92 protein-coding genes, 2 tRNA genes and 33 pseudogenes (1 of these 127 running past the window's edge) are annotated in these 111,668 nt (G+C 67.6%); 55 read left to right on the forward strand and 72 right to left on the reverse strand.

From position 1 onward, the window contains the following. The 4 genes and pseudogenes from DPM13_RS17115 to DPM13_RS17130 all read left to right on the forward strand — a co-directional run. Nucleotides 1-18, forward strand: a pseudogene (locus DPM13_RS17115) (malate synthase G); it begins 2,120 nt to the left of the window's first position. A gap of 86 nt (nt 19-104) precedes the next feature. After that, nucleotides 105-1,159, forward strand: a pseudogene (gene prfA, locus DPM13_RS17120) (peptide chain release factor 1). After that, nucleotides 1,159-1,988: pseudogene (gene prmC, locus DPM13_RS17125) on the forward strand (peptide chain release factor N(5)-glutamine methyltransferase). The pseudogenes prfA and prmC overlap by 1 nt, the downstream one beginning before the upstream one ends. A 241-nt stretch (nt 1,989-2,229) precedes the next feature. After that, entirely contained in the window at nt 2,230-2,988 is a 759-nt protein-coding gene (locus DPM13_RS17130; RefSeq protein ID WP_189654933.1) for a DUF4167 domain-containing protein, read from the forward strand. Nucleotides 2,989-3,090: 102 nt separating this feature from the next. Here the strand turns inward: DPM13_RS17130 and rsmA are convergent. The 7 genes and pseudogenes from rsmA to lptF form a co-directional block, all read right to left on the reverse strand. Continuing rightward, nucleotides 3,091-3,938, reverse strand: a pseudogene (gene rsmA, locus DPM13_RS17135) (16S rRNA (adenine(1518)-N(6)/adenine(1519)-N(6))-dimethyltransferase RsmA). Beyond that, the gene (pdxA, locus tag DPM13_RS17140) at nt 3,935-4,909 is read right to left on the reverse strand and encodes a 4-hydroxythreonine-4-phosphate dehydrogenase PdxA (protein ID WP_112888477.1); all 975 of its coding nucleotides are present in this window, start codon (nt 4,907-4,909) and stop codon (nt 3,935-3,937) included. Before pdxA ends, rsmA begins: the two are co-directional and overlap by 4 nt. A 93-nt stretch (nt 4,910-5,002) precedes the next feature. Further along, entirely contained in the window at nt 5,003-6,262 is a 1,260-nt protein-coding gene (locus DPM13_RS17145; RefSeq protein WP_262983173.1) for a peptidylprolyl isomerase, read from the reverse strand. A 57-nt stretch (nt 6,263-6,319) separates the two neighbouring features. Beyond that, nucleotides 6,320-6,601: a hypothetical protein gene (locus DPM13_RS24115; RefSeq protein ID WP_223252126.1), complete on the reverse strand. Its 282-nt coding sequence runs from the start codon at nt 6,599-6,601 to the stop codon at nt 6,320-6,322. Next, on the reverse strand, nt 6,528-8,711 hold the full coding sequence (locus DPM13_RS17150) for an LPS-assembly protein LptD (protein WP_223252127.1): 2,184 nt from the start codon (nt 8,709-8,711) through the stop codon (nt 6,528-6,530). The genes DPM13_RS24115 and DPM13_RS17150 overlap by 74 nt, the downstream gene beginning before the upstream one ends. Beyond that, a pseudogene (gene lptG, locus DPM13_RS17155) lies at nt 8,711-9,830 on the reverse strand (LPS export ABC transporter permease LptG). The gene DPM13_RS17150 and the pseudogene lptG overlap by 1 nt, the downstream one beginning before the upstream one ends. Beyond that, a pseudogene (gene lptF / locus DPM13_RS27445) lies at nt 9,827-10,976 on the reverse strand (LPS export ABC transporter permease LptF). The pseudogenes lptG and lptF overlap by 4 nt, the downstream one beginning before the upstream one ends. Nucleotides 10,977-11,105: 129 nt before the next feature. Here lptF and DPM13_RS17165 point away from each other — a divergent pair. Both DPM13_RS17165 and DPM13_RS17170 read left to right on the forward strand, forming a co-directional pair. Further along, nucleotides 11,106-12,721 (forward strand): annotated as a pseudogene (locus DPM13_RS17165) (leucyl aminopeptidase). Then, nucleotides 12,721-13,170: a DNA polymerase III subunit chi gene (locus tag DPM13_RS17170; RefSeq protein ID WP_112888479.1), complete on the forward strand. Its 450-nt coding sequence runs from the start codon at nt 12,721-12,723 to the stop codon at nt 13,168-13,170. The pseudogene DPM13_RS17165 and the gene DPM13_RS17170 overlap by 1 nt, the downstream one beginning before the upstream one ends. An 83-nt stretch (nt 13,171-13,253) precedes the next feature. Here DPM13_RS17170 and DPM13_RS17175 read toward each other — a convergent pair whose 3' ends face one another. After that, nucleotides 13,254-13,829: a retropepsin-like aspartic protease family protein gene (locus DPM13_RS17175; RefSeq protein ID WP_112888480.1), complete on the reverse strand. Its 576-nt coding sequence runs from the start codon at nt 13,827-13,829 to the stop codon at nt 13,254-13,256. Next, nucleotides 13,829-14,455 carry a MarC family protein gene (locus tag DPM13_RS17180; RefSeq protein WP_112888481.1) on the reverse strand — a complete coding sequence of 209 codons (627 nt, stop codon included), beginning with the start codon at nt 14,453-14,455 and terminating at the stop codon, nt 13,829-13,831. Before DPM13_RS17180 ends, DPM13_RS17175 begins: the two co-directional genes overlap by 1 nt. Nucleotides 14,456-14,594: 139 nt before the next feature. On the opposite strand from DPM13_RS17180, the pseudogene DPM13_RS27765 reads away from it, so the two are divergent. The 5 genes and pseudogenes from DPM13_RS27765 to DPM13_RS17205 all read left to right on the forward strand — a co-directional run. Further along, a pseudogene (locus DPM13_RS27765) lies at nt 14,595-14,777 on the forward strand (twin-arginine translocase TatA/TatE family subunit); the annotation flags it as partial. Nucleotides 14,778-14,915: 138 nt separating this feature from the next. Continuing rightward, nucleotides 14,916-15,371, forward strand: coding sequence for a Sec-independent protein translocase protein TatB (gene tatB / locus DPM13_RS17190; RefSeq protein WP_112888482.1), 456 nt, complete (start codon nt 14,916-14,918; stop codon nt 15,369-15,371). A 22-nt stretch (nt 15,372-15,393) separates the two neighbouring features. Then, nucleotides 15,394-16,257, forward strand: coding sequence for a twin-arginine translocase subunit TatC (gene tatC / locus DPM13_RS17195; protein WP_112888483.1), 864 nt, complete (start codon nt 15,394-15,396; stop codon nt 16,255-16,257). Next, complete coding sequence (locus tag DPM13_RS17200) at nt 16,250-17,092, forward strand: ATP-binding protein (protein ID WP_080622474.1); 843 nt, start codon at nt 16,250-16,252, stop codon at nt 17,090-17,092. The genes tatC and DPM13_RS17200 overlap by 8 nt, the downstream gene beginning before the upstream one ends. Nucleotides 17,093-17,629: 537 nt before the next feature. After that, the gene (locus tag DPM13_RS17205) at nt 17,630-18,751 is read left to right on the forward strand and encodes a hypothetical protein (RefSeq protein WP_112888484.1); all 1,122 of its coding nucleotides are present in this window, start codon (nt 17,630-17,632) and stop codon (nt 18,749-18,751) included. A gap of 26 nt (nt 18,752-18,777) precedes the next feature. On the opposite strand, the gene ileS is transcribed toward DPM13_RS17205, so the two are convergent. Beyond that, nucleotides 18,778-21,690 (reverse strand): isoleucine--tRNA ligase, encoded by a 2,913-nt coding sequence (gene ileS, locus DPM13_RS17210; RefSeq protein WP_112888485.1) that lies wholly within the window; start codon nt 21,688-21,690, stop codon nt 18,778-18,780. A gap of 210 nt (nt 21,691-21,900) precedes the next feature. Here ileS and DPM13_RS17215 point away from each other — a divergent pair, with 210 nt between their 5' ends. Beyond that, the gene (locus DPM13_RS17215; RefSeq protein WP_112888486.1) at nt 21,901-22,299 is read left to right on the forward strand and encodes a group III truncated hemoglobin; all 399 of its coding nucleotides are present in this window, start codon (nt 21,901-21,903) and stop codon (nt 22,297-22,299) included. On the opposite strand, the gene DPM13_RS17220 is transcribed toward DPM13_RS17215, so the two are convergent. From DPM13_RS17220 to DPM13_RS17250, 8 genes are all read right to left on the reverse strand, one after another. Further along, nucleotides 22,296-22,922, reverse strand: coding sequence for a trimeric intracellular cation channel family protein (locus tag DPM13_RS17220; protein ID WP_080622477.1), 627 nt, complete (start codon nt 22,920-22,922; stop codon nt 22,296-22,298). The genes DPM13_RS17215 and DPM13_RS17220 overlap by 4 nt on opposite strands. 1 nt (nt 22,923) lies before the next feature. After that, entirely contained in the window at nt 22,924-23,385 is a 462-nt protein-coding gene (gene rnhA / locus DPM13_RS17225; RefSeq protein WP_112888487.1) for a ribonuclease HI, read from the reverse strand. After that, complete coding sequence (locus DPM13_RS17230) at nt 23,382-23,987, reverse strand: glutathione S-transferase family protein (RefSeq protein ID WP_112888488.1); 606 nt, start codon at nt 23,985-23,987, stop codon at nt 23,382-23,384. The genes rnhA and DPM13_RS17230 overlap by 4 nt, the downstream gene beginning before the upstream one ends. Before the next feature lie 88 nt (nt 23,988-24,075). After that, a complete protein-coding gene (locus tag DPM13_RS25400; RefSeq protein WP_262983174.1) occupies nt 24,076-24,198 on the reverse strand; it encodes a hypothetical protein in 123 nt (40 codons plus the stop codon). A 44-nt stretch (nt 24,199-24,242) separates the two neighbouring features. Then, the gene (locus DPM13_RS24120) at nt 24,243-24,398 is read right to left on the reverse strand and encodes a DUF1330 domain-containing protein (protein ID WP_223252128.1); all 156 of its coding nucleotides are present in this window, start codon (nt 24,396-24,398) and stop codon (nt 24,243-24,245) included. A 245-nt stretch (nt 24,399-24,643) separates the two neighbouring features. After that, nucleotides 24,644-25,594, reverse strand: coding sequence for a 4-hydroxy-3-methylbut-2-enyl diphosphate reductase (gene ispH, locus DPM13_RS17240; RefSeq protein WP_080622479.1), 951 nt, complete (start codon nt 25,592-25,594; stop codon nt 24,644-24,646). 41 nt (nt 25,595-25,635) lie between these two features. Then, a complete protein-coding gene (locus tag DPM13_RS17245) occupies nt 25,636-26,193 on the reverse strand; it encodes an adenine phosphoribosyltransferase (RefSeq protein ID WP_112888489.1) in 558 nt (185 codons plus the stop codon). Continuing rightward, on the reverse strand, nt 26,190-26,786 hold the full coding sequence (locus DPM13_RS17250) for a flavin reductase family protein (RefSeq protein WP_112888490.1): 597 nt from the start codon (nt 26,784-26,786) through the stop codon (nt 26,190-26,192). The genes DPM13_RS17245 and DPM13_RS17250 overlap by 4 nt, the downstream gene beginning before the upstream one ends. A 208-nt stretch (nt 26,787-26,994) precedes the next feature. On the opposite strand from DPM13_RS17250, the gene DPM13_RS17255 reads away from it, so the two are divergent. After that, nucleotides 26,995-27,537, forward strand: coding sequence for a GNAT family N-acetyltransferase (locus tag DPM13_RS17255; protein ID WP_036763862.1), 543 nt, complete (start codon nt 26,995-26,997; stop codon nt 27,535-27,537). Here the strand turns inward: DPM13_RS17255 and DPM13_RS17260 are convergent. Next, on the reverse strand, nt 27,524-27,982 hold the full coding sequence (locus DPM13_RS17260; RefSeq protein WP_223252129.1) for an Ivy family c-type lysozyme inhibitor: 459 nt from the start codon (nt 27,980-27,982) through the stop codon (nt 27,524-27,526). The genes DPM13_RS17255 and DPM13_RS17260 overlap by 14 nt on opposite strands. A gap of 121 nt (nt 27,983-28,103) precedes the next feature. On the opposite strand from DPM13_RS17260, the gene DPM13_RS24125 reads away from it, so the two are divergent. Continuing rightward, complete coding sequence (locus DPM13_RS24125) at nt 28,104-28,505, forward strand: hypothetical protein (RefSeq protein ID WP_223252130.1); 402 nt, start codon at nt 28,104-28,106, stop codon at nt 28,503-28,505. 51 nt (nt 28,506-28,556) lie between these two features. Continuing rightward, nucleotides 28,557-28,931 (forward strand): EcsC family protein, encoded by a 375-nt coding sequence (locus DPM13_RS24130; protein ID WP_223252131.1) that lies wholly within the window; start codon nt 28,557-28,559, stop codon nt 28,929-28,931. On the opposite strand, the pseudogene DPM13_RS17270 reads toward DPM13_RS24130, so the two are convergent. After that, nucleotides 28,928-30,462 (reverse strand): annotated as a pseudogene (locus DPM13_RS17270) (AAA family ATPase). The gene DPM13_RS24130 and the pseudogene DPM13_RS17270 overlap by 4 nt on opposite strands. 152 nt (nt 30,463-30,614) lie before the next feature. Next, nucleotides 30,615-31,079 carry an Lrp/AsnC family transcriptional regulator gene (locus tag DPM13_RS17275; RefSeq protein WP_112888492.1) on the reverse strand — a complete coding sequence of 155 codons (465 nt, stop codon included), beginning with the start codon at nt 31,077-31,079 and terminating at the stop codon, nt 30,615-30,617. 165 nt (nt 31,080-31,244) lie between these two features. On the opposite strand from DPM13_RS17275, the gene DPM13_RS17280 reads away from it, so the two are divergent. Continuing rightward, nucleotides 31,245-31,727 (forward strand): LysE family translocator, encoded by a 483-nt coding sequence (locus DPM13_RS17280; RefSeq protein ID WP_317616453.1) that lies wholly within the window; start codon nt 31,245-31,247, stop codon nt 31,725-31,727. A gap of 904 nt (nt 31,728-32,631) precedes the next feature. Here the strand turns inward: DPM13_RS17280 and hemE are convergent. After that, a pseudogene (gene hemE, locus DPM13_RS17290) lies at nt 32,632-33,654 on the reverse strand (uroporphyrinogen decarboxylase). A 72-nt stretch (nt 33,655-33,726) separates the two neighbouring features. Between hemE and hemC the strand changes: the two are divergent. Next, nucleotides 33,727-34,641, forward strand: a complete 915-nt coding sequence (hemC, locus tag DPM13_RS17295; protein WP_189654762.1) for a hydroxymethylbilane synthase — start codon at nt 33,727-33,729, stop codon at nt 34,639-34,641. A gap of 164 nt (nt 34,642-34,805) precedes the next feature. Here hemC and DPM13_RS25405 read toward each other — a convergent pair. The 5 genes and pseudogenes from DPM13_RS25405 to DPM13_RS17310 all read right to left on the reverse strand — a co-directional run. Further along, nucleotides 34,806-35,051 (reverse strand): annotated as a pseudogene (locus tag DPM13_RS25405) (cobalamin biosynthesis protein); the annotation flags it as partial. Next, on the reverse strand, nt 34,987-35,403 hold the full coding sequence (locus DPM13_RS25410) for a cobalamin biosynthesis protein (protein ID WP_262983175.1): 417 nt from the start codon (nt 35,401-35,403) through the stop codon (nt 34,987-34,989). The gene DPM13_RS25410 and the pseudogene DPM13_RS25405, both read right to left, overlap by 65 nt. Next, on the reverse strand, nt 35,364-35,591 hold the full coding sequence (locus DPM13_RS24135) for a cobalamin biosynthesis protein (RefSeq protein ID WP_223252132.1): 228 nt from the start codon (nt 35,589-35,591) through the stop codon (nt 35,364-35,366). The genes DPM13_RS25410 and DPM13_RS24135 overlap by 40 nt, the downstream gene beginning before the upstream one ends. Further along, nucleotides 35,588-36,118, reverse strand: coding sequence for a histidine phosphatase family protein (locus DPM13_RS17305; protein WP_080622936.1), 531 nt, complete (start codon nt 36,116-36,118; stop codon nt 35,588-35,590). The genes DPM13_RS24135 and DPM13_RS17305 overlap by 4 nt, the downstream gene beginning before the upstream one ends. A 135-nt stretch (nt 36,119-36,253) precedes the next feature. Continuing rightward, complete coding sequence (locus DPM13_RS17310; RefSeq protein WP_112888493.1) at nt 36,254-36,865, reverse strand: OmpW/AlkL family protein; 612 nt, start codon at nt 36,863-36,865, stop codon at nt 36,254-36,256. A gap of 274 nt (nt 36,866-37,139) precedes the next feature. Between DPM13_RS17310 and DPM13_RS24140 the strand changes: the two genes are divergently transcribed. The 3 genes from DPM13_RS24140 to DPM13_RS17320 all read left to right on the forward strand — a co-directional run bounded on the left by DPM13_RS24140 (nt 37,140) and on the right by DPM13_RS17320 (nt 39,100). Beyond that, nucleotides 37,140-37,454, forward strand: a complete 315-nt coding sequence (locus DPM13_RS24140) for a glutathione S-transferase N-terminal domain-containing protein (RefSeq protein ID WP_223252133.1) — start codon at nt 37,140-37,142, stop codon at nt 37,452-37,454. Then, nucleotides 37,337-37,750 carry a hypothetical protein gene (locus DPM13_RS17315; protein WP_223252664.1) on the forward strand — a complete coding sequence of 138 codons (414 nt, stop codon included), beginning with the start codon at nt 37,337-37,339 and terminating at the stop codon, nt 37,748-37,750. The genes DPM13_RS24140 and DPM13_RS17315 overlap by 118 nt, the downstream gene beginning before the upstream one ends. Before the next feature lie 156 nt (nt 37,751-37,906). Next, nucleotides 37,907-39,100, forward strand: a complete 1,194-nt coding sequence (locus tag DPM13_RS17320; RefSeq protein WP_112888494.1) for an MFS transporter — start codon at nt 37,907-37,909, stop codon at nt 39,098-39,100. Here the strand turns inward: DPM13_RS17320 and DPM13_RS17325 are convergent. Continuing rightward, nucleotides 39,062-39,763, reverse strand: coding sequence for a DUF599 domain-containing protein (locus DPM13_RS17325; RefSeq protein ID WP_080622489.1), 702 nt, complete (start codon nt 39,761-39,763; stop codon nt 39,062-39,064). The two genes, DPM13_RS17320 and DPM13_RS17325, sit on opposite strands and share 39 nt — an antisense overlap. A 173-nt stretch (nt 39,764-39,936) precedes the next feature. Here DPM13_RS17325 and DPM13_RS17330 point away from each other — a divergent pair. The 4 genes and pseudogenes from DPM13_RS17330 to DPM13_RS17350 form a co-directional block, all read left to right on the forward strand. Continuing rightward, nucleotides 39,937-41,381 (forward strand): annotated as a pseudogene (locus tag DPM13_RS17330) (FAD-linked oxidase C-terminal domain-containing protein). Beyond that, a pseudogene (locus tag DPM13_RS17335) lies at nt 41,371-42,433 on the forward strand (FAD-binding protein). The pseudogenes DPM13_RS17330 and DPM13_RS17335 overlap by 11 nt, the downstream one beginning before the upstream one ends. Further along, nucleotides 42,403-43,797 carry a heterodisulfide reductase-related iron-sulfur binding cluster gene (locus DPM13_RS17345; protein WP_112888496.1) on the forward strand — a complete coding sequence of 465 codons (1,395 nt, stop codon included), beginning with the start codon at nt 42,403-42,405 and terminating at the stop codon, nt 43,795-43,797. The pseudogene DPM13_RS17335 and the gene DPM13_RS17345 overlap by 31 nt, the downstream one beginning before the upstream one ends. A 187-nt stretch (nt 43,798-43,984) precedes the next feature. Beyond that, a pseudogene (locus tag DPM13_RS17350) lies at nt 43,985-44,395 on the forward strand (Hsp20 family protein); the annotation flags it as partial. Between the two features lie 153 nt (nt 44,396-44,548). On the opposite strand, the pseudogene recR reads toward DPM13_RS17350, so the two are convergent. From recR to DPM13_RS17365, 3 pseudogenes are all read right to left on the reverse strand, one after another. Then, nucleotides 44,549-45,124, reverse strand: a pseudogene (gene recR, locus DPM13_RS17355) (recombination mediator RecR); the annotation flags it as partial. Then, nucleotides 45,125-45,472: pseudogene (locus tag DPM13_RS27455) on the reverse strand (YbaB/EbfC family nucleoid-associated protein). 3 nt (nt 45,473-45,475) lie between these two features. Continuing rightward, nucleotides 45,476-47,237, reverse strand: a pseudogene (locus DPM13_RS17365) (DNA polymerase III subunit gamma/tau). A 181-nt stretch (nt 47,238-47,418) separates the two neighbouring features. Between DPM13_RS17365 and DPM13_RS17370 the strand changes: the two are divergent. Both DPM13_RS17370 and DPM13_RS17375 read left to right on the forward strand, forming a co-directional pair. Beyond that, on the forward strand, nt 47,419-48,321 hold the full coding sequence (locus tag DPM13_RS17370; protein WP_223252135.1) for a serine hydrolase domain-containing protein: 903 nt from the start codon (nt 47,419-47,421) through the stop codon (nt 48,319-48,321). 43 nt (nt 48,322-48,364) lie between these two features. After that, nucleotides 48,365-50,174: pseudogene (locus tag DPM13_RS17375) on the forward strand (ABC-F family ATP-binding cassette domain-containing protein). A 2,160-nt stretch (nt 50,175-52,334) separates the two neighbouring features. On the opposite strand, the pseudogene DPM13_RS17385 reads toward DPM13_RS17375, so the two are convergent. From DPM13_RS17385 to DPM13_RS17425, 8 genes and pseudogenes are all read right to left on the reverse strand, one after another. Then, a pseudogene (locus DPM13_RS17385) lies at nt 52,335-52,508 on the reverse strand (septum site-determining protein MinD); the annotation flags it as partial. An 865-nt stretch (nt 52,509-53,373) separates the two neighbouring features. Beyond that, nucleotides 53,374-53,520 (reverse strand): annotated as a pseudogene (locus DPM13_RS17400) (IS66 family transposase); the annotation flags it as partial. Between the two features lie 72 nt (nt 53,521-53,592). Then, complete coding sequence (locus tag DPM13_RS17405) at nt 53,593-53,805, reverse strand: hypothetical protein (RefSeq protein ID WP_223252136.1); 213 nt, start codon at nt 53,803-53,805, stop codon at nt 53,593-53,595. A gap of 445 nt (nt 53,806-54,250) precedes the next feature. Then, on the reverse strand, nt 54,251-54,427 hold the full coding sequence (locus DPM13_RS21485) for a hypothetical protein (protein WP_189654763.1): 177 nt from the start codon (nt 54,425-54,427) through the stop codon (nt 54,251-54,253). 439 nt (nt 54,428-54,866) lie between these two features. Beyond that, nucleotides 54,867-54,989 (reverse strand): hypothetical protein, encoded by a 123-nt coding sequence (locus DPM13_RS25420; RefSeq protein WP_262983177.1) that lies wholly within the window; start codon nt 54,987-54,989, stop codon nt 54,867-54,869. Between the two features lie 173 nt (nt 54,990-55,162). Then, nucleotides 55,163-55,567, reverse strand: a complete 405-nt coding sequence (locus DPM13_RS24145; RefSeq protein WP_223252137.1) for a replication initiator protein A — start codon at nt 55,565-55,567, stop codon at nt 55,163-55,165. Further along, on the reverse strand, nt 55,564-55,836 hold the full coding sequence (locus tag DPM13_RS24150; RefSeq protein ID WP_223252138.1) for a hypothetical protein: 273 nt from the start codon (nt 55,834-55,836) through the stop codon (nt 55,564-55,566). Before DPM13_RS24150 ends, DPM13_RS24145 begins: the two co-directional genes overlap by 4 nt. A gap of 1,377 nt (nt 55,837-57,213) precedes the next feature. Beyond that, a complete protein-coding gene (locus DPM13_RS17425) occupies nt 57,214-57,405 on the reverse strand; it encodes a hypothetical protein (RefSeq protein WP_112888498.1) in 192 nt (63 codons plus the stop codon). Nucleotides 57,406-57,464: 59 nt separating this feature from the next. Here DPM13_RS17425 and DPM13_RS21490 point away from each other — a divergent pair, with 59 nt between their 5' ends. Beyond that, entirely contained in the window at nt 57,465-57,665 is a 201-nt protein-coding gene (locus tag DPM13_RS21490; RefSeq protein ID WP_189654764.1) for a hypothetical protein, read from the forward strand. Between the two features lie 156 nt (nt 57,666-57,821). Then, nucleotides 57,822-58,025: pseudogene (locus DPM13_RS17435) on the forward strand (NAD-dependent epimerase/dehydratase family protein); the annotation flags it as partial. 27 nt (nt 58,026-58,052) lie between these two features. On the opposite strand, the gene DPM13_RS21495 reads toward DPM13_RS17435, so the two are convergent. Next, complete coding sequence (locus DPM13_RS21495) at nt 58,053-58,319, reverse strand: hypothetical protein (RefSeq protein WP_189654962.1); 267 nt, start codon at nt 58,317-58,319, stop codon at nt 58,053-58,055. 673 nt (nt 58,320-58,992) lie between these two features. Then, nucleotides 58,993-59,274 carry a hypothetical protein gene (locus tag DPM13_RS21500; protein ID WP_189654765.1) on the reverse strand — a complete coding sequence of 94 codons (282 nt, stop codon included), beginning with the start codon at nt 59,272-59,274 and terminating at the stop codon, nt 58,993-58,995. Between the two features lie 292 nt (nt 59,275-59,566). Between DPM13_RS21500 and DPM13_RS20100 the strand changes: the two genes are divergently transcribed. Next, nucleotides 59,567-59,929, forward strand: a complete 363-nt coding sequence (locus DPM13_RS20100) for a hypothetical protein (RefSeq protein WP_145963452.1) — start codon at nt 59,567-59,569, stop codon at nt 59,927-59,929. Here DPM13_RS20100 and DPM13_RS24160 read toward each other — a convergent pair whose 3' ends face one another. The 3 genes from DPM13_RS24160 to DPM13_RS24165 are packed head-to-tail and all read right to left on the reverse strand — an operon-like array spanning nt 59,930 to nt 60,597. Then, nucleotides 59,930-60,118, reverse strand: coding sequence for a hypothetical protein (locus tag DPM13_RS24160; RefSeq protein WP_223252139.1), 189 nt, complete (start codon nt 60,116-60,118; stop codon nt 59,930-59,932). Between the two features lie 25 nt (nt 60,119-60,143). Beyond that, nucleotides 60,144-60,404 (reverse strand): hypothetical protein, encoded by a 261-nt coding sequence (locus DPM13_RS17450; protein ID WP_145963453.1) that lies wholly within the window; start codon nt 60,402-60,404, stop codon nt 60,144-60,146. Further along, nucleotides 60,379-60,597, reverse strand: a complete 219-nt coding sequence (locus DPM13_RS24165) for a hypothetical protein (RefSeq protein WP_223252140.1) — start codon at nt 60,595-60,597, stop codon at nt 60,379-60,381. The genes DPM13_RS17450 and DPM13_RS24165 overlap by 26 nt, the downstream gene beginning before the upstream one ends. A gap of 2,385 nt (nt 60,598-62,982) precedes the next feature. Between DPM13_RS24165 and DPM13_RS17460 the strand changes: the two genes are divergently transcribed. Next, nucleotides 62,983-63,225: a hypothetical protein gene (locus tag DPM13_RS17460; protein WP_112888500.1), complete on the forward strand. Its 243-nt coding sequence runs from the start codon at nt 62,983-62,985 to the stop codon at nt 63,223-63,225. A 366-nt stretch (nt 63,226-63,591) separates the two neighbouring features. Here DPM13_RS17460 and DPM13_RS24170 read toward each other — a convergent pair whose 3' ends face one another. Together DPM13_RS24170 and DPM13_RS17470 are read right to left on the reverse strand one after the other, a co-directional pair. Next, complete coding sequence (locus DPM13_RS24170) at nt 63,592-63,744, reverse strand: Plug domain-containing protein (protein ID WP_262983178.1); 153 nt, start codon at nt 63,742-63,744, stop codon at nt 63,592-63,594. A gap of 527 nt (nt 63,745-64,271) precedes the next feature. Continuing rightward, a tRNA-Gln gene (locus DPM13_RS17470) sits at nt 64,272-64,346 on the reverse strand. Nucleotides 64,347-64,443: 97 nt separating this feature from the next. On the opposite strand from DPM13_RS17470, the pseudogene DPM13_RS17475 reads away from it, so the two are divergent. Continuing rightward, nucleotides 64,444-65,669, forward strand: a pseudogene (locus tag DPM13_RS17475) (NAD(P)/FAD-dependent oxidoreductase). On the opposite strand, the gene kdsA reads toward DPM13_RS17475, so the two are convergent. From kdsA to DPM13_RS17490, 3 genes and pseudogenes are all read right to left on the reverse strand, one after another. Beyond that, nucleotides 65,659-66,492: a 3-deoxy-8-phosphooctulonate synthase gene (gene kdsA, locus DPM13_RS17480; protein WP_112888502.1), complete on the reverse strand. Its 834-nt coding sequence runs from the start codon at nt 66,490-66,492 to the stop codon at nt 65,659-65,661. The pseudogene DPM13_RS17475 and the gene kdsA overlap by 11 nt on opposite strands. After that, complete coding sequence (locus DPM13_RS24175; RefSeq protein WP_223252141.1) at nt 66,489-67,571, reverse strand: hypothetical protein; 1,083 nt, start codon at nt 67,569-67,571, stop codon at nt 66,489-66,491. Before DPM13_RS24175 ends, kdsA begins: the two co-directional genes overlap by 4 nt. A 638-nt stretch (nt 67,572-68,209) precedes the next feature. Then, nucleotides 68,210-68,862: pseudogene (locus DPM13_RS17490) on the reverse strand (ABC transporter ATP-binding protein). 212 nt (nt 68,863-69,074) lie between these two features. On the opposite strand from DPM13_RS17490, the gene DPM13_RS17495 reads away from it, so the two are divergent. Together DPM13_RS17495 and DPM13_RS17500 are read left to right on the forward strand one after the other, a co-directional pair. After that, the gene (locus tag DPM13_RS17495) at nt 69,075-69,698 is read left to right on the forward strand and encodes a uracil-DNA glycosylase family protein (RefSeq protein WP_112888503.1); all 624 of its coding nucleotides are present in this window, start codon (nt 69,075-69,077) and stop codon (nt 69,696-69,698) included. Further along, nucleotides 69,655-70,407, forward strand: a complete 753-nt coding sequence (locus tag DPM13_RS17500; protein WP_223252142.1) for a hypothetical protein — start codon at nt 69,655-69,657, stop codon at nt 70,405-70,407. The genes DPM13_RS17495 and DPM13_RS17500 overlap by 44 nt, the downstream gene beginning before the upstream one ends. A 122-nt stretch (nt 70,408-70,529) precedes the next feature. On the opposite strand, the gene DPM13_RS17505 is transcribed toward DPM13_RS17500, so the two are convergent. After that, nucleotides 70,530-71,090: a YcbK family protein gene (locus DPM13_RS17505; RefSeq protein WP_028719008.1), complete on the reverse strand. Its 561-nt coding sequence runs from the start codon at nt 71,088-71,090 to the stop codon at nt 70,530-70,532. A 445-nt stretch (nt 71,091-71,535) separates the two neighbouring features. Here DPM13_RS17505 and DPM13_RS17510 point away from each other — a divergent pair. The 7 genes and pseudogenes from DPM13_RS17510 to DPM13_RS17530 all read left to right on the forward strand — a co-directional run. Further along, a pseudogene (locus tag DPM13_RS17510) lies at nt 71,536-72,471 on the forward strand (peptidoglycan-binding protein); the annotation flags it as partial. Nucleotides 72,472-72,491: 20 nt separating this feature from the next. Next, nucleotides 72,492-72,746 (forward strand): annotated as a pseudogene (locus tag DPM13_RS25425) (L,D-transpeptidase family protein); the annotation flags it as partial. Between the two features lie 63 nt (nt 72,747-72,809). Continuing rightward, nucleotides 72,810-72,989, forward strand: a complete 180-nt coding sequence (locus DPM13_RS24180) for a hypothetical protein (RefSeq protein WP_223252665.1) — start codon at nt 72,810-72,812, stop codon at nt 72,987-72,989. Nucleotides 72,990-73,066: 77 nt separating this feature from the next. Further along, entirely contained in the window at nt 73,067-74,170 is a 1,104-nt protein-coding gene (locus DPM13_RS17515; protein ID WP_112888504.1) for a UDP-3-O-(3-hydroxymyristoyl)glucosamine N-acyltransferase, read from the forward strand. 12 nt (nt 74,171-74,182) lie between these two features. Next, nucleotides 74,183-74,443: an acyl carrier protein gene (locus tag DPM13_RS17520; protein WP_028719011.1), complete on the forward strand. Its 261-nt coding sequence runs from the start codon at nt 74,183-74,185 to the stop codon at nt 74,441-74,443. Between the two features lie 137 nt (nt 74,444-74,580). Beyond that, a pseudogene (locus DPM13_RS17525) lies at nt 74,581-75,785 on the forward strand (beta-ketoacyl-[acyl-carrier-protein] synthase family protein); the annotation flags it as partial. Between the two features lie 146 nt (nt 75,786-75,931). Further along, nucleotides 75,932-76,255, forward strand: coding sequence for a 2Fe-2S iron-sulfur cluster-binding protein (locus DPM13_RS17530; protein ID WP_028719013.1), 324 nt, complete (start codon nt 75,932-75,934; stop codon nt 76,253-76,255). Between the two features lie 9 nt (nt 76,256-76,264). On the opposite strand, the gene DPM13_RS17535 is transcribed toward DPM13_RS17530, so the two are convergent. The 8 genes and pseudogenes from DPM13_RS17535 to DPM13_RS17570 form a co-directional block, all read right to left on the reverse strand. Next, nucleotides 76,265-76,897 (reverse strand): hypothetical protein, encoded by a 633-nt coding sequence (locus DPM13_RS17535; protein ID WP_112888505.1) that lies wholly within the window; start codon nt 76,895-76,897, stop codon nt 76,265-76,267. Nucleotides 76,898-76,988: 91 nt separating this feature from the next. Beyond that, nucleotides 76,989-78,808 (reverse strand): annotated as a pseudogene (typA, locus tag DPM13_RS17540) (translational GTPase TypA). Nucleotides 78,809-79,057: 249 nt separating this feature from the next. Then, nucleotides 79,058-79,483 carry a TIGR01244 family sulfur transferase gene (locus tag DPM13_RS17545; protein ID WP_112888506.1) on the reverse strand — a complete coding sequence of 142 codons (426 nt, stop codon included), beginning with the start codon at nt 79,481-79,483 and terminating at the stop codon, nt 79,058-79,060. A 79-nt stretch (nt 79,484-79,562) separates the two neighbouring features. Further along, complete coding sequence (gene gph, locus DPM13_RS17550; protein ID WP_028719017.1) at nt 79,563-80,246, reverse strand: phosphoglycolate phosphatase; 684 nt, start codon at nt 80,244-80,246, stop codon at nt 79,563-79,565. Continuing rightward, entirely contained in the window at nt 80,243-80,797 is a 555-nt protein-coding gene (locus DPM13_RS17555) for a thioredoxin family protein (RefSeq protein WP_112888507.1), read from the reverse strand. The genes gph and DPM13_RS17555 overlap by 4 nt, the downstream gene beginning before the upstream one ends. A gap of 521 nt (nt 80,798-81,318) precedes the next feature. Then, a tRNA-Val gene (locus tag DPM13_RS17560) sits at nt 81,319-81,393 on the reverse strand. 139 nt (nt 81,394-81,532) lie between these two features. Next, on the reverse strand, nt 81,533-81,940 hold the full coding sequence (locus tag DPM13_RS17565) for a cupin domain-containing protein (RefSeq protein ID WP_112888508.1): 408 nt from the start codon (nt 81,938-81,940) through the stop codon (nt 81,533-81,535). Further along, nucleotides 81,937-82,779 (reverse strand): NAD(P)-dependent oxidoreductase, encoded by an 843-nt coding sequence (locus tag DPM13_RS17570; protein ID WP_112888509.1) that lies wholly within the window; start codon nt 82,777-82,779, stop codon nt 81,937-81,939. Before DPM13_RS17570 ends, DPM13_RS17565 begins: the two co-directional genes overlap by 4 nt. Before the next feature lie 124 nt (nt 82,780-82,903). Here DPM13_RS17570 and DPM13_RS25430 point away from each other — a divergent pair, with 124 nt between their 5' ends. From DPM13_RS25430 to DPM13_RS17580, 3 genes are all read left to right on the forward strand, one after another. Continuing rightward, entirely contained in the window at nt 82,904-84,166 is a 1,263-nt protein-coding gene (locus tag DPM13_RS25430; protein ID WP_262983179.1) for a penicillin acylase family protein, read from the forward strand. Nucleotides 84,167-84,263: 97 nt separating this feature from the next. Then, nucleotides 84,264-85,283 carry a penicillin acylase family protein gene (locus DPM13_RS25435; RefSeq protein WP_262983180.1) on the forward strand — a complete coding sequence of 340 codons (1,020 nt, stop codon included), beginning with the start codon at nt 84,264-84,266 and terminating at the stop codon, nt 85,281-85,283. Between the two features lie 132 nt (nt 85,284-85,415). Then, nucleotides 85,416-86,357: a nucleoside hydrolase gene (locus tag DPM13_RS17580; RefSeq protein WP_028719021.1), complete on the forward strand. Its 942-nt coding sequence runs from the start codon at nt 85,416-85,418 to the stop codon at nt 86,355-86,357. Here DPM13_RS17580 and DPM13_RS17585 read toward each other — a convergent pair. The 8 genes and pseudogenes from DPM13_RS17585 to pyrH all read right to left on the reverse strand — a co-directional run bounded on the left by DPM13_RS17585 (nt 86,335) and on the right by pyrH (nt 94,916). Then, nucleotides 86,335-87,030: an OmpH family outer membrane protein gene (locus DPM13_RS17585; protein WP_112888510.1), complete on the reverse strand. Its 696-nt coding sequence runs from the start codon at nt 87,028-87,030 to the stop codon at nt 86,335-86,337. The genes DPM13_RS17580 and DPM13_RS17585 overlap by 23 nt on opposite strands. After that, complete coding sequence (bamA, locus tag DPM13_RS17590; protein ID WP_112888511.1) at nt 87,030-89,366, reverse strand: outer membrane protein assembly factor BamA; 2,337 nt, start codon at nt 89,364-89,366, stop codon at nt 87,030-87,032. Before bamA ends, DPM13_RS17585 begins: the two co-directional genes overlap by 1 nt. A 101-nt stretch (nt 89,367-89,467) precedes the next feature. Then, nucleotides 89,468-90,784 (reverse strand): annotated as a pseudogene (gene rseP, locus DPM13_RS17595) (RIP metalloprotease RseP). Beyond that, nucleotides 90,781-91,953, reverse strand: coding sequence for a 1-deoxy-D-xylulose-5-phosphate reductoisomerase (dxr, locus tag DPM13_RS17600; RefSeq protein WP_112888512.1), 1,173 nt, complete (start codon nt 91,951-91,953; stop codon nt 90,781-90,783). The pseudogene rseP and the gene dxr overlap by 4 nt, the downstream one beginning before the upstream one ends. Nucleotides 91,954-92,292: 339 nt before the next feature. Beyond that, nucleotides 92,293-92,805 (reverse strand): annotated as a pseudogene (locus tag DPM13_RS25445) (phosphatidate cytidylyltransferase); the annotation flags it as partial. Then, the gene (gene uppS / locus DPM13_RS17610) at nt 92,802-93,536 is read right to left on the reverse strand and encodes a polyprenyl diphosphate synthase (RefSeq protein ID WP_112888513.1); all 735 of its coding nucleotides are present in this window, start codon (nt 93,534-93,536) and stop codon (nt 92,802-92,804) included. The gene uppS and the pseudogene DPM13_RS25445, both read right to left, overlap by 4 nt. Nucleotides 93,537-93,541: 5 nt before the next feature. Then, the gene (gene frr / locus DPM13_RS17615; protein ID WP_028719027.1) at nt 93,542-94,105 is read right to left on the reverse strand and encodes a ribosome recycling factor; all 564 of its coding nucleotides are present in this window, start codon (nt 94,103-94,105) and stop codon (nt 93,542-93,544) included. Between the two features lie 79 nt (nt 94,106-94,184). After that, nucleotides 94,185-94,916, reverse strand: coding sequence for a UMP kinase (gene pyrH, locus DPM13_RS17620; protein WP_028719028.1), 732 nt, complete (start codon nt 94,914-94,916; stop codon nt 94,185-94,187). Nucleotides 94,917-95,004: 88 nt separating this feature from the next. Between pyrH and miaA the strand changes: the two genes are divergently transcribed. Both miaA and DPM13_RS17630 read left to right on the forward strand, forming a co-directional pair. Then, the gene (gene miaA / locus DPM13_RS17625; RefSeq protein WP_112888514.1) at nt 95,005-95,898 is read left to right on the forward strand and encodes a tRNA (adenosine(37)-N6)-dimethylallyltransferase MiaA; all 894 of its coding nucleotides are present in this window, start codon (nt 95,005-95,007) and stop codon (nt 95,896-95,898) included. 96 nt (nt 95,899-95,994) lie between these two features. After that, nucleotides 95,995-97,008, forward strand: a complete 1,014-nt coding sequence (locus DPM13_RS17630; RefSeq protein WP_112888515.1) for a helix-turn-helix transcriptional regulator — start codon at nt 95,995-95,997, stop codon at nt 97,006-97,008. Between the two features lie 95 nt (nt 97,009-97,103). On the opposite strand, the pseudogene DPM13_RS17635 reads toward DPM13_RS17630, so the two are convergent. Continuing rightward, nucleotides 97,104-97,781, reverse strand: a pseudogene (locus tag DPM13_RS17635) (RlmE family RNA methyltransferase); the annotation flags it as partial. Nucleotide 97,782: 1 nt separating this feature from the next. Then, a complete protein-coding gene (locus tag DPM13_RS17640) occupies nt 97,783-98,907 on the reverse strand; it encodes a Ppx/GppA phosphatase family protein (RefSeq protein ID WP_112888517.1) in 1,125 nt (374 codons plus the stop codon). 107 nt (nt 98,908-99,014) lie between these two features. On the opposite strand from DPM13_RS17640, the gene DPM13_RS21505 reads away from it, so the two are divergent. From DPM13_RS21505 to DPM13_RS17660, 5 genes and pseudogenes are all read left to right on the forward strand, one after another. Next, entirely contained in the window at nt 99,015-99,179 is a 165-nt protein-coding gene (locus DPM13_RS21505) for a hypothetical protein (protein WP_189654766.1), read from the forward strand. Next, entirely contained in the window at nt 99,179-100,360 is a 1,182-nt protein-coding gene (locus DPM13_RS17645; protein ID WP_112888518.1) for a vWA domain-containing protein, read from the forward strand. Before DPM13_RS21505 ends, DPM13_RS17645 begins: the two co-directional genes overlap by 1 nt. Nucleotides 100,361-100,387: 27 nt before the next feature. Next, nucleotides 100,388-101,071, forward strand: a complete 684-nt coding sequence (locus tag DPM13_RS17650; protein WP_028719034.1) for a M48 family metallopeptidase — start codon at nt 100,388-100,390, stop codon at nt 101,069-101,071. 24 nt (nt 101,072-101,095) lie between these two features. Then, nucleotides 101,096-102,310: pseudogene (locus DPM13_RS17655) on the forward strand (hypothetical protein). Beyond that, on the forward strand, nt 102,307-103,599 hold the full coding sequence (locus DPM13_RS17660) for a cytochrome P450 (RefSeq protein WP_223252143.1): 1,293 nt from the start codon (nt 102,307-102,309) through the stop codon (nt 103,597-103,599). Before DPM13_RS17655 ends, DPM13_RS17660 begins: the two are co-directional and overlap by 4 nt. 121 nt (nt 103,600-103,720) lie before the next feature. Here the strand turns inward: DPM13_RS17660 and DPM13_RS17665 are convergent, their stop codons facing one another. The 3 genes from DPM13_RS17665 to DPM13_RS17675 form a co-directional block, all read right to left on the reverse strand. Beyond that, entirely contained in the window at nt 103,721-105,193 is a 1,473-nt protein-coding gene (locus DPM13_RS17665) for a carboxypeptidase M32 (RefSeq protein WP_112888519.1), read from the reverse strand. Then, on the reverse strand, nt 105,190-106,332 hold the full coding sequence (gene ctaA / locus DPM13_RS17670) for a heme A synthase (RefSeq protein WP_112888811.1): 1,143 nt from the start codon (nt 106,330-106,332) through the stop codon (nt 105,190-105,192). The genes DPM13_RS17665 and ctaA overlap by 4 nt, the downstream gene beginning before the upstream one ends. Before the next feature lie 167 nt (nt 106,333-106,499). After that, the gene (locus DPM13_RS17675) at nt 106,500-107,138 is read right to left on the reverse strand and encodes an RNA methyltransferase (protein ID WP_397245019.1); all 639 of its coding nucleotides are present in this window, start codon (nt 107,136-107,138) and stop codon (nt 106,500-106,502) included. A gap of 75 nt (nt 107,139-107,213) precedes the next feature. Here DPM13_RS17675 and DPM13_RS17680 point away from each other — a divergent pair, with 75 nt between their 5' ends. The 3 genes and pseudogenes from DPM13_RS17680 to DPM13_RS24185 all read left to right on the forward strand — a co-directional run. Further along, nucleotides 107,214-107,825: a thiamine phosphate synthase gene (locus DPM13_RS17680; protein ID WP_112888520.1), complete on the forward strand. Its 612-nt coding sequence runs from the start codon at nt 107,214-107,216 to the stop codon at nt 107,823-107,825. 174 nt (nt 107,826-107,999) lie between these two features. Further along, nucleotides 108,000-109,557 (forward strand): annotated as a pseudogene (guaA, locus tag DPM13_RS17685) (glutamine-hydrolyzing GMP synthase). A gap of 337 nt (nt 109,558-109,894) precedes the next feature. Further along, nucleotides 109,895-109,993 (forward strand): annotated as a pseudogene (locus tag DPM13_RS24185) (Arm DNA-binding domain-containing protein); the annotation flags it as partial. A 5-nt stretch (nt 109,994-109,998) separates the two neighbouring features. Here DPM13_RS24185 and DPM13_RS24190 read toward each other — a convergent pair. Beyond that, the gene (locus DPM13_RS24190) at nt 109,999-110,505 is read right to left on the reverse strand and encodes a hypothetical protein (RefSeq protein WP_223252666.1); all 507 of its coding nucleotides are present in this window, start codon (nt 110,503-110,505) and stop codon (nt 109,999-110,001) included. A 341-nt stretch (nt 110,506-110,846) separates the two neighbouring features. Between DPM13_RS24190 and DPM13_RS17700 the strand changes: the two genes are divergently transcribed. After that, complete coding sequence (locus tag DPM13_RS17700) at nt 110,847-111,053, forward strand: alcohol dehydrogenase catalytic domain-containing protein (RefSeq protein ID WP_223252145.1); 207 nt, start codon at nt 110,847-110,849, stop codon at nt 111,051-111,053. Nucleotides 111,054-111,272: 219 nt separating this feature from the next. After that, nucleotides 111,273-111,401, forward strand: coding sequence for a hypothetical protein (locus DPM13_RS25450; protein WP_262983181.1), 129 nt, complete (start codon nt 111,273-111,275; stop codon nt 111,399-111,401). Nucleotides 111,402-111,668: the final 267 nt, after the last annotated feature.

Below are 111,668 nucleotides of genomic sequence, written 5' to 3' on the forward strand. Positions count from 1 at the left end.
GCCGAGGCGCGGGGCTGAACCCGGCGCGCCCCGCCCGCGCCATGCCGCGGGGCGCGATGCCGTTCCGGCTTGCGGGTTGCCGGCTTCGCGGCTAATTCCCACCCATGCTTCCCGCCGAACGCCTGTCTCAGATCACCCAGCGCTTCGAGTTTCTCGAAGCGCGCCTGAACGCCGGTCCCTCGGCCGACGAAATCGCCCGGATCAGCCGCGAATATGCCGAACTGAAGCCCGTCGTCGCCCAGATCGCCGAGTGGCGCGCGGCGCAGGACGGCATCCGCGAGGCGCAGGCCATGCTGGCCGATGCCGAGATGCGCGAGCTGGCCGAGGACGAGTTGTCGCGCCTGCGCGGCCTGCTGCCCGACCTGGAGCAGCGGCTGCGCATCGCCCTGCTGCCGCGCGACGCGGCCGACGCCCGGCCCGCGACCTGGAGATCCGCCCCGGCACCGGCGGGGACGAGGCCGCGCTGTTCGCGGGCGATCTGCTGACCATGTATCGCCGCTATGCGGAATCGCAGGGCTGGACCTTTCAGCTGCTGGAGCTGTCGGAATCCGAACTGGGCGGCGTGCGCGAGGCCGTCGCGCGGATCGAGGGCGAGGGCGTCTTTGCCCGGCTGAAATACGAATCCGGCGTGCACCGGGTCCAGCGCGTGCCGGAGACCGAATCCGGCGGCCGCATCCACACCAGCGCCGCGACCGTCGCCGTCCTGCCCGAGGCGGCCGAGGTCGATATCGACATTCCCGCAGGCGACATCCGCATCGACACCATGCGCGCCAGCGGCGCGGGCGGGCAGCATGTCAACACGACCGATTCGGCGGTGCGCATCACCCACCTGCCGACCGGGATCGTCGTGACCAGCAGCGAAAAGTCCCAGCACCAGAACCGCGCCAACGCCATGGCCGTGTTGCGCGCCCGGCTTTACGATCAGGAGCGAAGCCGCGCCGATGCCGAACGCGCCGCCGACCGCAAGTCCCAGGTCGGCTCGGGCGACCGATCGGAACGCATCCGCACCTACAACTTTCCGCAGGGCCGGATGACCGATCACCGCATCGGGTTGACGCTTTATGCGCTGGACCGGATCATGGCGGGCGACCTGACCGAAATCACGGACGCGCTGATCGCCCATGACCAGGCCGCCCGGCTGGCCATGCAGGAGGGCTGATGCCCACCGGGCACGAGATGCTGCGCGCCGCCGTTCCGGTGTTGCAGGCCGCCGGCGTGCCGGAGCCGGAACGTGACGCCCGGCTGTTGCTGCAACACGCCCTGGCCGTGCCCCGGCATCGCCTGCGCGAGGCGCTGACCTGCCGCTGCCCGATGCGGCGGAAGCCGCCTATCGCGCGGCCATCGCGGCTCGGGCCGCGCGCCAGCCCGTCAGCCAGATCATCGGCCGCCGCGCCTTCTGGAAACACGAATTCCGCGTGACCCGGGACACCCTGGACCCGCGCCCCGAAACCGAAACCCTGGTCGCTGCCGCCATAGAGGAGCCCTTCGGCACGGTGCTGGATCTGGGCACCGGGACGGGGGCGATCCTGATCTCGGTCCTGGCCGAGCGGCCGGGCGCCAGGGGGACGGGCACCGACATTTCGGTCGCGGCGCTTGAAGTGGCGCGTGAAAATGCTGAAACGTCAGGCGTCTGCGCGGATTTCCTCCGGTCAGACTGGTTCTCGGCCGTCGTCGGTCGGTATGATCTGATCCTGTCGAATCCCCCCTATATCGCGCAGGCCGAGATGGCCGATCTGTCGCCCGAGGTGCGCGACTGGGAACCGGCGGGCGCGCTGACCGATGGAGCCGACGGGCTTTCGGCCTATCGTGCCATCGTGGCGGGCGCCCCGGCCCATATGACCCCCGGCGCCCGGCTGATGGTCGAGATCGGCCCGACCCAGGGTGCCGCCGTATCCGCGCTGATGCAGGCGGCCGGGCTCGTGCAGGTGACGCTGCGTCAGGACCTGGATGGCCGCGACCGCGTGGTTTCGGGCCGCAAACCGCGCTGATCCGCCGACCGCGGGCAGATTCCGGCAAAAAATCGAAAAAAGCGCTTGTCAGCCCGGTCTGGGGATGCTTAGTGAACGGTGTGACGGGGGCGTAGCCGCCCACGCACGGGTCAGTTGCCCTCAGCCTTCATCGGTCAAATGGGATATCGGGCTTAGCTCCGCTTCTGAACTGGCACCTGCTGCACGATATGACCCCAACCAGAGCCGGCCTGTAGCCGTGCCACCAATTGACAATAAGCTGATGAGATCATCCAAATCCCGTTCGCGTAACAAGTCGAACCGCCAACGCACGCTTGGGAACGTGGTCAACCGCGTTTTCGACTCCTCGGGTCCCGAGGGCAAGGTTCGCGGCACGCCCCAGCAGATCATTGAAAAGTACCTGACGCTGGCGCGCGATGCCCAGCTGTCGAACGACCGGGTTGCCGAGCAGAGCTTCCTTCAGCACGCCGAACACTATACCCGGATGCTGGGCGAGGCGCAGCGCGAGCAGGCCGAGCGCCAGGGCCACCAGAACGGCCAGCCGCGCGACGAGGATCGCGACGACGGCCATCAGGGCGAGTCCGGCCAGTCGTGGAGCGGCCAGAACGGCCACCGTGCCGAACGCGCCGACGACAATCGCGGCGACCGGGGCGAAAACCGCCAAGAGGGCCGGGGCGAAAACCGCCGCGAGCAGCGCCGCGACGACCGCCGGGACGATCGGCGCGACAGCAATCGCGAGGCGCGGGAACAGCGTGAGCCGCGCGAGGACCGCCAGCCCGCCCGCGCCGAGCGCCAACCCGAGCCGCAGCCGGAACTGGGCCTGCCTCCGGTGATCGCCACCGAAGAGGCGGCCGGTCCGGTCGATACGCCGGAATCCACCGCGCGTCCCGAACCGGCCCCCGAAGCCGCATCCCGCGCACAGCCGCCGCAACCGGCCGACCTTTCAATGTGGTCGTATGCATCAGCACTTGGGCGCTTGGCATCGCCGCCGAGGAAGCGTCCCCGGCGTTCAGCCGCATGAGGCGCCAGAAGTTCGGCAGGTGGTCGAGACACACCGCCGCGGCGCAAGCCTGCCGCCTCGGCCGAAAAGCCCGCGGCGGAAAAAGCCTCGGGCGAATAAGAATCAGCGCGGCGCGGCGGCCAACAGCCGCGCCAGCGCGCAGAACTGTTCCAGCCCGATCTCCTCGGCCCGCGCGGTGGGGGCAATCCCCGCCTCGACCAGCAGGTCCTCGATCGCCGGATGCAGCCCTTTCAGCGAGGCGCGCAGCATCTTGCGCCGCTGGTTGAAGCCCGCCGCCACCACCCGGTTCAGCACCGCCGCATCGGCGGGATAGCGCGGCTCGGGCAGCGCGGTCAGATGCACGACCGAGGAATGGACCTTGGGCGCGGGCACGAAGGCTTCGGGTGGCAGGGTCATCACGATTTTCGCGTCGCTGCGCCATTGCGCCAGGACCGCCAGCCGGCCATAGGCCTTGCCGCCGGGCCGGGCCACGATGCGCTCGGCCACTTCCTTCTGGAACATCAGCGTCAGAGATTGCCAGAACGGCGGCCATTGCGGTGGCGTCAGCCAGCGGATCAGCAACTCGGTGCCGACATTGTAGGGCAGGTTGGCGCATATGCGGATCGGCGGCGTCAGATGCGCCAGCGGGTCGATTTCCAGCGCATCGCCGTGGATCACCTCCAGCCGGCCCGGATAGGCATGGCGATCTCGGCCAGTGCGGGCAGGGCGCGGTCGTCCTTTTCGATGGCGAGCACCCGGCGCGCGCCTTCGGCCAGCAGCCCCCGGGTCAGGCCGCCGGGGCCGGGGCCGACCTCGATCACATCGCAGCCGGTCAGGTCGCCGGCGGCGCGGGCGATCTTGGCGGTCAGGTTCAGGTCCAGCAGGAAGTTCTGGCCCAACTGCTTTTTCGCCCGCAAGTCGTGGCGCGCGATGACCTCGCGCAGCGGCGGCAGCCCGTCGATCGCGCTCATGCCTGCCGCCGCCCGGCCATGTCCCAGGCCATGCGCAGCGCGGCGATGACGCTGCCGGCCTCGGCCAGGCCTTTTCCTGCGATGTCAAAGGCGGTGCCGTGGTCGGGCGACGTGCGCACGAACGGCAGGCCCAGCGTCACGTTCACCCCGCCGGCGAAATCCAGCGTCTTGATCGGGATCAGCGCCTGGTCGTGATAGGCGCAAAGCGCCGCGTCGTAGCGCGCCCGTGCCGGGGCATGGAACATCGTGTCGGCCGGCAGCGGCCCGGCCAGGTCAAGCCCTTCGGCGCGCAGGCGCGCGATCAGGGGGGCGATCCAGGCCATCTCCTCGGTCCCCATGACCCCGTTTTCGCCCGCATGGGGGTTCAGCCCGGCCACTGCCAGGCGGGGCATGTCGATGCCGAAGTCCCGGCGTAAGGCAGCGTCGGTAATGCGCACCGCCTGTTCCAGCACCTCGGGCGTCAGGGCGCGCGGCACCTCGGACAGGGGAATGTGGATCGTCACCGGCACCACCCGGCAGGGCGGCTCGACGGCGGTCGAGGCCAGCATCATCACCACGGGCACATTCCCAGCCAGATGGGCCAGATATTCGGTATGGCCGGGAAAGGCGAATGCCGCGCCCTGCTTCAGCGCCTCCTTGCTGATCGGCAGGGTGCAGATGCCGCCCGCCTCGCCCCGCATCGCCAGATCGACGGCGCGGGCGATGACCGCGACGACGCCCGCCGCATTGGCCGGATCGGGGCGACCCGGCACGGCCGGCGCGGCGAAATCATGGCGCAGGACGGGCAGGACACCCGCCGCGACCGGCTCGCGCAGATCGTGGACCTCGGCCCAGGCGGTTCCGGCGGGCAGATGGCGCGGATCGCCCAGAAAGACAAAGGGCACACCGGCGGCAAGGGCCTTGGGCGCAAGCTCGGGTCCGACGCCGGCCGGTTCGCCGCAGGTCAGGATGATGGGGCGCGGCTTTTGCATGGGTTCCTGTCCAGATGTCCCGGGTCGTCCATGGGCGCTGCCATCGGTCCAGAGGCCAATCGACAACGGGAAAGGCTTCGGCCCGGCCTTGCCTCAGGGCCGGCGGATGATCGCATTGGCGCGCAGTTCCGCCAGATGGCTTTCCGCGGCCTGCCCGACCTTGCGGTTGAAGATCTGGTTGCGCACCTCTTCCCGCGCGGGCAGGGCCGCCGGGTCGGGCTGGGCCGGTTCCTCGCCCGGCGCAGTCGCGACCGGACGGGGCGGGGCATTGGCCAGCAGGGCCGGCGTGCGCTTGCACAGCATCAGCAGGGTGACGGCGGCTCCGCCCTCGGTGATGAGGGTGGATTCGTTGTCGTCCAGCACCGCCAGCCGGATCGCGTCGCCGGTCGGGATCTGGCCCTGCGGCAGGCTCTGGCGCTGGATCTGTTCCGGCGGCAGGCCGCGGGCATGGTCGAACAGGTCCGCGCAGGTATCCGACAGAGCGGCGATGCGCGCGGCATCCTGCCGGTCGGCAAGGCGGAAACGGACATAGTCCAGAATCTGCTCCTCGGCGCCCGGGCGCAGGGTGCCCTGGGTGCCGCGCAGATAGAACAGGATGACCGCGCCCGGGACCTGCAGGGGCTGGCTGACCTGGCCGGGCTGCATCTGCAGCAGGATCGGGCGCAGCGCCGGGGGCAGGTTTGCCAAGGGCGTCGTGGGCAGGCGGCCGCCGCGCTCGGCCGAGGGGGTTGCCGAATACTGCTGCGCGAAGCGGGCGAAATCCGCCTCGCTGCGGGTCTGGGCCACGATGCGTTCGGCCAGCGCGTTGGCCTGCGCCTCTTGTCCCGCGGGGGCGGGGATGATCAGTTCCGACAGCGACACGCTGGTGACCTGGGGCGTGGCGATGATGCGGCCCATTTCGCGGTCGACCTCGGCGTCGGTGACGCGCACCAGGCCGATCAGGTGCTGGCGCACGAATTCCCGCCACAGGATCCCCGAGACGATGAAATCGTGGAACGTCTGCCGGTCGATCCCGTTCTGTGCCAGCACCTGCACGAACTGGTCGGTGCTCAGGTTGCCGCGCGCCGCGAATTCCTCGAGCCCTGCGTTGACCTCTTCGTCCGACACGTCGATGCCGGCCTGCTTGGCGGCGAATGTCCGCAGCCGGTCGTCGATCAGCGCCTTTTCCGCGGCCGCCGCGTCGACGTCGGGCGCGCGCAGGAACTGCATGAAGCGGACGCGCTGGTCCACCTCGTACCGGGTCACGGCCGAATCGTTCACAAAGACCACCGGCCGGAACAGATCGGCCTGCGCCAGCGCCGGAAGCGTGCCCGGACCCGGCACGAACCCCGTGCCCGCCAGAATCGCGGCCATGGCCGCCCCCAGGAAAATTCGCCGCATCAGCTCCCTCGCCGCTTGTTTGGCCGGACCTTAGCGCAGGCAGGCGCGGCGCGCCACCGTTCCCGGACCTGCCGTTCCCTGGCCGAAGCCGCCCAGCCGGATGCCAAGGTCGAAACTCGTGTCCGCCGACAGCGTCTCGGTCGAGGTGAAGCGCCGCTCGACGGACATTTCGACGGTAATGCATTCGTTGCGGTATTCGACGCCCAGTTCGGCCTTCTGGGCGCGGTCGGCGGTGAAATCATAGCGCGCCTCGGCATTGGCCCACCAACCCTGCGCGATCTGCCAGCCCGCCGTCGCGGTCAGTTCCGACACATCCTGGAAACGCTCCTCGCGCGGGTTCGAATCCAGCCACAGATAGCCCGCCGACAGCTGAAGTCCGGGCTTCAGCCAGCCCAGCCGCAATTCGTTCCGGCTGTCGAGAAACTGTCGTCGAACAGCGCCCGGTTGACCAGCGCCAGCCCGTTCGAGCCCTGGCCGTTGGCCGAGAAGCGCGGTCCGAGCTTTTCGACCCCAGGGGCCCGGTCCCGTCGAAGGACAGGTCGGGCTGGCTGCGAAGCACCCGCCCCGCCGTCAGCCCCAGCGACCAGCCCGCCGGGTCGATCCGGGTCCAGCCCAGGCCGACATTCGCCCGCAGCCCCGATTCCCGCGCGTCCCAGCCCGGAAAGCGGTTCAGCGAGAACAGGTTGCCTTCGTCGAACTCGATCAGGCGGCTGTCCTCGTTCGGCACCTCGTCCTCGGAATCGCGTTCGGGCGACCAGACGACTTGCACGATCGGCTCGATGATCTGGGTGACGCCGTCCTGGTGGCGGGCAAAGGGCCAGGCCAGTTGCGCGGCCAGCGTCGGGTCGGCGCGGGCAACCCAGTCCTCGTACCGGCTGTCCTGATTGATGCGATAGAAATCCGCGTCCAGCCGCGTCTCGATTGTGCCGACGACGCCCATCGGCAGGATCTCGGTCCGCTGCCAGTCCATCGCGACCGAGCCGCGCGCCATGTCGCGGCCGACGATGTCCTGCTGGGACGAGCGGCGGTGCGCGTGCAGCGACCATTCCATGCTGGCCAGCCCGCCGATCCGGCCCGGCTGCCAGCGCCGCTGCCACAGGGCGTCGGCCACGATCGAGGGCGTGATGTCGTCGGGTTCGTCGTCGCGCAGCGATTCGTAATTGCCGATCCGCGCCGTCACCATCCGGTCGCGCACCACCCGGTCCAGGGTGATCCCGCTCCACAGCCGGTCGGCGTCGGTGATGTCGTAGTCCAGCAGATAGGCGCGGTCCTTGGCCATCTGCAGCTGGACGCCCAGCTGATAGCCGCGCGGCAGTTCGAAGCGCGCCGCGCCGAACAGATAGCCGCGCGTCTCGCCGGGTTCGATGTCGTCGCGGGTCAGCGCGCCGTTCAGCTCCAGCGCGCCGTTGCTGAACGCCTGGCGATAGCGCATCTCCAGGGTCGAGGTGCGGCTCGCGGCGACATAGGGCGTCAGCGTCACGTCGGCATGATCGCCCAGCGTGACGAAATAAGGCAGCTTGATGCCCGGCCCCAGGCTTGATGTGGTGCGAAAGCGCGGCTGCAGAAAGCCGGTCATCCGTTCGACCGTGGGATCGGGCGCAGTCAGGCTGGGCAGGCTGACGATGGGCAGGCCAAAGGCGCGCAACTGCGGCTGGTCGAAGCGCAGCGTGCGGGTCTGTGCGTCGTGGGTGATGGCGTGGGCGCGGATTTCCCACAGCGGAATCGGATTTTCGGCGCAGACCTGGCAGCTTGAGGCGACGACGTTCTGCATCACGGTCAGCCGGCCGTTGTCCTTGCGCTGCATCTGGCGCGCGGCCAGCTGCATCTCGCGCGCCAGCACCAGGCGCGCACCGCGCAGGATGCCGTCCTGAAGGTTCGGGTCAAGCTGGGCGCTGTCGGCGACGACGATGGTTTCGTCGGGCGTGCCCCGGCGGGCGGGCTGGGTCAGGTGGATCGGCCCCTCGATCACCGCGCCGCCGTTCTGGCTGTCATAGATCACGCGCGATGCGATCAGCCGCGTGCCCCGGTACCAGATCACCACCCCGCCCGAGGCCGTCAGCCGCCGGTCCCCGTCCAGCGTCACGCTGTCGGCCAGCACCGTCGCGGGCGCGCCTTCGGCCGGCTCGGCAGAGGGCGCGATGCGCACGCGGGCCGGGCTCGGGGCGATGCGGGGGGTCTGGCTCGCCTCGGTTCCGTCGGCAAAGCGCTGGTCGCCGTCGGGCGATTCCGTGGGGGCAAGCGCGGGCCCGCTGTCCGAACCGCGCAGGAAATCGCCCGAGTCGTCATAGACGGGAAGGGTCTGGCCTTCGGGCGCAAGGCTTTGCCCCCAGCCCGGCACCCAGGCGGCCGAGGCCCCCAGCATCCAGGCCGCGCCCATCGCCGCGGCGGCGCCCTGCCGAAACCGTTGCGGTCCTGCCGTCATCAACCGTCCTCCAGCCGCAGAAGCGCGCCAAGCGCAAAAAGCAGCGCCACGATGGGCGGCGCCCAGCCGGCAAGCGCCGGAGGGATGCCGCCGTTGTCGCCCAGCACCTGCGCCAGATTGCGCAGGAAGAACAGCCCGATGCCGCAGCCAAAGGCGCCCAGCACCAGAAGCCCCATCTTGCGCCCGCGCATGTGGCGCATGGCGAAGACGGCCGAGATCGCCACCATGGCCGCCATCAGCAGGGGCAGGGCCAGTTCCATCTGGAACCAGACCTTGTGGCGCTGCGCCGAAAAGCCCGCGCGCTCCAGCCCGCCGATGAAATCGGGCAACTGCCAGATCGGGATCGCCTCGGGGCGGCCGAAGCTGTCGCGGATGCGCGCGGCGGTCAGTTCGGTCGGCAGTTCCAGCCGGGCGGTGCTGCGGGCCATCGCCTCGGGGTTCGATTCCGTCAGCGGCCATTCCTTGATGTTGCTCAGCTGCCAGGCGCCGTCCGCCAGCCGCGCCTCGGCCGCGTCGATGCGGCGGGTGGGGCCCTGGTCGGGGGCAAAGACCATGAAGGTCGCGTCGTAAAGCGTCGTCGCGTCCGGGCTGGCGCGGCTGGCGCGGATCACCACCTGGCCGCGGGGCGCGTCGTTCCCCGCGCCGGGGGTCAGCAGCGACTGGCGCAGCCAGACCGCGCTGTTGCCCAGGCTGACGGTCTGGCCGTGGTCGCTGCGGATGGCCGAGACGGCGGCGTCGTAGCGCTTCGTCGTGGCCGCCGCCATCGGGTTCAGGACCGCGACCGCAAGCGCGCCCAGCAGCGCCGCGGTGACGGCAGGTGCCGCCAGCACCCGCAGCCCCGACCGCCCCGAGGCCGGATCGCCACCAGTTCGGAACTGCGCGACAGGCCAAGGAACAGGGCGATGCCCGCCAGCACGGTGATCAGCGGCAGGATGGAATAGAGCTTGCGGTGATGTTCAGCGCCGACAGGCCGGCCGCGCCGATCAGCCCCATGTCCTGGTCCGAAAAGCGGCGGATCTGTTCGACCACGTCGATCAGGAACAGGATCGCGGCAAAGATCGCGGCGATCATGACGAACATGCGCAGGAAGCGGCGCGCGACATAGGCGGACAGGATCATGGCGCGGCCCCGCTGGTCTGGCTGGCTCCGCGCCGCAGCCGCCGGGGCCGGGCGGCCAGCCACAGGACGGCGGCGCAGATCAGCGCCCCCACCAGCGGCGGCAGATAGATCAGCGGCCAGCGCGAGGCATCCTGCGCGACCTGGCTTTCCGCCGCCGTGCCCAGGAACTGCACGAAGATCAGCGCCAGCACCGCCCAGACCACCTGCCTCCAGACGCCAAAGCGCCGCGAACTCGTCGAGCAGGAACAGCAGGGGTCTTGAGCCGCTCAGCGGGCCACAAAGCGGCGCTGAGGGCGTCTGTGGCCCCTTCGGTGCCTCGGCCGCGGCGCGGTCGGCGGTCGATCCGGTTGCCTCGAGCAGCGCCGCGTCGCCCCGCAGAAGCTGGGGCGTCGAATAGGCGCGCAGGTCGCGCCGCCGCGTCTCTCCGGGCTGGACCAGGATGCCCAGGTCATAGGCCAGCTCGTCGAAGCGCGTCACCGACAGTCGCTGCTGCCCGCCTTCCAGCCGCAGGTTCTGCGCCATGCCCTGCATCAGGACCAGCCGGGGGCCGTCCTCGGTCCTGACCAGCAGGGCCTGAGTGGCGGTGTAGGTCGTCTGGTTCCGGGGGTTGCGCGCATCCTCAAGGAAGAAGTCCAGCAGACGGCCGTCGGCCGCGATGTCCCTGATGTAAAGCGTCACCCCGTCGACCGGGTACTGAAAGGCGCCGGCGCGCAGGAACTGCGCGGTGACGTTCTGGGCGATCTCGGTCTGGCGGTCGGCCAGGCGGCCGCGCGCCAAGGGCACCAGCGCATGGACCAGGAACGCCACCATCAGCGCGACCAGCACGCCAAAGACCAGCACCGGGCGCGCCAGCCGCCAAGGCGACATGCCCGCCGCCTGCATCGCCACCAGTTCGGATTCCGACGACAGCCGGTTGGTGCCATAGGCGGTGGCGGCAAAGGCCGCGATGGGCAGGACGACGGAAATCACCAGCGGCAGCGTCAGGGCCGTGAACTCCAGCACGACCAGCGCGGTCTGCCCGTCCGAGATCAGCTGCTCGAACAGCGACACGGCCCGGTTGATCCAGTAGACCGACACCAGCACCAGCGCAAAGAACCCGAACAACGTCAGGAACTGCGACAGAAGATAGCGGTCGATCCGGGGCATGATGGCTTTCGCGCGGGGTCTGTCCGGCCTGCTTAGCCGCTGTGCCGGCTTTGGAAAAGCCCCGCCTCTGGTCAACCGCCCGCCGCGGCACTAGTTTTCGCCGACAGAGCCTTTCAGGGAGCAACGAGCATGAGCCGTCCGGTCGAAATATCCTTTACCGCCATCGCAAGCGAGGGGCTTGCCGAGCGCGCGGGGCGGATCGCCATCCTGGTTCCCGAAAACGGTCGCCTGCCTTCGGGCCTGCCGCGCGCCGCGCGCGAGGCGGCGGCGCGGGCGCTGGCCTCGGAGGCGTGGAAGGGCACGAAGCCCGGCCAGGCGCTGGAACTGGCCTTTCCCGCCGGCATGGCCGCCGAGGCGCTGCAACTGATCGCCCTGCCGCGCCGCGCCGACGCGCTGACCGCGCGCAAGGCCGGCGCCGCCATCGGCGCGCGCCACGGCAAGGCCGAGCTGACCGTGCTGGCGGGCGATCACCCCCATGCGGCCGAGGTCGCGCTGGGGCTGGCCCTGCGGGCCTATGATTTCTCGGCCTACAAGACCGCCAGGACCGAGCCGGCCGCCGGCGGCGACCTGCCGGCCGAACCGCCGGTGTCGCTGTCGCGCACCGGCGCGGCCGAGGATGCGCGGCTGTCCGACGCCGCCACCCCGGACGAACCCGAAACCGGCGCCGCGCCCGGCGTGACGCCGCGTGGCAAGGTCTGCTTCATGCACAAGGACCCCGAGGAACTGGCCCGCAAGGCCAGGGCCGGCGCGGCGCGCGCCGAGGGCGTGTTCTTTACCCGCGACCTGGTGAACGAGCCCGCGAACGTCCTGACCACCAGCGATTTCGCCGACCGGCTGCTGGCGATGCGCGAGCTGGGCCTGGAGGTCGAGGTGCTGGACGAGGACGAGCTGGCCCGGCTGGGCCTGCGCGCCCTGCTGGCGGTCGGGCAGGGTTCGGAAAGCCCCTCGAAGGTCGTCGTCATGCGCTGGCAGGGCGGCGGGGACGAGGCGCCGCTGGCGCTGGTCGGCAAGGGCGTCGTCTTCGACACCGGCGGCATCTCGATCAAGCCCGCGGCGGGCATGGAGGAGATGACCATGGACATGGGAGGCGCGGGCGTGGTCGCCGGCGTCATGCGCACCCTGGCCCTGCGCCGGGCGCGCGCCAATGTCGTGGGCCTGGTCGGGCTGGTCGAGAACATGCCCGACGGCCGCGCCCAGCGTCCGGGCGACATCGTGCGTTCGATGAAGGGCGACACGATCGAGGTCATCAACACCGATGCCGAGGGCCGGCTCGTGCTGGCGGACGTGCTGTGGTATGCGCAGGACCGCTTCAAGCCCAGGGCCATTGTCGATCTGGCGACCCTGACCGGCGCGGTCATCATCGCGCTGGGGCACGACAACGCCGGGGTGTTTTCCAACGACGACGCCTTTGCCGACCGATTCCTGGCGGCCGCGCGGGCCGAGGGCGAGGGCGCCTGGCGGCTGCCGCTGGGCCCGTCCTACGACAGCTGATCGATTCGCGGCTGGCCGACATCAAGAACACCGGCGGCCGGCCGGCGGGCTCGATCACCGCGGCGCAGTTCCTGCAACGCTTCGTGCGCGAAGGCACGCCCTGGATCCATCTCGACATCGCCGGCGTGGCGCTGCCGCCGGGCGAGACGCCGATGGCGCCCAAGGGCGCGACGGGCTGGGGCGTGATGGCGCTGGATCGTCTGGTGCGCGACGATTTCGAGGCGGCGGGCCCCGCCGATCAGGCGCAGGGCTGATGGGCTCGGCCCTGTTCTATCACCTGACCCGTTCGGGGCCCGAGCGGCTGTTGCCGATGCTGATCGGCAAGAGCCTGCAGGCCGGCTGGCGGATCGAGCTGCGGGGCAGGGATCGCGCGCGCCAGGTCGCGCTGGACGAAGCGCTCTGGCTGGACGAGGGGTTTCTGCCCCACGGCCTGGCCGGCGGGCCGCATGATGCGCGCCAGCCCGTCCTGCTGACCGTCGAGGGCCAGCCCGCCGCCAATGCGGCGCGCTGCCTGATCGCGGTGGACGGCGCCCAGGTGTCGGGTGCCGAGGTCGCGGTGCTGGAGCGCGCCTGCATCCTGTTCGACGGCAACGACCCCGAGGCCTTGGACCGCGCCCGCGCGCAGTGGCGCGCGCTGAAGGCCGAGGGGGCGGATGCGGAATACTGGTCCGAGGCCGGCGGGCGCTGGGAGCGCAAGCAGTAGGGCCGCATGGGGGGCTTTGCCCCCCGCGTCTTGCGCAGGCGCAAGCCGCTCCCCCCAGGATATTTGGGCAAGAAAGAAGCCTGTCAGCGTTCCAGGATCAGGCGATTGCCTTCGATGCTGACGCGGGCAAAGCGCGAGAGATAGGACATGCCCATCAGCGACAGGTCGAGGTCCGAGCGCAGGACCACGGCCGGCACGTCGTACTCGGCGATCTCGCCGATGGTCAGCGAATCGAGCATGACGGTGGCGGTCTGGACCATGCCGTTCGCGGTGCGCGCCTGTCCGACAAAAGCCAGGCTGTCGGGGTCGATGCCGGCGCGGCGGGCGTCGTCCTCGGCCGAGGCGATGGTGGTGGCGCCGGTGTCGATGACAAAGCGCACGGGCTGCCCGTTCACCCGCGCGGTCAGGTGGAAATGGCCGTCGCCGCCCATGGGGACCTCGATGCGGCCCCCTTCGAGCATCCGGGCCTGCGGGGCGACGGTCTGCCGGATGTCGCCCCAGAGCCCGGCGAGCGCGATCACGCCCAGAAAGATCATGGCCCAGGCTGCCGCCAGCCGCAGCGTCTTGCCGGGGCGGGCGCGCAGTTCGAACAGCAGAAAGCCCCCGACGGCGACCAGCAGCAGCACCAGATAGGCCATGCGGCCCAGGACGTCGCCCATCAGAACAGCCCCGATCCCTTAAGCCCGTCGATCACGAACTGGATCGAAAGTGCGGCCAGCAGCATCCCGAACAGCCGCGTGACCACCATGGTTCCCGTCCGGCCCAGCAGATGCGCCAAGGGGCCGGCCAGCGCGAAAAGCATCGCCGCGATGCCCAGCACCGCCAGCATCACCAGGTGCACCATCAGCGTGTGGCCAAGGCCCGGGTCCTCGTTCACCAGCAGGATCATCGTCGCCAGCGCCCCCGGGCCGGCCAGCAGCGGCGTCGCCAGCGGAAAGACCGACGGATCGTCGTGGGTGTCGTGGCCGGGGTCGTCCCGGGTCTGGCCTTCGCGCCGCTCGGTCCGGCGTTCGAACAGCATGTCGAGCGCGGTCAGGAACAGCAGGATCCCTCCCGCGATGCGGAAGGCCGGCAGCGAGATGCCGATGCCCGACAGGATCGCTTCTCCGGCCAGGCCGAACAGCGTCAGCAGCCCGGCGGCGATGGCGATGGCGCGCCAGCCTACGCGCCGGCGGCGGGCAGGGGCCATGCCGCGGGTCAGCGCGATGAACAGAGGCGCCAGCCCGACCGGGTCGATGACGACGAAAAGCGTGACGAAGGCGCTGATGATCTGGGTGCTGTCCATGGTGGGCGCAGTATGGACCGGCGGATCGTCCTGCGGTAGGCCGATCACGCGTTTGGGGGTTTCCCGCGGGGCCGGCGGCGCCTATATCGGAACAATCTATGCTATGCGCGGCGAAATGCCGTGCCACGGAGGTATCACGATGCACGCACCTTCCCCCATGGCGCTTTTGCTGATCGCAATCGTCGTCCTGGTCCTGTTCGGCCGGGGCAAGGTCTCGTCCCTGATGGGCGAGGTCGGCAAGGGAATCACCGCCTTCAAGAAAGGCGTCAAGGACGGCGCGGAAGAGGACAAGGCCGAGACGCCCGCCCTTGACACGCCCGAAGACATCGCCCGCGCCCGCGCGGAACTGGCGGCCGAGCGCGCCAAGCTGGATGCCGAACGCGCCCGCACCACGGCCGACGGCACGCTGCGCGACGTGACGCCGAACGATCAGACCAAGCTCTGATCGGCCAACCGCACCATGTTTGACGTCGGCTGGAGCGAGCTTCTGCTGATCGGCGTCGTTGCGCTGATCGTCATCGGTCCCGAGGACCTGCCCAAGCTGTTCCACACCATGGGCCGCATCACCGCGCGCGCGCGCAGCATGGCGCGCGAATTCACCAGCGCCATGGAGGATGCGGCGAAATCCTCGGGCCTGGACGAGGCGGCGAAGTCGTTGAAGGAAGTGAACTCGCTGACCTCCAAGCGCAGCCTGGGTCTGGACGCGCTTGAACGCGCCACCGAGCGGTTCGAAAAATGGGACCCGCTGAACCCGCGCGAGGAGGCAAAGCGTGATGCCCCGGTGCCGGATCCGTCCGCGCCGGTCCCGCCCCAGCCCGCGGCGCCCGGCATTACGGCCCCGGTCGAGGATCCGGGCGACACCGCGGGGGGCAAGCGCCGCCTGCATGCCGTGCGGCGGTCGGACCGCGAATCCTAAGCCCTGACAGGAAAGCATCCCCGTGGTGACGAACTCTGCCAAGTCGGACGACATCGACGATTCCTCGGCTCCGCTGGTCGAGCATCTCAAGGAATTGCGCAGCCGGTTGATCTGGTCGGTGCTGGCCTTTGTCGTGGCCATGGTGCTGTGCTATTTCGTCTGGAACCCGATCTTCGACTTCCTGACCCAGCCGGTCTGCATGGCGCTGGAAAAGCGCGGCCAGACCTGTGGGCTGATCCTGCTGAAGATGCAGGAGGGGTTCTTCGTCGCCATGCGGATCGCCTTCTTCGGCGGCTTCGTGCTGGCCTTTCCGGTCGTCGGATACCAGCTGTGGCGTTTCGTCGCGCCGGGGCTTTACCGCACCGAGAAGAACGCGCTGCTGCCGTTCCTGATCGCCTCGCCGGTGATGTTCCTGCTGGGCGCGGCCTTTGCCTACTACATCATCCTGCCCTGGGCTTTCGATTTCTTCCTGGGCTTCCAGCAGGGGCCGCTGGCGCTGCCCGACGATCCCGTGACCGCGGCGGCGCAAGGGGCGGCTGCCGCCGGCGCCGCCAAGGAACCCTGGGCCGGCATCGTCTTTCAGGGCTCGGTCGAGGAATATCTGGCGTTGACCACGAAGTTCATCCTGGCCTTCGGCCTGTCGTTCCAGCTGCCGGTGGCGCTGACGCTGATGGGCAAGGCGGGTCTGGTCAGTTCCGAAGGGCTGGCGAGCGTGCGCCGCTATGCGATCATCGTGATCCTTGTCCTGGCCGCGATGGTGACGCCGCCCGACGTGATCAGCCAGATCGTGCTGTTCAGCGTGATCTATGGGCTTTACGAAGTGTCCATCATTCTGGTCCGCCGGATCGAACGCAAGCGTGCCCTGGAAGAAGAAGCCGATGTCTAGGAAACTGATGACCCGCGTGGCCGAGGCGCTTGAGCGCATCGCGCCTCCGCCCGCGCCCGAACCCAGCTTTACCGAGGCGACTGCCTTTGTCTGGCACCCCGACCCCGACCGGCTGGAGCCGGTGCCCGATGTGGCCCGCGTCGATCTGGTCCAGCTGATCGGCATCGACCGCGCCCGCGACACGCTGCTGGCCAACACGCTGCAATTCGCCCGCGGCCATGCGGCGAACAACGCCCTGCTTTGGGGGTCGCGGGGGATGGGCAAGTCCTCTCTGGTCAAGGCTGTCCATGCCGAGGCCGTGCGTCAGGGCCTGCCCCTGGTGCTGGTCGAGATCGCGCGCGAGGACCTGGGCTCCGTCGGGCGCCTGCTGACGATCCTGGGCAGGGCCAAGGATCGCCGCTTTCTGCTGTTCTCGGACGACCTCTCCTTCAGCCATGACGATACGCAGTACAAGTCGCTGAAGGCGGTGCTGGACGGCGGGATCGCCGGGCGGCCGTCGAACGTGGTGCTTTATGCGACCTCGAACCGGCGTCACCTGATGCCGCGCGACATGATCGACAACGAACGCTCCACCGCGATCCATCCCGGCGAGGCTGTCGAGGAAAAGGTCTCGCTCTCGGATCGGTTTGGGCTTTGGCTGGGCTTTCATCCTTGTTCCCAGGACGAATACCTGGCGATGGTGCGCGGCTATTGCGACGCCTATGGCCTGGACGTCGCCGAGGACGCGCTGCGCGCCGAGGCCATCGAATGGCAGGCGACGCGCGGCGGCCGCTCCGGCCGCGTGGCATGGCAGTTCTTCACCGACCTGGCCGGCCGCCACGGCATCGCCGTTTAAGGCTTTCCTTTGCCGCAGCGCGGCATGCGACGGCGGGAATGCGCTTGCCAGAAAGCCGCCCGTGCCGTCGCTGCAAGCAAATCTTGCCAACCGTCGGGTAAGACACGGCTTGCGCAGGTCATAGTTTGCGATTGCTGCAAGAGCAAGTTGCCGCACAGGCAGAAAATTCCGACAATTTTAGTGAACCAGACAGGTTGCGCGGGAATTCTGATAGGCTAGAAAATTAATAACCGGGTGAGAACAGTGCCCAGCCTCACCCGGTTTCGCCTGAACCTAAGAAGAGAAAATCGTTAACGGCGTAGAAGCAAAATTGCACAGAAAGGCGGGGGGGTGAAACCTGCCTTTTTAGTGAGGTTTTGCTGGTTTTACTCTGCCTTCGGGTGAAAAGCCCGGCATTTCTTCACCCAAACGGGTCAACAACCTTAAATTGTATAAGGCGCCAGGTGCATTGTATGCAGCTGTGCGCAACATGGCTCTGGCCAGAATCGGCGCAGGCGGCCATATTCTGCACCTGCAAAAACCCCAAGGGGGCATGTCGTGACCAGTATTTCACCCAAGGCGGGTGACGAATCGCACCGTCTGGACCGCGTGGCGCGCCGTGCCGCCCGGCAGGCCGCGAACCAAGCCGCGCGCGAGGAGCGCCGGCTGGCCCGCCAGGCCGAGCGTCGGGGCCGCACCGCGCCCTTCAACATCCTGATCGTGGCCCAGGCCGGGCGCATCGCCCGGCAGGCGGTGCTGTTCGCGGCCAGTCTGCGGCGCAGCGCGCCGGGGAATCGCGGCCGCCTGATCGTGGCCGAGCCGCGCGAGGAGGCGGCCTGGGCCGGCGCCGAGGTCGCCCTGGACGACGCGACGCGCGCCCTGCTGACCGCCCTTGGGGCCGAGGTGCTGCCCTTTACCGCCCGGCACTTCGGCCGGTCCTATCCCTATGGCAACAAGATCGAGGCGCTGGCCCTGCTGCCCCCGGCCGAGCCCTTCGCCTTTTTCGACAGCGACACGCTGGTGACGGGGCCGTTGGAGCGGCTGGCCGATTTTTCCCGGCCCAGCGCCTCGATGCGCCGGGGCGGCACCTGGCCGCAGCCGCCGCTTTACGGGCCGGACTACGCGGGTATCTGGCGCTCGCTTTACGACCGCTTCGGGCTGGACTTCGAAAGCTCTCTGGACCGGAGCCAATACGACGACCATTGGGAGCGGTATCTGTATTTCAACGCCGGCTGGTTCCTGGGCCCCGATCCGCAGGAATTCGGGCGGCGCTTTCTGGACTGGGCCATTGCCGTGCGCGACGACCCGGGCGAGGCGCTGGCCTGCCAAAGCCTCGACCCTTGGCTGGATCAGATCGTCCTGCCGCTGGTCGTCCATTCCCTGGGCGGCGGGCGCCCGGGCCCTGCGCTTGCGGGCCTTGATGGCGCGCTGACCTGCCATTACCGCGACCTGTCGCTGCTTTATGCGCGCGAGCCGGAGCCCGCGCTGGATCTGCTTGAATCGCTTCTGCAGGACCGCGACATCGCCGCCCTGTTCGCCGAGGATCCGGCCGTCCAGCGCCTGGTGCTGGCGGGCGAGGGGCGGTCGGTCGTCCGTCCCCTGTTCGGCCCCGAGGCGGCGAGCCTCCCCGAACAGCCGATCCGCCAGCGCCTCAAGCGCGCGGGGCTGTGGTTCCGCTAGACGGCCGCAGCCCCGCCCGGCCGGCCTCAGCCCAGCACGGCGTTGCAGCGCGCGCAGGTGCCGGGATGGGCGTGGGTGCCGACATCGGGCAGGATCTTCCAGCAGCGCTGGCATTTCTCGCCCTCGGCCGGCTCGAAGACCACGCCGACGCCCGGCACGTCGGGCAGGCGGAACGCCTCGCCCGGGGCGGGGTCGGCCGTCAGCCCCAGATCCGAGGTGATGCAGACATCCGCGAAATCGACCGATTTCAGCGCGGCCAGCGTCTCGGCGTCCTCGACATGGACGACCGGGGCAGCCTCGAGGCTGGCGCCGATCACCTTGTCGCTGCGCTTGACCTCCAGCGCCGCGGTCACCACGCGGCGGGCGCGGCGGATCGCGTCCCATTTCTGGGCCAGAGGCTCGTTCAGCCAGTCCGCCGGCGTTACCGGGAAATCGTGCAGATGCACGCTGTCGTCCTCGGACGGGAAGCGGGCCAGCCAGACGTCCTCCATGGTAAAGGGCAGGATCGGGGCCAGCCAGGTCACCAGCCGGTGGAACAGGATGTCCAGCACCGTGCGCGCCGCCCGCCTGCGCAGCGCATCCGGCGCGTCGCAGTAAAGCGCGTCCTTGCGAATGTCGAAATAGAAGGACGACAGGTCCACGGTCGCGAACTGGAACACGGTCTGGAACACGCCCTGGAAATCATAGGCGTCATAGCCCCGGCGCAGCTGGTGGTCGATCTGCGCCAGCCGGTGCAGCACCCACTGCTCCAGTTCGGGCATCGCCTCGGGGGCGACCGCCTCGGCCTCGGCAAAGCCGTCGAGGTTCCCCAAGACGAAGCGCAGCGTGTTGCGCAGGCGGCGATAGCTGTCGGCCGTGCCCTTCAGGATCTCCTTCCCGATGCGCAGGTCGGCGGTGTAATCCGACTGCGCCACCCACAGCCGCAGGATATCGGCGCCGTAGTCCTTGATCACATCCGCCGGCGCCACGGTGTTGCCCAGCGACTTGGACATCTTCATGCCCTTTTCGTCCAGGGTGAAGCCATGGGTCAGCACGCCCTTGTAGGGCGCCCGGCCCTTGGTCGCGCAGGCCTGCAGCAGGGACGAATGGAACCAGCCGCGATGCTGGTCGGTGCCTTCCAGGTACAGGTCCGCAATCCCGTCGGGCGAGCCGTCGGCGCGATCGCGGATCACGAAGGCATGGGTCGAGCCACTGTCGAACCAGACGTCCAGCACGTCCATGACCTGCTCGTAATCGTCGGGGTTCGCCACGCCGTCCAGGGCCCGCGCCTTGAAGTCCTCGCGGTACCAGACGTCCGCGCCCTCCTTCTCGAACGCCTCGATGATGCGGTCGTTCACGCGCTGGTCGCGCAGCAGAAAATCGGCATCCGTCGGCCGCGCGCCCTTCCTGACGAAGCAGGTCAGCGGCACGCCCCAGGCGCGCTGGCGCGACAGCACCCAGTCCGGGCGATTCTCGATCATCGAATAAAGGCGATTGCGCCCGGTCTGCGGCGTCCAGCGCACCAGCCTGTCGATGCTGGCCAGGGCACGGGCACGGATGGTGTCGCCGTACTCCCCCATGCCGTCGTCCAGCACCTTGTCGATGGCGGCGAACCACTGCGGCGTGTTGCGATAGATCAGCGGCGCCTTGGACCGCCAGCTGTGCGGATAGCTGTGCTTGACCTTTCCCTTGGCCAGCAGCGCGCCGCTATAGGCCAGCTGCTTGATGACGCTGACATTGGCCGGCCCCTCCTTGCCCTCGGGGGTCAGGATGGCCTGGCCGCCGAACAGCGGCAGGTCGATGCGATAGCTGCCATCGGCCTCGACGTTGTAAGTCATCGGCAGGCCGAACTTCAGCCCCAGCTGATAGTCGTCGTCGCCGTGGCTGGGCGCGGTGTGCACGAACCCGGTGCCCGCGTCATCGGTGACGTGATCGCCCGGCAGCAGGGGAACGTCATAGTCCCATTCACCCGCCGCACCCTCGACGCCGCGGAAGGGATGGGAAAGCACGACCCCCTGCATGTCGGCGGCCGCGACATCGCCGACCCGCGTCAGCGCCTCGATCCTCGCGGCCTGCTTCACGCTCTCGGCCAAGGCATCGGCCAGCACCAGCAACTCGCCGGGCTTCGCCGTCGCGTTCTCGGCCACCGCGCCCACTTCGTAAAGCCCATAGGCGACGGCCGGGTTATAGGCCACGGCGCGGTTCTGCGGGATGGTCCAGGGGGTGGTGGTCCAGATCACCACGCTGGCAGGCTTCCTTGTTGCCCAAATACCCTGCGACGTCGCCACCGGGAACCGCACCCAGATCGTATGGCTGGTGTGGTCGTGATACTCCACCTCGGCCTCGGCCAGCGCGGTCTTTTCGACCGGAGACCACATCACCGGCTTCGAGCCCTGGTACAGGCTGCCGTTCATCAGAAGCTTCATGAACTCGGCCGCGATCACCGCCTCGGCGTGATAGTCCATCGTCAGATAGGGGTCGTCCCATTTGCCGGTGACGCCCAGCCGCTTGAACTGCTCGCGCTGGACCTCGACCCAGCCCTTGGCAAAGGCGCGGCATTCCTGGCGGAACTCGACGACGTCCACGTCGTCCTTGCGCTGCTGGCGCTCGCGATACTGCTCCTCGATCTTCCATTCGATGGGCAGGCCGTGGCAGTCCCAGCCCGGCACATAGCGCGCATCGCGGCCCATCATCTGCTGGCTGCGGGTGATAAAGTCCTTGAGCACCTTGTTCAGCGCGTGCCCGATGTGCAGATTGCCGTTCGCATAGGGCGGGCCGTCGTGCAGGATAAAGGGCGTGCGGTCGCTTTTCTGCCGCAGCCGGTCATAGATGCCCAGCCGTTCCCACCGGGCCAGCCATTCGGGTTCGCGCTGGGGCAGGCCGGCGCGCATCGGAAAATCGGTCTGGGGCAGGAAAACGGTATCGCGGTAGTCGGGCGCGGTCGTGGTCGTATCGCTCATCGGGCGGGAATCCTTGGCTGGCAGGGCAGGCATGCGTGACCCGACGGCGCGGAACCCCTACGCCGCCGGGCGAATAATTCGGATGATCCGGCCCACGCTGAACATGGCGGCGGTTATAGGAAACGGGCGCGGGCGCTGCAAGCGCGGCTTGTGCCCCCTGGGACAACGCGCCGCCTTGCGCGGAACGGGCAAGCGGCCCATATCGCGGCCATGATCCCGCCGCGCATCCCCGTCACCCCCGCACAGATCGACCAGGTGGTAGCCACCTTCTATGCCGCCGTGCGCCGGCACGAGGTGCTGGGTCCGGTCTTTGCCGCCCATGTCACCGACTGGTCCGCGCATGAGGCCAGGATCGCCGCCTTCTGGCGCAATGCCATCCTTTACGAGCGCAGCTATGACGGCAGCCCGATGCGGGCGCACATGCGCGCGGGCAATGTCCACGCGGCGCATTTCCCGGTCTGGCTGATGCTGTTCGACGAAACCCTGCGGCGCACCCTGCCGCCCGACACCGCGCGCGGCTGGTCGGCGCTGGCGCACCGGATCGGGGCGGGCCTGCGCATGGGGGTGGAAAACATGCAGCCCGCCGCGGGCCCGCCCATCCTGCGCTAGCGCCGGGGCGGGCGCGCCCGATAGGTCGGCAGCCGCCAGCCCAGCACCATGCTGCCCGCGCGCAGCGCCAGCACGACCAGGGCGCAGGCGATCAGCGCCAGCGGGCGCGCGCAGCCCAGGCCCGCCAGCACCACCGCCGCCAGCGCGCCGCCAAAGGCCGCGGTGACGTATAGCTCGCCCTGCTTCAGGATCAGCGGCAGCTCGTTGCCGACCACGTCCCGGATCAGCCCGCCGAAGCTGCCCGTCACCACGCCCATGGCGACGACGACCACGGGGCTGACGCCCGCCCCCATCGCGACGCCGACGCCCGCGGGCACGGCGACGGCCAGGGCCAGGGCATCCAGCCACAAAAGCAGGCGATAGCGGCTTTCGAACAGATGCGCGGTAAAGAACACCAGCACCGCCGCGCCCGAGGTCACCAGCAAAAGCCCCGGCCGCTCGATCCAGAAGACCGGCACCCGCCCCAGCAGCAGGTCGCGCAACGTGCCGCCGCCGATCCCGGTCAGGGCGGCGAAAAAGATGAATCCGACCAGGTCGAGCTGCGCCCGGCTAGCGACCAGCGCGCCGGTCAGGGCAAAGACCAGCACGCTGGCGTGATCCAGCAGCGGAACCAGGGCCTGCATCCTAGACCCGGGCAGGCTTGAACGGCGCCATGCCCGCGCGCGCAAGCGCGTCCGCGCGCTCGTTCTCGGGATGGCCGGCATGGCCCTTGATCCATTTCCAGTGCACCCGGTGGCTGTGCTGGGCGGCATCCAGCCTTTGCCACAGTTCGGCGTTCTTCACCGGCTTGCGGTCGGCGGTGCGCCAGCCGTTCCGCTTCCAGCCGTGGATCCACTGGGTGACGCCGTTCTTCACATAGGCGCTGTCGGTGGTGATGGTGATCTCGCTCGGCCGGGTCAGCGCCTCGAGCGCGGCGATGGCGGCCATCAACTCCATGCGGTTGTTGGTGGTCTGCGCCTCGCCCCCCGAAAGCTCGCGTTCCTTCAGGACGGCGTCGCCGTCGATGGCGCGCATCAGGACGCCCCAGCCGCCGGGGCCGGGATTGCCGCTGCACGCGCCGTCGGTCCAGGCGTAAAGCGCGCTCAAGCCTCCAGCCCCACATAGCCGGGCAGGCCGGCGATGCGGTCCAGCCAGCGGTTCAGGGCGGGAAAGCGCGCCATGTCGAAGCCGCTGCGGCTGCCGGCCGTATGGGTGTAGCCGTAAAGGCAAAGATCGGCCAGTGTCGGACCGTCGCCCACAAGCCAGTCCCGCCCGTCCAGCCGGTCCTCCATGATCTGCAGCAGCGCGTGGCCGCGCTCCAGCATTTCGGCCATGCGCTCGGGCGTGGCGAGGGCGCGACGATGAGGGTAATAGGCCAGCGCGCCGCGCACGGCGATCACCGCCTCGTGCTGGTTCTGTTCCCAGAACATCCAGGACGCCATCTCGGCGCGCGCGAAGGCATCGGCAGGCACGAAGCGCGTGCCCTCGCCCAGCCACCAAAGGATCGCGTTCGATTCCGGCAGCAGCCGGCCGTCGTCCAGTTCCAGCACCGGCGCCTTGCCGAAGGGCAGGCGGCCCTGGGCCCTGGCCTGGTCCAGCGCCTCGGTCTGGTACTCCACGTCGACGATCTCGCAGTCGCGGCCAAGAAGCGCCAGCAGCAGCCGCACCTTGTAGCTGTTTCCCGACGAGGGCATTGAATATAGTCGCATTTCATCCGGCCTTGCTAAGTCCCGCGCCACCTGAGGGCGCGCGGGCACTATAGGCCGGATCGCCGGGCCCGGCCAGCGCCCCCGGGCCTCAGCCGGGCTTGCCCAGATAGGGAATCGCGCCCGCGATGTCGGTGTCGTCGATCAGGCGGAAATGGCTGACCGAGCCCGCCTGCCGCGCCTTGCCGAAGGGGGCATATTCGTGACCTTGCAAACGCCTGGGCTCGTGGAACGGTTACCCGGAGCGGATCAGCGCGATCAACTATGGCGGGTATCGCGTCGTTTTCGGTTATCAGAGTTGGGACAGGCCCGCGCCCTTTGGAACTGGACCGCGATCTCGTGCACGCGGGCGGCATAGTCGGGCACCCAGGCATCGTCGGTGACCTTCACCTCGGCGATCAGATAGACGGTCATTGGTTTTCCCCTCCCTTGATGACGGCGGCAGGGGACCATCCCATGCGCGCGGCCAGCTTAAGCGGGCGCCCTGTCCTGCGGCAACAGCGACAAGAGGGGGATAGGGCCCCCGCGTGCCACCTGTGGGAGAGGTCGCGAACGGGTATTTGTGAAACAGTGAAAGCCAGGGAAGGGGATGCGCCGGAGCCCATGGTTTTCACCGTTTCTGAAATGCCCAAGACCGGCGCCGATCGCGGGCGATGCGCTCAGGCCTCGCGCAGCACGCGGGGCACCTTGAACTCGACATTCTCGCGGGCGGTCTCGACCAGTTCGACGGTAACGTCGTAGCGGTCGCGAAAGGCGTCGATGACCTCGTTGACCAGGACTTCGGGGGCCGAGGCGCCCGCCGTCACGCCGACCGAGGCGATGCCCTGCATGGCGCGCCAGTCGATCTGGTCGGCGCGCATCACCAGTTGCGAATAGGCGCAGCCCGCCGCGCGGCCCACCTCGACCAGCCGGCGCGAATTCGAGCTGTTCGGCGCCCCGATCACCAGAAGCGCGTCGATCCGGCCGGCGATGGCCTTGACCGAGGCCTGGCGGTTGGTGGTGGCGTAGCAGATGTCTTCCTTGGCCGGGCCGACGATCATCGGAAAGCGCGCCTGCAGGGCCGCGACGATGGCCGCGGTGTCGTCGACCGACAGCGTGGTCTGGGTGATGAAGGCCAGCCGTTCGGGGTCGCGGGGCGCGATCCCCGCCACGTCCTCGACCGTCTCGACCAGCAGCACCTCGCCCTCGGGCAGCTGACCCATGGTGCCCAGCACTTCGGGGTGGCCGGCATGGCCGATCATCACCATCTGCAGGCCGGCGGCATGGTGGCGCTCGGCCTCGACATGGACCTTGCTGACCAGGGGGCAGGTGGCATCGACAAAGACCATCTCGCGCCGGCGCGCCTCGGCCGGGACGGATTTCGGCACGCCATGGGCCGAGAAGATCACCGGCCGGTCGTCGGGGCATTCGTCCAGTTCCTCGACGAAGACCGCACCCTTGTCGCGCAGGCTATCGACGACGAACTTGTTGTGCACGATCTCGTGCCGGACATAGACCGGGGCGCCCCATTTCTGCAGCGCCATTTCGACGATCTTGATGGCGCGGTCCACGCCCGCGCAAAAGCCGCGCGGGGCGGCAAGGTAAAGGGTCAGGGGCGGTTTGGGGTCCATGCGCCTTCACCTAGCGATCCGGGGGGCGGGCTGCAAGAACCTCAGGCCCCCTCGAAGGTGGTCAGGGCGTGCACCTCGTGGCCCAGGTCCTCGAGCAGGGCGCGCCCGCCAAGGTCCGGCAGCTCGATGACGAAGGCGCAGCCGATCACCTGCGCACCCAGGCGTTCGCACAGCCGGATGCCCGCCGCCGCCGTTCCGCCCGTCGCCAGCAGGTCGTCGACCACCAGCACCCGGTCGCCGGGCTTCAGCGCGTCCTGGTGGATCTCGACCACGGCTTCGCCGTATTCCAGCACATAGGCTTCGGACAGGACCGCGCCCGGCAGCTTGCCTTTCTTGCGGATCGGCACGAAGCCCACCGACAGCTGATGCGCCACCGCCCCGCCCAGGATGAAGCCCCGCGCCTCGAGCCCCACGACCTTGTCGATCCGCTCGCCCGCATAGGGGTTCAGCAGCTGGTCCACCGCCATGCGAAAGCCGCGCGCATCGGCAAACAGCGTCGTCACGTCGCGAAACAGGATGCCTTCGTGCGGGAAGTCCACGATGGTGCGGATATAGTCGCGCACGGTGCGGGTGTCGCGGACACGCTTTTCGCCGCTCATGCGGGGCGTTCCATCTGGAAGGTCTGGGTGGTGGCGGCGTAATCCTTGTGGCCCAGGCGCGACAGCCAGCCCGAAGGCGGGCGGAACACGCCGCTTTCCACGCAGTCGGGGCGCAGGTGGATGCCGGTCACGACGCCCAGAACCATCACGTTTGCCTCGCCGGCCAGGCGGATCACCCGGGTCATGCGGCATTCCAGAGAGGCGGCGGCGCCCGCCACGCGGGGACAGTCGATGGTCTCGCACTCGGCGGCCTCGATCCCGGCGTGCTGGAATTCGCTGACGCCGGCGGGCAGGGGGGCAGAGCTTGCGTTCACCTGCTCGCGCAGGGCGGCATCGGCGATATTGACGCAGAAGACCCGGCTTTCGGCGATCTGGGCCACGCTGTCCTTGGTTCCCGGCCGGTCCGGCTTGGCGCTGGTCGAGGCGAACATGACCTGCGGCGGCACATAGGCGGTCAGGTTGAAGAAGGAATAGGGCGCCAGGTTGTCGCCCAGGGTCCCGCGCGTCGAAATCCAGCCGATGGGCCGCGGCGCGACGATGGCGTTCAACGGGTTGTGGGGCAGGCGGTGGCCGGCCTCGGGTCGATAGAACATGGCGTCAGCCTCCGGTCGCATGGCCCGAAAGGTCTGCCTGCCCCCGCGCCGAAGGTCAAGCGCCGGGACGCGGGGCCGGGGGCCCGCCGCCCTCGGGACGAAAATCCGCCGCCCGGGTGGTTGCGATGTTTTCCCTGCCCGGCATGCGTGCTAGGGGATCGGCGCCCGCGTCCGATGCGGGTCAAAGCGCCGAACCTGGGATGGCCGGATGTACGCACTTCGCCTGGAACGCCCTGCCGATCATGCCGAGGTCGAGGCCCTTCTGGACCTGTGTTTCGCACCGGGGCGCACGGCGCTCAGCTCATACCGGCTGCGCGACGGGGTGCCGCCGATTCCCGGCCTGTGCCTGGTGCTGCGCGACCGGGCCGATGTCATGGTGGGCGCAATCCGGTTCTGGCCGGTTCGGGTCGGCGACCATCCGGTCCTGCTGCTGGGTCCCGTCGCCGTTCACCCGACCGCCCAGGGCGAGGGCTTGGGCGGGCTTTTGATCCGCGAGGGATTGTGGCGCGCCGAATCGCAGGGCTGGGTGCGGGTGATGCTGGTGGGCGACGAGCCCTATTACCGCCGCTTCGGATTTCGCAAGCTGGACCATGTCCAGATGCCCCCGCCCACCAACCCCGACCGGGTGCTGGGGCTGGCGCTTGCGCCCGATGCCTGGCAGGGGGTCGCGGGGCTGGTCCAGCGCGACACCGCCGATCACGAGGATGCGGGCCGCGCCTGGACCGCGCTTGGCGGCGCTAGTCGCAGTTGAACGCCTGCGGGTGGTTGTCCAGGCTGCCGGTCAGGGCGGCGTAAAGGATCGTGCGTCCGTCGATCGATTCCGCGCCGCCGCCGATGCCCAGCCAGGTCAGCCGCTCGACCGTGCCGTCGGTTTCGGACAGCACCCCGTGCATGGCCCCGTCCTTGGGGTCGTAAAGGACGGCGATGCGGTGGGCCGCGCAGTCATGCGCCTTGCAGGCGGTCATCACCAGCCACTCCTTGCCGTCGAAGGCCGCCGCGCGAGTCGCGCTTTCGACCAGCGACCCGTCCAGCCAGTCGGGCAGGGGCTGGCGCGCCGTCATCGCATCGAAGGCCGCGGCCAGGCCTGGGTCCTTCAGCGCGGCAGACAGGCGGGGCAGTTCGGGCGGGGCGTCCTGCGCCAGTGCCGCCCCTGCCAGCGTCAGGGCTGCAAGCGGGGCAAGAAGGGTCCTGTACATCATCAATCCTTTCAAGGCAGAGTCATGCCATCATGGCGGCCGACCCCGTGACAAGGAACCCCCCGCTTCCTATCTGGGTTTGATCACCAGGGCCCGATCGGCCCGCATCAGGAAAGGCCCCGTGTCCAGCACGATGACCGACCAAAGCCCAGTCCCCGCCCGCACGGCGATCCTGCCGCCGATCACCGACCCTACGGTTCACACCGAAATCGACCGGCTGGCCCGGCGCTATCTGAACGCGGGCGGCGTCGCGATGGAGTTGCTGAACGCCGTGGGGGGCAAGGCCGAGGGCCTGATCGAGCGGCTGCCGAAGCCCGTCCGCTCGCGCATGGATCGCATCACGCTTGCCGCGCTGAACCGCGCCTTCTCGGCGGCCTCGCGCTCGCGCGGGCTGCTCAGCGACCGGGGGGACTGGTTCAACCGGGCGCTCTCGACCGCCTCGGAACTGCGCAACGCTGCCAGCCAATGCCGGGGCGACGGTCTATTTCGGGGATGTCGAGATCCGCAACTGGGGCGTTGCTAGACAGGAGACGGTGACGACCTGCCCGGATGTTGACAGTCACCTAGAAGGGGCGTGCACATCTTCGCCTCGGCCGGTCCCCTGGCCGAGGACGAGGGGGCGGACCTTGGCCTGATCGCGGCGCGCATGACGATCACCGGCCAGACGGTGCAGACGCTGGTGGCCAAGGTCGCGCCCAAGCTTTCCGCCTCGCTGGCGCAGAAGCTCGCGGCGCAGGCGGTGCCGATCTTCGGCGCCCTGGCAGGGGCGACGATCAACTACAGCTTCACCCGCTATTACCAGGAAATCGCCCGGGTGCAGTTCGGGCTGATGCGGCTGTCCCAGGAAACCGGCGTCCCGCGCGAGGCGCTGGCCGAGGCGCTGATCCTGCGGCTGGAACAGTTGCGCCCCGGGTCGAGCCGGCGCAGCCCGCGCGGCGGCAAGCGCTAGCCTTCCTCGGCCTCGGGGGTCAGTTCCAGCGGGGCCGCGGGAATGTCCAGGTGGTCGATCCCCAGGGGCGCGGCGGGACGCGCAAGCCGCGCGCGGACGACCCAGAACAGCCGCTCCTGCGCCCGCGTGATCGCCACATAGGTCAGGCGCTTCCACAGCGGCACCCCCGCCTCGGTCCGGTTCGACCAGGCGGCTGCGCTGATGTCGGGGCCAAAGACCTGCACGTCGGGCCATTGGCTGCCCTGCGCCTTGTGGATGGTGACGGCGGCCCCATGCAGGAAGGTCGCGCCCATGCGCGCGGCAAAGGGGATGAAGGGTTCGTCGGCGTCCGGCATCTCGATCTTGACGATGCTGGCGGCGGACAGGCGCGGGTCCTCGGCGCCCACGACATGCAGCCGGGAAAAGCCGGGCTTGCGGCCGGGACCCAGATAGATCACCTGCGCCCCCTTGATCAGGCCCCGCGCCTCCAGGTCGATGCGCTTCTTGCGGTGCTTCAGCGGCAGTTCGATCCCGTCGCAGATCAGCGGCTCGCCCGGCAGCAGCGCGTCGCCGGGCGCGCCATAGACGGTGCGGAAGGCCTGGATCAGCTTGATCCGGGTGATGTTGCGCCAGACCAGCACCGGGCTTTGCGCCATCAGGTCGGACTCGACGCGCTCGGCCCAGACGACGCGCTCGTCGCGCCGCGCGGCCTCGGCCACCATGCGCTCGAAGGCCGGGAAATCCAACGCCGGGTCGGCCAGCGCATGGGCCAGGTCCAGGATCGGGCTGTCGGTGGTCTGGCGATTGATGCGGTCAAACCGTGATGAGGGGCCGTATGTGATCTCGGTCCGCTCGCCATCTCTCCGGACCGACGTCACGGTTCGGAACCCCGCCTTCGCCGAACAGGATCTTCCCCGAAGATCCTCCGATCAGAAGGTCAGTCAATCCGTCCCCATCGAGGCCTCGCCGAACAGGCCGAGTCCAGCCCGTGATCGCGCCGCTTCCAGCCCCGGATGAAATCCGAACCGCGCAAGCCCGCCGCCGCCAGCGCGCCGGGGATCGAGGCGTGCTGATCGTAGAAGGCCTTCGCGCGGTCCAGCGCGGCATCGGTCAGCCCCTCGATCACCCCTTCGACGGCGGGCCGGTCGCCGGCCCCGGTCAGCCAGTCGGCGATGCGCTCATAGTCGGGGTCGTAGACTGGGGTATAAAGGATGCGGTGGATCGTTGTTGCGGGCACCCCCCGCATCCGCAGCACGAAGGCCGCCTTGTTCGTCGGCGCAAGGATCGCGACCGTCCGCCGGTCCTTGCGCTTCTTGCCCTCATAATCGCCCGAGACGAGATCGACCCCCGCGGCCTTCAGCGCCTTCGTCAACTCGGCCAGCAGCAGCGTCTTGCCCGACCCGGCCTTGCCGATCACCGCCATGACCCGGCCCTTGCCGTCCTTGGCGGGCGCGACCTCCTCCGAGGCCAGGTCGATTCCGGTCTGGGCCAGGGCCTCGGCAATGGCGTCCCAGGCTTCGGCCTGGTCGGGGGAAAGGGCGGGCAGGGTCATGGCGCCTTGTTAGCCCGCCACGCGCAGCACCGAAAGTCCGTTCCGGTGGCTCGGCCGGATTCGGGTATTTGAAAAACGGTGAAAACCGGCCCTGGCTTTCACCGTTTTCCAAATACCCATGCCAGACGCGCGGCGGGACGGGGCGTCCGGGGTCAGGCGCGCTCATCCTTGGGCGAGCTCATCACCACATGCGTCGTGATGGTGGCGATCTGCGGAAAGGCGCCCAGGACTTCGGTGTGGAAGCGGCGATAGGATTCCAGGTCGCGCACCTCGACCCGCAGCAGATATTCGACCGAGCCGGTGATGTTGTGGCATTCCCGGACCTGAGGGGCGGCCAGGCAGGCGCGCTCGAAATCGGTCTGCGCCTCGTTCGAGTGGCGCGACAGGCCGACCGTGACATAGGCAGTAAAGCCCGCATCCCGCGTCGCGGGATGGATGACGGCCCGGTAGCCCATGATCGCACCGCGGCGTTCCAGATCCTGCACCCGGCGCAGGCAGGCCGAGGGCGACAGGCCGATCTGGGCCGCAAGCTGCTGATTCGGAATGCGTCCCTCACGCGACAGGATCTGCAATATCCGCGCAGAGATCGGGTCATTTTCGGGACCTGGTTGCGACATTTCCTGCCTCTGCGCCAAGATGGATCAGAAATTGCTTGCGAGTTCGCATATCATTGCACGCGCATGTGACATCAAGGGACTGACATGACGCAACACGTTCTTTGGGCCTTGGCGGCCTTTGCCTTCGTGACCTCGATCACGCCCGGGCCGAACAACCTGATGCTGATGGCATCGGGCGCGAACTTCGGGCTGCGGCGCACCCTGCCGCACATGTTCGGCGTCGCACTTGGGTTCGGGGCGATGGTCGTGGTCCTGGGGCTGGGGCTCGATCGGATCATCGCCCAGAGCCCGCTGCTCGCGCAAGCGTTGAAATGGGTGTCCCTGGCCTATGTGATCTGGCTCGCCGCCAGGATCGCGCGCTCGGGCGCGCCCGAGGTGGGCGGCCCGGCCAGGCGGCCCATGGGATTCCTGGCGGCCTGCGCCTTTCAATGGGTCAATCCGAAGGCCTGGATGATGGCGCTGGGGGCGCTGTCGGCCTATTCTGCGGGCGCTGGCGGGGTGGCGGGCGTCGCGCTGGTCTTTGTCCTGGTGAACCTGCCCTCGGTCGCGGTCTGGGCCGCGATGGGGCAGGGGCTGCAAGGCTTTCTGCAAAGCCCCGTGCGGCTGCGGGTGTTCAATCTGACGATGGCCGGGCTGCTGGTCCTGTGATGCTGCCGTCATCACCCATGGCGTATCACTCCTGTCGGGAGGTTCGGCAGGCTCACACACCCGCCACGATACGCCCCTGCCCAGGATCTGGCGCGGCGCCGCGCCCTCGCGGAAGACCCGGCCCGAGACCAGCTGCGCCATCACCACCTCGACCAGTGCCAGCGTGCGGACGTTGGCCGCCGCCGTCAGCGCAAATCCCATGAACCAGAAAAGCGAGGCGAAGGCCCCGAGTGCCCCCGCCCACAGCGAGGCGCGCCAGTGCCGGACAATGCCGTGCAGCGCCGCCCGGTCGGCAAGGCCAAGCCAGGCCAGCATCGCCACGCTCTGGATCGTCAGGCTGACCAGCAGCACCGTGGCCGCGCGGGTGACGAAGCCGCCCTGCGGCAGGGCCAGGATCGCCCCGCGAAAGCCGATGGCCGACAGGCCGAACAGCGCCCCCGCCGCGATGCCCAGCGCCGCGGGCCGCCAGCCGCCGTCGCGCCAGCTTGCCCCCGACATCAGGATCACGCCCGCCGTGGCCGTGGCGATGGCGGTCAGCCGGGCCGGGCCCAGCGGCTCGGCCAGAAGCAGCGCGCCGATCACCGCCAGCGTCACCGGCTCGGTCTTGAGAAGCGCGGTGGTCACGCCAAAGGCGCGGCTCCGCATCGTCACCAGCATCAGCGCGGTCGCCGCGATCTGCGCCAGGCTGCCCAAGGCGGCCCAGCCCAGCACCCGGGCATCCGGCATCGGCAGCGCAGCGGCCTGCGACCAGATCAGCAGGAACCCCGCCGCAAAGGGCAGGCCAAACAGAAAGCGCACGGCGGTGGCGCCCATGGTGCCGATCTCGGCCGTCAGCCCGCGCTGCGCCGCGTTCCGCGCGGTCTGGGCGGCCGCGGCGATCAGCGTGGCCAGGATCCACATGGCTCTAGCCGCGCACGGCCGCGATCATGCGGGCGACATTGTCGGGATTCGCGTCGGGCGTGATGCCATGGCCCAGGTTGAAGATATGCGGCCCCGCCGAAAAGGCGCGGACGATGCGCCGGGTCTCTTCCTCAAGCCGCGGGCCGCCTTGGACCAGCAGGGCGGGGTCCAGGTTGCCCTGCACGCAGCCGTCGCGCTGCACCTCGGCCGCCGCCCAGTCGGCGCTGACGGAATTGTCCAGCGCCACGCAATCGGCCCCGGTCGCGCGCGCAAAGCCCGCGTATCGCGCGCCCGCCTCGCGCGGGAAGGCGATGACGGGGATGCCCGGATGGCGGGATTTGAGCGCGGCGATGATCGTCCGGGCCGGGGCCACGGCGAAATCGTCGAAATCCGCGCCCTTGAGCGAGCCGGCCCAGCTGTCGAACAGCTTGATGACCTCGGCCCCCGCATCCACCTGGGCCGAGAGATATTCGATGGTCGCCTCGGTGATCCGTCCGATCAGGTCGGAGAATGCGGCGCGGTCCTCGGCCTTGAAGGCATGGGCCGGGCCCTGGTCGGGCGTGCCGCGACCAGCGATCATATAGGTCGCGACGGTCCAGGGCGCGCCGGCAAAGCCGATCAGCGTCGTTTCGCGCGGCAGGTCGCGCGCCAGGATGCGCAGGGTTTCATAGACCGGGGCCAGGGTGTCGTGGACCGCCCCGGCCGGCTTCAGCGCTGCGACCTCGGCCGCGCGGGTCACGTGGACACGCCGGCCCCTCTCGGTGGCAACGCCAGCCAGCTCCGACGCCTGGGCACGCTCGTCAGCCGCCGGCAAACAGGATCGGCCCGCGGAGTCTTAGCGTCGGATCGGCTGCAGCGTCACCTCGGCCGCCAGGTCCGGGGTATAGCACAGCGACAGGAAGTCGCCGGCCTGGGCGCGGGTCGCGCGATATTCGGGCAGATAGCGCCCCGCTTGCCGCATCATCCAGATCGGAGGCACGGGCAGCCGCTCGCCCTTCAGCGCGCGCAGGATGGTTTTCTGGGTCATGGTCACCTCTGGCCCCTTCATGGCGGGCGGGGGACCGTTGTCAAGGGCGCGGCCGGGCGTTAAGCGATGGTCATGACCCAGTTGCCCACCCCCACGAACCCCCTTCGCATCGGCACCCGCGGCTCGGCCCTGGCGCTGGCCCAGGCGCATGAGACACGCGACCGGCTGATGGCGGCGCATGGGCTGCCGGCCGAGGCGTTCCAGGTCGTGGTCATCAAGACGACCGGCGACCGCGTGCTGGACCGCCCGCTGAAGGAAATCGGCGGCAAGGGCCTGTTCACGCGTGAAATCGAGGAGGCGCTGGCCCAGGGCGCCATCGACATCGCCGTTCATTCCATGAAGGACATGCCGACCCTGCAACCCGAAGGGCTGCTGATCGACTGCTACCTGCCGCGCGAGGATGTGCGGGACGCCTTCGTGTCGCCGGGTCACGACAGCATTTCCCATCTGCCCCACGGCGCTGTCGTCGGTTCTTCCAGCTTGCGCCGGCGCGCGCAACTGGCCGCGCGCCGGCCCGATCTGCGGCTGGTGGAATTTCGCGGCAACGTCCAGACCCGGCTGAAGAAGCTGCAGGACGGCGTGGCCCAGGCGACCTTCCTGGCCATGGCGGGCCTGTCGCGGCTGGGCATGATCCATGTCGCGCGCGGTGCGATTTCCCCCGACGAGATGCTGCCCGCCGTGGCGCAGGGCTGCATCGGGGTCGAACGCCGCGCCGCCGATCTGGGCGTGGCCGAGATGCTGGCCGCCATCGCCGACCGCGATGCCGGCCTGCGCGTCACCGCCGAGCGCGCCTTCCTGACCCGGCTGGACGGGTCCTGCCAGACCCCCATCGCCGGCCTGGCCGAGATCCAGGGCGACCGGCTGCGCCTGCGCGGCGAAATCCTGCGCCCCGACGGCACCCAGGTGATCGCGGGCGAGCGCGTCGGCGCCTGGCCGAAGGCGCGGCCTGGGACCGACCTGGCCGCCGCGCGGATGGACCGCGGCTGACAAATACCTCCTGGCCCCGCCGTTCCCGCTCCCGAATGTAGTCCTTGATGATCGTATAGCCGCCGGTAAAGCCGCACCCCGCCAGCAAGTCGCGCGGGCCCGGGTCGCGGGCGGCGCCGTTCAGCCAAGGCTCGGCCGTCTCGACGCCGTGATAGCTGCGCCGGACTCGACAGGCGGACGTTCAGCGCGCCCGCCATGGCCGCCTCGGGCCAGCCGGCATTGGGCGAACGGTGCCGGCCCGCGTCGCGCCAGACGATCCGCGCCGCCCGACCGCCCGCCGGGGCCGAGGCCAGAAGCAGCAGCAGCGCCGTTCCAGTTCCTTGATCCGGTCCTTCTCCGCACTCGTCAGCCCGCCGCGCTCGCCCGATCAGCAGGTGGCGCGGGCTGCGATGGCCGATCAGGGAAGCCAGCGTCGGCGATCGCCTTGTAGGCGGCGATCCCCGGCAGGCCCGCGACCGCCGCCCAGACAAGCGGCGCCACCACGCCGTCCGAACTGTTCTCGGCCAGGCTTTCCAGCGCGGCGCGGGCGATGGGGGCGGGGCGCTCGGGCAGGTCGCGGCCGACGATCATCCCCGCGGCCGCGCGGGCCCCGGCCACGTCGCCTGCGGCCAGCGGACGCGCCACCGCCGCGACATGATCGTAAAGCGAGCGCGTCGCGACCAGCGGCCAGGCCAGCACGCCCAGGACCACCGGACCCAGCGGCCGCTCGATCAGGGCCGCCGTCAGCAGCAGCGCCGGCGCCACGGCCGTGGCCAGCACCACCGCGACCGCCAGCGCGCCGCGCAGGACGCGGTGCCCGCCCCGGTCCAGCGCCGGTCCAGCGCCGCGATCAGCCGGCCCAGCCAGGTCACGGGATGGCCGATGCGGCGAAACAGCGCCTCGGGCCAGCCGATCAGCGCATCCACAGCCAGCGCGACCAGCGCCACCGTAAGCGTCGCGGACGAGATCATGGCGCGACGCGGTTGACCGCCTCGACCGCCCATCCCCCGGCCGACCGGCTCAGGATGGTCAGCGACAGCGGCGCGACGGCAAATGACAGCGCGGCGGGTCCCACGGCCAGCGCCAGCGCCGCCCGGACCGTGCCCGCATGGGCGACGATCCCGACGGTGCCCAGGATCTCGGCCAGCGCGGGCTGCACCCGGGCGGCCATGTCCAGAAAGCTTTCGCCCCCGGGCGGGCGGTGGCGCGCCAGATCGGCGGGCGAAAGGGGCCCCAGGTCGGGCAGGCCCTCCGTCTCCCAAGCGCCCAGGTCCTGCTCCCACAGGGCGGGCACGGCGCGCGCCTCCAGCCCCATCGCCTCGCAGGTCTGCCGGCAGCGCAGCGCGGGACTGGACAGCAGCGGCATCCCCCGCAACTGGCCAGCCAGCCAGCCCAGCGCGGCGCGGTCGCTGCAATCGGCCGGCACGTCGCGGCGCCCGGCCAGCCCCGGCCTGGCCAGCGGCGCGTGCCGCGCGATCAGCAGTCGGGCCTCTTCCATGTCCATCCCCCGGGCTTGCGCGCCTGCATGGCCCGCCGCCGCGGCCCTGTCAACGCGCCGGCGGGACGCGCCACGGCAAAAGGGGCGCCCCTTGCGGGACGCCCCGTCCGGGTCGTGGTGGAAACCCGGACAGACCTAGAACTTCATCACATAACTGATCCCGACGACGACGGGATCCACCTCGACCTTGCCGATGTTGGTGCCGTTCAGCAGCACGTCGGCGTCGATGTCGATCCAGCGCAGGTCCGCGCGTACCGCGGCGCGATCGTTGATCCACCAGTCGGCGCCCAGATGCGCGGCAAGCCCCCAGCTGTTCTTGACCCGCAGATCCGACCCCGCCAGCGGACCCCGGGCGTCCGCGTCGTAGAACCCGGTGAAGTTCACGCCGACGCCGACGAAGGGCTTGAACTGCTCGGTCGCGTCAAAGTGGTACTGCAGCGAGACGACGGGTGGCAGATGCTTGACCGTGCCGATCTCGGTCCCCTCCGAGCGGATCGAATGCTTGAAGGGCAGGGCGCCCAGCACCTCGATGCCCAGGTTGTCACGGATGAAATACTCGAATGTGACGCTGGGCCGGGTGCTGTCGCCGATGTCGGTCGGAACGGTGCCGCCGGCCAGCGTGCCGTTGTCGGACTTGGGGTTCACATTGGCCAGCCCCAGGCCCAGCGTCCATTCGCCCTGCGATTGGGCCAGCGCGGGCGAGGCCAGCAGCGCCAGCGCGGCGACGGTCAGAAGATGGTGTTTCATGACTTCCCTCGTATCATTCTTGTGCCACGACCCAGACCGCTTTTGCCGCCCTTCCACCTTGATCTGCGTCAATAATCCCGCGCCGACCCGCGTACTGCGTCAATCTGGCGCAGCTTTACGCCGGGGCCGCGCCGTGAAAGGATGGGCTCCCGCCCCCAGTGCTTCTTTCTTGCCGAAATATCCCGCGGGGGTTCGGGGGCGCGAAGCCCCCGATGCACCGCTGCCTTTGTCGACTGCCTGCGCACCTTGGCGCGGCGCACGACGCTGACACTCATTGAAGCCCGCGCCGCTCTCGCGCAGCGACCGCGTCCTGTCGCGTGATCGGGAGTCTGCTGCCCCTACCGGCTCGAACTATCGCCTGACCGACGGCTCGACCCGGCGCCCGCCCTATGACGCGATCCATCCGGTCGGCCGCGCGCCCGCGCTGCGCGACGGCGACACCACGATCCACGAATCGGGCGCCATGACCGAATGGCTGTGCGAAACCCGCGCCCCCACCTGTGGCGCGCGCCGGGCGAGGCGGGGCGCCTGGGCTGGCTCGACTGGCTGCATTTCGGCGAAACCCTGTGCCAGCACGTGGCGAACCTGACCCAGCAGCACGTCTTCCTGCGCGAGCCCTCGCAGCGCTCGCCCCTGCTGATCCGGCTGGAGACGGCGCGCCTGTCGCGCGCCCTGGGCCTGGTCGAACGCACCGTGGCCGAGTCGGAATGGCTGCTCAGCGAGTTTTCGGGCGTGGATTGCCAGGTCGGCTATTCGGTCTGGAGCGCCGGGCCATCAGCGAGCTGTCAGCCCGCGCACCATCGCCGCCTATCGCGACACGTTCCGACTGCCCTGCTCAGCCTTTCAGCGCAGCCTGCCGGGACCCGAGGTGCGCGCGATCTATGACCGCGACTTCTACGACCCGCCCGAGGGTTGACGGACCAGGCTTGCATCCGACGCATGGCTGAACTTCGGAAAGCCCGCCTAGGCGACCGATGGTCGCATCTGATAGCGATAACCTGATTCCATCCCCCCAGATTCCCCCTGCCCGGAAGGTGACGCATGCCGCCCCAGCCGAATCTCAGACTGGCCATCCTTGCCCTTGGCTTGGGCGCCTTTGCCATCGGCACCTCGGAATTCGCCGCCATGGGCCTGCTGCCCTGGTATGCGGCGGACCTCGGCATCACCGACCCGCAGGCGGGCCATGTCGTCAGCGCCTATGCGCTGGGGGTCGTGGTCGGCGCGCCGATCACCTCGATCCTCGGCGCCCGGCTGCCGCGCCGGCGCTATCTGGCGGCGCTGATCGCCGCCTACGGGCTGATCAACCTGCTGGCGGCGCTGCTGCCGGGCTATGGCACGCTGGTCGGCATGCGCTTCCTGGCCGGCCTGCCGCATGGCGGCTTTCTGGGCGTGGCGATGCTGTTCGCTGCCGACGCCCTGCCGCGCGAACAGCGGGCGCGGGGGGTCACGCAGGTCCTGCTGGGCCTGACCATCGCCAATATCGCCGGCGTGCCCCTGCTGCGCCCTGGGCCTGGCCTGGGCTGGCGCTGGGGCTTTGCCCTGCCGGGGGTGCTGGCGCTGATCTCGGCCGTGCTGATCCTGCGGCTCGCGCCCCGCGTCGGCGCCGACCCCCATGCCCGCCCCCTGGCCGAGCTGCGGGCGCTGCGGAACCCGGCCGTCATCCTGACGCTGCTGGTCGGCGCCATCGGCTTCGGCGGGCTCTTCGCGGTCTATTCCTACCTCTCCGCCGCCATGCTCGCGACCACCCAGCCGCCGGTCTGGGCGGTCGCGGTCATGCTGTCGGCCTTCGGCGTCGGCGGCACGCTGGGCAGCATCATGGCCGCGCGGCTGACGATCCGGCTGGGCACCTTCGGCGCAGCGCTGGTCCTGATGCTGTTCATGGCGCTGACCCAGGCGCTGGCCGCGGCCGCCATCGGGGACTGGGCGCTGATGATCGGCTCGGCCTTCCTGCTGGGGCTGGGCTCGGGCATGGTGGTGCCCTTGCAGACCCGGCTGATGGATGTCGCGGGCGACGCGCAAAGCATGGCCGCCGCCATGAACCACGCTGCCTTCAACGCCGCCAATGCGCTGGGTCCGCTGCTGGCCGGGATGGCGCTGACCGCCGGATGGGGCTGGCGCTCGCTGGGCTATGTCGGCGTAGCCCTGTCGGCGGCGGGCATCCTGGCCCTGGGCGCCGCCTGGTGGCAGTCGCGCGCCTCAGGGCAGGCGCTGGAGAATTGCGCGACGCGAGCCTGACACGAACTCGCGCCGCAGCGTCACCGCAAGCACCGCCGTGGTCGAGGCCGCCAGCCACAGCGGCCCGGCCAGCCAGCCGATGGCCCCCAGCGCGAAATAGACGCAGCGCAGCCCCGAATTGAAGCTTTTTGCGGCGGTGATGTTGACCTCGGCCGCCTGGGCGGCGCGGGGCAGGGCATGCGGGTCCGTCACGTCGTTCGGGACCGCCCCCATCAGGATCGCGCAATAGCCGAACAGCCGGTGCGACCAGATGAAGCGCAGCAGCGCATTGGCGACAAAGAACAGCACCACCACGATCTTGATTTCCCACATCAGCACGGGAACGTGATCCAGGTCGAACTGCCGCGCGACGCCGGCCAACTGGTCGGTCTTGCCGATCAGCGCCAGCCCGCCGCCGATGGCAATCAGGCAGGCCGAGGCGAAGAACGCCGTCCCCTCGCGCAGCGTGGTCAGGATGTTGGCGTCAAAGATCCGGGGCGAGCGGGTGACGAACTGCCGCATCCATTCGCGGCGGTATTCCTTCATCAGGACCGAGACCGAGGGCCGGCCCCTGGGCGGATGCTCGACCAGCCAGCCCGAGCCGAGCCAGGCCAGGAAAAGCCACAGGACCGCCAGCACGTCGGCGGTGGTGAAGGGGCCGGGAATGACGCCGATGCTGTCCATGCCCCTTGTCTAGCCGCGGCCGCGGGCGGTTGCCAGCACCGCACGGGCGGGCTATCCAGATTGCAGCAGCTTGCACGCGGAGGAGGCACGATGGCAGCACCCCATGGAATGCGCGCCGCGCCCCGGAACCGCGCGGCAGCCTGTCCGGCCGTCCTGCGCAGGGGGGCGTTCTGATGCAGATGCCCCAGCCCGATGCCGGCGTGATCGCCCGCCGCGACGCCATCACCGCGCGCCTGCGCCAGGCCGTTCCCGGCGCGGTGATCGACGACCCCGCCGAAACCCGGGCCTATGAATGCGACGCGCTCTCGGCCTATCGCTGCCCGCCGCTGGCGGTGGTCCTGCCCGCGACCACGGCCGAGGTCGCGGCCGTTCTGCGCATCTGCCACGAGGAACGCGTGCCGGTGGTGCCGCGCGGGGCAGGGACAAGCCTCGCCGGCGGCTCGATGCCGACGGCGGATGCGGTCGTGGTCGGGCTCGCGCGCATGAATGCCGTGCTGGAAACCGACCTCGAAGACCGCTTCATTCGGGTGCAGGCGGGGCGCACGAATCTCTCCGTCTCGGGCGCGGTCGACGGGGCGGGGTTCTTCTATGCGCCCGACCCCTCCAGCCAGCTCGCCTGCGCCATCGGCGGCAACATCGGCATGAACTCGGGCGGGGCGCATTGCCTGAAATACGGCGTCACCACCAACAACCTGCTGGGCGTCACGCTGGTCACCATGCAGGGCGAGGTGGTCGAGCTGGGCGGCCCGATGGGCGAGGCGCCGGGCCTCGACCTCCTGGGCTCGTCTGCGGCTCGGAAGGCCAGCTCGGCATCGTGACCGAGGCCGTGCTGCGCATCCTGCCCAAGCCCGCCGGCGCGCGGCCGGTGCTGGTGGGCTTCGACGCCTCCGAAACCGCCGGGGCCTGCGTCGCCGCCATCATCCGCGCCGGCATCCTGCCCGTCGCCATCGAGTTCATGGACCGCCCCTGCATCCGCGCGACCGAGGCATTCGCCCACGCCGGCTATCCCGATTGCGAGGCGCTGCTGATCGTCGAGGTCGAGGGAACGCCCCCGGAAATCGACGAACAGCTGCGCCTGATCCGCGACATCGCCGAAGGCTTCGATCCCGTCGAGTTCCGCGAAAGCCGGTCCGAGGACGAATCGCGCCGCATCTGGCTGGGCCGCAAGTCGGCCTTCGGCGCGATGGGCCAGATCAACGACTACATGTGCCTGGACGGGACGATCCCGGTTTCCACCCTGCCGCAGGTGCTGGGCGGCATTGCCCGGCTCTCGGGCGAATACGGCCTGGACGTGGCGAACGTCTTTCACGCCGGCGACGGCAACATGCACCCGCTGATCCTCTACAACGCCAACACGCCAGGCGACCTCGAACGCTGCGAGGCGCTGGGAGCCGAGATCCTGAAGCTCTGCGTCGAGGTCGGCGGCTGCCTGACCGGCGAACACGGCGTCGGCGTCGAAAAGCGCGAGCTGATGACGACCCAGTTCAACGCCGGGGACATGGAGGCGCAGATGCGCGTCAAGGACGTGTTCGACCCGCACTGGCTGCTGAACGCGGCCAAGGTGTTCCCGCTGGCCGTCTCGGCCCCCCGGCGCGAGGCGATCCGCAATGCGGCCTGAAACCGAGGCCGAACTGGCCGACCTGGTCCGCGCCGCCTGCGCGCCGCTCTCGCCCCTGGGCGGCGGCACCCGCCTGCGGCCGGGCGAAGGGGCGGGCACGCGGCTCGACCTCTCGGCGCTGTCGGGCGTGGTGCTTTACGAACCCGCCGCCCTGACCCTGGTGGTCCGGGCCGGAACGCCCCTGGCCGAGGTGCAGGCGGTGCTGGCCGAGGAACGCCAGATGCTGGCCTTCGAACCCGATGCGCGCGACGGCTCGACCATCGGCGGGGTGGCCGCGGCCAATGCCTCGGGGCCGCGCCGGGTGCAGGCCGGGGCCTGCCGCGACGCCATGCTGGGCCTGCGCTTCGTCGACGGCACGGCCGAGATCGTCCGCAACGGCGGCCGGGTGATGAAGAACGTGACCGGCTATGACCTGGTCAAGCTGATGGCCGGGTCGCGCGGGCAACTGGGCGTGCTGACCGAGATCGCCTTCAAGACCGCGCCCATGCCGCCCTGCGCCCTGACGCTGGCGCTTCCCGACCTCGACGCGGCCGTGGCCGTGCCGGCGCTGACCGCCGCATTGACCGGGCCCTATGACATCTCGGGCGCGGCCTGGCGCCGGGGCAGGGCGCGCTGATCCGGCTGGAGGGGCTGGCCGGGTCCGTCGCGATCCGCCGCCAGGCGCTGGAACGGCGCCTGGCCCCCTTCGGCGCCGTGGCCGAGGGCGACCCGGCCTGTGGTCCCGCATGGTGCCGCGCGCGGCCCAGGGCGACCTGTGGCGCATCCTGTGCCGCCCGTCCGAGGCGCCGGCCCTGCTGGCCGCCCTGCCGCAACCCCTGGCGGTGGACTGGGGCGGCGCGCTGATCTGGGCCGCGCTTCCGGCGGGCCAGGCCCCGGTCCTGCCCGCCTGGTCCGGTCATGCCACCCGCGTGACCGGCTCCGCCCCCCTGACCCTGCCCGCGGCGAACCCGGTCGTCGCGCGGCTCAACGCCAGCCTCCGCGAGCGGTTCGATCCGCGCGGGATCCTTGCCAGCGACGGACCATGCAAACCCATTTTACAGATGAGCAGCTAAGGGATCCGCTGGTCGCACGGTCGAACAAGATCCTGCGTGCCTGCGTCCATTGCGGTTTCTGCACCGCGACCTCCCGACCCATCAGGCCTGGGCGACGAACTCGCAGCCCGCGCGGGCGATCTACCTGTCAAGGACAGCTGGAAAACGGCCGGGCGGCGGATGAAAAGACCGTCAAGCACCTGGACCGCTGCCTGTCCTGCCTGTCGTGCATGACGACCTGCCCCTCGGGCGTCGATTACATGCACCTGATCGACCATGCCCGCATCCATGTCGAACGCACCTATCGCCGCCCCTGGCGCGACCGCGCGCTGCGCTGGATGCTGGCGCGCGTGCTGCCCCATCAGGGCCGCTTCCGGCTGGCGCTGTGGGGGGCGCGAATCGCGCGGCCCTTCGCGCGGCTGATGCCCGACGCCCGGCTTCGGGCGATGCTGGACATGGCGCCCGCGCGCATCCCGCCCGCCAGCCCCAATGACCGCGGGCAGGTCCTTGCCCCGACCGGCCCGCGCCGGGCCCGGATCGCGCTGATGCCGGGCTGCGCGCAACGGGCGCTGAACACGGACATCAACGACGCGACCATCCGCCTGCTGCGCCGCGCAGGCTGCGAGGTCGTGATCCCCCGGAACTTCGGCTGCTGCGGCGCGCTGACCCACCACATGGGCCGCGAAGAGGACGCGCTCCACGCCGCCCGCGCCACGATCCGCGGCTTTCTGGACGCCGATGCCGATGCGCCGCTCGACGCCATCGTCATCAACACCTCGGGCTGCGGCACCACGATCAAGGATTACGGCAAGATCTTCGCGGGCGACCCGATGCAGGCCCAGGCCGAACGCGTGGCGCGCCTGGCCCGCGACGTGACCGAATTCCTCGAGGCGCATGGCCTGCCGCAGGCCCGCGACCCGGGCGCGCTCTCCGACGAGGAGCCGCATTTCCCCGACCGCGATCCCGCCGCCGCGCCCGCCGACGCCGCGGCCCCCGGCCTGCCGCACCTGACCCGGCGCGGCCAGGGCATGCGCGTCGCCTATCACTCCGCCTGTTCGCTGCAGCATGGGCAGCAGATCCGCTCCGCCCCCAAGACGCTGCTCGCGGCGGCGGGCTTCCAGGTCGTCGAACCGGAAAACCCGCATCTCTGCTGCGGCTCGGCCGGAACCTACAACCTGCTTCAGCCGGACCTGTCGGGCGAACTCAAGCGCCGCAAGGTCGCCACGCTCGAGGCGACCGGGCCGCAGGTGATCGCCGCGGGCAACATCGGCTGCATGATGCAGATCGGCTCGGGCACCGGGGTGCCGGTGGTCCATACGGCCGAACTGCTGGATTGGGCGACGGGCGGCCCGTGCCCACGCGCCCTGGCTTCGGCGGGACGCTGAGCCTTCGGACTTTCACTGTTTTCCAAATACTCATGCGGCCCCGGCCACAGGCGGGGCGGCGGGATCTTGACAGGCAGCGCCGCCATTCCCATCTGGTTTTTCGTCGGAAGGCCCAAGGGCGCCGACGACCTGCCCGCCCGCATCAATGGGGGGCAAGCCTTTGTATCGCTTGGAAGAGGATGCGAACATGCGTAATTTCGACCTGACCCCGCTCTACCGTGCCTCGATCGGCTTCGACCGCATGGCCGATGTGATGGACCGCGCGCTTTCCGCCGACGTGGCCAGCTACCCGCCCTACAACATCGAAAAGACCGGCGAGGATGCCTATCGCATCTCGATCGCCGTGGCCGGCTTCGGTGCCGAGGACCTGTCCGTCGAAGTCAAGGACGGCGCGGTGATCGTCTCGGGCAAGAAGACGGCCGAGGACGAGGGCCGGACCTTCCTGCACCGCGGCATCGCGACCCGCGCCTTCGAGCGCCGCTTCACCCTGGCCGATCACGTCCGCGTCCAAGGCGCGAGCCATGAGGACGGGATGCTGAACATCGACCTGGTGCGCGAGATCCCCGAGGCGCTGAAGCCCCGCCGGATCGAGATCGCCAAGCAGGTGAAGGCCGTCGTCGCGGCACGCGGCGACGGGGTTCGCCATCGGCTGGGGCTCTGCCCCGGGGAGATCGCACGCAAATCTCGGAAGCGAAGCGGAAGAGTTTGCATAAGTGCGCCCTTGTCCTTCACAGGCCTGCGGGTGCGCGCGGGCGGGATTGATGGAGCCGTCGTCGAGATAGTCGAGCTCGCCCCCGATGGGCACGCCCTGGGCCAGGCCGGTGATGGCGACGCCGCTGGGCTCGAGCGCCTCGGCGATGTAATGCGCGGTCGTCTGCCCCTCGACCGTGGCCGAAAGGGCAAGGATCACCTCGGTGATGTTTTCCTCGGCGATGCGCTCGATCAGTTGCGGGATGCGCAGGTCCTCGGGGCCGACCTCGTCGAGGGCCGAGAGGCTGCCCCCCAGGACGTGGTAGCGGCCGCGAAAGGCGCGGCCCCGCTCCATCGCCCAGAGGTCGGCCACATCCGTCACGACGCAGATCTCGCCGGTGGCGCGGCCTGGGTCCTCGCAGATCGGGCAGATGTCGGATTGCGTGACATTGCCGCAGACCAGGCATTCGCGGGCGTTTTCGGCGACGCTGGCCATCAGGCTGGCCAGTTGCGCCATCTGGCCCGCGCGCTTGCGGACCAGCTGCAGGACGATCCGGCGCGCCGATCGGGGCCCGAGGCCCGGCAGGCGCGCCATGGCGGCGATCAGGGTCGCGATCTCGTCGCCGCCCGAGCTCATTCAGAACGGCATCTTCATGTCGGCGGGAAGGCCCAGTTCGCGGGTCAGGCGGGCCATTTCCTCGGCCGCCTTGTCCTGGGCGCGGCGCTGCGCATCCTTGATCGCGGCCAGGATCAGGTCCTCGACCACCTCCTTGCCTGCTCGCGTGAGACGATTGGGCCGAAAATTGTCCACCTCTCTCAAGTTCCTTGGCCGTGGCCGGGCCTTGACCAGGAATGAGCGATGCCCGCCGGGACCGTGCAGGCGGGTCAGCCCCTCCTGCATCATCGGCCATCACTGGTCTGCATCTGCGTGGGAACGGCCCCTCATCTTCGACAGATCGCCCATGTCGCCCAATCCCTTGAACATCGTCTATTCCTCGTCCTCGAAGGGGTCCCATTCCTCGACCTCGGCCACCGGGCCTTCGGTCAGCTCATGGGGGGATGTATCCTCGCCCACGGGCTTTTCAACCGCGACCGGGACCGGAGCCGGGCGGATTTTCGTGATCCTGGCGCCCGGGAAGGCGGCAAAGATCGCCTGCACGGTCGGGTTCTCCATCGCCCGCGCCCGCGCCTCGGCCTCGCGCGCGGCGCGCTGCTCGCTGATCGTGGGCGCCCCCGGCTCCGAGACGACGACCACGGCCCAGCGCTGCCCGCCGGTCCAGCCGCGCAGCCGTTCGGCCAGCCGCTGGGCAAAGTCGCGCGGCGCGGTCTCGGTCGGGTTGAACTCGATCCGGCCGGGCGCATACTGGACCAGGCGCAGGTGATTGGCCAGCAGCGCTTCAGGTCGCGCATGCGGCGGATCAGGGCGATCACTGCCTCGAAGTCGGGCAAAGCCGCCAGCGCATCGGGCGAGACCGCGATGGCCGCAGCAGCGCCGCGGGCCGGACCGCCACGGGGGCGCGGGGCGCCGCGGCGCGCGGGGCATCGCTGCGGGTCGCAGGCGCGGCCGAGCGGTTGAATTCGCCCGCCGCCGCGCTGGCCTGGACCTTGCGGATCAGCGCCTCGGGGTCGGGCAGGTCGGCCACATGGGTCAGCCGGATGATCGCCATCTCGGCGGCCATCATCGCATTCGGGGCCTGGCCCACCTCCTCCAGCGCCTTCAGCAGCATCTGCCACAGCCGGGTCAGGGCGCGCATCGGCAGCTTCTCGGCCATCGCCGCGCCCCGCGCGCGTTCGTCGGGGCCGACGGTCGGGTCCTCGATCGCCTCGGGGGTGATCTTGACGATGCTGACCCAATGCGTGATCTCGGCCAGGTCGCGCAGCACCGCCATCGGGTCGGCCCCGTCGGCATATTGCGCCTGGAGTTCCGCCAGCGCCTCGGCCGCCGCGCCGCGCAGGATCATGTCGAACAGATCCAGCACCCGGCCGCGATCCGCCAGCCCCAGCATGGCGCGGACCTGGGGCGCCGTCGTCTCGCCCGCGCCGTGGCTGATCGCCTGGTCCAGCAGGCTGGTCGCGTCGCGCGCGCTGCCCTCGGCCGCGCGGGTGATCAGCGCCAGCGCATCGTCGGTGATCTGGGCGCTTTCGCGGCTGGCGATGCGGCGCAGCAGGTCGATCATCACCTCGGGCTCGATCCGGCGCAGGTCGAAGCGCTGGCAGCGCGACAGCACCGTCACCGGCACCTTGCGGATTTCCGTGGTGGCGAAGATGAACTTCACATGCGGCGGCGGCTCCTCCAGCGTCTTCAGCAGCGCGTTGAAGGCGCTGGTCGACAGCATGTGCACTTCGTCGATGATATAGATCTTGTAGCGGGCCGAGGCCGCCCGATAGTGAACCGATTCAATGATCTCGCGGATGTCGTTCACGCCGGTGCGGGACGCGGCGTCCATCTCCATCACGTCGACGTGGCGGCCTTCGCTGATCGCCACGCAATGCTCGCAGACCCCGCAGGGCTCGGTCGTGGGGCCGCCCTGGCCGTCGGGGCCGACGCAGTTCAGGCCCTTGGCGATGATGCGCGCCGTGGTGGTCTTTCCGGTGCCCCGGATGCCGGTCATGATGAAGGCCTGCGCGATCCGGTCGGCCGCGAAGGCGTTCTTCAGCGTGCGCACCATCGCGTCCTGGCCGACCAGGTCGGCAAAGGTCTCGGGCCGGTATTTCCGCGCCAGGACTTGATAGGTGTGTTCTTCGCTCATCCGTCGGCCTTTCGTGACGGCGCAGCTTAGCCGGGCGGCGCGGGGGCGGCAACCGGGCCCGCGCGGTCACGAAAGGGTGAACGGTGCGGCGCCCGGGCCCGCGCGGCCCCATCTCCCGTCGAGGAAGCGCCGATCCCGCGCCTTGCGGCGCGCCGCCGCTCGACCATATGCCCTCCGTCCCGTGCCCGCCGGTCCTGCAAAAACGCCGCCAGCCTCTCCGTCAGGCTGCCGCCCCCGTCCCGCGCCGCGGCGGGCGCGAGATCGCAGCCCGGAGCTATGGCGGCTCGACCCGGACCGGCCCACGAACATCAAGTCGGCGTCGAAATCCATCGTCTCGGCCCTGGCCGGCATCGCCATCGCCAAGGGAGTCTTCAGCGGCCCGGATCAAGGCGTCGCCGCGCTGCTGCGCGCGGACCTGCCGCCCGATCCCGACCTCCGCATGGCGCGGCTGACGCTGGGCCACCTGCTGTCCATGCAGGCGGGGCTGGAACGCCAGTCGGGCCCGAACTATGGCGCCTGGGTCGCCAGCCGCAACTGGGTCCGGGCGGCGCTGGCCGCGCCCTTCGTCGCCGATCCGGGGGCGGGGATGCTCTATTCCACCGCCTCGACGCATCTGGTCTCGGCCATGCTGACGCGGGCCTCGGGGCGCTCGACGCTGCAACTGGCGCGGGACTGGCTGGACATTCCCGGCTTTCGCATCACCGCCTGGGACCGCGACCCGCAGGGCATCTATCTGGGCGGCAACCAGATGGCCATGTCGACGCGCAGCCTGCTGGCCTTCGGCGCGGCCTATGCGGCGGGCGGGCAGGGCGTCATCCCCCCCGACTGGATCGCGCAAAGCTGGCAGCCGCGCACGCGCTCCATCTTCAATGGCGAGCAATATGGCTATGGCTGGTTCATCAGCCGCATCGGCGGGCGGCCGGTGCGCTATGGCTGGGGCTATGGCGGGCAGATGATCTATGTCTTTCCGGGGTCTGCGCCGGTCGCCATCGCCATGACCTCGGACCCCGACCAGCCCTCGGCGCGCACGGGCTATCGCACGCAGCTGCATGCGCTGGCGGGGCGGCTGGTCGCGGCGCTGTAAGCCCCCGTTGACCCTGCGCGCGGGCCAGCCTATCTGGCAGACCATGGCACGCGCACCCCTTTTGCAACTCACCGACATCTCGCTGACCTTCGGCGGCAATCCCGTGTTCGACGGGCTGAACCTGACCGTGCAGGGCGGCGACCGCGTCGCGCTGGTGGGCCGCAACGGCTCGGGGAAATCCACGCTGATGAAGGTCATGGCCGGGCTGGTCGAACCCGACCAGGGCCAGGTCATCACCCCCGCCGGCATCCATGTCGGCTATATGGAACAGGACCCCGACCTGACGGGCTTCGCCACCCTGGGCGATTTCGCCCGCGCATCCCTGGGCGACGCCGAAGGCTACCGCGTCGAGATGGCGGCCGAGGGGCTGAAGTTCGACCCCGACCGCGCCGTGGCCACCGCCTCGGGCGGGGAACGCCGCCGCGCCGCATCGCCCGCCTGCTGGCCGAGGCGCCCGAGCTGCTGCTGCTGGACGAGCCGACGAACCACCTGGACATCGAGGCCATCGGCTGGCTGGAAGAACAGCTTTCCACCACCCGCGCGGCCTTCGTGCTGATCTCGCACGACCGCGCCTTCCTGCGCGCGCTGACGCGGGCGACGCTGTGGATCGACCGGGGCGAGGTGCGCCGGCAGGACCGCGGCTTCGAACATTTCGAGGACTGGCGCGAGACCCTGTGGGCGGCCGAGGACGAGGCCCGCCACAAGCTGGACCGCAAGATCAAGGCCGAGGCCCGCTGGGCGGTCGAAGGCATTTCGGCGCGCCGCAAACGCAACCAGGGCCGCGTGCGGGCGCTCGCTGCGCTGCGGAGGAACGCGCGGGCCAGATCCGCCGCCAGGGCACCGCCGCGATGGAACTGGACGCGGGCCAGCAGTCGGGCAAGCGCGTGATCGACGCCAAGGGGATCAGCAAGGCCTTTGGCGACCGGGTGATCCTGCGGCCCTTCGACCTGCGCGTGCTGCGCGGCGACCGCGTCGCCTTCGTCGGCCCGAACGGCGCGGGCAAGACCACGCTGATCAAGATGCTGACCGGCGAAATCGCGCCCGACACGGGCGAGGTGAAGCACGGCACGAACCTCGACATCGCGGTCTTCGACCAGGCCCGCAGCGCCATCGACGAAACCGTCAGCCTGTGGGACGCGATGGTTGGCGACCCCGAAATGCGCGTCTCGGGCCGGGCCGATCAGGTGATGGTGCGGGGCAATCCGCGCCATGTCGTGGCCTATCTCAAGGACTTCCTCTTCGACGAGGCGCAGGCCCGCGCGCCGGTGGGCAGCCTGTCGGGCGGCGAAAAGGCCCGGCTGCTTCTGGCGCGGATCATGGCGCGGCCGTCGAACCTGCTGGTCCTGGACGAGCCGACGAACGATCTGGACGTGGAAACCCTGGACCTGCTCCAGGATATCCTGGGCGATTACGATGGCACCGTGCTGCTGGTCAGCCACGACCGCGACTTCATCGACCGGGTGGCCACGACCACCGTGGCGATGGAGGGCGACGGGCGCGCCACGATCTATCCCGGCGGCTGGTCCGACTATCGGCGCCAGCGGCCCGAGGTGCTGGCCGAGGAACCCGCGCCCGCGCCGCGCGGCGTGGCCCCGAGGCCCGGACCCAAAGAGGCGGCACCCGAGCGCGCCGGCCTCAGCTTTTCCGAACGCAAGCGGCTCGAGGCGCTGCCCGCCGTCATGGAGCGGCTGGAGGCCGAGATCGGCAAGCTGACCGAGTTCCTGGCCCAGCCCGACCTGTTCCAGACCGCCCCCGCCAAGTTCCAGAAGGCGAGCGAGGGCCTGGCCGAACGCCAGGCCGCCCTTGCCGCCGCCGAAGAGGAATGGCTGGACCTGGCCGAACGCGACGGCTGAACCCGGCCCTTGCCGTCATACCGCCTGTGTACGCGCGGTGTACGCCCGGTGCACGGCTGTCACAGCGAAAACCCCAGCAAACGCCGGGCATTCCGTTCCCCGCCCATCCGCGCAACGCTCGCCGCCGTTGCGCGGCCCTTCCCTCATGCCGAGCCTCGGACCCGAGGCCCGCGCCCGAGAGGGCACCGCGCGCCCGACGCCCTCACCGACCAAGCCGCCCGCACCCGAAAGGGCGCCATGCACGCTGGCGCAGGACCCTGTCTTCCGCCCGACCCACGCGCGCGAGAGGGCATGTGGCCGACGATGGCAAGGCGGTGGATCGTCATGCCCAAGCCCGCGCCCGCGTGGGGCATGGCGGGATGGCAGGCGTAGGCCGGGGCGGCATGCGCCGCCGTTTCGGATGTTATCGCTTCCCGTTGCAGTAACACGGCCGGATGAATCGAAAAGACGCTTTTCAGCACCCCGACACGCGGACGATTTTCAGCCCCGCAGCACGTTCCCGCACCGGAACTGCCTGATTTTCAAGGAAGAAGTAAACTGGCTGGGGCGGTAGGATTCGAACCTACGGTACACGGTACCAAAAACCGTTGCCTTACCACTTGGCCACGCCTGAAGACAAAGATCCACTGACGACTGGCGCCTAACAGGCAAGTGTCGGCCCAGGCGACCGCCCCCCATTTTCGGCAGCGCCGGCGATGAGTTGGTGAAGATCAGCGAGAAATAGCCCCGCTCGATCGCGCGCAGCGCATTTTTGGCCAATGCTAGATACAGCTGGGCCATCCAGTAGTTCAGCCCAAATGCATCCTCAAAGTCCTCAGCACACTCTCTAAGTGATATCCGCCCCCTCTGGATCGAGTCGCCCCCGCACGGGGGCGCGGCTCGGAACCCGCCAACGGCCAAATGCTCCAGGCCCATTAGTCTGTAGCGATCCGCGAGGTTAAGCTCAGTAAAGTGCGACTGCAAATGCTGGTACACCCTAAGAGCCATTCCGTCTGGTCGGACGAGACGGTAAGAAAGTACCAGAGCATTTGCTTCTATGCGCACCCGCGCTTCCAAAAAAGCAATGGCAGGAATCCAGATTACCCTGCGCCGACCGCATAAGTAAGCCAACCTGCGCACCCTAGAGTGCGCACCCATAAGCCAATCAGATTGCGGTGACGAACCCGAGCAGGCCGCGTACCGAACTGCGCAGCTCGGACAAGATATTGCGGGAAGGCCGACAAGCGACGTGAAAGTGCCAGAGGCACAGCATGATGACTCCTAACCGCGAACATGCATGATCGCCGCTCTACGGGCGAGCCGCGCAGACAATGCAAAACAGATACCGTTAGCCAGCCGAACAGCCTCGACAACGAAACTCTGGTCTCTCGCGGTCAAGGAGGAGCTGATCGGCGAATTCCGCAAGGCACCGGTCATTTCGGTTGCAACTAGCCCGCCGATCTCTGGGACAGCGCCCTCATAGGTATTCCCAAGCAGCAAACCGGCTAGCCGGAATGTGCCGCCTCCATACGCCGCCGGCGACGGCTGGTGATTGGCGTCCGTGATCTCATCAAGACATCAGTCGCGTTAACGGAAGCACCGGAATCGAACGCATCCCGCTACTTCTCCATCTCATCCTGAATGCTCGAAGACGCATGAGCGTGCCGCGAACCCGAGCTTTATTCCGAAGGTCGTCTCCTAGTTCTAGGACACTGGTGTTGTGGCGCGCCAACGCTCTAAGGGTCTCGTGCCAATCAGTCGAGCCGTCGTCCAGATTGAAAACCTCCTGCGTTATTACACCGATGCTTTCTGCAAATGTCTCTACACTGCAGCGACGGCAACGACAGCCGGTTTTCATCACCAACCGTTGCGCAGATAGCAGAAAGCTCAGCACTTCGCGGGTATATTACGCAGCGCCAGGTGAGTCGAGTTGCAGGATGGCGGTATCCGTCGAAGCTTCGAGCAGCGAAGCTCCTGAGAAACGCGGCGAGAAGCGGGGATGTGGTGCGGTATCGTCCAGCGGTCCATCGACCAGAGTCAGAACTCCACCTAAGATCATCGAGCACCTAAAGAAGATCGGCAATGAATGAGCGCACGACAAGCATTTCACCTGTCTCATTGCCATGCGGGAAGAGATCGGGACGACCAGTATTAATAACATTATCAGCGCGGGAACTGATTGTCGCGGGTCTGCGAGGTCGGCAGGACATACAGGTTTTCCAGCCGGCGGTCCTTGATCAGGGCCTGTTTCAGCTTGGCGTCGCCCTGGATCACATTGATGAAATCGAACACCACGCGGCGTTCGCAGCCCATGATCATGTCCAGGTTGCGCAGGCCCACGTCGAAATCGATCACGAAATCGATCACGACCGTCTGCAACAGTGCCTTACAAGCGCTCAATCGGCCTCTGTTCTCCTAGAATAACGAAGGGTGTCTGACCACTGCTCGGACACCAATATGCGGCTTGGGTGGCGCCCTGCCCGAAGAGGATGCGACTGATCTCCCCGATCGTCGGTCGGCCGCGCTCAATGGCGAGAAGACCCGCAGCGATGAACGAGCTCGGACAGGAATCGGGAAATTCGTCCACGGTAGCGATCAGCGCATTGACGACCGGATGCGAGCTTCCAAAAATCGCGTCCATCTCTTCGCGCGAACTGTCGACGAAGCTGGCTTCATGCTCCCAACTGTCAACCGGGACGCCGGTGACATAATCGGTGGCATTGGCCGCAGCAGGCGTGCAGCGTCGGTTATCGTACGCTTCGCCCCACTAAAGCGTAGCAGTGAGACCTGATAGGGTTCGCTGTCCTCGACCCCGGCTTTTATGTCATCGTCGAACGCAACATCCCGCAGTCCCCTCAAGTACGGCTCAAAGATGTTTTTTCCGAGCTTGTAGAGCGTTTCGTAGTAGCAGGTCCTTGTTGAACTGCAATCAGATAGGAGACAGCTCCTAATAGACCACAAGCAGGCGAGCGATCGTCAGGTGTCCAACCAAAGCTGCGCAACAGCGTCGTGCTGAATAATGTGCAGGGGTCCGAGATCGTGGATTCCTCACGCGATAAGATGCCGTGACTTCGAAGTTGTTTTGTACCCGAGTCATCCCAGAGTTGTCCTCGCCGAGTACAGGCAGCGGAAAAAGATAGATCGTTGGTGATTTTTCCGAGCTGATTTCAAGACGAAGTCTCATGCAAACGGCCCCGTCAGGATCTTTGCTTTTCGTTTTTTGCAGCACTTTCATGGCGCGGCCGCACCAGTCAACCAGCGTGCTGTCGGGAATGCCCGCACCCATCCGAGCGAAGATCTCGTTCTGGCGATAAAGCGGAAGATGGTCGTCAAACTTGGCGACAAGGATGTGGGCCAGCAGGCCAGCATGATGCTGCCCGCATCGGTGTTTACGACGAGATTCGCATTGTGGGTGACCATAATCACCTGGCGTCTACCCTTATTCATCAATTTCCGGCGCCGATCCAATGCATCTGAACACTGAATCGCATCCAGATTTTTTCAGCCTGATCCGGTCGCCGCCGACCTCTGCGGCGAAATCGCCGATGATCGAGAAGGTCGCAACCACGTCCAGCGGTTCCGCCTGCGCAGCCGCGACGGATGAAAACGCAATGGCCGAGCAGGCAGCGATGCGGAAGAGCCAGTCTTTCATGGGATATCCTTTCATGGCGTCAGGCCGTGCGGTGATGGCGCATCGGCGCGTGCGAACCCATGGCCTCGAGCATCGGCCGGACCCGCGCGAATTCGGCCGCCGAACCGCTTTCCCAAGCCGACTTAAGTGCTTCAGTGGCAGCCAATATCAGTGATCCCCGGCCGTAAAACGGCCCAGCTCTGCAAGACATTCGCACCGGTGTCCTCGGGCGGCGCGATGCGCAACAAAGCCACAACCTCTCTGCCAACTTGATCCAGCTGTGGCTGACGCAGTTTGACAGAGGCGATGCGAGTGGCGGGACTTGGCATCAAGCCCTGCAAGCGCTTTGTGCGCATGACCGACAGCCGGCACGACTCTCCGATCTTCCCAACCTGTATCGCAACCTCAAACCCGGGTCTGTTCCGGGTGTCTCGAACCTTCGGGTCGATGAGGGTGGAATCAAGCGCTAAAGCACAGAGTTGTAATTGCCGAACAGCCGGAAGGTGAGATTTTCACCGATGGGCCCGGCCAGCATGAAGTTGCTGCGCACCGAGTCGCCTTCCTGCCGGCTTTCGGGCGAGTTGTAGTGCATCCCGACCTGCCCCGAGAAGGTTTCGGGGCGCTTGGTGATGATATTGACCACTTAAACCAGATACTCGCACGGATCATAGCAATTAAGCCGCAAGGCCCTGATCGACTCAGATTCTAAAGACTAACAAGAACTCAGGTCCCGAATGATCCGCATTAAGTGCCTGGGTCTGCCTGGCGGGCTTGTGCTTGGCAGGAGCATAGTCGGGAGCCATGGTGGGACGCATCTGCGAACTTGATCCTGCAGGTCGATAAAGTACGCGGTTATTTTCTACGTATGGATCCATTCCTAAGCTTCTTGGCGCTCACGCTCCTTTTCGTTTCTAACGGCCAGCAATCAATGAGGCGTGTTTGCCGCATACAGGCGCTGATGCAGGTCGGCAATATAACCGCGTTCAGGGTCTGCTGACCTGACGAACATGCGCGGTTAGAGATGCGACGAGGCTATCATTTTCGATATTATGCTATGATCAAGAAAAAACAAGAGATCAGCATCAGCCTAGGGTTTGCTCGAGGGCTTCAATCAGATGCACTTCTCCCAGCTCCTCGAAGTCGAGCGCCCCTTTGCGATTGTCCTGCGAGTGGGTTTCGAAGATCACGCGCTCGATCTCGTCCACGAGGCCGTCGGATACCCCCGTGGACGAACATAGATCTTCTACGAATTGCTGGGAAAGGTACCGACCACGTTAGAATGTCACCATCGATCGTCGGATATCTCTCGAAGAAAACGGGCATGTCGCTCGCATCAACAACGCCCCATCGACCAGATCGTAGTCGACATGACCGATCATCAGCTGCTCACCCTTTCGGAGGGTGCGATATCGCTTAACATCTCATCCCATGCCGCCGGCGTGATCGCGTCGCATCCGGCAGCGATGACATCGAGCCGACGCTGTCTTACAGATCCGCGAGCCCCACCGATCGCCGCGATCCGGCATTGAGGGCAGATGATCTGGAGTGGTCGCCCAACCGGCCCCGTCAATCCGGACGTGCGACAGGACCAGCGAGCGGTCGATGACGCTGTTGCTTTTAACCATTCGGGCAGGACGAACTCCATGCCCTCGACGCGGCCCGAGCGCGTCGTCAATTCCTCCCACTCATTGATCCATGAGAATTGCCGGCGACGCCAATGCGGACCGTTGCGGATCGTGGTGGCGATGACAGTGGATTGCAGCCGCGCCAGCGCGGCTTTCAAAAGCCGGTATTGGTGATTGCCCGGTCGGGCGTCCGATGGGCGAACGCAACAGAAATCTCCTGAGCAATGCGTCTCGAACTCGAGCGGGAGCGTTGTCTGCGGCCTCGCGCAAACCCGAGGTGCGCAGCGTTGCCCCGCCCGCCACAGCAATAAGATGCCTCTTCATCAACTGCAAAGCCATGCGCTTTTGAGAAGTAATCATCACTGGGAACATTCTCAAGGTTTTGTACAGGATGGTTGGCGCCGTGATGACCATGATTCATTTTCATCGTCACGGCCTTCTTGTGTTCGGTCGAGTTAGGTCGGCCCGCGATGTAATGTTATGGTACTCATGACATTGAACTGCTATGCGAATGAGTTCCTGGGAGGGGGTCTAGATGCTGAGCGTCTTCGAGGACCCTACCTCATGACATTGAACAGCCTTACTATACCCCTGTATATATCTTTCAGGAGCTCGTACGTGCGGATAGGAAGGGGTATTAGAACGTCAATCAGCCGGCAATCAACCGTAGCACCCGCTATCGTACTGCAAAGTGACATAACAATCGGGTTGCGAACGAGGCGGACAAGCGGCATCGCTTGTTCGAGGCGGCAGGCTATAGTACCATGCGAATCGCCGATGAACTATTTTCATGATCGTGCCGGACCGGTCGATCGAATGATGCTGATCGACAGACAAATACAGTTCGATGAACGACCTCTGCTACGACCTGGGCATACCATTACAGTAATTAGCCAACCAACCCGCAACCTGATCATTAAATTAAAATATTATTATAATCCTCGGCGAACAACACCACGACCAAACAAGGTGAGGTCAAGGTGACCGCCCGACCAGATGCCGCGCATCAGATCGCCTGCACGTGGCCGGCCCTCGCGCAGAACCGCGCGAGCGATGATCTCGCGCAGCTCAGCCTCGTGCAACGAACTTCCGCTTTCTGGCTTTGAAGTCGCATTGCCGTATGGCCTCAGCGTCTGGACCGAACGAAGCCAGTCGAGGACTCAGGCTCGGCTCTAGGGTGCGGGCAGGCCCACGCCGGTAGGCTTGGGATCGGGCTGAGGCAAGCGATCGGGCGCAATCCGCCATCAAGCCCTGTAATTAGTGCAAGGGACTGAGGCCGAAAGAGCGCAGCGAAGGTTTCGCATTCCGTACTTACCGCGGATTGCGCAAGGAGAACGAAATTGCGAGCGCTACACCAGTGCCCACGCAACGAAGAAGGGAGCAACAGTCTCGAAGGAGCTGCCATATCTATACATTATCTTTGGCCCATGAGTGCGTAGGCTATAATTTCCGTGTACCAAAACGAACTGAAAAATCTGCAAGGCCTGGGGCTCAAAGATGCAACTGAGAAGTAATGCAGCTTCGAGACTCGATCAATAGGCGATCCAATAACTTCCGGCGCACTGGCACGGACCAGAGCATCAGCGGACGGACCAATTCCAGACCTGGCTGCAAGAAGCACTATTGATTCAGGGTCAGACATCTGACATGCCGCTGCCCAAAGGGGAGGGCAAGACACTCGAGAAAATTCGAGAGGCCGAGTTCGTGGATCAAATTTATTTGTGATGCACTAGAGTTATGGGTATCGAAATAATTCGTTGCTAGCGCTAAGAGTTCTCGGAACCTTAGAAAGGCCTTGCGCTTTCTAGTCAGGCATAGATAATTCGCTTCGACCTTCAGATCCTCTCCGTAAGGCAATGACAATCACCAAAGTCATGATCGCGGCGTCCAGGCGGCCCATCTTGTCGTAATGCCATTCCGCAAAGATGTCCTGGGACAGGAACACGCTGCGGTCGACCTGCGGGGCCAGGAACAGCGCAGCGGCATGCAGGAGCATATGCGCGCGCCAGCCGAGGCCGATCCTGTTTGGCGACTTCAAGGCCGGTTATCGGGTTTATGATCGGCTTGATCTGGATACGCTGGGTGACCTCTTGTGCACACAACCGCTTTGATCTCGTGATTGGTATCGGCGCGCAGGCGTTGTTCGATCTGCTCCGGGTCGGCTCCCGACCGCCAGTCGCCTACGATGAATTCTGCCTGACCCAAGCTTCTCGGCCATTTTCTTCGGCCATGTTCTTCCACAAGGTGGCGAAATGACCGGTTTCATACATCAGCACCCGATCCCATGGCCTTGGAAACTGCTGGAAGCTTCGTCACAGGAGAGACGTGAGCTGATCATGCGCGCCGCCCCGTCCCTGATCCCGGCGAGTAACTGTGCCTCATGGCACCTGTTGCGCCGATGGCCTGTCGCGGATGACCGTCCATCTGCGGTCGAGGAGCTCAAGGTGCGCCACTGCCGTCTCGCGGAAGATCCTGGTAACCGGCGGGGCCGGGGCCGGGTTCATCGGCTCGGCCGTGGTGCGGCTGGCGGTCCGGCGCGGGCATCAGGTGGTGAACCTGGACGCGCTGACCTATGCCGCGAACCTGGAAAACGTGGCCCCGGTGTCGAACAGCCCGCTCGAGCCGACCGGATCGCCGGCGTTGTCAACGCGGAGAGTTCCGGCCTCGGCCTCGGCGGCGGTCGTCGAGATGGCGGATGTCGAAGACCCGCCGCGCCGCGACGATGCCCGATGCCGCTGCCGTGATCGCCGCGACGGTGATCTCGATGCGGGTCGGGTCAGTGTCGCCCCGGCGGCCCGGCAGCCTGCCGGCAACGCGGTTCAGCAGGGTGTCGAGCGTGCCGATCTCGACATAGTCGGCGCTTACCTCAGCCGCGCGGGCGGCTTCGGTTGCACTAAGGCCGGGTGGCATTCGCCTTGGCCCCGCTGCCCCGCAGGCCGAAAGCGGTCAATCCGCGGCATGTTAGGCCGGTCGTTCGGAGGGGCCTTGATCAGCCTCGTGCGATTCCCTGGCCGCCTCCAGCGGGACACGGCCTCGGCCAGCGCGGCCTGACTGTTCGCAGGTCGGCGTTCGGTCAGCGAGCGCTTGGCGTGGGCCTTGCCCGCGGCGATCTTGCCTTCCGGGCGGCATCGCCTGGCCAATCGAGGTCGGCCTGGTCTCGCGGGCCGCCACTCGGCCATCCGGGCCGCGCGCGCGACTGCGGATCGGGCGGCGCTGACCTGCGCTGGAGGCCTGCGAGCTCTGCCTTTGCGGCGGAGATGCGCGCATCAACCGCCGCGGCGTCGCCGCGGCCGCTGCACAAGGTCGCGGCCTGCCGCCACCTCTGCGGCGGCCTGGCCAGGTCAGCCAGCCGCAGGCACTGGGACTTGTCCTTGGGCCGGATGCGCAGATCCGCGGGATTGGCCAGGCGCTCGCCGCGCTGCGCAGCAGCGGGCAGGGGCATGGCAGCGCCGCACTGCTGTCGGCGTGGGTCCTATGACGTGATGACGCCTTCGGCCGCCCGCCGGGGGTTCTGGAAGCCATTCACTGGAAGCCGGCGATCCGCTGGGTCATCGACAGGATCCACGTGCTGGAACCGACGTGTTCAGTCGATCTGCCGCAGCCTGCACGAGGCCGCGGAACTGCGATTATCCTGCTGCGGTCTGACAGGCGGCACGTCGACCGCAGCATCGGACTGGAAGGTGTGAACCCGTCTGGCGACGAGCGGTGCGGCAACATGGCCCGCTCGGTCCGCGTCGTGGCGCCGCACCTCGCATTTCCACCTGCTCGTCGGGATGGAGAAGGTCTGGGGCATCGACCCGAAGCAGGTCCAGATCCTGAACATGAAACCGCCGCAGATCATGGCCGCCTGGCAGCGCGGCGACATCGACGCGGCCTATGTCTGGCCGCCGGCGCTGGGGTTTGACCTGCGGGGACGCCCGCCGGGGCAAGCTGTGGGTCATCAGCATGGGTTTGCAACTTCGGTAGAACAACTAGCATCAGCGCCCCTGTCACGCTGGGCGCGACCGTGTCCTGATGCTCTCCGGTCGCCAGAACGGCTCCGAGGCCTCGGCGGCCGGTCCCCCTGTCCGACACCCAAGACAAGACCGTGGGCCTGCGACAAATGCGGCCGCCGGATGGCGGACAGGAATGGTCTGGGATCGGGGACGGGTCTGCGCGTGATCCCTGCCGGCATGGCGGGCCGGGCAGACCGCCGGGGCGGCATCGAGGGGATCGGCGACGGCATCACCGTGCTGTGCGAGCCCAACGAGTATCCGGGCGGACTGAACGTCCACAAGCCCGTCGCCAAAAAAGTTGGCCGGGGTCAGCGGGCGGCTCCCGCGGTCCAGCGGTCCCAGCGCTTCGCCCGGCGCGGCTGCCCACGCGCGCGGCCTCCGGGAGCTGCCGGGCCGATCGGCACTGTTCCGGTGCCGCCCCGCCCCTTCAAGGGCCGCGCCCTCGCCGCCAGCAAGGCAAGTGGAACCGTCCGGGGCGGTATCCCCAGCCTTCCGCATCCCGAGGGGCTTGTGCAGGCCGGGTGATCATCCCCCTCCACCCCGGCCGACCTTGCTCGTTGCTGCCCCAGGATCCTGCGTCGACGCGCCTTCCTGGTCAAGCACCATGCGCAGGTCCAGGCTGTCGCGGATCACCTCGGGCCTGGCTTCGAGGATCTGCACCGCCGCGCGGTGATCTCCTCGGCCCGCGACGGCGTCGCGGCGCGCAAGCACCACGGTAATAGTCGGCCAGCGGTGTCGCTCAGGCCCGGAACGACCGGATCACCGGCGTATCCGTGGTGCCCATGCCGGGCGCACCCATCCGCCCCAGCCCGCGGCATTCCGCCGGCATCCCCTTCGGCCGTCCACCACCGGCGGCGTCCGCCCGGCTGCCGGCAGTCCCGTGCGCGTTGGTGGTCATCACCCACGTCACCCGGCTCATGTCGAAGTCGACGCGCAGATAGGGGTCGGTCCAGTTCCGCGCGGTCACGGGACGATCATCGTCCTGACGCGGCTTCGCCATGGTGCTGCCGCCGGAGGTGTTGCCGGCGATTCGCGGGCCAGGCCGTCGTCTGTTCAGGGCCGGGGGCGATCCGGTCGGTGAGGATGGTCTGTGCCAGCATGCCCATGCCGGCGCTGGACCAGCCGACGATCATGCCCGCGACCGGACAGGAACCCGAGGCTATCGCCGCGCCCAGGTCGCCCAGCGGATGCACGCGCGCGGCCAGGTGCCGCGCCCAAGCCGACTCGCCGAGCCGGGGCCAGAGGGATCGGGCCCCGCATCGGGGCGCCCCGGCGGGCGGTCCGCCGCCATTGTCATTACGGGTGAACAGGGCGGGCTCATCCCGCCGCTCCGGAGATGCAGGGCGGCGGCGATCTCGTGGGCCTCGGCGCAGACACAAGGCGGCGCGGCTCGCACGGGTCGAGGCGCGGGCAATTGCGGCCGAGGCGATTTCTGTTGGCACCGCATCCAGCTTGCAATCGCACCGCTCGGCGATGCACCGGGCGCGGGCCGGACGCGCCGGTTCGGTCGGACAGCGGGGCCGCGCTGAGCGAGAGGCGTTCGCCGTCATGCAGCATGCCGTCGATGGCGACGACATTGTCGACCGTCTTGCCGAAGCCGTCAGCCGCTCGGTGGCGGCACGCATGTCCGCCGAGGTCGCGGCCAATGCCGTCGATCGGGCAGGATGCAGATGGGCATGGCGATGCCTTCAGTCGGCCAAGGCCGCGCCGTCACCGTCGGCGGCACATCCAATTCCGCGAATGGCCGAGGCGGACAGCAGGTCGCGCGTATAGGGATGGGAGGGGTTGGCGAACAGCCTGCCGGTATTGAACACTCGCTGCAGGGCATGGAGGGTGGCAGTTCATGTTCAACAGGGAGCGGCAGGATATGTTCCTGCCTCTCTGAATGATCCGTAGGCGGAGAACCGCGCATCTCGTGTCGCGGCGTGGCCGACCAGTGCGCGCGCACCGCTGCCCGGCTCTGTGCCGTCAGTCGATCGTTCCACGCCGCGACAATTCTACTCGACGGCTATGCCCAACCTGTAACAACGAACTCCCTCGCGCTCGTCATTTCAGAATAACCTTTCCTTCTGCAGTAGTCTTGGCGGACGCGGCATCAGCATCGTGGCAGCCGGCCAGGCGAGCGGGATCGTTTCGCCTCCATGCGCGAAGGAAGTTCAGCACCGCAAAGACCGCCATCGCAGCGCCACCACGATCAGCGGCTGGATAATCGCCGGGGCGACCGCCTGCGGCTCAAGATCTGACCAGGTCGTATCGCTCGGCCTTTCATCAACCGACACTGTCATCGACAACAATCACCTCACCTGTTGGCTCGATGAATCCCGCATCCGGTCCTGACCCGTGCGAAAAGGCGAAGGTAGCCGGAAAAAGTACTAGTGCAAAGGGCTGAAGTTCAGGGCCGAGACGACTCTTCAGTCGACGACGACCATAGCCGCATCGTCAGCCCGTGCACGCTGAGCGATGGACCAGAGATCTATCTGCCCAGATGGTCAAAAGGGACTGCCCTTAAATCTGGGCCTTTTCGGCCGGCTGCTACCGCCATTTAGAGCGGCCATGCCGAGGTGCTGCCTGGCGGAGCCCGCCAAAAGGGCGAGGGTGAGTTTTAGAATAGCAGAGTAGGCAAACCCGACCGAGGAAGGGCGGAGCGCTGACATGCAAGCGGCCCCACGATCCATGCCAGACACAGAGACAAAGGTCGGGGACGGGGCGCATGAGAGTCCCTGGCGGCCCTGCCGGTACTTAGCGCTACGACAACGGCATTGCAGGAGCGGCGCCAAAGGCGGCGCCGGGCTCACGCGGCCAGGGTCTGCGCCAGGGCGGAGCCGACGCCACCTGCATCGACGAGGCAGAAGCGACATCATCCGTCTCAGAGGACCCTCTCAGCCTCAGAATAACTCGACCCGGCGGAATCTCTCGATCGCCAGTCCAGCTGAACCGCACGCGGGCCAGCCTCTCCGTAGACCTCGTCCTCGATTCCATTGCATGGCCCGGAGATCGAGGCGGAAGATTACCGACACCCGCACGGCGTAGCTGGACGGTGACGCTGAATGGCGAAGGCTGTGGCATGACTTTCGCCGGCGCGCTCGCCCAATTGGTCGTCCAGAACGTTCCGCCACTTGTGGTCGATGCTGTCGCCAAGGTTGGCGAGCCTGGCCTTCCGGCGGAGGTCCGGGACAGGTTCAGCGCTGCGACCGGTGTCGTGGTCATGGTTTGTCAACATCTTGGGGTTGCCGGATCGGCGGGAGGTTGCCTAAAGTTCTCCGTATGTTCTCACGAATCGGGGAGACCGGTATCCAGTCATGCTTGCGATGTCGCAGTGAAGCTGGGGTTGTCGATCTCTTTGCTCCCATTCAGTATTGGCCGCGATCACCGGCGAGCCAATCAAGGCGTACGCCGAATGAACACATGCGCGGGCTTCGGCGCCGCCTTGGCGACTCGCAGCCCTGCAGACCGGAGCGGCGAAGGTGCGACGACCTGAACGGCGAGAATGACAGCCGCTTGTCGCGGGCCCGGACCCGGTCCCGTTCGCGCAGCATGGTCAGGTCGATCGGTGCCACCGGCAAGCCATCGGCCCGTGCATGGGCGAGGAGCTGGCCGAAATGAAGGACGAGGATATCGATTACAGCGATATTCCAGAACTGGACGAGGAATTCTGGCGGAAAGCCAGGATTGTCGAGCCTGAAACAACGCAGCAGATTACCTTGCGCGTCAAGAAATCGGTACGTCGAGACCTCGCTTCAACGGGCCAGTCGGCTTGGCGCCCGCGTGTCTGGCGGGATGTTCTTGAGGACGGGCTTGCCTGTGGCCTTCACCGGATCTGAACCGCCCCGGGTCCTGGATACCGGAGAGTAGAACACTCAAAGGATGAGCCCTATGACGAAGGCGCCGCAGCGAAGTCAGGGTCGGAGTCGAAACTGTCTGGCGCGGAGGCCGAACGAGCAGCGAACTTCCCGGCACAGGGTGATTGCCGGTTCAGTTTTGCGTGGTGCCGAAGGTCCAGTATTTCTGCCATGGGAAATCTCCTGTGGTTGGCTTCCGGCGACGGATCCGGGCTAGGCTCACGATGGAGGGCCGTCGAAGGTCGCCCGTCGTCGTAAATGCCGGCCGAGCCAGTGCCGGCCGCAGGCATGCTGACTGTTCTCAAGCATCGCGTCGTTCTCCCGTCGGCGGGGTGCCGATGGGTATGGCTACATCCAAAAATTATGGTCAGCACGGCCGCGGATGTTCGGCTCGTCGAAGCCCGGCGTCGCGCCATAGGGCTCGGCCACCGCGCCCGCGCTGTAACGCAGCGCCTGCCCCACCGAAGTCGCCCCCTGGTCGCGGATCTGCTGGCCCGTCACGACCGAGACGGACTGCTGGGTTATCCAGCTCGCTAGCGCGAGTCTTGGTCCTCGACAACGGCGCCGAGGCCGTCCTGCGCCAGGCTGCAGCGCGCTCGCTCATCAGAACAAGTCCCATGTCGAAGCCCTCATGCCACCTGGTCAAAACCAGCGTCAGCGCTCAGGGCAGAGGCGACAAATCAACTTTGCCAGTTCGCGACAATTCTAATTTTGTTCGACAGACCCCATCTGCATAACTGAAGTTATGTAATCGTTCCGGACGTGAAATAGTACTCCAAGGTGTCCTAGCCCCCTCCCCACTGTCCACGGGCATCGCCCGTGTCAGCAGGACTTCATCGGCGCCGGTCGAGGCCCGGATCACGACATCGCCGACAACAATATCCATCCCGAGCGTGACATCCGTAATATCCATCCCGAGCGTGACATCCGTCGCCGGCGGCGCCTCCGCCGACAGCCGCGAGGACGATTTTCAGCCCCGCAGCACGTTCCCGCACCGGAACTGCCTGATTTTCAAGGAAGAAGTAAACTGGCTGGGGCGGTAGGATTCGAACCTACGGTACACGGTACCAAAAACCGTTGCCTTACCACTTGGCCACGCCCCAACTCTGTGGAGGCGTATCTAGCCAAGCCGGTCAGGGGGTGCAAGGGCCTTTTCGAAATTTGTTGTGGGCAATTTTGCGGGGCGATATGCGGCCCAGCATGAAACATCTCGACACCATCATCCTGGGCGCGGGGGCCGCCGGGCTTTTCTGCGCCGGCTCCCTCCTCGAGCTTTCCGGCGCCGCCGCGCGGCCCGAGGTCCTGGTCATCGACCACGCCCGGGCTCCGGGCGAAAAGATAAGGATTTCAGGGGGCGGGCGCTGCAACTTCACCAATCTGGCGACCAGCCGGGAGCGCTTCCTGTCGGGCAATCCGCGGTTCTGCGCCTCGGCGCTCGCGGGCTATCGGCCCGAGGATTTCACCGCGCTGGTCGACCGCGCGGGAATCGCCTGGCACGAAAAGACGCTGGGCCAACTGTTCTGCGACGGCAGCGCGCGCCAGATCGTCGACCTGCTGCTGGACGGATGCGCGGCGCGCAGCTGTGGCTGGGGACCAGCGTCGAGGCGATCCGGCAGGTGGACGGGCTGTTCGAGGTCGCGACCAGCCGGGGCACCGTGCGGAGCAAGCGGCTGGTGGTGGCGACGGGCGGCCGCTCGATCCCCAAGATGGGGGCGACCGGCCTGGGCTACGAGATCGCCGCGCAGTTCGGGCTGGGCCTTGTCGAGCCCCGTCCCGGGCTGGTGCCGCTGACCTTCGCGGTCCAGGACCTGGAGCGGCTGCGGCCGCTGGCGGGCCTGTCGGTCCTGGCCGAGGTCAGCCACGGCCAGGGCCGCGCGGCGGCCCGTTTCCGCGACGGGCTGCTCTTCACCCACCGCGGCCTGTCGGGCCCGGCGATCCTGCAGATCTCCAGCTTCTGGCGGCCCGGAGAGGATATCTCGGTCGATCTGCTGCCGGGCCAGGACCTGGGCCAGCTGCTGCGCGCGCAGCGCGGGCAGGGCGGCCGCGTCGCCCTGGGCACCGCACTGGCACGCCATCTGCCGGCCCGGCTGGCCGATGCCATCCTGGACGAGCTGGGCGGCGCGGCCGCGCGTCTGGCGGACCAGCGCAACGCCGATCTGGACCGTCTGGCCGAGCGCGTGCATCGCTGGCGCCTGCGGCCCGTCGGGACCGAAGGCTGGCGCACCGCCGAGGTCACGCTGGGCGGCGTCGATTGCCGCGTCCTGAACGCGCGCGACATGCAGGCCAGGACCGTGCCCGGGCTTTACTTCATCGGAGAGGTGGTGGACGTGACCGGCTGGCTGGGCGGCTACAACTTCCAATGGGCCTGGGCCTCGGCCCATGCGGCCGCCCGCGGCATCGTCGCCGAAGCGGCGCTCAGCCCATGACGGGCTCGGCCTTGGCCAGCGCGTCGAACCGCATCAGCGAGGCGACGAGCGCCGGCATCTTTTCCAGCGGGATCATGTTCGGACCGTCCGAGGGCGCGTTGTCCGGGTCCTCGTGCGTTTCGATGAAGACGCCGGCCACGCCCAGGGATATCGCCGCCCGTGCCATGACCGGCGCGAATTCCCGCTGGCCGCCCGACGAATTGCCCTGCCCGCCGGGCTGCTGCACGGAATGGGTCGCATCCATGATGACCGGCCAGCCGGTGCGGGCCATGATCGGCAGGCTGCGCATGTCGGCGACCAGGGTGTTGTAGCCGAAGCTGACGCCGCGTTCGGTCAGCATGATGCCCTGGTTGCCGGTCGAGGCGACCTTCTGCGCCACATTCGCCATGTCCCAAGGGGCAAGGAACTGGCCCTTCTTGATGTTGACCACAGCGCCGGTTTCCCCGGCGGCGAGCAACAGGTCGGTCTGGCGCGACAGGAAGGCCGGGATCTGGATCACGTCGACCACCGCCCCGGCGGCGCGGGCCTGGGCGATGTCGTGCACGTCGGTCAGGACGGGGCAGCCGATGCGGGCGCGCACCTCTTCCAGCATGCGCAGCCCGTCCTGCATGCCGACGCCGCGCCGGCCCGAAAGCGAGGTGCGGTTGGCCTTGTCGTAGCTGGCCTTGAAGACGAAGCCGGCGCCGGCCTGGGCGCAGGCGCGCGACATGGTTTCGGCGATACCCAGCGCGTGGTCCAGGGTTTCAAGCTGGCAGGGACCGGCGATGACGGCCAGCGGCAGGTCGTTGCCGAAGGTGACGTTGCCGACGTTGACATGGTTCATGAGGACACCTGTTCGCGCAGGATCGAGGCGGTCAGCGACAACATCAGGTAGATGCCGGCAAAGATCAGGAAGGCCACGATCGTGTTCTGGAGAGCCTTGGGATAGGTTGCCTCGTCGGGGGCGACGGGGGCAATCGACAGGGCGAGATAGCGCACCTGCTTGTTCGCCTCGATCCGCGCGTTCTCCATCTGCGCGGCGGCGGCGGCAAGAAGTTCCTGCCGGGTGACGAGATCGGATTCGGCGATGCGGATCTCGCCCGAGATGGTGGCGAGCGAGCCCCGGACGTTGTTGCCTTCGGTCAACTGGCCGCGCGTCTCGTCCAGCATCGCCTCGAGCCGCGAGATGTCGCCCTGCACGCCCAGCACGCGGCTGCGGTTGGGCACCTCGTTCGCCTGCAACTGGCCCAATTCCAGCTTTTTCGCGGCAAGCTGGCGTTCCAGTTCGGCGATATGGCCCATGATGACGCTGCCTTCGGCCACGGGGTCAAGGACCCCCAGCTTTTGCTGCAATTCCTGCACGCGGACCTGGGCCTGCTGCACCTTCGCCTCGGCGTCCTGATAGCTTTCGACCGCGCCCTTCATCTGATCCTCGCGCAGGCGGGCGGTCATCTGGTCCACCTGGCCTTCGGCATACTTGATCAGCGCCAGCGAGAACTGCTCGCTGAGCTTGGGGTCGGGGGCGATCACCTCCATGTTGATGACGCCTTCGGTCGGGTCGTAGCCCAGCTTCACCGAGTTTCGGTACAGCTTGTAGGCCTGTTCGTTGGTCGCGTCGGGCGGCAGGCGCAGGATCGGGTCGATGGACTCGTCCTGGAAGGCCTGCTTGAACCCCAGTTCGCGATCCAGCCGCAGCATTGCGTCGCGCGAACTGAGATAGCTTTGCACCGCGACGGAATCGGGGTTGGTCGCCAGCTGCGTTCCGCTGAACAGCCCGCCCAGCCCGCCCGAGCTGGCCTTTTCCGCCTGCTGGATCTGAAACTGCGATTCGGTGGCGTAAAGCGGCGTCGCGACGTTGAAGTAGTAATACCCTGCAAGCAGCGTCGGCCGGCCGACAACGCCTTGCAATCCCATGACCTTCATCAGTCGCTCCACCGTGCAGCCGGGCGATGTCGCGCTGGTGCGGATGATTTCGGCGGCGCCATCCTCGGTCAGCGCCGTCGCGCGAGGGCAGGTTGGTCTGGCCGGGCGGGATCGGCACGATTTCGGTACCGCGGCGGCGGCCTTCGCGCTTGGTCGGAACCGGCATCGTATTGGCGCGGGATTCCTGCAGGGCGCGGGCGCCTTCCTCGGACAGGACCTGGCCGACCGAGGCGCGGTGGAACGGGTCGATGCCGCGGTCGCGCAGGGCGACGACGGCCTCGTGATCGCTCGACACCTCGATCTCGTGCATGGCGGCAATGCGGCGGGCCATGCGGAGCTGGCGGCCGGTCAGGTTTTCGGCCCGGACCGCGGCAAGCCGCTCCTCCATTCCGGGCTGGCCCTGGGCGGCCTTGGGCGCGGCGCCGGGAAAGCGCATGCCGCCGAAGCCGTCCTCGTCCGGGGGCGGAGCGAAAAGCTGCGAGGGATCGGCCGCGACCCGATCGCGCGCCGAGCCGGCACTGGGGGCGTTGTCGCGTTTGCGGACGCTGATCTGGACCTTCCGGGCAATCTCGACCGCACCAGGGCTGCGCTTGACCGAAAGGACCGATTCCTCGCGGCTGGTGCGGAAGACGCGCGCCTTAGGAGGTGTAGTCATAATATTGTTTCGCCTCTTCCAGCGTTTCGAACTGATAAAGCTTTCCGTCGCGCAGAACGGCGGCGGAGCTGCAGAATTTCTCGATCGTATGGGCCTGGTGGGACACCACCACCACGGTCGCGGACTTGAGCCGGTCGTAAAGCACCGCCCCGGCCTTGCGGTTGAATTCGACGTCGGTCGTGGTCGGCATGCCTTCGTCGATCAGGTAAAGGTCGAATTCAAGCGCCAGCATCAGCGAGAAGGTGAAGCGCGAGCGCATCCCGGCGCTGTAGGTGCCGACGGGCCGGTCGAAATACTCGTCGAGTCGGTCAGCCATCGGCAGAACGCCTCGACATAGTCGGTATCGACGCCATAGATGCGGGCGATGAAGCGAGCGTTTTCGTTCGCGCTGAGCTTTGCGGTGATGCCGCCCATGAAGCCCAGCGGAAAGGACACCCGGCAGGTGCTGCGGATGGTGCCCTCGTCCGGCTTTTCCAGCCCGCACATCATGTTGATCAGCGTCGTCTTGCCGGTGCCGTTCGGCGCGAGAATCCCCATCGAGCGGCCCAGTTCGATCCTGAAGGAGGCGCGGTCCAGGATGACCTTGCGCTGCGTGCCCGTCCAGAAGGACTTTGACACATTATCGAACTCGATCATTCCGAAGCCTTCGACAAGCGCCCGACGCGAGCCCGGCACAATCCGGACGCGCCTGGGCCAAGAACCAACAACCCGGCCGCCAGGGGCTGCCGCGCTGCACCGCGCGACCTTATGCGCCCTCCGCGATGCTGTCTACCTTGGCCGAGAGTGGCTTAAACTATCGTGAACGGGAACGGGGTTTTTCGCGGTCATTTCATTCTTATTTTCAGCGCATGGACCTTGTCGAACGGATTTCCGCCTGCCGGCTGTGCGCGGCGCGCTTTGCCGCGACCGCGACGCATCACGCGCCCCGGCCGGTGGCCTGGTTCCGACCGGGCGCGTCGATCCTGATCGTGGGGCAGGCGCCAGGCATGCGCGTCCATCTTGCGGGGCGGCCCTTCGCGGACCGCTCGGGCGACCGGCTGCGCGAATGGATGGGCGTCGACAGCGCGGTCTTCTACGACCGCCGCCGCATTGCCGTCGTCCCGATGGCCTTCTGCTTTCCGGGCTACGACGCCAAGGGCTCCGACCTGCCGCCGCCGCCGCTGTGCGCCCAGACCTGGCGCCGGGAGGTGCTGGAGACGCTGCAGCCGCGCCTGACCCTGCTGGTCGGCGGCCACGCCCAGCGCTGGCATCTGGGCGCGCGGAACGGCGTCACACAGGCGGTGAAGCAGTGGCGCAACCACGCGCCCGCAATCTTTCCCTTGCCTCATCCGTCCTGGCGCAATACCGGCTGGCTGAAACGCAATCCCTGGTTTCAGGCCGAACTGGTGCCCGCGCTGCGCCTGGCCGTGGCCAGAACGCTGGAAAGCCATGATGACGCCTCTGGATTCGCTGTGCCCGATCCCCTTCCATGATGCCGAGCCGCCGGCCCGCGCCCGCGTCCTGTCTCGGCTGGCCGACACGGAACTGTTCGCCGCCCTGGTCGAGGAGCCCGCCGGCGACCGGGCCGAACTGCGCATCTTCGACCTGCCGGGCGGGTCGGTGGCGCTGGCCTGCGACACGCAGGACCGGCTGGCGGGCTTTCTGGACGGGCCGGTCGCTTACGTCGGCTTGCCGGGCCGCGTCCTGGCGCAGGCGCTTGTGGCCGAGGGGCGGGGATTGCTGGTCAACCCCGGCCATCCCTCCGAGATGCTGCTGGCGGCGTCGACGCTGGCCTGGCTGCTCGCCTCGCTCGAGGCGCGGCCGAGGCTTGCCCCGGACGAGGCGCCGCGCCTGATCCATGCCCCCGCGCCCGAGGCGGTCGCCATCCTGGCCGAGCCGGTGGCCCAGCGGCTGGGCGACATGGCCGGGCTGGCGGGCTGGGCGGCGCTGTCGCTGTTCGAATGGGAGGACGGGCAGTCGGGGCACGTCTTGGTCCTGGGCAAGGTCCCGGACAGGCACCGCGACGCCGTGGCGAAGGCCTTTGCCGAGCTTTTCGCCTTTTTGCCCGAGATCGAGGGCGGACTGGACCTGGCCTTTTCCGACCGCGCCCCTGCCGCCGGGGCGCTGGTCATCGAGGTGCCCACGCCCGTTGAGGAGGCCGCGCCGCGTCGCGACCCCAAAGCCCCGCCCCGGCTGCGCTAGGGAGGCCGGCGGCAGCCCGCCGAGGGCACGGTGATCCGCATGATTCCGACACGCCGAATCGCAAAAACCCGCCCCAGGGGGCGGGTCTTAGCGTGGTCACGCAATCTTGAAGGATCGCGAGGTCAGGCGCCCCAGTGACGGACGGGACCGCAGTCCATGTGCACGAAGTTCGAGCGCGAGTACTTGCCGACGCCACCTGCCTGGCAGGCCGCAGCAGCCTTGTACATCTGTCCGACCGAGCGCGATTTCAGGCGCAGGTCGGCAGCCTTGCCCACCATGTGCAGCGAGTTGCGCGCCACGCCCGAGGACCGCGAACGCAGCATGGCGTTGGTCTTGGGCGAGCGATAGCCCGACAGCATCATGTAGGGTTCGTTGGTCTGCAGCAGCCGGTGCGAGGCTGCGGCGATGTCGACGGTGCGCGGGTCGATCCCGATCACCTGGCCCGTGCGCCAGTCGCGCATGAACACGTTGATTTCATTCAGGGCGTCGCGGATATACTTGCCTTCGACCCAATAGACGGTGTCGATGCTTTCGCCCGTGCGTCCCGAATACATGCGGATGCGCCGGATGTCGCCCGCACCGCGTATCAGTCCGAAGGCATTGGCCATAACCGGCGCTGCTGCCACCGTCGTCGCCGCGAACACACCAAGGATGCCGCGGCGCGAGATAGTTTCAAACGTCATGTCAGATCGCCTGTCCTGCTTCGTTTGTTTTGCCGGTCCTCTGCCCGGCAGGCCTCGGGTTTACCCGAAACTGATTAAGAATATGTCACCAGCGCGCGAGCGGAGGGAAGCTTTTGATTCCTCCGACGGCGAACATCCGCCATGTTCGGCGATAATCCGCCGACAGGAAAGAGCGGCGGGAACGCAACTGCAGGTTTTGTCCGGCGGCGTGCCCGGCGTGCATCACCACCGTGGGAAATATGGCGCGCCTTCTGGTGCGCGGGTTGCGGCTGGGGCACACTTCAGGGAAGACGAACCAAAGGATAATAAGGTGAAAATCGCTCGGCTGATTCGCGCTTCGGTTGTTTATGCTGCGATTGCCGTTGCGCTTACCGGCGATATGGCGCTGGCGCAAAGCGCGGTTGCCACGCTGCCTGCGCCGCGCCTGAGCTTTTCGGCAGACGAGATGCGGCTGGCCGGCCGGGTCGCGGGCAACCCCGGCCTGGCCGATTTCTACGGCACGAACGGATTGCAGCCGATCTTTACCGGGGCCGAGGCGACCGCGCGTCGCGCCGCGCTGATCGAGGCGGTGGGGCAGGCGGCCAGCCATGGTCTTCCCCAGGCGCGCTATGGCCATGATCTGCTGGTCAGGCTGGACCAGGCGCCGCAGGACTGGCTGACCGCAGAAATCGCCTTCGCCCTGGCCTTCGCGCGCTGGAGCCACGACATCACCGGCGGCATCCTTGAACCCGGCAAGGTGGAATCCGGCATCAAGCGCAAGGTCCAGCGTCCCTCGACGGGCGAGATGATGCGCGCCTTTGCGGCGGCGCCGGACCCAAGGGCCTGGCTGGCCGCGCTGCCGTCGCGCGATCCGCGCTATCTGGCGCTGCAAGCGGCGCTGTCGCACGAAGCCGGGATGACTGCGGCCGCCGACGTGGCCCCGGTCCCCGAGGGCAGCTGGCGCGAGGGGATGACCGATCCCGCCGTCGGGCTACTGCGCGCCCGGCTGCGGGCGCTGGGGCTGGATGCGCCCCCGCTGGGCGATCCGACCACCTTCGATCCGCCCCTGGTCGATGCGGTCGCCCGCTTTCAGCGCCAGGCGGGGCTTGCCGACGATGGTGTCGCCGGCCCCAGGACCGTGGCGCGGCTGAACCGCGGCCCCGGCGCCGAATCCCGGAGCATCCTGGTCGCGCTTGAACGGATGCGCTGGATGCACGGCCACGACCCGCTGGCCCGCCAGGTCTGGGTCAACCTGCCCGAGTTCACAGCCCGGATCCTGGAGAACGGCGAAGAGCGTTTTGCGACCCGGGTGGTGATCGGCAAGGCGGACCCGTCCTATGAGACGCCCGAGTTCACCGAGCCCATGAAATACATCGTGGTGAACCCGCGCTGGAACGTGCCGCGCTCGATCACGGTCAAGGAATACCTGCCGCGCCTTCAGGCGAACCGGAACGCGGTGCGCCATCTGGACGTGGTGGACGGACGCGGCAATGTCATCCCGCGCGAGCGGATCGACTTTCGCCGCTACACGGCCGCGAACTTTCCCTATCGGATGCGACAGAAACCCAGCGCGACAATGCCTTCGGCGTCGTCAAGTTCATGTTTCCGAACCCCTGGAACATCTATCTGCACGACACGCCGACCAAGCACCTGTTCAACGAAAGCCGCCGCGCCTATTCGCACGGCTGCATCCGGGTCGGCCGGCCCATCGACCTGGCCCATGCGCTGCTGGAGGGCCAGTTGAGCGATCCCGAGGCTGCCGTCTCGAAGGCCCTGGGCACCGGGCGCGAGACCTATCTGAACATCCGCGGCGACCTGCCGGTGCATCTGGTCTTTTCACCGCCTTCCCGGACGAGTCGGGCCAGATCCGGCGTTTCCCCGACATCTACGGCCGCGATGCGCTGGTCCATGCCGCGTTGATCAAGGCCGGAATCGACAGCAGTCTGGATTCTGCGGTCGCGGACGATTAGATCATCCCTAACCAAGGGGGATGCCTGATGACAGTGACCATTGCCGAACTCGCCCGTGCGCTGGATGCCAGGCTGTGGGGCGACGGAAGCCTGACGGTGCACGGCGCCGCCGAGGCGGGGCAGGCGCAGGACGGGCAGATCGCCCTGGCCACCACTCCCGCCTATGGCGAGCGCTTGCAGCCAGGCGGCGTCGCGCTGCTGGCCGAGGGCATGGACCCCGAGGCCCTGGGCCTGCGCGCGGCCATCCTGGTCGGCCGGCCACGGCTGGCGATGGCGGGGCTGACCAGGGCGTTCGATCCGGGGCCGGGGATCGCCCCGGGCATTCACCCCAGCGCCGTGATCGACCCCACGGCCCAAGTCCCCGAGGATGCCGCCATCGGCCCCTTCGTCGTGATCGGCGCCGGGGTCCGGCTGGGGCAGGGGGCGCGCATCGCCTCGCATGTCTCGATCGGGCGGGACACGGTGATCGGGCGGGACGTGCTGCTGCACCCGGGCGTGCGCATCGCACATGGCGTCAGGATGGGCGACCGGGTGATCCTGCATCCTGGCGTGTCCATCGGCGCGGACGGGTTTTCCTTTGTCACCCCCGAGACGTCGGGGGTCGAGGAGATCCGCCACACCCTGGGCGAGCGGCACGAGATCCGCCAGCAGCACTGGACCCGCATTCATTCGCTGGGCGGGGTCGAGATCGGCGACGATGTCGAGGTGGGCGCAAATTCCACCATCGACCGCGGCACCATCCGCGCCACCCGCATCGGCCGGGGCACCAAGATCGACAACCTGGTCCAGATCGGCCACAATTGCACCGTGGGCGAGGATTCCATGCTGTGCGGCCTGGTCGGCGTCGCGGGCTCGGCCCGGATCGGCAACCGTGTCGTGCTGGGCGGACAGGTCGGGGTTTCGGACAATATCTTCGTGGGCGACGATGTGATCGCCGGCGGTGCCACCAAGATCTTTACCAACGCGCCCGCCGGCCGTGTGCTGCTGGGCAGCCCCGCCGTCAAGATGGAAACCCATGTCGAGGCGCAAAAGAACATCCGCCGCCTGCCGCGGCTTTATGCGCAGGTGGCAGAGCTTCGCGAAACTGTTAAGAACTTGTTGGAAAAGCGCCCCGAGGCCGGCAAGGGCTGATTGGAGACCGAAATGACAGACGTGCGCGACCGCATCATCCAGATCATCGCCGAACAGGCCATGCTGGAGCCTTCCGAACTCCGGCCCGAGCTGTCGCCGCAGGAAATCGGCATCGACAGCCTGGGGCTGGTCGAGTCGATCTTTGCCATCGAGGAAGAGTTCGACATCTCTGTCCCCTTCAACGCCAACGAGCCCGAGAAGTCCGAGTTCGACATCTCGACGCTGGGCTCGATCATCGCGGCCGTCGAAAAGCTGGTCGCTGAAAAGGCATGAACGCCAAGAAGACCAAGGGCGACAAGCCCGCCAAGACGGACCCGAAGGCCGGCAAGGTCAAGGGCAAGGTGAAATCCGCGACCTCGCGCGCGCGGACGCTGCTGGGGCGGGTCATCATGGGCCGGCACGCCAGCGGGCTGCGCCGGGTCGCGATCACCGGCATGGGCACGATCAATGCGCTGGGGCGCGACGTGCCCTCGACCTTCGAGGCGATGCGCGAGGGGCGCTGCGGCATCGGCCCGCTGGAGTTCCGCGACGTGGACCGCCTGACGGTCAAGATCGGGGGGCAGGTCCGGGACTGGGACCCCGAGCTGTACTTCAACCGGCAGCAGATCGTGCTTTACGACAAGTTCACCCAGTTCACGCTGCTTGCGGCGCGCGAGGCGGTCGAGCAGTCGGGGCTGGTCTTTGAGGGCGAGCTGGGAATGCGTTCGGGTGTGGTGCTGGGCACCGCCGCCGGCGGCATGAACACCTGGGACGAGAATTACCGCACCGTCTACGAGGAGGGCAAGAACCGCGTCCATCCCTTCGTGGTGCCCAAGCTGATGAACAACGCCGCCTGTTCGCACCTGAGCATGGAATACGGGCTTCAGGGCCCCAGCTTTACCGTGGCCACCGCCTGCGCGAGTTCGAACCACGCGATGGGCATGGCCTTCAACATGGTGCGTTCGGGCGCGGCGACCGTGATGCTGACCGGCGGGTCCGAGGCGATGCTGTGCTTTGGTGGGGTCAAGGCCTGGGAAGGGCTGCGGGTCATGTCGAAGGACGCCTGCCGGCCGTTTTCCGCCACCCGCAACGGCATGGTCCAGGGCGAGGGCGCGGGGGTCTTCGTCTTCGAGGATTGGGAGCATGCCGTGGCGCGCGGCGCCGACATCCTGGCCGAAGTGGTGGGTTTTTCCATGTCGGCCGATGCGCAGGACATCGTGATGCCCTCGGCCATCGGGGCGCAGAGGACGATCAGCAACGCCATGCTGGACGCCCATATGCGACCCGAGGAGGTGGGCTATATCAACGCCCATGGCACCGGGACGGCGGCGAACGACAAGACGGAATGCGCCGCCGTGGCGCATGCCTTCGGCCATCACGCGGACCGGCTGATGATCTCATCGACCAAGCCGATGATGGCCATCTGATCGGCGGTACCGGCGTGGTCGAACTGCTGGCCTGCATCATGGCGCTGCGCGACGGCGTGATCGCACCGACCATCGGCTATGAGGAGCCCGACCCGGAATGCGCGCTGGACGTGGTTCCGAACCAGGCGCGCGAGGCGCGGGTCGAGGCGGTTCTGTCCAACGCCTTTGCCTTTGGCGGGCTGATCGCGGTGATCGCGCTGCGCAAGGTCTGGGAGGGGGCAGGGGCGCTGCCCTTCGGCGCGTGCCGCGCCTCACCCCGGGGTATTTGGAAAACGGTGAAAAACGATCCGAGGCACGGGGTTTTCACCGGGCCCGGGATGGCCTATCTGCGGGATCGAAGCGAAGGAAGGCACCCATGGCGAAGATTACCTATATCGAGCACAACGGCACCGCCCACGAGATCGACGTGAAACCCGGCATGACGGTGATGGAGGGCGCGCGGGACAATGGTGTGCCCGGCATCGACGCGGATTGCGGCGGCGCCTGCGCCTGTTCCACCTGTCACGTCTATGTCGCCCCGGAATGGGTCGACCGCCTGCCGCCCAAGGACCCGATGGAGGAGGACATGCTGGATTTCGCCTGGCAGCCCGATCCAGCCCGCTCGCGCCTGACCTGCCAGATCAAGGTGACGCCGGACCTTGACGGGCTTGTGGTGCAACTGCCCGAGCGGCAGATCTGACCGATGGCCCTAATCCGCGTGCTCCGATACCGGAGCATGGGAGCGCAGGATGCCGTTGATGAATTCGTCGAAGACGATGCGGGTCAGCAGTCGGCTGGAGCGGGAATCGCCGTGCAACCAGGGGTCGAACGAGCGCGTCGTGAAAAGCGTGTTCGCGCCCTTGACCAGGGCATGCAGCACCAAGAGCAGATCTTCAGGTCCGTGTCCTTGGCCAGATGCCAGGTCGCGCATTTCGGTCAGCTTGCGCAGGAACAGTTCGCGCATCGACAGCGTATAGCGGTGCAGGGTCCCGTCCTCGGCCATGGGTTGGTTCAGGCCCTCTGACAGCAGGCGGAACAGGGCGGGGTTGCGTTCGGCCCATTCGCCATAGCCTTCGGCCAGCGCCCGGAGTTGCGAGACGGGATCCTGCGAGTCCGTTTCCAGCACACCTTCGCGCAGGGCGTCGTTCAGCAGGATCACGCCCTGATAGATCAGGCCGTCGTAGATCGCTTGGGGCGAGGCAAAGATCTGCTGCGCATCCTTGAGGTCCACCTTGGCCAGGCTGGCAAGGGCCGCGACGGAGTCGGGCAATCTGCCCGTGCGGTCCAGGTGTTCCTTGGCGGCCATGACCAGCGTCTGATAGAGATTGCCCTGGCTCGCCATCTGACGTTCCTGAAACGGGTTAAAAAACAGGGTAATCCTAACACAGTTCCGCAGGTGCGGAACCGTGTTTTTCGACAGGCGCGATTTTCGTTCAGGCGTCGGCGCGCGACTGGCGCTTGTGTTCGTGCGGGTCGAGGTATCGCTTGCGCAGGCGGATGTTCTTGGGTGTGCCTCGACCAGTTCGTCATCGTCGATATAGGCGATGGCTTCCTCCAGCGACATGCGCACCGGGGGCGTCAGGCGCACGGCTTCGTCGGTGCCCGAGGCACGGACGTTGGTCAGCTTCTTGCCCTTGAGCGGGTTCACTTCCAGGTCGTTGTCGCGGGAATGCTCGCCGATGATCATGCCCTGATAGACCTGTTCCTGTGCGCCGATGAACATCTTGCCGCGCTCTTCCAGGTTCCACAGCGCATAGGCCACGGACACGCCGTCCTCCATGCTGATGAGCACGCCCTGGCGGCGGCCCTGGATCGGGCCCTTGTAGGGCGCCCAGCTGTGGAAGATGCGGTTCAGCACGCCATTGCCGCGGGTGTCGGTCATGAACTCGCCCTGATAGCCGATCAGCCCGCGCGAGGGGACATGGGCGACGATGCGGGTCTTGCCGTGGCCGGCGGGCTTCATCTCGACCAGGTCGCCCTTGCGGTTGCCGGTCAGCTTGTCGATGACGGCGCCGGTGTATTCGTCGTCCACGTCGATGATGGCTTCCTCGATCGGTTCCAGGCGCTGGCCGTCCTCCTCGCGGAAGATGACGCGCGGGCGCGAGATCGACAGTTCGAACCCTTCGCGGCGCATGTTCTCGATCAGCACGCCCATCTGCAATTCGCCCCGGCCCGAGACCACGAAGGCGTCGCCGCCGGGCGTGTCCTCGACCTTGATGGCGACGTTGGTTTCGGCCTCTTTCATCAGGCGTTCGCGAATGACGCGGGATTGGACCTTGTTGCCATCGCGACCGGCCAACGGGCTGTCGTTGATGCCGAAGGTCACGCTGATGGTCGGCGGATCGATGGGCTGGGCGGGCAGGGCGGTTTCGATATCCAGCGCGCAAAGCGTGTCGGCGACGGTCGCCTTGGACATGCCGGCAAGGCTGACGATATCGCCCGCCACCGCCTCGTCAATGGGCGTCTGCGTCAGGCCGCGGAAGGCGAGAACCTTGGAGATGCGGAACTGTTCGATCCGTTCGCCGTCGCGCGACAGGGCCTTGATGGTGTCGCCCGCCTTCGCGCGGCCGGCCTCGACCCGACCGGTCAGGATGCGGCCGATGAAGGGGTCGGCGCCCAGGGTCGTCGCCAGCATCTGGAAGGGCTCGTCCTGACGCGCGACCTGTTTCGGCGGCTCGACGTGGCGTAGCACCAGGTCGAACAGTGCCGACATGTCCTTGCGCGGGCCGTCCAGCGACTCGTCTGCCCAGCCGCCGATGCCCGAGGCGTAGATATGGGGAAAGTCCAGCTGCTCGTCACTGGCGCCAAGGTTGGCAAACAGGTCGAACACCTCGTCCAGCGCCTTGTCGGGCTCGGCCGCAGGCTTGTCGACCTTGTTCAGCACGACGATGGGGCGCAGCCCCAGTGCCAGCGCCTTGGATGTCACGAATTTCGTCTGCGGCATCGGACCTTCTGCGGCATCGACCAGCAGGCAGACGCCATCGACCATCGACAGGATACGCTCGACCTCGCCGCCGAAGTCGGCATGGCCGGGGGTGTCGACGATATTGATGCGGGTGCCCTTCCTTTCGACCGAGGTCGCCTTGGCAAGGATGGTGATGCCGCGATCGCGTCGATGTCGTAGCTGTCCATCGACGCGCTCGGCGACGGCCTGGTTTTCGCGGAAGGAACCCGACTGTTTCAGCAATTGGTCGACCAGGGTGGTCTTGCCGTGGTCGACGTGGGCGATGATCGCAATATTGCGGATATCCATGGGGGGCTGGCCTTTGAATTGATTGCGGCCCCCCTAGCGCAGCGAGGGCCGAAATGCCAGCAACAATCGCCCATGCGCCTAGCGCAGCCCCAGCATGCTGAGGATGAAAAGCACCACGACGACAAGTCCGACGAGGTAGATGATCGAGTTCAAGGCCAATTCCCCCTGCTGGCGCGGCGTTGAAAAGCGCCGCGATTTCATGGTCGTGCGGGACTAACCCCGGCCCGGTGGATCGGGTTCCCGGACGTGTCAGCGGCCGCGCGCCAGGGACTCGATCAGCCCGCGCACGCCCGACAGGTCATAGCCGGCGCCAGCCGCCGTATCGAGCAACGTTGCCGTCGGTTCAAGCCCCGCGCGCGTCAGCGCCCAGAGCACGGTCGAACGGTTGCCCGAACGGCAATAGGCCAGCTTGCGGCCGGGCAGGGCCAGCGCCTCGGCCTGAGCCTCGACCATGTCGGGGGTCAACTCGCCCGGCACGAAGGGGATTTCGCGATATTCCATGCCGGCGGCCTCGGCCGCGGCGCGCATCGCGGTGCTGTCGGTGTCGGGGCCGACCTCGGCATCGGGGCGATTGTTGATCAGGACGCGAAAGCCGGCTTGGGCAAGGGCCTGCAGGTCCTCAGGCTGGACCTGCGGGGAAACCGAAAGGTCCGGGGTCAGTTGGCGCAGGTCCATGAAGGTCTCCTTGAGGTTCCGCGACGGGGCGACCCTCTGACGGATCACCCCCTTTGCGGCCGCTGTCAAGCTGTCGGTCCTAGGCGACGGGGCAGTTTTCCTCGACCAGCAGGGGCAGGGTGGCGTAATCGTCGAAATGCTGGACAAAGCGCATCTGCTCGATGGCGCCCTTGCGATAGCCCCGGGTGTAAAGAAGGAACGGGACATTGGCGTTTTCGGCGCATTCGGCGTCGAATTCGCTGTCGCCGACATAAAGCCCCCGAGGCTGCTGGGGATGGGCGCCAAGGGCTGCGAAGGCCGCATGCAGCGGTGCCGGGTCCGGCTTGCGCTGGGGCAGGGAATCTCCGCCGATGACGATCGAGAACAACCCCGAAATCCCGAAGTGATCCAGGATCGCCCGGGTCGGCCCCATGGGCTTGTTCGTGCAGATCCCCAGCGGATAGCCCCGGTCGGCCAATTGGCCCAGAGCCTCGGGCACATGAGGATAAAGCCGCGTCAGCGCTGTCGCCTGATGATAGCGCGTCATGAAGGACGCAACCAGGTCCCGGTGCGCCTCGAGCGGCAGGCTGGTCGCCGCGATCACCCGGCGCCACAGCAGGTCGACGCCGCCGCCGATGAAGCTGCGCACCTGGTCCAGGGTCAGCGGCGCCGTCTTGTTCAGCCGCAGCACCGCATTCACAGCGGCATGGATGTCGGGGGCGCTGTCGATCAGTGTTCCGTCCAGATCAAAGACAACGGGGCAAGGGGCAAGGCAGGTGTTCATGAGGCTTTCCATTTGATCGAGCAGCCCATCGACGCGATCTGCTCGCGCGGACCTTGTTCGGTTTGCGCGACCAGCGCCATAGCTTCGAAAAGATCCCGGCGCACATCCAATGCCGCCGGCGCGCGCCCCGAGGCGTCCAGCCGGCCGCGGTATTGCAGTTCAAGATCGGCATTGTAGCCAAAGAAATCCGGCGTGCACTCCGCGCCATAGGCACGCGCGACATCCTGGGTTTCGTCATACAGATAAGGAAAGGTGAAGCCGTGCTTCAGCGCTTCGGCCTTCATGTGCGGCGGCGCGTCCTGGGGATATTCGCTGATGTCGTTGGCCGAGATCGCCACCACGCCGATCCCCAGCGCCTGCAGATCGCGCGCGTCCCGAGTGATCCGGTCGATGATCGCCTGGACATAGGGACAATGGTTGCAGATGAACATGACGAGCGTACCGCGAGACCCGGCGATTTCCGCCAGGCTGTGAAGGCGTCCGTCGGGGTCCGGCAAGGTGAAATCGGGTGCGCGCGCCCCGAAGTCGCAAACTGGTGGTCTGACCGCCATCCGTCCTCCCGGTTTTCATGCTGGTCGACGGTAGCAGGTCAAGCGCGGGTTTGAGAGAGCTTGCAGACTGTGTTTGGGCGAAAGTATGAGGTTTTGGAAGTTACTATACATAATTCTCATTATCTATGTTCTTGCTGTGGTCGGGGTGGATTCAAGATTGAAGTGCGACTTTTTAGCAAAAACAATGTGTTGCTCAAAGGAGGATTCGCATGCCCCGCTCCTATGTCCATCTCAGCCTTGAGGAACGCCGCAAGATCGCGCGCTGGCACGAGGCGATATCTCCAGCTTCCCAGATTGTGGACGGCCTCGGTTGGAACGGTTCGCACAAGCTTGCGCGCCTCTGCCAGCGTCCCAGATTGTGGACGGCCTCGGTTGGAACGGTTCGCACAAGCTTGCGCGCCTCTGCTGTGCGAAGCTGATACCATGTCCGGATAATACCACTCTCCGCTTCATCAGGCGTGAGCTTAAATGAATGATTTCACTGATATAATTTCCACCAGTCCAGATAAAAACCCAAGACATGGTGGGGCGGGAGGGGATCGAACCCCCGACCAACACGGTGTAAACGTGTCGCTCTACCGCTGAGCTACCGCCCCGACTGCGACCGATGCTGCCCGAACCGGGACCATCATGCCGTTGTTTCCCGCGCGTCTTCCGACCAACGCCCCGGTGGCCGAAGCGCCCGCGCCGGTTGCTGATAGCGCAATGCGGCGGGGTTTGGCAAGCGCGGCACGGTCACGCCGAAAAGCCGCGGCCCGGGCCAAGGATCGGGTCGGCAGCAGGACGCGGCAGGCCCGGGTCGGGGATGCCGGGCCCGCGAACCAGGTCGGGCTCGGCCCCGCCAGGATAGGCACCGACCACGGCGAAATCGAGGCTCGCCTCGATCCGGCAATGGGCGCAGCCAGCGGGGATCACGACCGCGTCGCCCGCCTGCAGGTCGTGGATGGGACCGCCATGCCCGCCCAGTTGAACCCGGGCGCGACCCGCATAGACCCCAAGCACCTCATGCGTGGTCGCGTGATAGTGCTGGAAATCATAGATTCCATCGCGCCAGGAATTGCTCCAGCCGTTTTCGGCAAAGCGGGCTTCGAACCATGCGGCGCTCGGCTCAAGGCACGCGCCGCGATGGATCAGCGGCGTCATTTCCGCAGACGCGCGATCAGCGAGGACGTGTCCCAGCGCCCGCCGCCCATGTTCTGCACGTCCTTGTAGAACTGGTCGACAAGGGCGGTCACCGGCAGGCTGGCGCCGTTCTCGTTGGCTGCCGCCAGGCAGATCCCCAGGTCCTTGCGCATCCAGTCCACCGCGAAGCCGAAGTCGAAGCGGTTCTCCTCCATCGTCTTGTGGCGGTTCTGCATCTGCCAGCTGCCGGCGGCACCCTGGCTGATGACCTCGACCACCTCGCTGATGGAAAGCCCGGCCTTTTCGGCGAAATGCAGCGATTCCGACAGGCCCTGCACCAGACCGGCAATGGCGATCTGGTTGCACATCTTGGTCAACTGCCCCGCACCCGACGGCCCCATCAGCCGGCAGATCCGGGCATAGGCTGCGATCACCGGCTCGGCCCTGGCGTAATCTTCGGGCGTGCCGCCGCACATCACCGAAAGCTGCCCGTTTTCGGCCCCCGCCTGCCCGCCCGAGCCGGCGCGCCACAAGCCCAGGCCGCATTCCCGGGCAGTGACGGAGTTCTTGCGCGTCTCGCGCGCCTCGGCGGCGTTCCACAAGGCGGCCCGGTCCCGCACCCAGTCCGGCGCGCCCTCGGGGGCCAGGATGAAGCAGGCCTCGATGCCGCGCTTGGCGCTGTAGTCGTGCACCCTCGGCCTTCGCGCGCGTCCGGCGGCGCGGCCCGTGTGCTTGCCCGCCCAGGCCTCGGCCTTGGCGGCGGTGCGGTTCCAGACCGTCACCTGGTGCCCGGCCGCCGCCAGATGGCCCGCCATGGGAAAGCCCATGACCCCCAGTCCCAGAAATGCAACGCGTGCCATCACTTTCTCCCTTGGCTTGTGAAAGGCGCGTTGAACCGGAACGCGCGCTGTCCTATGCACCCCGATGAATTCCACCACCTGCCGCGGGGGTCAACCACCTCTGCGCCAAGCTTCGGGCGCGTCCATGGTGACACTATTCCGCTGGCTCGTTCGGCTGACGGTCGGGCTGATCGTGGCATCCTTGGGACTGGGGACGCTGGTCTGGTATTTCACCATCCGCTCGCTGCCCGACTACAATGCCACCTTCGACGTGGCGGGCATCGCGGCCCCGGTCGAGATCGTGCGCACGACCGAGGGCGTGCCGCACATCTTCGGCGCCAACGACCGCGACGTGTTCTTTGCCCTTGGTCTGGCCCATGCCCAGGACCGGCTGTTCCAGATGACCGTCCTGCGCCGCGCCGCCCAGGGCCGCCTGGCCGAGATCTATGGGCCGGGCGCCTTGCCCGCCGACGATCTGGCGCGCAGGCTGGAACTGTACCGCAATGCCCGCGACTCGGTCGAGGCGCAGGACCCGGAAACGCGCGAGGCGCTGGAGGCCTATGCCGAAGGGGTCAACGCCTGGATCCACCAGGTGAACCTGGGCGCCCTGGGCCGTGGCGCGCCGGAATTCTTCCTGTTCCCGGACGTCATCGCCTATTGGGAGCCGGCGATTCCCTGGCGATCGCTGAAGCTGCTCGCGGCCAGTGCCTCGGTCCAGATGCGGCGCGAGGTGCTGCGCGCCAGGCTGTCGCTCGCCGCGCCCGAACGCGGGCAGGAACTGGTCGCCGGGCCGACCGAACCGCCGATGCCCGCCTATGCTTCGCTGTTTCCGGGCGCGCGGTTCGCGGGGGCCGAACGGCGCATCGCCGCGCCCGACTGGGCCGCCAGCCTTGCGGGTTATCTGGCGCCGGCGCAGGGCGCCTCGGGCAGCAGCTGGGCTGCGGCGGCGCGGCGCACGGCGGCCTCGGGTGCGCTTCTGGCCAATGATCCGCAGTTTGCCCTGACCGCGCCCGGACTGTGGTATCTGGCGCGGCTCGAGCTTGGCTCGGGCGGGGTGATCGGCGGAACCATCCCGGGAATCCCGGCGGTCCTGTCCGGCCGCAGCACGCACCTGGCCTGGGGCATCGCCTCCGCCCAGATCGACGACCAGGACCTGCATATCGAGGAAGTCCAGCCGGGCGACGCCAACCGCTATCGTGGCGCGGGCGGCTGGACCGAGTTCCAGACCCGGCGTGAAACCCTGCGCGTCAAGGGACAGGAGCCGCTGTCGATCACGCTGCGGCGCACGGAAAACGGCCCCGTCCTGCCACCCGGCCAACTGGACCTGGAGCGCATCCTGCCTGCCGGTCATGTCGCCACCCTGTCCTGGACCGGAGGCTTTGGCGGCGACACCTCGATGAGCGCCTGATCGGGCTGATGCGCGCGCCCGAGCGCCAGGTCGCGGTCGAGGGGCTGCGCCGGATGGTCGCGCCCGCGCTTCTGGTCCGCTGGCCGACGACAACGGCGTGGGCCAGGTGCTGGCGGGCGCCCTGCCCGGCCGCAGTTCCGCGCATCAGACCGCAGGTCGCCTGCCCACGCCGGGCTGGCTGCCGGACAACCGCTGGGGCAAGCTGCTGCCGGCGCCGGACGCCATGACCACGCTCGCCCCCGCCTCGGGCATGGTGGCCGCGACCGGCGCCGCCCAGCCGGACGAACCCGTCCTGGGCTTCGACCGGGGCGACCCCTATCGGCAATCCCGCCTGCGCCATCTGATCGACTCGCGCGAGGTGCATTCCCGCGACAGCTTCATCGCCGCGCAGAACGACATCGTCAGCCCCGTGGCGCGCGCGCTGCTGCCGCTGGTGGGGGCCGACCTGTGGTTCACCGGAGAGCCCGCGGCCCGGGGCACGCCCGAACGCCAGCGTCAGGACGCGCTGGCGCTGCTGGCGAACTGGGACGGCGCCATGAGCGAGCATCTGCCCGAACCCATGATCTATGTGGCCTGGATGCGGGCGCTTCAGGATCGCATCCTGCGCGATGAACTGGGCCCGCTGGCCGACGACCTGACCCGGCTTTACCCCGATTTTCTGGAGCGCGTGTTCCGCAACACACGGGGCGCCGGGGTCTGGTGCGACATCCGCCAGTCCGCCCCGGTCGAAACCTGCACCCAGATCGCCCGCCAGGCGCTGGACGCGGCGCTGCTGGACCTGACGGCACGCTTCGGCCCCGATCTTGCCAGCTGGCGCTGGGGCGACCTGCACCGGGCGCGTCATGTCCATCCGGGCCTGGGCGACATGCGGGGCGTGTCCTATATCGTCAACCTGATCCAGCCTACCTCGGGATCGGACACGACCATCGCGGCGGCGGGCTTCCTGGGCCGGGGGCCGAACCCCTGGCAGAACGTGACCGGGGCTGCGTATCGCGGGGTCTATGACCTGGCGGACCCAGACAGTTCCGTCTTCGTCATCTCGACCGGGCAATCGGGCCATCCGTTGTCGCGCCATTACGACGACATAGCCGAGCTGTGGCGGACGCGTCGAGAATGACCACGTCCTGGACCCCGGCCGGCCCGCGCGGGCGCCTCGGGCATCACCCACCTGCGGCCGGCCCCCGAATAGCCCCGCTTGCATCCGCCGCCGCGCCGGTCATTCTGGCCGCGCCACAGACAGGAACACCCGATGCCGCGCAAGATCATCATCGACACCGATCCCGGCCAAGACGATGCCGTGGGCATCCTTCTGGCGCTGGCCAGCCCGGAAGTGGAGGTGCTGGCCCTGACCACGGTTGCCGGCAACGTGCCGCTGGACCTGACCAGCCGCAACGCGCGCATCGTCTGCGAAATCGCGGGCCGGCCCGACATTCCGGTCCATGCCGGCTGCGACGCGCCGCTGTCGCGCCCTCTGGTCACGGCCGAGCATGTCCACGGCAAGTCTGGCTTGGATGGGATCGCGCTTTTCCAGCCCGCGTCGGCGCTGGCGCCCGGCCATGCCGTCGATGCCATCATCGACATCCTGCGCCGCGAACCCGAGGGCAGCGTCACCCTGGTCGCCATGGGCCCGCTGACGAACCTTGCCACCGCCTTCCGCCGCGCGCCCGACATCGTGCCGCGCCTGCGGGAAATCGTCCTGATGGGCGGCGCCTATTTCGAGGTCGGCAACATCACCCCCGCGGCCGAGTTCAACATCTATGTCGACCCCGAGGCCGCGCAGATCGTCTTTGCCGCCGGCGCGCCGCTGACCGTGCTGCCGCTCGATGTCACCCACAAGGCGCTGACCAGCCGCGACTGGATCGAACAGATGCGCGCCTCGGGTCCGGTGGGCCGGGCCGTCGCCGGCTGGACCGACTTCTTCGAACGCTACGACCGCGAAAAATACGGGGCCGAGGGCGCCCCCCTGCACGACCCCTGCACCATCGCCTGGTTGATCCAGCCGGACCTGTTCGCCGGCCGCCACATCAATGTCGAGATCGAGACGCAGGGCGCGTTCACCACCGGAATGACCGTCGCCGACTGGTGGCGCGTTACCGGGCGCCCAGCCAATGCCCTGTTCCTGCGGGATGTGGACCGGGACGGGCTTTTCACCCTGCTGGGCCAGCGGATTACGGGGTTGGACCGCCGCTAGCCGCTCCGGCCGCCGGGGGCTGCGACTGGGGTTGAGGCTGGGGCTGGGGCGCGGCCTGGCCGCTCTTCGCCGCCGGCTTGCCCGCGCCGATATCGCGATTGATCCGGTCGATCAGAACGCCCGTCACATCCACCGACTGGGCCGAGACGAAGATCGCGCTTTGATCCAGCACCACCACGGCGCCGCGCTCCTCCATCACCTGCGCCAGCACCGGCAGGGCCGCGCGCAGGAAGGCCGTGCGTTCCTGTTCCACCTGCGAATCCAAGTCGCGCGCCACTGTGTCGCGTTCGCGGCGCACGGCGACCACGCGCTTGTCGAATTCGTCGGCGCGCTGTCGGAACTCCTCGGGCGGCAGGGTGCCGCGCAGGGTGGTCAGTTCCTGCTCCTCGGCCGCGAACTGGCTTGCCAGCCGCTCGTTCTCGGCTGCGATCTCGCGCGAGCGGCGCTCGACTTCGGCCTGGACCCTCTGCCCCCACAGCGAGCCCATGAAAAGCCGCTCCTGGTCGATGGTCATGATCGGGGGAAAGCCCCGCTCGGCCCCGGCCGACGGGGTATCGACCACCAGGGGCGGCACGGCATCGGCCGGCGCACGGGGGGCCGCCGCATCCTGGGCCGTGGCCGGCAAGGCCAGCGCCAGGGCCCAGAGGCTGCCGAGGACCGCCCGCCCCCGCATCAGAACTTGGTCGAAATCGTCAGGTCGAAGGACTGCTCTTCGTCATAGTCCTCTTTCTTCAGCGCCTTGGCGAAGTTGAAGCGCAGCGGACCGATCGGCGTCGTCCAGAACAGCGAGGCGCCGACCGCCGCGCGCACATGCATCCCGTCATCGACCTCGACGCCGTCATAGCCGGTCGTGTTCTGCAGGCCCCAGACGGACCCGGCATCGGCGAACAGGCCGCCCTTGATGCCGTATTCCTCGGGCAGGCCCAGCGGGAACTGCATCTCGGTACGCAGCGCCCAGAAGTAGTTGCCGCCCAGGGCATCCTCGTTCGGGGCCGCCAGGTCGCGGGGACCATAGCCGTTCGGCTCGAACCCGCGGATCTTGCCGTTGCCCGAATAGCGGTCCAGGAAACGGCTGGTCTGGTCGCTCAGCATATAGACGCGCCCGCTTCGAACTCGGCCATGGAAGGTCACGTTCTCGCGCCAGGCATTGATTTCGGCACCGGCATAGATCGCGCTGGTGACGGATTTCACATCGCCGCCCAGGCCCGCGAAATCCTGGCTGAAGCGCAGCCGATAGCTGGTCAGCGGGTCCAGTCCGGCGGTGCGGCTGTCATAGTTGTAGCTGTAGCCAAGGGCCGAGGTGAAATAGCCGCCCTGCTCAAGGTAAAGGATCGGCGACGAACCGACCAGTTCGCTGCTTTCGTCGTCCACATGGACCATCTCGACGTCGAACAGCGTATCCTTGCTGATCTTGTAGCGCAGTTCCAGCCGGGCACTGTCCGATATCGGGAATTCCAGCCCCGTCTGAACCCCGACCGAGCGGGTGTTGTAATCGGCGTTCAGCCGGTCGGTGGTATTGTACCACAGCTGGAAGCGCGCCCTCAGGTCGCGGCCCAGGAAAAACGGCTCGACAAAGGTCAGGCCCGAGCTTTGCGAATCCGAACCGGCGGCGACGGACAGGCTGAGCTCCTGCCCGCGGCCCAGGAAGTTCTTTTCGGTCAGCCCCAGGTTGAAGCCTACCCCGGTCGAAACGCCATAGCTGACGCCGAACGTCAGGCTGCCCGTGGGCTGCTCCTCGACGTTCACGTCGACGACCACCTGGTCGGGCGCGGTGCCCTGGCGGCTTTCGGCCTGGACATCGGCGAAATACCCCAGCGCCCGCAACCGCTCGGCCGAGTTCCTGATCTCGCGCGGGTTGAAGGGATCGCCTTCGACCGTGGCAAACTGCCGGCGGATGACCGAGTCGAGCGTCGTGGTGTTGCCCTCGATGTCGATGCGTTCGACAAAGACGCGCTGGCCGCGGGTCAGGGCGAATGTCAGGTCCAGCGTCTGGCCGCGTTCGTTGCGCGTGATGCGCGGCTCGATATTGACGAAGTTCAGCCCCTTGCGCAGCGCCAGCGCCTCCATCCGGCGGATGGTCGTGTCGATGGCGGTGGGATTGTAGACCTCGCCCCGGCGCACGCGGTTCTGGTCCGCGAACTCGGCCGCGTCGACCCCGGGGATCTCGCTGACCGTGGTCACGTTGCCGAAGGTATAGCGGGGCCCTTCCTGGATCTGGAAGGTGATGTAGAAGGCATCGCGTTCGCGCGCGACCTCGGGCGCCACGGCCTGGACCTGGAAATCGGCATAGCCGCGCGAGCGATAGAAATCGGTCAGCAGCTTTTCATCGACCGGCAGCCGGTCCGGGGCAAAGGTGTCGCGCCGGATGAAGTTGCGCAAAAGCCCCGCCTGCTTGGTCTGCAGGACGTTGCGCAGCCGCTGGTCGGAAAAGGCGCGGTTGCCGACAAAGCCGATGCGCTCGATCTCGGTCAGGTCGCCCTCGCGAATCTCGAACACCAGATCGACGCGGTTACCGTCGCGGCGGATCACCTTGGGATCGACCCGCGCCGCCAGCCGCCCCTGCGAGGCATAGACCTTGCTGAGTTCGGCCGCGTCCGCCTCGGCCTGGGCGGGGGAAAAGACGTGGCGGGACTTGGATTTGACGACCTGGGCCAGGTTCTCGTCCTTGAGCTTGCGGTTGCCTTCGAAGGCGATCGTGTTGATCGTGGGATATTCCGCCACGCGGACGACCAGCGTGCCGCCCGAGGGCACGATCTCGACCCGCTCGAACAGGCCCGAGTTCTGCAGCCGCTGATAGGCCGCGTTCAGGTCGCCGCCCGACACGTCCTGCCCGCGCGGCAGGTCCAGATAGGACAGGATCGTCGCGGGCTCGATCCGCTGGTTCCCTTCGATCCTCACGTTGCTGAAGACATAGGCCGATGCGGGCAGCGGCAGGAACGCCACGGGGCCGGCCATCGTCAGCGCCGAAATCAGCGCCACCGCGCCCTTGCCGAGTTTCTTGTCCGTCATCGCTGCCCCTCGCGGTCATTCCTTGGCCGGCGGGTTGGTCCCGCCATAATTGCTTCCGTGGATACAGCGAAGCGGGCGGGACTGTCAAAAGGCAACGCCCTCTAGGGACAGAAAAGATCGTTGGTGAGGCCAAAGACCATCAATGCCAGGACCGCCGCCATTCCCAGCGCCGACAGCACCTCGAGGACGCGGTCCGACGGGCGGCGGCCGGCAATCGCCTCGTAGGTGTAAAACATCAGGTGGCCGCCATCCAGCACCGGCACCGGCAGCAGGTTCAGGAAACCGATGGCAGCGGACAGCACCGCGATCCACCAGATGAAGTCGCCCCCGCCCGCCGAGGCCGCCTGCCCCGTGCTTTCGGCGATGCTGATCGCGCCCCCCAGATTGCAGGTGCCGATCTGTCCCGTCGCCATCGCCCAGAGCCCGGAAACCGAGGATGCGATGATGTCCCAGGTCCGCGCGACGCCGATCTGCGCCGCCTCGGCCAGCTCCGTGGGCCGGGTCGCCGGGTCAAAGAAGGCGCCCCCGCCGGTGACGCCGATCAGCCAGCGCTTTTCATAGCCGGTCGCGGTCGGCAGGTCCTGTTAGTGGCTGAAACCAATAAAAAATCCCTCTCCGTTACGTGGGAGCTGAATGAGCATAAAGAAAAACTTATTGCTTCCGTGGCAACCTTGTCGCGCAATGGTTATATAAGTCAATGGATATCCGCAGTAAGAATGATACTGGAATTTCACGTGCCGGCACCCGGCCGAGGCCGCGGCGCTGCGGGGCGAAACCCCGGTGATCAGCGGCGGCATCGGCGAGGGGCCGGGAACCGTGACCTCGGCCCCGTCGCGGCGCACCGTCCAGGCATAGGATGGCTGTGGCGGCAGTTCCCCGGCGATCCGGCCCAGCGATTGCCAGTCCGGGACGGCGCGCCCCTCGACCGCCAGGATGCGGTCGCCGGGCTCAAGCCCGATCTCGACCCCCGGCGGCACCGGATGCAGGGTGCCCACGGCGGGCTCGTCGGTCGGCATGCCCTGCCACATCGCCATTCCGACAAAGACCAGGATCGACAATACGAAGTTGAAGACCGGCCCCGCCGCCACGGTGGCAAAGCGGGCCCAAAGCGGCGCCCCCGTCAGGCTGTGCCGGGCCCGGTCGGGATCGACGGGAACCGAACCTGCACTGGCCGCGTCGGCGTCGCCCAGGAACCGCACATAGCCGCCCAGCGGGATCGCAGCGACCTGCCACAGGGTCCCGCGCCGGTCGCGGCGGGACATCAGCCGGGGCCCGAAGCCCAGCGAGAACACCTCGGCCTTGATGCCTGACAGCCGGCCGATGATGTAGTGGCCGTATTCGTGCACGGTGACGATGATCGACAGCGCCAGGATGAAGGCGCCGACCGTCCAGAGCGTATCCACAAGCTGTCCGATCATGCCGCCCCCGCCGTGCAGGCGGCAAGCCGCCGCGCCTGCGCGTCCCATTCCAGCACGGCCGCCAGATCGCCGGGGCTGGACGCAAAGCCCGGCTCGCGCGCACAGGCGTCCAGCGCACGTTCGACCGCCGGGGCCATGTCCATGAAGCCGATGCGGCCGGCGATGAAGTCGTCCAGCGCCTGTTCCTTGGCCGCGTTCAACACCGCGCCCGCCGCGCCGCCGGCCCGGATGACCTGGCGCGCCAGCCGCAGCGCGGGCCAGCGCGCCTCGTCCGGGGCCGTGAAGGTCAGGCTGCCAAGCGCCGCCAGGTCCAGCGCCGGCACCGGCAGGGCCGCGCGCTGCGGCCAGTGCAGCGCATAGCCGATCGCATGGCGCATGTCCGGCGCGCCCAGATGCGCGATCGAGCCGCCGTCCCTGTGGCTGACCATGGCGTGAACGATGGATTGCGGATGCACCAGGACCTTGATCTGGTCGCAGGACAGGCCAAAGAATTCGTGCGCCTCGATGACCTCCAGCGCCTTGTTGAACATGCTGGCGCTGTCGATGGTGATACGCTGCCCCATCGCCCAGTTGGGATGCGAGGATGCCTCGGCCACCGTGGCCCGGGCCAGCCGCTCCAGCGGCCAGTCGCGGAAAGCGCCCCCCGAGGCGGTGATGGTAACATGCTCGACACTGTCGAGATTTTCGCCGTGAAGCGATTGAAATATCGCGGAATGTTCGGAATCGACAGGCAGGATCACGGCCCCGTTGCGCTGGCTTTCGCCCATCACCAGGCGACCTGCGGCGACCAGCGATTCCTTGTTGGCCAGGGCCAGCGTGCCGCCACGGCGCAGGACCTCCAGCCCAGGCGGCAGGCCGGCTGCGCCGATGATGGCAGACAGGGTCCAGTCGGCCGGGCGCGCCGCCGCCTCGGCCACGGCCTCGGGGCCCGCTGCCGTCTCGATGCCCGAACCGGCCAGCGCCTCGCGCAGCGCGCCCAGCTTTTCCGGCAGCGCGGTCACGGCGATCTCGGCCCGCAGGGCGCGCGCCATTTCGGCCAGGCGCCCGACATTGGCCGCCCCGGTCAGGGCGACGGCGCGATAGGCCTCGGGCCCGCCCGCACGCATCAGCAGATCAAATGCGCTTTCGCCGATGGACCCCGTGGCCCCCAGCACCGAAACGCTGCGCATGGTCCTCAGCCTCCGATTATCGGCAACAGATGGACCAGCATCAGCACCAGCGCAAGCAGCAACGCCCCCGACATGGCGTCGAAACGATCCATGACCCCGCCGTGGCCGGGGATCAGTTGCGAACTGTCCTTGGCGCCCACCCGGCGCTTGAGCCAGCTTTCCGCGATGTCGCCGAACTGCCCCGCGATCGCCAGCAGCGGCCCGACCAGCAGGACCGGCCAGGTCCCCAGGCCGGACACCCACAGGCCAAGCGCCGCACCAGCGCGCCGACCCAGCCGGCAAGCTGCCGCTCCAGGTCTTTTTGGGGCTGATCGAGGGCCAGAACTTGCGGCCGCCGACCTTGCGGCCCACGAAATAGCCCAGCACATCCGACTGCACCACGGTCGCCACGATCCAGAACACCGTCGCCAGGCCCATCACCTCGCGCATGGCGACCAGCGCATAGGCGGCGCCCAGGATCGCGACGGTGAACAGCACATAGGCGGGCCGTTCGTGGCTGTGCGTGCCCGGCAGCCCGGCCAGGATCGGCAGCAGGATCAGCAGCAAAGGCTTGTCGCCGGACAGGACCAGCATGGTCAGCAGAACCAGTCCCGACAGCAGGCCGATCAGCACCGGATGGCGCGGGCTGTGAAACTCGGGATGGCGCCAGCCCGTCAGCCGGGCCAGTTCCCACATCATCAGACCCGCGATGACCGAAACGCCCAGCCGCATCCACAGGCCCGAGGACAGCAGCAGCACGATGCCGATGACCAGCAGCAACGCGCCCCAGCCGAAGCGCTTGCGCAGATCGGACCACTTGCCCGGCTTGAGCCTGTCACGCAACCGCCCGCGAGGGGTGTCGCCCCCCGTCATGCGCCCCCGAAGCGCCGGTCGCGCAACCCGAAGCGGTCCAGGATGGCGGCCAGATGATCCGGGGTGAAATCAGGCCAAAGCGTGGGCGTGAATTCGTATTCCGAATAGGCCGCCTGATAGGGCAGGAAATTCGAGGTCCGGGTTTCCCCGCTGGTGCGGATCACCAGGTCGGGGTCGGGCTGACCCGCCGTATCCAGGCAGGCGGCGAAATCCGCCTCGGTCGGTGCCTGAATCTCGCCCCGGGCGATGCGGTCCGCCATGCGGGCGGCGGCGCGCGCGATCTCGTCCCGGCCGCCGTAGTTGATCGCGACGGTCAGGTTCAGCCGGCTGTTGCAGGCGGTGCGCGCCTCGATCCCGGCCATCAGCCGCTGCAGCCGGGGGTCCAGCCGCTCGCGTCCGCCGATGAAGCGCATCCGCACGCCCTCGGCGGCCAGGCCATCGGCCTCGCGCTCGATATAGCGGGCAAAGATGCGCATCAGGCCCAGAACCTCCTCGGCCGTGCGCTTCCAGTTCTCGGTCGAAAAGGCGTAAAGCGTCAGCCAGTTCACCCCCATGTCGGGACAGGCGCGCACGATCTGCTTGACGCGTTCGGCCCCCCGCCGATGGCCGACAAGCCGCGGCCAGCCCTTGTTGACGGCCCAGCGGCCGTTGCCATCCATGATGATGGCGACATGCCGGGGCTTGGCGTCGCCGCCCCCGGCTTTGGGCAGGCTGGCTGCGGGATCGGCCATCTGGATCAGACCTGCATGATTTCGGCTTGCTTGGATTCCAGCGCCTGGTCCACAGCCGCAATCATCTTGTCGGTCAGATCCTGCACGGCCGATTCCCAGAACTTCTGGTCGTCCTCGGACATGCCGGCCGCCTTAGCCTTCTTGATCTGGTCCATGCCGTCGCGGCGCACGTTGCGGATCGCGACGCGGGCATGTTCGGCATATTGCGCGGCGACGCGGGTCAGGTCGCGGCGACGCTCCTCGTTCAATTCGGGGATCGGCAGCATGATGATGGTGCCGTTCAACTGCGGGTTGATGCCCAGGCCGGAATCGCGGATCGCCTTTTCGGCCTTTCCGACCAGCGCCTTGTCCCAGATGTTGATCGTCACCATACGCGGCTCGGGCACGTTCACCGTGCCAATCTGGTTGATGGGCGTGGGCGAGCCATAGGCATCCACCATGATCGGCTCGACCATGCTGGCCGAGGCGCGGCCGGTGCGCAGCGACGCAAATTCATGGCGCAGCGAATCCATGGCGCCCTTCATGCGGCGTTCTAGGTCGTCGGTGTCGATCTCGATCTCGTCGGACATGCTCGGTCATGGCCTCTGCTGTTGGTTTTCAGCGCTTTTAGCCGAGCCTTGCCGGCAAGGCAAAGCCTATGCTGCCATTTTAACCATGCACCCGCGTATAAGTGCCCTCGCCTGCCAGGATTCCTCGAAAACCGCCGGGCTCGTCCAGCGAGAAGACGATGATCGGCAGGTCGTTGTCGCGCGCCAGCGCAATGGCCGAGGCGTCCATCACCCCCAGGTGCTTTTGCAGAACCTCGTCATAGGTGACGTTTTCATAGCGCTTGGCGTCGGGGAACTTCTTGGGGTCCTTGTCATAGACGCCATCGACCTTGGTGCCCTTGAAGATCGCCTCGCAGTTCATTTCGTTGGCGCGCAGCGTCGCCGCCGTGTCGGTGGTGAAATAGGGGTTGCCGGTGCCGGCGGCAAAGATGCAGACGCGCTTCTTTTCCAGGTGGCGGACGGCGCGGCGGCGGATATACGGTTCGGCCACCTCGTCCATGCGGATGGCGCTGATGACGCGGGTGTGGATGCCCTCGGCCTCCAGCGCGGCCTGCATGCCCAGGGCGTTCATCACCGTGGCCAGCATCCCCATGTAATCGGCGGTCGCGCGGTCCATGCCCTGCGCGCTGCCCTGCAGGCCGCGAAAGATGTTGCCGCCGCCGATGACCATGCAGATCTCGACCCCCATGTCGTGGACCGAGCGGACTTCGTGCGCGATGCGCGCCACGGTCGGCGGATGCAGGCCATAGCCCTGGTCGCCCATCAGCGCCTCGCCCGAGATTTTCAGCATGACGCGGCCGTATTTGCCGGGCTTCTTGGTGTCGTCGGTCATCACGGGCCGCCTTGTTCGCAGTTTCATTGCCGCGCAAAATGTTCGCCAGCGCCCCGATGTTCAACCGCCACCACGCTTTGCTGCCCTGATGTCAGACCGGCTTTCCGCCTTGATCCCGGCCGGCCGCCATGTGCTGATCGCCGGCCCGACCGCCAGCGGCAAATCGGCGCTGGCGCTGGGCATCGCGCGGTCGCAGGGCGGGGTCATCGTGAACGCGGATGCGTTGCAGGTCTGGTCGTGCTGGCGGGTGATCTCGGCCCGCCCCTCGGCCGAGGAGGAGGCGCAGGCCCCGCACAGGCTTTACGGCCACATGCCGCCCGGCGCGCCCTATTCCGTGGGCGACTGGCTGGCGCAGCTGCGCGAGATCCTGGCGACGGGCCAGCGGCTGATCGTGGTGGGCGGGACCGGGCTTTACCTGAACGCCTTGACCAGCGGGCTGGCCGTCATTCCCCCGGTTCCCGCCGAGGTCCGGGCACGGGCCGATGCGCTGATCGCGGAACCCGGCGGGCTGGCGCGGATGGTGGCCGATCTCGACCCCGACACGCGGGCCCGCATCGACCTGCGCAACCCCGCCCGCGTCCAGCGCGCCTGGGAGGTGCTGACCGCCTCGGGCCGGGGCCTGGCCGCCTGGCAGGCCGAGACGCCGCCGCCCCTGATCCCTGCGTCGGCCGCCGAGCGGATCGTCCTGACCAGCGACCGCGACTGGCTGGCCCGGCGGATCGAGCGGCGGTTTCATGCGATGATGGAGCAGGGCGCGCTGGACGAGGTGCGCGCCATGCTGCCGCGCTGGCAGCCCCGTGCGCTTTGGGCGCGCGCCATCGGCGCACCGGAACTGGTCGCGCATCTGCGCGGCGAATCGACGCTGGATCAGGCGATCGAACGCGCCATCGTCGCGACCCGGCAATATGCCAAGGCGCAGCGCATCTTTTTCCGGGGCAGGCTGCGCGACTGGCGACAAATTCCCGTCGACCGGGAAAATTGAAGGCCGCGCGTTAATCATATCGCAACCTTGCGGCCTCTAAACCGTTGCTTGTGTAGGGGGCACAGCCCTCGGGAACCGCAAAGGCGGCGGCATGTCATGAACCTGCGTCATCTTTTCCCTTGGCAGGACGATCCGGCGGAGGCGCCCGCCCTGGAACGCCTGCGCCAGGCCCGGATCACGGCAGAGACCGTTCTGGACCCTGCCCCCGTGGATCCCCGCGCCCTGCCCCATGTTTCCGGTGACGCGGCTGCCTCGCCCTTGCCGCGACCTCGGCGTTCGATGCCGTTCGACGGCCTGCGGCTGATCCCGCTGGACGGTTTCGTCTGGGGCGGCGCGGTCCAGCGGGGCCGGGCCGGACAGGGTGCCAGGCCCAGGGTTCGGGGCGATCATGTCCTGATCCTGGTGCAGGACGGCGGCGTGACCATCGGCCTGCCCCGCATCGGCCATCCGGTGTCGGCCGGGCGGCTGGCCTTTGTCCCGGCGGGCACGGCCTTTGCGCTGCAGCCGGGCATGGGATGCCGGGGGCTGGTGTTGCTGGTGCCCCCCATGGTTGCCCAGCAGCTTGCGGTGGACCTGCCGCCCGCCTGGCGCTGCGGCCCGCCCTGCCCCGACGATGCCCCGTTGATCGAGCCAGCCCTGCGCGCCCTGGGTCGCGGGATGCCGCGCGGCTCTGCGGATCTTGCGGCGGCCGCTTGCCAGCTTGGCCTGCTGGCGGCCGCGCTGAACCGGCTTTCGCCGGCCTCGCCGGACCCGGAAACGCAGACGAACATCGACGCCGCATCCCTGGCCGAACGCTTCCTGGCCGTGGCCGAAGGGCGGCTGGACCGGGATATCGTCATTGCCGACCTGGCGGCGGATCTGGGCTGCACCGTCGCGCAACTGGACCGCGCCTGCCGCGCGGCGCGGGGCCGCGGCGCGCTGGAGCTGATCTATGCCCTGCGGCTTGAACGGGCCGCGCGGCTGTTGCGCGATACCGACCAACCCGTGACGCAGATCGCGCAGGAACTGGGCTATGGCGGGCTTGGCCATTTCATGCGCTGCTTCATGGCCGGAACCGGCCAGACGCCCGACCACTTCCGCGCCATGGTCCGGTCCGAGGCGGCCGAATAGGCCACCCTTGGCCCCCAGCCCTCACTCCTCGGCGGGCGCGGCAAGCTGATCCATCACAGCGACCGGGGCAGCCAATATCTCTCGATCCGATATACCGAGCGGCTGGCCGGCGGCTTGACGTTCGCGACCTTGGTGAAGCTGCGCTTGAGCATCGCCTGCATGTCGTTCTCCGCCCCGCCCGCCAGCACCTTGGCGACAAAGGTGCCGCCCGGCTCCAGCACGTCGAAGGCCAGTTGCAGCGCCGCCTCGACCAGGGCCACGATGCGCAGATGGTCGGTGCCCTTGTGGCCGGACGACGCCGCCGCCATGTCCGACATGACCACATCGGCGCGACCGCCCAGCCATTCCTTGACCTTGTCGTCCGCGCCCTCGGACAGGAAGTCCAGCTGATGGATTTCGGCACCGGCGATGGGATCGACCTCTTGCAGGTCGACGCCCAGCACGCGGCCGACCTTCTTGCCCGATGTCTCGCCCAGGGCATTCACCCGCGCGACCGCGACCTGGCACCAGCCGCCGGGCGCGCAGCCCAGGTCCACCACTCGGGCGCCGGGCACCAGGAATCGATACTTGTCGTCCAGTTCCAGGATCTTGTAGGCGGCGCGGCCGCGATAACCCTCGCGTTTGGCGCGAGCCACATAGGGATCGTTCAGCTGGCGTTCCAGCCACAGCGTGCTGGACAGCTTGCGCCCCTTGGCCGATTTCACCCGCACCCGCAGGTCGCGTTGCCCGCGACCCGAGGATTTCTTTTCGCCCGGCGTCTTACCCTGGCTCATCTCATGCCACCCCGTTCAATCCATCCGGGGCCAAGACCCCGTCCTTGACCATCTGCGCGTAAAGCAGCCCCTCGCGCAGGCCGCGATCGGCGACCGACAGCCGCGTCGTCGGCCAGACCCGCATCAGCGTCTGCAGGATCGCCGCGCCCGACATGATCAGCGCGTGACGCTCGCGCCCGAGGCGCGGGTCGGCGCGCCGCCCCTCGGGCCCCAGCGCCAGGTAATCGCGGATCACCCGGTCGATCTGGGCCGAGGTCATGGTCAGCCCGTCCACCTTGGTCCGGTCATAGCGCCGCAACCCCAGGTGGCTGGCCGCCACGGTCGTCACCGTCCCCGAGGTGCCGATCACCTGGAAACTGTCGTCGAAGCTTTGCGTCAGCGCATAGGGGCTGAAATCCGACAGCATCTCCTCGAAATGCCAGGACATCAGGGCGAAACGGCCCTGGTCGTCCTCGACATCCTCGAACTGGTCGCGCAGCGTGGCGACCCCCAGGGGCACGCTGATCCAGTCCACGACACGCGCGCCGCCCGGGCGCGGATTGCGGAACCCGTCGGCCAGACGCATGATCGCGCGCGGCCGCTCGGTCGGCTCGACATCCTCGAGGTCGATCCAGACCAGTTCGGTGGACCCCCCGCCGATATCGACGACCAGCAATTGGTCCGTGCGATGGCTGACCAGCGGCGCGCAGGAGATCACGGCCAGCCGGGCCTCCTCCTCGGCGTCGATGATTTCCACCGGCAGGCCGGTTTCGCGCCGGATCATGCGCAGGAAGTCGCGGCTGTTGCGTGCGCGCCGGCAGGCCTCGGTCGCGACCAAACGCATGCGCGTGACCTTGTGCGCCTCAAGCTTGCGCCGGCACACCTGCAGGGCATGGACCGTCCGCGCCATCGAGGGACGCGAAAGCCTGCCCGATGCTTCCAGCCCCTGCCCCAGCTGGACAGGTTTCGAGAAGCTGTCGACCACCTGGAACTGACTGCCCTGAGGTCGGGCAATCAGCATCCGGCAGCTGTTGGTGCCAAGATCCAAGGCCGCGTAAAGCAGCCCGTCCTCGGCCGGGCGGGTGACGAAAGGCTCGACCGTTTTTTTCGGGAACGCGTCCGCACCCGCAGGACGCCTGGGCGCCATGTCACGCCCTCCGATAACAAGTTGAAACGAACGTAACGCGCGCCCCCCGGCGGTTCAAGACCCCGCGGGTCCTCGACAGGGCAGGACGGGCGGGCTATGCCTGCGCCATGATCGTCATCGCCGCCCTGATCCTTGGTGCCGCGATCGGCTGGATGCGCGCCGGGAAACTGGGCGGCGCCTTGGCCGACCGCGTGCAATACGCCGCAGCCCACGCCCTCGGATTCGCGGTGCTGGGCATTTTCCTGACCGTGCTGGTCAGCCGGATGACCTGATGTTTCGGCCCTTTCTCGACAGCCTGCGCCGGCACGGAGTGCCCGCCAGCCTGCGGGAATACCTGGACCTGCTGGCGGGTCTGCAGGCGGGCCTGTCGGACTGGACGCCCGAAGGGTTCTATCACCTGGCCCGCGCCACGCTGGTCAAGTCCGAGGCGCATATCGACCGTTTCGACCGCGCCTTTGCCGAGGCGTTTTCCGGCCTGGACGAGATTCCGGTTCAGGCGCTGCTGGACGAGGTCTCGATCCCTCGCGAATGGCTTGAGAAGCTGGCCGAAAAGCTGCTGACGCCCGAGGAACGCGCCGCCATCCAGGGGCCCGGCAGCTTTGACGAACTGATGAAACGCCTGCGCGAGCGCCTGGCCGAACAGCAGGACCGGCATCAGGGCGGCAACAAATGGATCGGCACCGCCGGCACCTCGCCCTTCGGCGCCCATGGCTACAACCCCGAAGGCGTGCGCATCGGCCAGGACGCCAGCCGCCACCGCCGTGCTGTCAAGGTCTGGGACAAGCGCGAATTCCGCGACTTCGACGATTCGGTGGAACTGGGCACCCGCACCATCAAGGTCGCGCTGAAGCGGTTGCGCCAATGGGCCCGCCACGGCGCGGCCGAGGAACTGGACCTGCCCGGCACCATCCGCGCCAGCGCCGAGCACGGCTATATCGACGTGCAGACCCGACCCGAGCGCAGGAATGCCGTCAAGGTCCTGCTGTTCCTGGACGCCGGCGGCAGCATGGACGACCACTCGCGCCTGGTGGACGAGCTGTTCTCGGCCGCGCGGTCCGAGTTTAAGCATCTGGAACATTTCTATTTTCACAACTGCATCTATGAGGCGCTGTGGAAGGACAACCGCCGCCGCTGGACCGAAACCACGCCCACCTGGGACGTGCTGAACCGCTATGGCCGCGACTACAAGGCGATCATCGTGGGCGACGCCTCGATGTCGCCCTATGAGATCGCGGTGCCGGGCGGCGCGAATGAACACTGGAACCCCGAATCGGGCGAAACCTGGCTGCGGCGCCTGGGCGAGACATGGCCCGACCACGTCTGGCTGAACCCGGTGCCCCAGGGACAATGGGGGCATACCCCCTCGATCCGCATGATCTCCGAGATCGTCCAGGGCCGGATGCAGCCCCTGACGCTGGACGGGCTGACGCGCGCCATGCGCCTGCTTGGCTAATGCCGCCTGCGGGCCCATATTCGGATCATGCTGAAATTCACCCCGATCCTGCTGATCCTGCTTTATGCCATGGCGATGTGGTTCTTTTCGCTGTGGCGGCTCAAGGCCGAACTGAACAGCCGCTCGACGCCGCTGGACCATCCCCGGCTGAAACCGATGCTGGAACGGCTGGGCCGGGCAATGGACCTGCCCCCGATCCGCGCCCATGTCTATGAAATCGCGCCGGTGAACGGGCTGGCGGCGCCCGACGGGCGGATCTTCCTGACCCGGGGATTTCTGGACAAGCTCGACGCCGGCGCCGTGACCGAGGCCGAGCTTGCCTCGGTCATCGCCCATGAACTGGGTCATGTCGCCCACGGTCATGGCCGCCGGCGCATGGTCGATTTCGCCGGGCAGAACGTCATCCGCGTGGTTCTGGCCGGGGTGCTGGGCCGGTTCCTGCCCGGGATCGGCGCCTGGATCGCCAACCTTGCGGCGACCGCCGTCTCGGCCCGCCTCTCGCGCCAGGACGAATTCGAGGCCGACGCCTTCGCCAGTGCGCTGATGGTCAAGGCGGGCCTGGGCACGGCGCCGCAGAAAAGCCTGTTTCGCAAGCTCGATGCCCTGGCCGGGGGGCGCGGCACCGCACCGGCCTGGCTGCTGTCCCATCCCCGGACGGACAAGCGCATCGCCGCCATCGAGGCGCTGGAACGCCGCTGGGGCATCGCCTGACTTGTAGCGGACGGGGTTTGGACTATGCTGCGGTTGCAAAACCGCCGAGTTCAGATGACCTTCCGCCGCCGCGTCCTATACCTTCCCGGCTTCGACCCGATCCCGCCCCGCCGCTATCGCGAGCTTTACAAGCGCGAAGGGGCCGAGCAGGCCCGCATCTCGGGCTATCGGCTGGAGTTCGGCGCGCGGCGCGACCGTACCGGCTTTGGCTGGGGCGTTGAGGGCAATTTTTCCGGTACCCGCGCCGAGGCGGAGTTCGAGGTCCTGGTCTGGGCCGACATCGTGCAGGGCTCGATGGGGCAAAGCATCCGCTCTGTGACTGCGGGTGCTTGCCATCGGGTCTGCTCGCCGAACGGTTGGTAAACCGCGCTTTCCACCTTGGTCCCTGCCGGGCCGGTGATCGCGCGGACCGAGCTAAGATGGTCGCGGAGCAGATAGCTGGCCTGCCAGCTGGTTGCCGTTTCTTAGCTTGACCGCAGGGTGGCTGACGGGTAGGTCGTGACCGTCTCCTGCCCCGTCATTGCCGCCGTGACCTGGGCGGGGCTGCGGCTGTGGCGCCGGCTCGACGGCCGGATCTTTGCCTATTACCTGATGCATGACTATGCCTTCACCGCGCAGCATAGCGGTGCCTATCCCCCGGCGCTGGAACGGCGGCTGACCCAGTTCGCCGACCGCATCGCCGAGGTCCTGCGCGGCGACTGGGACGAGGTGCTGGTCGTCGGTCACAGCTCGGGCGCCTATCTGGGCGTCTCGGTCCTGGCCGAGCTGGTCCGCTCGGGCCGGGTTCCCGCGCAGGGTCCGCGGCTTTCGTTCCTGTCGCTCGGCCATGTCGTCCCCATGGCCTCGTTCCTTCCCCGCGCCAACCGGCTGCGGGCCGACCTGCGCTTTCTCTCGGCCCGGCCCGAGCTGGAATGGGTGGACGTGACGGCGCCCGGGGATGCCTGCTGTTTCGGTCTGTGCGACCCGGTCGCCGTCTCGGGGGTCGAGCCGCCGGATCGTCGCCAGCCGCTGGTCCTGTCGGCCGCCTTTCGGCAGACGCTGTCGCCGGAACGGCAGCGCGCCCTGCGCGGCCGCTGGTTCCGGCTGCATTTCCAGTATCTCTGCACCTTCGACCGGCCGGGCGACTACGATTATTTCGCCATCACGGCCGGTCCGCTGACCCTGGCGCAGCGCTTTGCCGGCCGGCATCATTCGCCCGGGCGCATCGCGCGGGCCGTGAACGGATATCCTGCGACATGATCCCGCCGAAGCCGGCGTCGCGGCAGGGCAAGGGTTCGGTCTGGCGCTTTGTCCGCGATTTCCGCCGCGACATCCTTTCTGCCCAGTCCGAACGGCTGTACCGCGCCTGGATGGCCGAATTCCGGGGCCCGGGCGTGCACAGTTTCACTTGCAACGATCCCGCCCTTGTGGCGCTGATCCTCAAGCAGCGGCCGATGGATTTTCCGAAGTCTTCGCGCATGGCGGCGGGCCTGCAGCCGCTTCTGGGCAATTCCAGCTTCATCTCGAACGGCGAGACTTGGCTGCACCAGCGCCGCATCATCGACCCCGCCTTCGAGGGCGGTCGCCTGCGCGAGGCGTTTCCCGCCATGTGGGACGCCGCGCAGTCGGGGGTGGCGCGGCTGGGAAAGCTGGCGGACGGCCAGGATTTCGACATCGAGCCGCACACCAGCCACATTGCCGCCGACGTGATCTTTCGCACCCTGTTCTCGATCCCGATCGAGGATGCCACGGCGGCGCAGGTGTTTTCGGCCTTCCGCGACCACCAGGACGCCCGCCCTGCTGCTGGCCGGGCTGATCGCCCTTGCCGCGCTGGGCGCGGATCACAGCCGCCGCGTGCGCCACAGCGCCCGGCGCATCCGCGGCCTGATCCGGCAACTGGTCAGCCGGAGGGCGAGCAGATCGCGGCAGGGACCGCGCCGCAGGACCTCGCGACCAAGATCATGACCACACCCGACCCGCAGACCGGGGCGGTCTTCTCGGACCGCGAGATGATCGACGAGGTTGCGACGTTCTTCCTGGCGGGACACGAAACCGGCGCCTCTGCCCTGGCCTGGGCGCTTTACCTGCTGGCCGAGAACCCCGAATGGCAAGAGAAGCTGGCCAAGGAGGCGCGCGAGAACCTGCGGCCCGACTTTGCCGCGATCAAGTCCCTGCCCCTGTCCCGCGCCGTCTTCCGCGAGGCGCTGCGGCTTTACCCGCCCGTCGCCATGACCGTCCGCCAATGCGCCGCGCCCGAAACCCTGCGCGGCCGCAAGGCGCCCCGCGGCGCGCAACTGGTGCTGTCGCCCTTTCACCTGCACCGCCACGAAAGGCTTTGGAACAATCCCGACCATTTCGATCCTGCCAGGTGGGAAACCGAAAATGGCCGGGCCTGCATGCGCGATGCCTATATCCCCTTCTCGGCCGGCGCGCGCGCCTGTCCCGGCGCAGGCTTTGCGATGATCGAGGGACCGCTGATCCTGTCGGCGCTGCTGCAGCCTACCGGCTGGAGCCGGGTGTCGAACGTCCGGTGCCGATCATGCGACTGACGCTGCGGGGAAAAAACGGCATCCACCTGCGCTTGTCGAAGCGTTGATCGGGTATTTGAATAACGGTGAAAGCCGGGCGCGGCGCCTCGTTTTCACTGTTTTCCAAATACCCATGCCGCGGTCACAGCCGGTAGATGCCGGCGAATTTCTCCTCGAGGTAATCCAGCAGCGGCGCCTCGCTGACCGGGCCCTCGATGGCGCGTTCGATCAGGTCTCGGGGCGGGTACAGGCCGCCATGGCGCTGGACGTTCTCGCGCAGCCATTCGACGGCGGGGGCGGCATCGCCTGCGGCGAGGAAGCGGTCGAGATCGGGCACCGCAGCGCGCATCGCCTTGTTCAGGCATCCCGCATAGACATTGCCCAGCGTATAGGTCGGGAAATAGCCGAAAAGACCCACCGCCCAATGCACGTCCTGCAGGACGCCATTCGCCGGACGGTCCACGGCGACGCCGAAATCGGCCAGGAAGCGGGCGTTCCAGGCTTCGGCCAGGTCGTCCACGTCAAGCCGACCGGCGATCAGGTCGCGTTCCAGATCAAAGCGCATCATGATGTGCAGGTTGTATTGCACCTCGTCCGCTTCGGTGCGGATGAAGCCCGGCGTGACCCGGTTCAGGGTGGCGTAGAAGGCATCTGGCCCCGGGACGGACAGTCCGTCGAAGGCATCCGACATGCGCTGGTACAGCCAGCCGGCAAAGGCGCGCCCCCGGCCGATCTGGTTTTCATAGATCCGGCTCTGGCTTTCGTGGACGCCCATCGACACGCCCCGCCCCAGCGGCGTGAAGGCATAATCGGGGTCGATCCCCAGTTCGTAGCTGGAATGGCCGACCTCGTGGATCGTGGAATACAGGCAGTTGAACGGGTCGGTCTCGACCACCCGCGTGGTGATGCGGCTGTCCTGCCAGCGGCCCGAGCTGAACGGATGCACGGCGATGTCCATGCGTCCCCGCGTCCAGTCGTACCCGTAGGCCGTGGCGCAAGCCCGGGCCAGGCGCAACTGCGTTTCCTGAGGGAAGTGGCCGGTCAGGGGCCGGGGCTGGAACTCGGCGCCCAGCACCTCGTCGCGCAGGGCGACCAGGCGGGGACGCATGGCGTCAAAGAGCGCCGCGATGTCGGCCTGCGTCGTGCCGGGCTCGTAGTCGTCCAGAAGCGCGTCATAAAGGTCGCGCCCGTCGGCCAGAGCCGCCGCCTCTTCGCGCTTGAGCATCAGGATGTCGGCGAGCACCGGCAGGAATTCTTCAGGGGAATCCTTGGCCTGCGCCTCGGCCCAGACGCCCTGGGACAGCGACACCTGCCGCGCCAGTTCCGTCGCCAGCCGCGCCGGCACCTGCAAGGCCCGGCGGTGGTCCCGCGCGATCAGATCCAGAATGCGCTGGTCCTCGTCGTCCTCGGGCTCGGCCTGGTCCAGCCATTCGCCGATGCGGGGGTCGGTGCGGCGTTCGTGCAGCACCGCCTCCATCGCGGCCATTTCCTCGGACCGCTGCTCGGCCGCGCCGCGCGGCATGACGGTTTCCTGGTCCCAGCCCAGCCGCTCGGCCACGGATGACAGGGCTTCGGTCTGGCGCTGGAAGGCCAGCAGGTCGTCGAAAGCGCTCATCGGATGGTCCCCCGCACCGAGGTTTCATAAGGATAGCGCGCATGGTGACGGGCGCGCAGGATCAGCGTGAACAGTGCCACAGCCCCCAGCTGATGCGCCAGCGCCAGCGGCAGGGGCGAGGCGTGGATCACGTTCATGATGCCCAGAAACACCTGGACCGCAACCGCCGCGATCATCGCCGATAGGCCCCGCGCGTCACCGGATCGGCGACGGCGCCCACGCAGGAACACCACCACGGCAAAGATCGCCAGCAGATAGGCCACCATGCGGTGGACGAACTGCACCAGCGCCGGGTTTTCAAAGAAGTTGCGCCAGCCCAAGGCCGCGTCCCACAGGGCCGAGGGAATCCATTCCCCGCCCATCCTGGGCCAGCCGGTATACATCCGCCCCGCGTCGATGCCGGCGACCAGCGCCCCGATCAGGATCTGAACGAAGGCCAGATGCATCAGCCCGGTGGTCATGGAAAACAGCTTCGTCTCTCCGGCGCGGCGGGCGCGCAGCAAGGCCGCCTCGGGGCGCGACAGCGACAGTGCATACCAGGCGATCAGCCCCAGGATGGCAAAGGCCAGCCCCAGGTGGGTCGCCAGCCGGTACGAGGCGACGCGCACCATGTCCCCCGACAGGCCCGAATGGACCATCCACCAGCCGATCGCGCCCTGCAGCCCGCCAAGCGCGCCCAGCAGCAACAGGCGCGGCGTCCAGCCGGTCGGAATGCGGCGGGTGGCCAGAAAGACCAGGAAGCCCGCCGCCCAGACCAGCCCGATCAGCCGGCCCAGCAGGCGGTGCGACCATTCCCACCAGTAGATCTGCTTGAAGCCGGCCAGGTCCATGTCCGGATTCTCCAGCCGGAACTGCGGGATCCGCTGATACTTGTCGAACTCGGCCGCCCAGGCGGCCTGGTCCATCGGCGGGATCGCCCCGGTCACCGGCTTCCATTCCGTGATCGACAGGCCCGATCCCGTCAGCCGGGTGGCGCCGCCAAGCGCGATCATCGCCACGACCAGCACGAACAGGACGACCAGCCAGGCGCGGATGGCGCCCCGCGCCCCGCGGTGGCCCTGGTCGATCATGCCGCCCTGGGGCGGGGTCGCGCGGGGGGTGGTCTCGGTGACTTCCTGAAAGACGGGTCGTCTTGCCATGTCAGCTTCCTTGCCTTTGGGCGCGACCTTGGCCCGGTCGCGCCCGGAATTCAATCAGCCGCGGCGGGTCAACTGTCGCAGCATGCCATGAAAGATGCGGGTGTCGGCCTGGGTCAGCGCCATGCGCGACCACAGATAAAGCTACGCATGAGGCATGGGCCGACCTATCAAGAAGAAGCCCGCTTGCATCCCAGATCATGCACCTTTTGGTAGCTCGCGTGGGGGATCACAACGCTGTCGTTATCAGTCAGAATGCGCTTGCGGGCCTCGCCATCGGCGCGGCGGCCCGGCGGCGCGGGCTGGGCGGGCAGGCTTTCGCGCGCCCATTCATAGCCCGTCAGCAGCACGGCCTGCGCCAGGTTCAGCGACGGGAAATCCGGGTTCACGGGAACGGTGATGATGGCGTTCGCGCGGGCCACGTCGTCGTTTTCCAGGCCCGCCCGCTCGGGGCCGAAGATTACCGCGGTCCGGCCCCCGGCCGCGTGACGGATGCGGGCCTCAGCCATCGCCGTGGCGGGCGTCAGCACCGGCTTGGTCAGTTCGCGCCCCCGCGCCGTGGTGGCATAGGCATGGTCCACATCCGCCATCGCTTCGGCCAGGGTTCCAAAGACCCGCGCCCGGTCCAGCACCTGCCCCGCGGCGCCCGAAGCCATCGCCACGGCCCGGGGGTTGGGCCAGCCGTCGCGCGGCGCCACCAGCCGCATGTCGGTCAGGCCAAAGTTCAGCATGGCGCGGGCGGCCGCGCCGATGTTTTCGCCCATCTGCGGGCGGACGAGAATGATCGCGGGTTCCATGCGCGCGGCCATATCCTTCGCGGCAGGCACTGGCAAGGCGCGCGGCGCTGCGCTATCTGGCAGCGGAACCCCGAGGATGACAGTGCCATGAATGACGAACCCAATTCGCCGCAACTTTATCTGATCACCCCGGTCGGGGCGGCGGCCTCGACGGTGGGTCCGTTGCTGGCCGATGTCATGGACCGCTTTCCCGTGGCCTGCCTGCGCATACCCGGCGCAGGGTCCGAGGAGGACTTGGGCCGCATCTGCGACCTCGCGCGCGAAATCGCCCATGCCCGCGACGTGGCCGTGGTGATCGAGGATCACGTCCAGCTTGCCCTGCGCCACGGGCTTGATGGGGTGCACCTGACCGACCGCGCCCGCAGCGTGCGCTATGCAAGGAAGGAACTGGGAGCGGATGCGATCGTCGGCGCGTTCTGCGGCGCGTCGCGCCACGATGGCATGAACGCGGCCGAGGCCGGGGCCGACTACGTCAGCTTCGGCCCCTGCGGCGCCAGCGTCCTGGGCCATGGCGAGAACGCCGAGCCGGACCTGTTCCAATGGTGGTCCGAGATGATCGAGATCCCCGTCGTGGCGGAGGGCGCGCTGACCCCCGCCCTGATCGGCCAACTCGCGCCGGTCAGCGACTTCATCGCGCTGGGCCCGGAAATCTGGTCCGAAAGCGATCCGGTCGAGGCGCTGGGCTATCTGTGGCGCTGATCGGGCCTGTGGCACGCGGTACATGGGTATTTGCAAAGCGGAGAAATGCAGATGCAGGGCGCAAAGAGGCACGGCCCTTCGTGTTCACCGTTTCACAAATACCCAACTCTCCCACGACGCAGGCACGGCGCCTGCCCTCTTGCGAATGGGCCTGACGCGGCCTAAAGCCTTGCCATGACCCAGCATCAGCGCCTTCTCATCATCGACTTCGGTTCCCAGGTCACGCAGCTTATCGCGCGGCGCCTGCGCGAGCTGAATGTCTATTGCGAAATCCATCCGTTCAATGCGGTCGACGACGCTTTCCTGAAAGACTTCGCCCCGCAGGCGGTGATCCTGTCGGGGGGGCCGGCCTCGGTGACGCAGGCGGGATCGCCCCGGTGTCCGCAGGCGGTCTTCGATATGGGAGTGCCGGTCTTCGGCATCTGCTACGGCCAGCAGGTGATGATGGAGCAACTGGGTGGGCGGGTCGAATCCGGCCATCACGCGGAATACGGCCGCGCCTTCATCGCACCGGCCGAAGGCCACAAGGGCGATGGCATCTTTGCCGGCCTGTTCGGCACCGGCCGCGAGGAGGTCTGGATGAGCCATGGCGACCGGGTGACGGCGCTTGCCCCCGGTTTTCAGGTGATCGGCACCTCGCCCAATGCCCCCTATGCGATGATCGCGGACGAGGCGCGGGGCTTTTACGCCGTCCAGTTCCACCCCGAGGTGCATCACACGCCGAACGGCCGCACCATGCTGGAGAACTTTGTCCGCATGGCGGGCTTTACCGGCGACTGGACCATGGCCAGCTATCGCCAGGAAGCGATCCGCAAGATCCGCGAGCAGGTAGGCGACCGCAAGGGATCTGCGGTCTTTCGGGCGGCGTCGACAGTTCGGTCGCCGCGGTGCGATCCACGAGGCGATCGGCGACCAGTTGACCTGCGTCTTTGTCGATCATGGTCTGCTGCGGCTGAACGAGGCCGAAGAAGTCGTGACCATGTTCCGCGACAATTACAACATCCCGCTGATCCACGCCGACGAGGCCGATCTGTTCATCGGCGCGCTGGAAGGCGTGTCCGACCCCGAGGTCAAGCGCAAGACCATCGGCAAGCTGTTCATCGACGTGTTCCAGCGCTATGCCAATGAGATCGAAGGCGCCGAATTCCTGGCCCAGGGCACGCTTTACCCCGACGTGATCGAGTCGGTTTCCTTCAGCGGCGGCCCTTCGGTCACGATCAAGAGCCACCACAACGTCGGGGGGCTGCCCGAGAAGATGGGCCTGAAGCTGGTCGAGCCCCTGCGCGAGCTGTTCAAGGACGAAGTCCGCGCCCTGGGCCGCGAACTGGGCCTGCCGGAAAAATTCATCGGCCGCCACCCCTTCCCCGGCCCCGGTCTGGCGATCCGCTGCCCCGGAGAGATCACCCGCGACAAGCTCGACATCCTGCGCAAGGCCGATGCGGTCTTTATCGACCAGATCCGCAGGCACGGTCTTTACGACGAGATCTGGCAGGCCTTCGTCGCGATCCTGCCCGTGCGCACCGTGGGCGTGATGGGCGATGGGCGGACCTATGACTATGCCTGCGCGCTACGGGCTGTCACCTCGGTCGACGGGATGACGGCGGACTACTATCCCTTCAGCCACACATTCCTGGGCGAGACGGCGACGCGGATCATCAACGAGGTCAAGGGCATCAACCGCGTGACCTATGACATCACCTCGAAGCCGCCGGGCACGATCGAGTGGGAATGATTCAGGCCCATCCAAACGCCGCCAAATCTACGCTGCGATACGACAACCAGCTGAAAATAAAGTTAAAATAATCCTGTGCCTATCGATATCTATCGGTGGGCATAGATGGCGTTCGGCGGCCTCGCTGACGGGCCTCACCCCCATTGATCAACCGGAAAAACGAAAGTACCGTCAGGTCAACCGAGGCCAATGACGGTACTTTCTTCGAACTAATACGCTGAAATATAAGCGTTTTCGACGGCGTCGGCCTGCAAAAACCGCGTGACGGTACTTTTCCGCGAGGAGGCCCGAAATGTTGACCGATGCAGCACTCAAGTCTTTGAAACCAAAAGCAAAAATGTACAAGGTTTCCGATCGTGACGGGATGTATGTGCGCGTCGCGCCGTCGGGCGCCATCTCGTTCAGGCTCGACTATCGGCTGAACGGCAGGCGGGAGACTGTCTATCTCGGCAGATATGCCCGTGACGGAATATCGCTCGCCAGGGCTCGCGAGCTATGCATCGCGCCCGTCGGGCGATCGCCGAGGGGCGGTCCCCTGCCATCGAAAAGCAGAGGGAGAAGCGCCGGATCAAGGAAGCAAAGAGCTTCGGCGAATTCGGCGAGAAGTGGCTGACCAATGCGACCATGGCCGACAGCACGCGAGCGATGCGCCGCTCTATCTCGAGCGCGAATCATGCCGGTCTGGCGTAAGCGTCTCCTGATAGGATCGAAGCCGACGCCTGGAGCATTTGCGCAAGACGTCGAACGGGCGCGCTGCGAGGCCAGGCGCGGAACGATCGCGGTCGGCTGGCCCGGATTTGCCGGTGGGGTGTCGAAATCGTCCTCCATCAGGCTTTCATGAGTCTGCTGGACCACGCGACCTGTATTCCAGCCGCCAAAGGACCGTGGCGGGTCGATCCCGTCCACCTCCCAGTCCAGCGCCACGCGCAGAACATCCTTCTCATCCATTCCCATCCTCCGTGCAGAACCCTTCCCTCCTCACCATGGTCCGAAGATCCGAAAAGGGGATCTATTCACCCATCGTCTTCATATCGGGCGTGTCCTATCTGGAAACGGGCAACCGCAATGTCGGGGCGGTCGCCTTGGGCTTCGTGCTGAACGCGACGGCGCGGGACGTTGCGCTCAAGACCTGCCTGGCAACCCAGTATCGGTCTGCCATGCCGGATACGATTCGGACGCGCCAATGTCTCGCGCGACCTTCAATCGGATCACCTACGCCGTCGTCGAGCGAGCCAAGAAGGAGGGGCTGCCGCTGGAGCCATTCACGGCCACGACCCGACGGGAATAGGATGAAAGCGCTCGTGTACCAGGGTCCAGGCAAGAAGGACTGGATCGAAAAGGAAAAGCCCGGCATCGAAAAGCCGACCGACGTCATCGTGCGGATCACCAAGACCACGATCTGCGGCACCGACCTGCATATCCTCAAGGGGGACGTGCCGGCCGTCACCGCAGGAGACGCACCCACGGCTCTTGACCGCTGCGACGCCCTGATGTGAAGCGGACCCGCCCAATGCAGGGCGGGATTTGCGCTGTTGACGCAGAGGCTGTGCCGGCGGCGGGGCAGCTCGGCGTGCCTTGCCACGCCTCGACCTCGGCCGACCCAGCCGCTTCGAACGCGGCGAGAGCCAACTGGCGCTCGTCATCGCTCACGCTCCGTCTTCAGATATATTGCCGCCAATATCGGCACCATCTCCGGGCATCTTGGTGCTTTCGCGGTGATCCTGATCGCGATCTTCCTGTTCTTCGTCGCCACCTTCCTGATGGGCGAGGGGCTGGCCCGGCTGTTTCGCCTACCTTATCCGCAGCAGGCCCTGTTGGCCATGACCACGGCGGGTTCTTCCTGACTGGCTAGGTGCAGCGTAGGTACGAACAGGCGCTGATGGATGAGATCGAACGTTAGGCCCGTACGACGAAGATCTCAAAGTGACTCAATAATCAAAATCCGGTTCCGAACAGCGAATGTCTACCAGAGACCGACCAGCCGACCACCTTCTTTAGAGACCCAACGCGTCTCGGTTCGGATTTCCCCTTTCGTACCACCGCCGCAGAGTTCCGCATGATCGAGACTACCATGGTTCCGGTCATCGTCCCCGGCGACGCGACGGCTGCGA

It is taken from the genome of Paracoccus mutanolyticus (genome assembly GCF_003285265.1).
GTDB lineage: Bacteria > Pseudomonadota > Alphaproteobacteria > Rhodobacterales > Rhodobacteraceae > Paracoccus > Paracoccus yeei.

What these genes read in the sequence shown, in the direction of transcription:
- DPM13_RS17565 (WP_112888508.1), bottom strand. Translation starts at nt 81,940, where the DNA reads ATGACGCCGCTGATCCATCGCGGCGCGTGCCTTGAGCCGAGCGCCGCA.
- DPM13_RS17515 (WP_112888504.1), top strand. Translation starts at nt 73,067, where the DNA reads ATGACAGTGACCATTGCCGAACTCGCCCGTGCGCTGGATGCCAGGCTG.
- kdsA (WP_112888502.1), bottom strand. Translation starts at nt 66,492, where the DNA reads ATGAACCATGTCAACGTCGGCAACGTCACCTTCGGCAACGACCTGCCG.
- DPM13_RS17500 (WP_223252142.1), top strand. Translation starts at nt 69,655, where the DNA reads ATGATGACGCCTCTGGATTCGCTGTGCCCGATCCCCTTCCATGATGCC.
- DPM13_RS17645 (WP_112888518.1), top strand. Translation starts at nt 99,179, where the DNA reads ATGTTTCGGCCCTTTCTCGACAGCCTGCGCCGGCACGGAGTGCCCGCC.
- DPM13_RS17255 (WP_036763862.1), top strand. Translation starts at nt 26,995, where the DNA reads ATGTACGCACTTCGCCTGGAACGCCCTGCCGATCATGCCGAGGTCGAG.
- gph (WP_028719017.1), bottom strand. Translation starts at nt 80,246, where the DNA reads ATGAACACCTGCCTTGCCCCTTGCCCCGTTGTCTTTGATCTGGACGGA.
- DPM13_RS17585 (WP_112888510.1), bottom strand. Translation starts at nt 87,030, where the DNA reads ATGCGGGGGCGGGCGGTCCTCGGCAGCCTCTGGGCCCTGGCGCTGGCC.
- tatB (WP_112888482.1), top strand. Translation starts at nt 14,916, where the DNA reads ATGTTTGACGTCGGCTGGAGCGAGCTTCTGCTGATCGGCGTCGTTGCG.
- dxr (WP_112888512.1), bottom strand. Translation starts at nt 91,953, where the DNA reads ATGCGCAGCGTTTCGGTGCTGGGGGCCACGGGGTCCATCGGCGAAAGC.
- DPM13_RS17665 (WP_112888519.1), bottom strand. Translation starts at nt 105,193, where the DNA reads ATGAGCGCTTTCGACGACCTGCTGGCCTTCCAGCGCCAGACCGAAGCC.
- DPM13_RS17580 (WP_028719021.1), top strand. Translation starts at nt 85,416, where the DNA reads ATGCCGCGCAAGATCATCATCGACACCGATCCCGGCCAAGACGATGCC.
- DPM13_RS17680 (WP_112888520.1), top strand. Translation starts at nt 107,214, where the DNA reads ATGAATGACGAACCCAATTCGCCGCAACTTTATCTGATCACCCCGGTC.
- DPM13_RS17675 (WP_397245019.1), bottom strand. Translation starts at nt 107,138, where the DNA reads ATGGCCGCGCGCATGGAACCCGCGATCATTCTCGTCCGCCCGCAGATG.
- DPM13_RS21505 (WP_189654766.1), top strand. Translation starts at nt 99,015, where the DNA reads ATGATCGTCATCGCCGCCCTGATCCTTGGTGCCGCGATCGGCTGGATG.
- DPM13_RS17280 (WP_317616453.1), top strand. Translation starts at nt 31,245, where the DNA reads ATGGCATCGGGCGCGAACTTCGGGCTGCGGCGCACCCTGCCGCACATG.
- DPM13_RS17215 (WP_112888486.1), top strand. Translation starts at nt 21,901, where the DNA reads ATGATCCCGCCGCGCATCCCCGTCACCCCCGCACAGATCGACCAGGTG.
- DPM13_RS24135 (WP_223252132.1), bottom strand. Translation starts at nt 35,591, where the DNA reads ATGATCTCGTCCGCGACGCTTACGGTGGCGCTGGTCGCGCTGGCTGTG.
- DPM13_RS24175 (WP_223252141.1), bottom strand. Translation starts at nt 67,571, where the DNA reads ATGAAGGTCATGGGATTGCAAGGCGTTGTCGGCCGGCCGACGCTGCTT.
- DPM13_RS17530 (WP_028719013.1), top strand. Translation starts at nt 75,932, where the DNA reads ATGGCGAAGATTACCTATATCGAGCACAACGGCACCGCCCACGAGATC.
- DPM13_RS17570 (WP_112888509.1), bottom strand. Translation starts at nt 82,779, where the DNA reads ATGGCACGCGTTGCATTTCTGGGACTGGGGGTCATGGGCTTTCCCATG.
- DPM13_RS17315 (WP_223252664.1), top strand. Translation starts at nt 37,337, where the DNA reads ATGGCTGTGCGAAACCCGCGCCCCCACCTGTGGCGCGCGCCGGGCGAG.
- DPM13_RS25430 (WP_262983179.1), top strand. Translation starts at nt 82,904, where the DNA reads ATGGTGACACTATTCCGCTGGCTCGTTCGGCTGACGGTCGGGCTGATC.
- DPM13_RS17425 (WP_112888498.1), bottom strand. Translation starts at nt 57,405, where the DNA reads ATGCTCCTGCATGCCGCTGCGCTGTTCCTGGCCCCGCAGGTCGACCGC.
- DPM13_RS17345 (WP_112888496.1), top strand. Translation starts at nt 42,403, where the DNA reads ATGCAAACCCATTTTACAGATGAGCAGCTAAGGGATCCGCTGGTCGCA.
- ispH (WP_080622479.1), bottom strand. Translation starts at nt 25,594, where the DNA reads ATGGACCCCAAACCGCCCCTGACCCTTTACCTTGCCGCCCCGCGCGGC.
- DPM13_RS17700 (WP_223252145.1), top strand. Translation starts at nt 110,847, where the DNA reads ATGAAAGCGCTCGTGTACCAGGGTCCAGGCAAGAAGGACTGGATCGAA.
- bamA (WP_112888511.1), bottom strand. Translation starts at nt 89,366, where the DNA reads ATGACGGACAAGAAACTCGGCAAGGGCGCGGTGGCGCTGATTTCGGCG.
- DPM13_RS17220 (WP_080622477.1), bottom strand. Translation starts at nt 22,922, where the DNA reads ATGCAGGCCCTGGTTCCGCTGCTGGATCACGCCAGCGTGCTGGTCTTT.
- DPM13_RS17230 (WP_112888488.1), bottom strand. Translation starts at nt 23,987, where the DNA reads ATGCGACTATATTCAATGCCCTCGTCGGGAAACAGCTACAAGGTGCGG.
- DPM13_RS17520 (WP_028719011.1), top strand. Translation starts at nt 74,183, where the DNA reads ATGACAGACGTGCGCGACCGCATCATCCAGATCATCGCCGAACAGGCC.
- DPM13_RS17640 (WP_112888517.1), bottom strand. Translation starts at nt 98,907, where the DNA reads ATGGCGCCCAGGCGTCCTGCGGGTGCGGACGCGTTCCCGAAAAAAACG.
- DPM13_RS17505 (WP_028719008.1), bottom strand. Translation starts at nt 71,090, where the DNA reads ATGACGTTTGAAACTATCTCGCGCCGCGGCATCCTTGGTGTGTTCGCG.
- DPM13_RS17535 (WP_112888505.1), bottom strand. Translation starts at nt 76,897, where the DNA reads ATGGCGAGCCAGGGCAATCTCTATCAGACGCTGGTCATGGCCGCCAAG.
- DPM13_RS17545 (WP_112888506.1), bottom strand. Translation starts at nt 79,483, where the DNA reads ATGGACCTGCGCCAACTGACCCCGGACCTTTCGGTTTCCCCGCAGGTC.
- DPM13_RS17150 (WP_223252127.1), bottom strand. Translation starts at nt 8,711, where the DNA reads ATGACGGCAGGACCGCAACGGTTTCGGCAGGGCGCCGCCGCGGCGATG.
- ctaA (WP_112888811.1), bottom strand. Translation starts at nt 106,332, where the DNA reads ATGGCAAGACGACCCGTCTTTCAGGAAGTCACCGAGACCACCCCCCGC.
- DPM13_RS17180 (WP_112888481.1), bottom strand. Translation starts at nt 14,455, where the DNA reads ATGGACAGCACCCAGATCATCAGCGCCTTCGTCACGCTTTTCGTCGTC.
- DPM13_RS17320 (WP_112888494.1), top strand. Translation starts at nt 37,907, where the DNA reads ATGCCGCCCCAGCCGAATCTCAGACTGGCCATCCTTGCCCTTGGCTTG.
- DPM13_RS17325 (WP_080622489.1), bottom strand. Translation starts at nt 39,763, where the DNA reads ATGGACAGCATCGGCGTCATTCCCGGCCCCTTCACCACCGCCGACGTG.
- DPM13_RS17660 (WP_223252143.1), top strand. Translation starts at nt 102,307, where the DNA reads ATGATCCCGCCGAAGCCGGCGTCGCGGCAGGGCAAGGGTTCGGTCTGG.
- DPM13_RS17260 (WP_223252129.1), bottom strand. Translation starts at nt 27,982, where the DNA reads ATGTACAGGACCCTTCTTGCCCCGCTTGCAGCCCTGACGCTGGCAGGG.
- uppS (WP_112888513.1), bottom strand. Translation starts at nt 93,536, where the DNA reads ATGGCCGATCCCGCAGCCAGCCTGCCCAAAGCCGGGGGCGGCGACGCC.
- DPM13_RS17145 (WP_262983173.1), bottom strand. Translation starts at nt 6,262, where the DNA reads ATGGCCGCGATTCTGGCGGGCACGGGGTTCGTGCCGGGTCCGGGCACG.
- DPM13_RS17450 (WP_145963453.1), bottom strand. Translation starts at nt 60,404, where the DNA reads ATGGCGAAGCCGCGTCAGGACGATGATCGTCCCGTGACCGCGCGGAAC.
- DPM13_RS24150 (WP_223252138.1), bottom strand. Translation starts at nt 55,836, where the DNA reads ATGAAAATGAATCATGGTCATCACGGCGCCAACCATCCTGTACAAAAC.
- DPM13_RS17495 (WP_112888503.1), top strand. Translation starts at nt 69,075, where the DNA reads ATGGACCTTGTCGAACGGATTTCCGCCTGCCGGCTGTGCGCGGCGCGC.
- miaA (WP_112888514.1), top strand. Translation starts at nt 95,005, where the DNA reads ATGTCAGACCGGCTTTCCGCCTTGATCCCGGCCGGCCGCCATGTGCTG.
- DPM13_RS17170 (WP_112888479.1), top strand. Translation starts at nt 12,721, where the DNA reads ATGGGCTCGGCCCTGTTCTATCACCTGACCCGTTCGGGGCCCGAGCGG.
- DPM13_RS21495 (WP_189654962.1), bottom strand. Translation starts at nt 58,319, where the DNA reads ATGCCACCCGGCCTTAGTGCAACCGAAGCCGCCCGCGCGGCTGAGGTA.
- DPM13_RS17175 (WP_112888480.1), bottom strand. Translation starts at nt 13,829, where the DNA reads ATGGGCGACGTCCTGGGCCGCATGGCCTATCTGGTGCTGCTGCTGGTC.
- DPM13_RS17275 (WP_112888492.1), bottom strand. Translation starts at nt 31,079, where the DNA reads ATGTCGCAACCAGGTCCCGAAAATGACCCGATCTCTGCGCGGATATTG.
- DPM13_RS24190 (WP_223252666.1), bottom strand. Translation starts at nt 110,505, where the DNA reads ATGGATGAGAAGGATGTTCTGCGCGTGGCGCTGGACTGGGAGGTGGAC.
- DPM13_RS17305 (WP_080622936.1), bottom strand. Translation starts at nt 36,118, where the DNA reads ATGGAAGAGGCCCGACTGCTGATCGCGCGGCACGCGCCGCTGGCCAGG.
- DPM13_RS17460 (WP_112888500.1), top strand. Translation starts at nt 62,983, where the DNA reads ATGGGCGAGGAGCTGGCCGAAATGAAGGACGAGGATATCGATTACAGC.
- frr (WP_028719027.1), bottom strand. Translation starts at nt 94,105, where the DNA reads ATGTCCGACGAGATCGAGATCGACACCGACGACCTAGAACGCCGCATG.
- DPM13_RS17250 (WP_112888490.1), bottom strand. Translation starts at nt 26,786, where the DNA reads ATGTTCTATCGACCCGAGGCCGGCCACCGCCTGCCCCACAACCCGTTG.
- DPM13_RS17555 (WP_112888507.1), bottom strand. Translation starts at nt 80,797, where the DNA reads ATGGCGGTCAGACCACCAGTTTGCGACTTCGGGGCGCGCGCACCCGAT.
- DPM13_RS17200 (WP_080622474.1), top strand. Translation starts at nt 16,250, where the DNA reads ATGTCTAGGAAACTGATGACCCGCGTGGCCGAGGCGCTTGAGCGCATC.
- DPM13_RS17650 (WP_028719034.1), top strand. Translation starts at nt 100,388, where the DNA reads ATGCTGAAATTCACCCCGATCCTGCTGATCCTGCTTTATGCCATGGCG.
- DPM13_RS21490 (WP_189654764.1), top strand. Translation starts at nt 57,465, where the DNA reads ATGATCGGCTTGATCTGGATACGCTGGGTGACCTCTTGTGCACACAAC.
- DPM13_RS24120 (WP_223252128.1), bottom strand. Translation starts at nt 24,398, where the DNA reads ATGACCGTCTATCTGATCGCCGAGGTGAAGGTCACCGACGATGCCTGG.
- DPM13_RS21500 (WP_189654765.1), bottom strand. Translation starts at nt 59,274, where the DNA reads ATGTCGCCGCGCTGCCAGGCGGCCATGATCTGCGGCGGTTTCATGTTC.
- DPM13_RS17130 (WP_189654933.1), top strand. Translation starts at nt 2,230, where the DNA reads ATGAGATCATCCAAATCCCGTTCGCGTAACAAGTCGAACCGCCAACGC.
- ileS (WP_112888485.1), bottom strand. Translation starts at nt 21,690, where the DNA reads ATGAGCGATACGACCACGACCGCGCCCGACTACCGCGATACCGTTTTC.
- DPM13_RS17245 (WP_112888489.1), bottom strand. Translation starts at nt 26,193, where the DNA reads ATGAGCGGCGAAAAGCGTGTCCGCGACACCCGCACCGTGCGCGACTAT.
- DPM13_RS17405 (WP_223252136.1), bottom strand. Translation starts at nt 53,805, where the DNA reads ATGAAAGACTGGCTCTTCCGCATCGCTGCCTGCTCGGCCATTGCGTTT.
- DPM13_RS17630 (WP_112888515.1), top strand. Translation starts at nt 95,995, where the DNA reads ATGAACCTGCGTCATCTTTTCCCTTGGCAGGACGATCCGGCGGAGGCG.
- DPM13_RS17310 (WP_112888493.1), bottom strand. Translation starts at nt 36,865, where the DNA reads ATGAAACACCATCTTCTGACCGTCGCCGCGCTGGCGCTGCTGGCCTCG.
- pdxA (WP_112888477.1), bottom strand. Translation starts at nt 4,909, where the DNA reads ATGCAAAAGCCGCGCCCCATCATCCTGACCTGCGGCGAACCGGCCGGC.
- hemC (WP_189654762.1), top strand. Translation starts at nt 33,727, where the DNA reads ATGACCCAGTTGCCCACCCCCACGAACCCCCTTCGCATCGGCACCCGC.
- pyrH (WP_028719028.1), bottom strand. Translation starts at nt 94,916, where the DNA reads ATGACCGACGACACCAAGAAGCCCGGCAAATACGGCCGCGTCATGCTG.